This window comes from bacterium SCSIO 12741 (assembly GCA_024398055.1).
Lineage (GTDB): Bacteria > Bacteroidota > Bacteroidia > Flavobacteriales_G > Salibacteraceae > SCSIO-12741.
Genome location: CP073749.1, coordinates 2,191,516 through 2,306,858, shown reverse-complemented (window position 1 = coordinate 2,306,858; position 115,343 = coordinate 2,191,516). Strand labels below are relative to the sequence as shown.

Below are 115,343 nucleotides of genomic sequence, written 5' to 3'. Positions count from 1 at the left end.
ACAAGAATGTAGAAGACGCCCTCGGACTTTTTCCAAAAGATGCTCAGTACTACTTCTGTCAACCTTCTATTCCGAGAGCTTTGAACGAAAAAATCCTGGTAGAAAAGGCCCATCAATTAGGCCTAAATGGAAATAGCTGGGGTTCGGTCAAAAATGCCTGGAAGGCAGCCCAGGAAGCCGCCCAGTCTGAGGATCTGATTTACATCGGAGGAAGCACCTTTGTTGTAGCAGAGGTCGTCGAATAATCAAAATATAGGCACTATTCTTTGCTTGCTAACCTAATTTTTGGATATTGCACTTATCTTTCAATAGGGGAAGGTTAAACGACAGTTGTCTTCATTCTGAAGACAAACTATGATATGAACCAGGACGGAGAAAACGGTAACCAGCAATTTGACGTGGCCATTATTGGATCCGGCGTCAGTGGATTAATGTCTGCTGCTATTTTGAGCAAGGCTGGCTATTCGGTTTGTGTGCTTGAGATGGAATCGCGAATCGGGGGTTACCTGGCTGGTTTTCGGCGCAAAGACTTTCGTTTTGACACAGCCATCCACTGGTTAAATCAAACCGGTCCTGAGGGCATGGTCACCAAAATGTTCGAATTCTTAGGAAGTGACTACCCACAAACCGTTCCCCAAAAACGCATTCGTCGATTCAAGGGTGAGTCCTTTGACTACCTGCTCACGAATCATCCGGATGATCTTAAGAAAGAATGGATCCAAAAATACCCGCACGAGAAAAAGGGGATCGAGAAGTTTTTTAAAGCCGCCCGAAAGATTGCTCACTCGTTTGACAATTACTCCAACATGTTCCGTTCCGAGGAAACGATGACTGTTTTGGAAAAGGGGCGCCACAAATTGCAACTACTAAAATTTGCCACTCCCTTCCTTCGGTACATTGGATACACGGGTGAAGCAGGTTTAAAAAAAGGACTTAATCGCTTCTTCAAGGAACCAGAATTACATGCCATCTTTTGTTCTGAGCCTGATTTACTATCGGTTTTGGTCCCCATAGCTTGGGCGTACATTGGCGATTTCCAGAGCCCACCTAAGGGTGGAAGCCAGGTGATTCCAGAATGGCTACATCACATTATTGAACACTTTGACGGAACGGTGCTCACCCGAGCCAAGGTGCAGGATATCATTCTTGAAGACGACCGTTGTAAAGGTCTCCGGGTGGTTCACAAGAAAAAACCATTGGAAATCAGAAGCGATTACGTAATTGCCTGCTGTGATGTGGAAACCTTGTACGAAAAGATGCTGCCGACGCATTCTGTCCCCGAACTCAAAAAGAAAAAACTCAAAGATGCCAAGCTTTATAGCTCCTCGGTAACCATATCGTTGGCGCTGGATTGTACGGCCGAGGAATTAGGTTTCAACGAAGAACTGATCTTTCTTTCCCGCGACGACATTTCCCGGGAAGAACAAAGCAACGGTAGTCCTGAAACGAGTGGAATCAGTATTCTGGCCCCCACCTTTCGAGACAAATCTTTGGCCCCTGAAGGCATGGGCACCCTCACGCTTTATGTACCAGCCTTTATGCACCAGGACAACTTCTGGCACACGGAAAAGGATGAAGAGGGCAATATCGTTCGTGGAGAAGCCTACAAAAAATTCAAATCCGACTACGCCGATACCATTATCGATCGCGTAGAATCAACGTTGGCACCAGGATTACGAGAGCACATCACCTACATCGACGTTGCCACCCCCGTTACCCATTGGCGCTATACCGGAAATCGAGATGGAACCATGATGGGAGCTCGAACTGGCCGGGAAAACATGCAAGCCAAAATTGCCCACTACCAAACTCCCGTGGAAGGCCTCGTATTGGGCGGACATTGGGCCGAACTGGGAGGTGGCGTACCCATTGCCGTTAAATCTGCTGCCAACGCGTCTTTATTGGTGCTTCGCAAAAAAAATCCCAAAGCCTTCCGATTACTAGCCGATTATATGGATGGAAAAATATCTTTGAAGCGCATTTTGAGTTCTGAAGCGTTCAAAGACTACGACAATTCCTGGGTAGCGAAACCCACTCCTGCCGATTCTAAAAAGACCCTTCAAACGGCTCCAAAAGCTAACATATAATTAACACCCGCATACCTGTATGCCGGGCGTGTTCTGATAATTTTGCGCAAAATTTAACCGCATGGAATATGGTTTTTTAAACCTGCTCAATTTGATCGGTTCCCTAGGCCTCTTTATCTACGGAATGAAGGTCATGAGCGAGGGTATCCAAAAAGCAGCAGGTAATCGATTGAAAAGCATTTTGGGATCGATGACCAAAAACCGCTACTTAGGGGTATTCTCCGGGTTACTCATCACTACTTTGGTTCAATCTTCTTCGGCTACCACTGTAATGACGGTAAGCTTTGTGAATGCCGGGCTACTGTCCCTCATTCAATCGGCAGGTATCATCATGGGAGCAAATGTGGGAACCACCGTTACAGCGTGGCTGGTAACCTACTTCGGATTTAAGTTTGACATTGTAGACATTACCCTACCTATCATCGCCATCGGCTTGCCCATGTTGTTTATTCAAAAGGGCAATTGGCGTTTTTGGGCTGAGTTTTTTATCGGATTTGCCCTCCTGTTTTATGGACTCGATTTGCTCAAAAGTTCGGTTCCCGACGTGGAAAGCAATGCCGGTATGCTTGAGTTCTTGCAAGGGTTTACTAACTGGGGTTATGGTTCTTACTTGTTCTTTATTCTGATTGGAACCCTGATTACCATTATTGTTCAATCCTCGAGTGCCTCGATGACGATTACTTTGATTCTTTTGGCTGAAGGGTGGATCAATTTTGAGATTGCTGCGGCATTGGTACTCGGTGAGAATATTGGTACGACGATCACCGCCTGGATCGCTTCCTTGGTTGGAAATGTTCATGCTAAGCGAGCGGCTCGGATTCACTCGATGTTCAACATCATTGGTGTCGTTTGGATCCTCGTTTTGTTCCCCTTCTTCCTGGAAGCGGTGAACTATGTTACGATGACCTTGTTTGACTTGAATAGCCCTCTTACCAACTATTCTTCAGAAGAGTTAGCTGCCTTCACACCTGAACAGCTTAAAGCAAGAAAAGACTCCGTTACTTTCGGATTATCGACCTTCCACACTCTGTTTAATTTGGTGAACGTTCTCTTGCTGATTGGTTTTGCCCAAAAATTGGTTGACATCGCCGTGAGAATGGTTAAGCCTAAGGACACAGATGACGAAAAATACTCGCTTGAATACATTAGTGGGGGTATGACTTCATCGGTTGAGCTTTCTTTAATGGAAGCCCAAAAGGAGATCTCCAACTATGGCCGATTGGTTCGTAAGATGATGGGATTCTTAAGCGCCATTGTAACCGAGAAAGATCCAAAGTCCATTAAGCACAACCTACAGCGCATTGAGAAATACGAGCAGATCACTGACAACATTGAATTGGAAGTATCTGATTACCTGATTCAGGTTGCCAAAAATGAATTGACCGAACAAACCTCAGCTCGGATTCAATCCATGCTCAGCATTATCAACGATATCGAACGTCAGGGAGACATTATTTACCAAATGTCTAAAACCATGGAGCGTAAGATGGAGAGCAAGGTATGGTTCACGCCTAAGCAGCGAGACAGCATCAACGCCATGTTCGACAAGGTGGATGAGGCCCTGGAGTGCATGAACAAAAACCTGGATGGCCCCTACGAAGAAGCTGATTTGGAAGAGGCTGTTAAGATTGAGAAGGAACTGGATCAAATGAGAAACAAATACCGGAAGTCACACCTGAAGAGCATTGAGAAGGGTGACTACAACATTCGGGCGGGACTCATTTTTGTGGATCTAATTTCAACCGCTGAAAAGCTTGGTGATCATGTTATCAATGTAAGCGAGGCGACCAAAGGGCAAAACCTGGAATAACCCTTCAATAAGGGATTACATTCTAAGAAATAAAGTAAAGAACGGCTCGAAGAAATTCAGCCGTTTTTTTTATTGGGGAAACCCAAGCAAGGTCTGAGAAATAATGGTGTTGCTTTCGTTAAGGGCCCGATCCTTGATTTTTACTTCTAAGCGAAAAGTATCAAAGCCAAAATAAGAAGCTCCCATGTCCAATTCAATGACTGCTTCGTACAAATCAGAACGACTGTTGTTGTCCACCACAGGAACCCGGTAGTAATAGTTCAACTCTTCACGAATCTCTTCCACACCAATTACCCGGCCCGAATCGTCCAAAATATCTACGTAACGGATATCCTGAAAAATGTGCACGGTATCGTTCCATTTGCCATTTTGAAATCCTCGAATATCCACAAAGGCGTTGTACTTAAATTCCCCAGCAGTATCTGCCTGAGTCAACCCAATATCACCATCGCAATCACGGGTATTGATCTTGACAATGGTATTGGTAGTAGAACGCTCAATCTCTTTAAAGGAAATCGACGGGATAGGATCCTCGCAAGTTTCCTTTTGACAGGAAAGCAGACCAAGTGCCAAAACGAAAAGAGCTATGTTTCTACGATTAAACATGGTGTAGCAAATGTACGGATCATTTTAAATCCATTTCCAACCAATTGCTGAACGGAAAAATTAATTGAATATTGAATCCGATGGCCACCAAATGGCTTTTCATTTTTGAAACTTCGATTGGCCCTTCTTGTCATCTGGGCGATAAAAATTTGAGGCTGTAATATTCAATCTAATCCGTTACATTTGTTCAAAGCGTCGCGATGAAAAACTGGCTTTATATTCTGTTAGTAGTACTGATGAGTTCGTGCATCTTCGGTAGTGCCTTGCCTGAGGGAGAAGAATACAAGTTTGAAGTAGGCGAAATCGTTTATTACAAGACCAACCATCAACCCATGCTTATTGATAAGCGGATTTACAAAAAAGGGGAAAAACGGTATAAGGTTGTTTTCAAAAACGAAAGCGGTGAGTTACTGCACAATGAGGTCACCGAAGACGAAGTCATGGCCGACACCCCGATAAACCGCGCACGTATTTAATCAATTTACCATTCATGTCCCTGGATTTTCTGGACATTCGATCTCCTCAGGATTTTGAGGAGCAAGCCCTTTCCCTTTATCACAAACAGGTTCAATCCAATGCTGTATATGGTGAATTTAAGGACCGCTTGATGGGCAATCGTCCGGTTCAGCGATTAGAAGACATTCCCTATTTACCAGTTTCCTTTTTCAAATCTCATTCACTTAAAACGGGAGAGTTTGAACCGGAAGCAGTATTTACCAGTTCCTCCACCACCGGACAAACTCCTTCCCGACATGAGGTGAGAAGTTTGAAACTCTACGAAGAAACTTTCTTTAGAGCCTTTGAGCAATTCTACGGACGAGTGGAAGATTGGACCGTTTTGGCCTTACTTCCCTCCTATTTAGAGCGCCAAGGATCATCCCTGGTCTACATGGCCGAAAAACTCATTGAGCGAAGCCAGGCCCACGAGAGTGGGTTCTATCTGTACAACCACGAGGAACTTTATCAAACGCTTTCTCAATTGGAAGGAGAGGGTCGGAAAACCCTTCTACTTGGGGTCACCTTTGGCCTGCTTGATTTTGCGGAAAAATTCTCGCTCAACTTCAAGCATACCGTCATTATGGAGACAGGAGGCATGAAGGGAAAACGCAAGGAGTTGATCCGGCAAGAAGTTCATGAATTACTTCAGCAAAGTTTTGGATCCTCACCCATCCATTCGGAATATGGAATGACAGAATTGATGTCTCAAGCGTATTCAGATGGAAATGGAATTTACCGTACCCCACCCTGGATGAAAATCAGCGTTCGAAGCAGTACGGATCCACTAAGTCTCCTTCCCAAAGGTAAATCGGGTGGAATCAATATCATTGACCTCGCCAATCAAGATAGTTGTGCCTTTCTGTCCACACAGGATTTGGGTCGCATTCTTCCAGACGACAACTTCGCCATTCTCGGGCGATTTGATAACAGTGATGTAAGAGGATGTAACCTAATGGTCGTTTAGTCGACCTTGATCAGATAAAAGTTTTTCTTCCCTTTTTGTAGCAGCAGGTATTTATCCTTCACCAGGTCCTCAACTGTTACAATCCGGTCTTCCTTAACCTTGTTGCGATTCAGACTCACGGAGTTTTCTTTCAAAGCTCTACGTGCCTCTCCATTTGACTTTAGAAATCCTGTTTTACCAGCCAGCAAGTCAATCATTCCTGCACCTTCTTCAATCAAAGAACGCTCAACACTTGCATGTGGAACACCGTCAAAAATATCGAGAATATCCTCTTCGCTCATCTTGTTCAAGACCTCAGAATCGCCTTTTCCAAACAACAAGTTGCTGGCCTGAATGGCCAACTCACAATCTTCCGGAGAATGAGCTCGTGATGTAATGTCCTTGGCCAATTCCTTTTGCAACAAACGGGCATGAGGAGCCTGGTTGTGCTCTTCAATGAGAGCCACAATTTCTTCTTTGGACTTCAAGGTGAATATCTTGATGTACTTCTTCGCATCCTCATCCGAAGCATTCAACCAGTACTGGTAGAATTTGTAGGCGCTGGTTCGGTTAATATCCAACCAAACATTGCCACCTTCAGTCTTTCCAAATTTGGTTCCATCTGCCTTGGTAATTAAGGGAGTGGTAGCTGCGTAAGCCTCGCCGCCGCCCATTCGACGGATCAGTTCAGTTCCGGTAACAATGTTTCCCCATTGATCGGATCCACCCAATTGAATTTTGCAATTCTTGTTCTTATTGAGCCAGTAAAAGTCAAATCCCTGAACGAGTTGGTAGGAGAATTCCGTGAATGAAATTCCAGTTTCCATTCGGGTTTTCACCGAGTCCTTGGCCATCATGTAGTTCACCGTAATGTGTTTACCCACATCGCGAATAAACTCAAGGAAGGACATGTTTCCAAACCAGTCGTAGTTGTTTACAATCTCTGCCGCATTTTCTCCTTCAAAGTCCAAAAACTTCTCCAACTGGGCCTTTACTCCAGCTACGTTGTGATCAATTTGTTCTTTGGTCAACAGGTTACGCTCCTTGGATTTTCCAGAAGGATCGCCCACCATACCAGTAGCACCACCCACCAAAGCGACAGGTTTGTGACCAGCACGCTGAAAATGGACCAAAATCATAATCTGAACCAAGCTACCGATGTGCAAACTATCGGCCGTAGGATCAAAACCAATATACCCGGATACCGATTCTTTATTCAGTGCATCCTCCGTTCCTGGCATCATATCGTGGATCATTCCACGCCATCTCAACTCTTCAATAAAATTCATGGTCCTTTTTGTTGGGCGGCAAAGATAATAGGTTGTTTGGATGGATTGAGAAAATTACTCGCCAACTCCTGGCTAATCATTCTTGGGATGAAAGACTCAATAGCAAGATTAGATCCTGGACGGAGTGACCGTTTTCAAAACTATGGGTAACCGATTCCTGAATAAAGAAACCATGCTTTTGGTAAAATCGAATCGCTCCGTGGTTGTTTTCATTGACCACCACCCGGATTTGACTCAGGTGTTTTTCCCTTACCTCCTGAAAAGTCAAATTCATCGCCTCTTTCCCTAAGCCCAGCCTTCTGTGGTCAGGCAAAAAATAGAGCTTACTCAAATGAGCCAGTTTCGCTTCAAATTGAATACCCAAGTAGCCAATGGCCTTTTCCTTATCCATCCATAAGTAATAGACAAAATCGGATTGAATCTGCCTTTTGATAGCCTCAAAAGATTGAAAGGTTACTAAAAAATACTCAATGTGATCTTGGTGCACATAAGGGCTGTAAGTGGGATAATAAATTTCCCGAGCAAGCCTTTCAACATGCCGAATATGTTCTTCAGTATGAACCCTGACTGGATGAACCATCAGGATTGAAAATTAGGAAAAAAGGCCTTGTAATTCTTGGGGAAGCTCCATTTCCTGAAGGCTATCTACCCATTCTCGATGATCCCAATGCCAAGGTTCGGTGTTCGCTAAATTTACCCATCCTACTTCCAGGCTTTCATGAGATGCCTTGAGCTCGCCGCTCACAATCTCGCAATGAAACAACAGGTGGTAGGAAGTAACAATACTCCGCTGATCTGGCGTACGGCTGATTACCTTCAGAAGACGCTTTACCTTCACCTCCAGTCCCGTTTCTTCGCGAACCTCGCGAACGACATTATCTTCGGCCGAAGCGCCTACATCCGCCCAGCCACCGGGAAGGCCCCAAAGTTTATCATCTACCCTTCTTTCCATAAGGATAGCTCCCTGATCATTTACAATCAATGCATTTACCCCAACTTTTGGGGTTAGGTACCCTTGCTGGTCTGGTGATTCAAGATCAATGTCTTTAAGCTCGGGAATTTGCTTGTAAAATTCCTCGGTAATTTCTTTGATCTGACCGTACCGTGAACTGTTGTAACCATCCACGGAAAATCGCAATCCGTTATTCGCCAGATGCAGCAGCTGTTCCAGTTTTTGCAAAGTTTCTCTTTGCCCCATCAACTCCAGATTAATACGTGCAACTGAATTAATATCTCTCCGATTCAAATGTACAGGAAAGACGAGCAAAGGCTTTGCTCCTTCGACCAACGGCCCCTTTTGCCCGACCAATTACTTCCTGGCATGGATTTCCCGCCACCACCAGAATTGCTGCTTGCTCCGGTCCTGGGGTTCGGTTCCTACTTGAATACCTCGAGCAAAGAAAGTTCGGTTGTTTTTGAGCTTAGTAATGGTGTAGGTAAGTTGTGGATCTTCAAACACCCTTAACTCTACCACTTTTAATGGGCCATTTTTACTCCCTACCTCCATTCCAACGGTCAAAGAATCCACAGATTCTAAATCGTAGAGAAAACTTGTTTTAGCCGGAGCACAAGAAAGCCAACTGCCATCACTGGATTTAATGGGGTGATCTGGGGTACAGGTAAGGGTATCACCATTGTTGAAGATCAAGTCAACCATGTGCCGATGGCCACGGGTCATTGTATGAACCACCGTATCTATTTCAAGCTCCCCGGTGGAGTCGTTCATTGACCAAACCAAATCTCCAGCTTTGATCGTTTCAATAGGACGTTCACTTCCGTCCCCCATCCAAATAGGTGTGCCCGCTTTAAAACAATGCACATCTATCCCGTCAAAGTAGATTTCGGAAATGACAACATCTTCATACACCTCACCAGGGTATACCTCTACGATTTCAAATTTCAGGGTCCAATTCCTGCGATCAATTTTCTCGCCACCCGGTTCTTCACCAATCAAAGGCACTGTAAAATGTTGGGCAGACCTTGAGTCTTCCAAATGCAGAATGGCAAAGGGCTTGTCCTTTAGCCAAACCTTAAGCGTTTTAACCCGGCCATTTTGACGCCAGGTTTTATCTGATTTCACATAACCATTAACCACTGAGATTTGATTGATTCGGGGAGCCATGGCTTCAAATTCATACAGTAAGTATTCTCCGATTCCATTTCCAGGTACCCCTTCGACCCAAACGGTTTTGTAATCAAGATCATGAGCATTACCCGCCTGATAATTGATACTTCCCTGACTTTTCAATTCGGAAGAAGCTTTTACTTCTTTGGGACCACCGCCACAATACCAACTACAACCGCCTCCGATGATATCCCAATAGCTGGTCATGGTTTCATCTATTTCATTGAGCAGCTGACGATCTTCAGGAGCAAGGTCATCCATAGATTTCCCTTCGCCCAATTCCTTCCAAAGCTTCTCGGCCCTGGCAATTTTCTGTTCAAACTTTTGTGCATTTGCCTCGCTAAGTAATAATGGCTCAACTTCTGGATATAAATCAAGGACTTCCTGCGCTAAACCGAGACCAGGTACCAAACACCCTAAAAAAATCAGGGTACCTATCCAAAGTGCTTGCCTCCAATTCATGATTGAGTCTTTCTTTTTCTTCGATCCACCCAACGATATAGCATAAAAGAAATGAGTGCAGCCATGGTAAGGATGATAAACGCGGGAAGGGCAAAAAACAATCGATACATAGCAAACAGCATCCATGCAGCCGAAACAACGACCAGTACTAAACTCATCCCATTTTCCCACTTTAGGTAAAACCCTTTCCACAATCCGTATCCAAACAGAGCTCCTGTACCTGTGATCATCGTGAATGAAGAACCTGGATAATGTTGCAGTTTCATTATACCTCCCAAGGCAATCAATAAAACCCAAAAAATGATGGGCAGAACACTAATACTTCGATGTTCAGGCCTATCAAATAATTCGTCATCTATAGATTCCTTCATACTCATTGGTTGTTCACATAAACCGTTTCTCCTCCCAAAATAGTTTGTACTACCCGGGTTGAAAGAATATCGTCTTCTGGAATAGTCATGATATCCTGGTTCAGGATCACAAAATCGGCCAGCTTGCCCACTTCTATCGAACCTTTAATGGACTCCTCAAATGAGCCATAGGCTGCATCAAGGGTATAGGATCTTAAGGCTTCCTGACGACTCATTTTCTGGTCGGCTTCGTAGCCTCCTTCCGGCATGCCCTGCAAAGTTTTTCGTGTAACCGATGCGTAGAAGCAAGCTAAAGGGTTAATGGGTTCAACCGGCACATCGGTTCCATTAATCACCCGAGCTCCGGATTGCAACAATTTCTGCCAAACATAAGCCCCTTCCAAAATGCGTTCTTCCCCCAATCGGTCAATGGCCCAGGGGCGATCGGAAGACATGTGAATACCCTGCATGGAAGCGATAACCCCCAGTTCTGCAAATCGGGGAATATCTTCAGCAGTTAAGTGCTGAGCGTGTTCAATTCGAAACCGGGCTGCGGAGGCATCTCCATCATAGCCCTGAAAAGCGTTCTCATAACGATCAAGCACTTCCCGGTTGGCACGATCTCCAATGGCATGAACACATAATTGAAACCCATTTTCGAGAGCCTTTTTCGCTGTAGTTTCCACGTAATCCATAGACGTGGTTTCCAAACCAAAATGCCCCGGATGATCCGTATAGGATTCCAAGAGCCAGGCACCTCGGTTACCCAAAGCTCCATCGGCATGAAGTTTTATCGCTCTCACTGAAAACAGGTAGTTCGTTGTATCCACAATCGGTCCGCGTTGATACCAACTTTCGATAAATGCCGAATCCATGGCATAGAGCATAGCGTGCATTCTTAAGCCTAAATCTCCCTGATGCAACAAGTATTGATAGCCTTCATATTCGCGGGCCGTTATTCCGGCATCATGAAAACTGGTCACCCCAGCCGCCTGACTGGCCCGAATAGCTAATCGCATTACACCAGCTACTTCTGATGGCGAATCCACCTTTTCCATGTGCTGTTTCATCCATTCTTTGGCGTTATCATGAATGATTCCGGTAAACTGCCCATCTGGATAACGATCAATGTTCCCTCCTTCCATTTCAAGGAGCTTTTCCTCTATGTTTTGGGGAGTTAGTCCTGCTACTTCAAAGGCCCTCGCATTCATTAATCCAGCGTGACCACCCGCTCGGGTAAGCATTACCGGATGAAAGGGGGATACTTGCGACAATCGCTCATGGGTTGGAAATCCATTGTGTTGATCCGAAGGAAGGCTATCCCATTTACCTTCATGCCATCCTCTTCCTGTAATCCATTGGCCGGGCTCCATTTTTTCGGTGGCATTAGCTACCTTTTCCAAGACCTCTTCGTAAGATTTGCAAGGGCGTAGATCCAGCTGAACCATGCTGTAGCCAAAATTGTAAAGATGGCCATGCGATTCAATAAAACCGGGGAGTAATGTATTTCCATTTAAGTCCACTTGTTTGGTCTGTTCACCTTGAAAAGCCTGAGCCTCTTGCATGGACCCAACAAAAACTATTCGACCATCGGCTACAGCCACTGCCTCGGCGGTTGGAGTCAGCTCATTAGAGGTATAGATTGGCCCGCCCGAAATAATCATATCAGCCGGTTTTTGAGCTGGTTTATTTGGACTACAACTTTGAAGAAAAATCAGGGCCAATCCGAGGAATAGCCAGGAGTGTTTGAGGATTGAGTGAACCATAGAGCCAAGATAATCATTCGGCTCAGAAGAGATTAATTACTCACAGGTAGTTCAATCAGCAAAGGACAATCGAGAATGGCTTGCGGCGAGACCACCATTTCCTCGTAAGGAATTTCATTGCCGTAGAGTCTAAACAGGGTCTCCTGAACGACTTGAGTAGACATATCCAGCTCTTTTAATCGTTGAATTTCTCCGACCCGAATTCCCAATACTTCGTAGTATACTTTCCAAACCAATTCTGAACAATAGAGCGCATCGTTGCTCCACTCGAATCGGATGTCGTAGGGTTTTCCCAAATACTTTCGTCCCTCTTTAATGAGCTCATCTTGCTTTTCTGTTGTCCATCTTGAGTCGGCGTCTTTGAGCCTTTTGGCTACATAAAAGTTTCGATCGTTGCGTGCAATCCAGGAGTCCAATTCCGTCAACCTAACTGGACTTACAGCTTCAAGTACCCAGGTCTTATGGTCGATTACCAATACCACGCCTACATGGCTAAATTCAGAATGAGATATTTCTTTGATCGCTTCACTTAATCCAGAATCAAAGTCCTGAAAAAGGATATCTCCCGTTTGTAAGCCAAAATCTCCAATATGTTGCTGAGACCAGACCGAATTGGTCCATATCAACAATCCTATTATTACCCACCATCTCATAACTCACCTTTTGTATTTGAAATGCAAAAAGCAGACCGAACTAATCCAGTCCACGAATATTTTAAACTACCTCAAGTGAGATCGAAACGACTGAATGGACTGAACAAAAGGTAAATGCGGTTTACGCTCTCTTCGGGTCATGTGAGAAATCTCGTCCAGCATTTGATCTAATCTTTCACGTGCTTCGTCTCTTTTTCCACTGGCATCCAAAAACTTACAAAATTCCAAACGTGGACCATAATGGGAGAATCGAACATCCATGATCTCAAAAGCCTGGTACGCCTCTTCCTGGTCTCCTAAATGATGCAACGACCAAGCATAAGCTACCCTCGAGGAATCGTCTTCAAAGTCCTTATTGCCTTCCAAGGATTTTCCCAATTCTACAACAGGACGGTAGTTTTCCATTTGGAAGTGAGTGACCATCAGCTTCATGATCAAGCCTGGATCATCGTGGAGGTAACCCTCCCGGCAACTTTCGTAGAGCTCCACCGCTTCTTCAAATCGACCTACGCCACAGTAGGCATCCGCCAGGTTTATCCGATTACCCACGCTATCATTGAAGCGGTGCTGCTTCTCCATTTTATCCACATGGTAATTGGTGTTGATTACCTGTTTTACACCTTCTGATACGCGCTCCACATTTTGCCGGGAATAAAAATGCTTGTATAAGTAGATCAAGCATCCGACCAATGGAAACATGAGAATGAGGATATACCACCAACTCTCAGACTTGTTTTTATAAGCGTGGTAAAGGCAGAAAAACTGCAGAATTAGAATGGGTGTGTAAAATCGAAACATGGCTTTTCCCGAATCGCTGGTTGCTCAAAAATAGCCCATTCCGTTCATTTAGACCAGCATGTTGGCTTTGAGTACTTCGCGCAGCTCTTCTTCGGCTACCTGAATTTTCTTCTTGGGGATCACAATAGCCGAAACGGCAGAATCGTACAAAAAGAAGTACTCATCCGATTCTCCCACCCGCTTGATTCCACTCCATTTTAGCTTTCGCTCCACCTCTGGGGTTTTGTGGGTAATTCCTTCCTCTTCAAATTGAATGGAAGTGGAACCAAGAATAGCTGAATTGTCACCCGACTCAATAGTATTTCGCACTTGCTTCAATACACGTTTGTCGAATCGTTTGGGGTAAAGCCAAATCCATAGCCCCATCATTACCACCATAGCTCCAAAGGCAATTTCGCCTCCCTCCCGCTTACTCAGATTGGAAAGGAACACAAAGGCCATAATTACCGGTGGAATCAAAGTAATCATCCACTTGGTCCGTTTCATTCTTTTGGAATTGGCAATGAAGTGCTTTTGAAACTCCATCCAATCCTCCATATCAAAATCAAATTGAAGGGTCATCAAGTAAAAAAATATGCGATAAAAATAAGCTAAATGACTTCCGGGTGATTTACCTGTTCACATTTCCCACTACTTTTGCAACATGATTTTCATCACGGGAGGAACAGGTCTGGTGGGCTCTCACTTAGTCGCCGAACTATTGGAACGTGGAGAGCAATTACGCCTCCTTCGTAGAGAAACCTCGGACACCCGTGCCCTGGAGCGTCTTCTAAAACGTCGAAACCTCGAACACAAGCTTCAAGACATTGAATGGATTGAAGGTGAGCTCAACGACGTAGCTACCTTAACAGAGGCTATTCACGGCGTTGATTATGTATGTCATTGCGCAGCTTTGGTGTCATTCGATCCCGGGATAAAAGTGCCATGGAGCAGATTAACCTTCAAGGAACTGCAGCCGTAGTGAATGTGGCCCTGCAGGAAGGTGTCAAAAAGTTGATTTACGTAAGTTCTACCGCCGCTATTGGTAAGCAAAAACCAGGAATCACTATTGACGAATCTCACTTGTGGGAACCGGGAAATCAGAACTCCTTTTACAGCTATTCGAAACACGCCGCTGAACTGGAAGTATGGCGTGGTGCGGAAGAAGGACTTCAGGTGGCGATCGTCAACCCATCGGTTATCATCGGTCCGGGGAATGGGGAAAAAGTAGCACCAGTTTAATCGCAACCATTGCCAAGGGACTGAAGTTTTATACTTCCGGAGGAAATGCTTTTGTTGATGTAAGGGATGTAGCCAAGGCGATGACCAAATTGATCTTCAGCGACCTCAACAACGAACGGTATTTACTGGTATCTGAAAACCTGCAATTTAAAGAGCTTTTCGATCTGATTTGTCAGGAACTTTCGGTGCGCAAAGTACCCTATAAGGCTTCGGCCTGGATGAGTTCCATTGCCTGGCGGCTCAATTATATCTGGTCATTGATTAGTCGCTCCAGACCAGTCATTACCAAAGAAACAGCCCGGTCGGCCAATGAGGTGCAACATTATTCCAATGAAAAGGCCATCAATGAGTTGGGCATGAAATTTATTCCCATCTCCACTTCGGTAAAAGATACCTGTTCTATTTTTCTTCAGGAGCAGAACCGGTAGAAGCACTATTCGGTAGCCTCTACTTCCGACAGATGAGCGCTCAATTTTCCTAAAGCATCGTTATAGATTCCAGCCAATTCTTCAGGATCGTCTAAATAATGGTTGTAATTGGATAGAAATTGCTCTCGGGTTATCGACCGTTTTTCAAAGGTGTGGGTCATTCGCTCCAGCATATTCTTTTCTGCCAGAGTATCGTTGTGCATTCGACCGCGGTAAGCAGCTTCAATAAGGTTCATATCATAAATGATGCTCGCCATTTCATCCCGAGACAGGACCGGGTAGCCCTCTTCCGTTGTTTCCGATGTTCCACAGGAAAAAATAAGCAGAGCAACTCCTAAAATCGCTATGAAGCCACTTTTTTTCATCGAGGAGTAAAAGTTAATCGCTGTCCGTTTTGCCCTTCTCTGATCTCTCCTTGATCGTAGGCAAGATGACCGTTTACCCAAGTTTGAGCAACTTGAGATTTGAACGTATGTCCTTCAAACGGAGACCAACCACATTTGTACAAGATGTTTTCTTCTTGCACAGTCCATGATTTATCCAAATCAACAACCACTAAATCTGCTTGATAGCCTGGACGGATGTAGCCACGGTTTTGCACACCAAATAAATCGGCAGGAGCATGGCACATCTTGTGAACGATTTCCTCCAGACTAAAAGTTCCCTGGTGATAATGATCCAGCATGGCCACTAAAGCATGTTGCACCAAGGGGCCTCCGGAAGGAGCGCGCCAGTAGTCCAAGTCTTTTTCCTTCTTGGTATGAGGTGCGTGATCTGTGGCTATTACATCGATCGTGTTGTTTTTTACAGCGGCAATAATTGCCTGACGATCTTCTTCCGTTTTCACCGCCGGATTCCATTTGATTCGGGTTCCGTACTTATCGTAATCGCTGTCTGTAAACCACATGTGGTGAATACAAGCCTCAGCGGTAATGTTCTTTTCACTCAGTGGAATGTCGTTGTCAAACAATTCCATTTCCCGAGCCGTGCTCAAGTGTAAAATGTGCAGACGTGTTCCATATTCACGAGCCAGAGAAACGGCAAATGAAGAAGATAGGTAACAAGCTTCGGCACTGCGAATTTCCGGATGCATACGGATAGGAATATCCGCCCCGTATTTCTCCTTGTACTCGCTTGAGTTTCTTCGAATGGTTTGTTCATCCTCACAATGCGAAGCAATCAGCATCTTACACTTGGAGAACAAATTGCGCAAAGCCGTTTCATTGTCTACCAGCATATTTCCTGTGCTGGACCCCATAAACACCTTAACGCCACAAACCTGAGTAGGATCCGTTTTGAGAACCTCATCAAGATTGTCGTTGGACGCTCCCATGTAGAAAGAATAGTTGGCCAAAGAAACTTCTGAGGCACGAACGTATTTTTCTTCCAGTAATTCCTGGGTGAGGGTATTCGGCACGGTATTGGGCATTTCCATAAAAGAAGTAATCCCTCCGGCAACTGCGGCTCTCGATTCAGTTTGTAAATCCGCCTTATGGGTCAATCCCGGATCGCGAAAATGCACTTGATCGTCGATCACACCAGGTAGGATCAACTTACCCGTTAGGTCTATTTCCTGATCCGCCTCTGGAGCCGAATCCGGGGAATAGATTCCTTCAATTTTTTCACCATCGATCAATAGGGAGGCCTCAAGAATCTTTCCTTCGTTGACGATTCTTGCATTCTTTAAGAGAGTACGTGCCATGTTAGATTTTTTTGCCCTTCATGATTAGCACGCCAAACAAGGCCTCCTTAAAAATTCGGGAGGACATTTTGGACTCACCAATCACCCGGTCAATAAAGGTAATGGGAACTTCCTTGATGGAAAACCCGTGCAAGTGCACGGTATATTTCATTTCAATCTGAAAAGCGTATCCGATAAATCGAATAGCATGCAGATCGATTGTTTCTAAAACTTTTCTGCGGTAGCAGACAAACCCTGCGGTGGTGTCATGAATATTCAACCAAAGAATAAAGCGAACATAAACCGAGGCAAAGTAGGACATCAAAATACGACCGAGCGGCCAATTTTTAACCTTTCCTCCTTTGATGTAGCGAGAACCCACACTCATATCAGCACCATCGTTGGCACAAGCTTCATACAGTCGAATCAAATCGTTGGGATCGTGCGAAAAGTCGCAGTCCATTTCAAAAATGTACTCGTACTTATGATCGAGAGCAACTTTGAATCCATGGATATAGGCAGTACCTAATCCTTGCTTTCCTTCTCGCTCAGAAAGCAGAATTCTTCCCGGAAACTCTTGCTGAAGTGTTTTGACTATATCTGCCGTACCATCAGGAGATCCATCATCTACAATAAGAATATCGATTTCCTTGGGCAGGCCCATAACGGTGCGGATCATCTTTTCGACATTTCCGCTTTCGTTATACGTGGGTATGATTACTACGCTATCTGACAAAACATAAAAAAACGAGCACGAATATAAGGCTTGCTGCCAAACTGCGGAGATACTCCGAACCCAAAGATTTGTTAATAATCGTTTTTAGAGGATATTTAATAAAGCCTTAATTTTGAGCCCCTTTTGGCAAAGATGTATAGCAGTACTTTCGCGGTCCATTCTTGTCAGCAAAATGAAGCAGGCTCATATGAGGCGATTTTTTTTCTCTATTTGGTTGGTTTTCTGGCCTTTATTATCATTTAGCCAGACCACTATCGATCTTAGCGACACCCTAACAATTATGCATTATAACTTGTTGTACTACGGTGCTACAAGCAATCAATGCAACACTTCCAATAACAACATTAACACCAAAGACGGCCATCTGAAGAAAATCCTGGCCCATGTTAAGCCCGATATTTTCACCGTAAATGAAATGGGATGCAACACCGTTTATGGCCAACGCATCCTGGAGCGATGCCTAAATGTTGATGGCGAAACAAAGTACGCCAGAACCGAATTGCAGACAGGTGGAAGTCAGAACTTGTGCAACATGCTCTTCTACAACACCGAAAAAGTGGGCTGGTCGTGGGTAGATAAAATGACCCAGGATGGCGCTGGCAACCGTTATGTTCGATCCATTGATATGCACCAGCTTTATTTTAAAGGCGAATACCTGGATCACGGAGCCGATACCGTTCGGTTCAAATACATCGTATCTCATTTGAAAGCGGGCAATTCTTCCAATGACCGAAATGAACGCGCCTGGACTACCCAAGGCGTTATGGACTACCTGGCGAACACTTACCGAGATGGCAACATGATTTTTGCCGGTGATCTTAATGTTTACAACAGCACCGAAACGGGCTATCAAAACCTCACGAATTACGTCCAGCCTGATTACAGCTTTCAAGACCCCATTAACCGACCTGGGAAATGGAACAACAACAGCAGTTTTGCCGATATCCACACTCAGTCCACTCATTCTTCGAATAGCAATGCCTGTTTTTCCTCAGGCGGAATGGACGATCGGTTCGATCAAATTTTGCTAAGCAAATCCCTAATGCAGGGGCACGATCAGATGCAATATGTGGACAGTAGCTACGATGCCCTCGGTCAGGACGGCAAGAGATACAACCAAAGCATTAATTCTCCAGCCAATACTGTAGTTTCCACCCAAATTGCAGATGCCTTGTACGGCATGTCAGATCACCTGCCTGTTATTTTAAAGTTAAAAGCGAGTACAAGCATTCCTTCATCCGTGAATGATTTGGCCGGTAAAACGGGGCGTCAATTTTCCGTAAAACGCTGGAATGACAACCGATTAAGAATTTCTACGAATGGCCCTCAAGGAGAATCCTGGCAAATACAGATTTCTGACCTGACTGGCAGGTCTTTATATTCTTCCACTTTTAACATTTCAACCGAGGATATTGAATTACTTTTGCCCAGTTCTCTTGAGCAAGCTGGAATTTATCTGATTAGTATGTATTCAGGCCATCAATGGATCGGAACTCAAAAAGTGTTTTTACAGCCATGACAAGTCGATTGCTCTCCCTGATTTTCTTAATATCTGGCGTTAGCCTTAATGCTCAGGTTGAAGTATTTACCACAGCAAGTGATGTTGGCCTCACGATGAATAACGTCGGGGTAATCGGAAACTCCTTTAAAGGAAGTTTTCAATTGTCTGGTGCACCATCCTGCGAATACCCCAAAAATTCTGGAATTGAGCACCTTTTTGAAGGTGGAATTTGGGTAGGTGCCAACATTAAAGGAAGTTTTGCCGTGAGCACAGCTGCTTATGACAACTCCAAAGGATACTCCACGGGAGCAGGCGGCTATGAAATGACAGCTGAGCAAACAGCAGTAATTACCGAACGTTCGTCCCTATTCAACAGCAAAAAATACTCAGCAGAGGCCATCTCTCACCAGGATTTTCTGGCAGACTTTACCGATAAGAATGTGGTAGTTCCTGGGACTCAAATTAAGATTACGGATCACAATCAGCCGCTTGGCTTTGATGTACACCTGGAATCGTATAACTGGAACTACGCTTTCAGTAACTTTTTCGTGATCATGGATTACACCTTCACCAACAATGGTCAAGATGTATTGGACTCGGTTTACATTGGAATGTTTGCCAATGCCGTGATTAGAAATGTAAACGTTACTCCAGCAGGAAGTGGCGGTACGGCGTTCTACAACAAAGGCGGAAACGGCTACAACGATTCTCTTCATATCGGATACTGCTATGACGCAGCCGGTGATCCGGGATTTACTGAAAGCTACTTCGGCCACAAATTTTTGGGCGCTGAAGACAAGAATGGTTATCACCACCCAAGCGTAGACAGTGCCATTAAGGTTAACTACAACGCCTGGACCTGGAGCAACACGTCTGAGCCTCTACTTTTCTCACCTGCAACGGATGATCAGAAATACAAAAAGCTCACCCAAGGTTTGAATTGGAGAAACGACTGGAAAGAAGAGTACGACACAATTCCACCAAAGCACCAAGGCGTTTACCTGGCCGACAAAATCAATGACCCTGGAAACCGCTCGGATTTGGTATCTATTGGCCCATTCCGCGATGTTCAGCCCGGTGATCAGGTACGCATTTCTTTCGCTATTCTATGTGCTAAGAAAAATGAAGACGGTAAGCCCAATTCCGAAAACAATGCCTTTCAACAGCAGAAGTTGGTAAGCAACGCTATTTGGGCCCAAACGGCTTACTACGGAGAAGACAAAAACGGAAACGGAATTCTGGATCCGGGAGAAGACCTGAATGGTAACGGAAAACTGGATCGTTACATCCTTCCTGCTCCTCCAAATATTCCAGCTACTCGTTTTGTTCCTGGAGACAATCAAATGGAAATCTATTGGTCAGACAATGCTGAGTCATCGATTGACCCTATTTCTCGGGAAAAAGATTTTGCCGGATACCGTATTTACCTGTCCAAGTTGGGATTTGATGTAGAGAAAACCATCAACCCCATCGAATCGATGAAAGAGATTGCGGTTTACGATTTGATCGGAGACAAGCTATTTTATGAGACTGGTTTTGATGACATCAAATTGGCCGAGCCAAAAACATTTGAAGGAGACACCAATCAATATTTCTACAAATACACCATCACCGGTTTGCTCAACGGTTGGCAATACATCGCTTCCGTCTCTGCTTTTGACCGGGGAGATGAAGAAGCCAAATTGGAATCGTTGGAATCAAGCCCATTGGCCAATAGTAAGCGAGTATTCATGGGAACCCCTCCCAACAAAGACTTGGAAGAAAATGGTCCCTTCGTGTACCCGAACCCTTACTACCTGGAAGCAGGATGGGAAGGTTTTAGCCAAAGACAAACGACCAAGAAGCTCATGTTTGCCAATTTGCCTGAACGTTGTGTGATTCGCATCTTCAACATGGCAGGTGACTTGATTGACGAAATTGATCACGATCAGAATTACGACGGAAGTGATACGGAGTGGTTTACCCAGTTCTCCGATGTGGAAACCACCGAATTTTCGGGTGGAGAACACGGCTGGGATCTCATCTCCTCAGAAGGACAAAACATCGCTCGGGGTCTTTACCTGTTCTCGGTAAAGGATCTTGAAACCAATAAAGTTTACAAAGGAAAATTCACCATTATTAAATAAGTAAAATCAGTGTTATGAAAAATTGGCTACTAATTCTCTTTGTTTCTGGGTTCTGCCTGGCAGCAAATGCACAATATGACACACTCAGTATTGACTCCATTCAATTTAAAACTCAAGCCGAACTAGGAAACTGCGACGACGAATCAAGATACAGTGGCGACACGGTATACGTTCGAGGATTCTGTTTGGTTGACGGAATTGAATACGGGTCTTCAAGTCACAACATTCAAATCAGTCAATCCTTAAAGCCTTCTCCATTTGGAGGTTTGCGTTTTCGTCAAGGTGACCCAAACGCCGTTTACAATGTTAGCATTCGCTCTTTGAAAGAAGGAGATGAAATTATTGCTGTTGGTCACTTGAGCCAGTATCAAGGTGAGACTCAGTTTGAGCCGCTTTTGACCAACAGTGCGATCAAAATTTTGAGCCGTAACAACGTTGTTGAAGACACAACTCTTTCTGTTGGAACTTTCAACGACAATCAGCAAAACAACAACTTGACTACTGGTGAGCAGTGGGAAAGTTCTTTAGTTACCCTTACAGACCTTGAGGTTGTATCGGTAAACCCATTTAGCGGTAACCGTGTAAGCTTTGTAGTAAAAGACAAAAACGGCGACCTAATCAACGTAGGTGACCACTTCTTTGCTCAAAAGCTACCTACCTACACAAACCACCCTTCAGGAAACCCTGGAACGTTTGCCCCTCCATCAGTAGGTGACAAATTCAACTCCATTAGCGGTATCATCATCCACAGTAAGAACAACTGTCCTGGTGAAAACAACCGTGGATATGAGATTCACCCTTACAAGCAGTCTCACTACAACTACGGTCCTTCTGCACCACGTATTTCTAACATCAATCGTACTCCTGCTGTTCCTACCAGCTCTCAGGCTGTAGACATTACTGCTGACATCGTTGACTTGGATGGTAGCTTGGTTGAAACTGATCTATACTGGGCAACGGGTACAGATCCAATGAACATGAACTTTACCAAAGTAGCCATGACTCTTCAGTCAGGATTTACTTACAAAGGAACTATCCCAGCTCAAGCTGACGGAACTTTTATCCGCTACTACCTAAGAGCTAAAGATGATAGCTCTAACGTAACTCAATTGCCAGGTTCTGATCCTACTCAAGGAACTTACACCTACCGAGTAAGAGACAACGGATTGAGCATTTTTGATGTTCAGTTTACTCCATTCCCTGACGGAAACTCTCCTTACCTAAACCAAGAAGTAACCGTTACCGGTGTTGTTACTGCAACGGGTAAGGATGGTGACTTGGTAAAAATCCACATCCAGGACGAAAACGCACTTGGTGGATGGAGCGGTGTTGAAATCACCAATGCGGGTCAAACTTTTGAAAGAGGAGACAAAATCGAAGTTACTGGTAACGTGCAAGAAGCTTTCGGTTTGACTCAAATCTCCTTTACTACAGGTAGCAAACAAGGTACCGGAACAGTGAACCCACTTCCATTGGATCCAGATTCTTTGACCTCATACAACTTTGCACGCAACGAAAAGTATGAAGGTGTCTTGATCGCTTTGGTTAATGGAACAGGTGATAAGAAAGTACACGTTGTAGACACCAACGCTGATGCAGGCGGAGGAAACAACTTTGCAGAATACCGCGTAGGTACTGACGAATTGAATCCAGCATCTGGTGCCCGTATTTTGGCCGGACGTGAAGGCGTTAGCTCCATTTGGGTTTCTTATGTAAACGCAAGTACTCGTGTTAAAGATCCTTACCCAACTGACAAAGTATTGGTAAGCGACACTATGCACATGGACACCTTGATCGGTATTGCTTCTTACAGCTTTGGTAACATGAAGTTGCTTCCAAGAAACAATGATGATTTTGTGGGCATTAACCACTCTACAGATACGACTCAAGACACTACTAATTCAGTAGTTCAGCATATCTATGAGAACCCTAACTTCCAGATCTACCCTAACCCTGCTGGAAGCATGGTTAACATCAACAACTTGTCTTCTGAAGAAGTAATTCACATTTACATCCGCGACTTGAGCGGAAAAACGGTATTCGTTCGCTACACTGCATTGAACGAAAACCGCGTAAATCTTGACACATTTGATGCTGGTATCTACCAGATCACAATCACTACTCCACAAGGAGCTCTATTGGAAAATAGAAAATTGGTGGTTCAATAAACTCTTTTGAAATTATCCAGGTTCGACATCAAGTCGGGCCTGGATAATCTTTTTTACCCATGAAATTGACATCGTTTCTTTCCGGGCTGTTAATCCTCTTGTCTGCTGGATTGCTCATTACCTGTAAAAAGGGAGACAGACATGCCAATGAGGCACCTCAGACCGTAGTCACCCCCCATGTAATTAATCAGGTTGGAGAAAACCGGTTAAAGTCAACCGTTCGCCTCTCCTGGATGGGAACCGACTCCGATGGTTACATCGAAGGCTTTGAAATCTCACAAGATGGTCAAAACTGGTTCTACACCACTGAATTTGACAGCACCTTCGTATTTGACATTGAAGAAGGCTCAGACACCACCGATATCGATTTTTATGTTCGATCCATTGACAACGATGGCATCAAAGACCCCTCTCCTGCTTATGTGAGAGTACCTATTAAAAACAGCCCTCCCGAAGTAACTTTCAACCACAGTTTTTCCACTGCCGACACGGCCTACCTGATCGCAACCCTTTTCTGGGAAGCTTCTGATCCTGATGGATTCGAAAACCTCAAGCATGTTCGAATCCGGATCAATGAAGGCGATTGGTTTGAGGTGGACAAAAACATCGACAACCTAACCCTGGTTCCTGAAAATGTTTCTGGAACAGGCACCATGAATGCTACTGTATGGTTCACTTCCTCAGAAGCAGAGAGTACCCCAATGACCGGCCTAAAACTGAATGACACCAACAACATCTACATCCAAGCCATAGACATTGCCAATTCAGAAAGTAATACGGATACTATTTCCGGATTGTACTTCAAAAACAAAACTTCTGACTTGCTGGTGATCGGGGCAGACATTAGTGAGAACGCCTTTTACCGCCAACATATCGGAAATGTATACCCGACTTTCGACTACATTGACTACGCCATTGATAATGGAAAATGGCAACCTACTTTTTGGGATCCTACTTTCTCCCTATTGATCAAGCAGTATGAGAAGGTATGTATGTTCTCTGACCGGAAGCCTTACTTCAACGAAAACACCAAAAAAGAGAACTTGATCTTCGAATCTTCGGCTCGATCCATTCAGGACTACTACAACTCCGGCGGTAAGATCTTTACCATTGGGTATTTTCCTGCTGATTTGGATAGTAACTCGATTGTATTTGGCGTATTCCCCATGGATCGCTCTACCCGATTTAATGGATCCGTATTCCTAAAAGCCGGTGGCACTACCATTACCGGAACTCAGGGTTATCCTGATTTAGAGCCGACAAGTTTCTCCCCTGCTGTTTCGCCTTTTGTTCCTTCTTCGGATGCAGAAAGCATTATGACAGCAGATCTGGACGAACCACCAGGATGGAATGGCCCGGATCACATTGGAGCCCGACGTCAACTTTCCGGAAATACCTACCAGGTCCACATTGGACTTGGATTGTATGATGCCAATGGAATACCCGCAAATACGGATGCCCTTTTCGACAAAGTCTTAAACCAGGAATTTAAGTGATATGAAACAGTTAATGACCCTGGTACTGACCCTTCTTTTGGGTCAAACATTGCTGGCCCAAACCGGTACCCTGAAAGGAGTGATTAGGGATGCTGATAGTAAAGAAACCTTGATCGGCGCCACCGTTGTATTGGTAGGTACCTACAAAGGAGTAAGCTGCGACATCAACGGGAATTACGAGATCAAAGACATTAAACCGGGTGATTACTCCGTGAAAGTGTCCTTCATCGGTTATTCCGATAAGCAGTACAACGGAATCACCATTAAAGCTGGCGAAACAAAAACGCTCAACGTGGATCTCAACCTGAGAAGCACGGTAATGGATGAGGTTGTGATCGTTGGTGAAAAGAACATCATTAACCTGGAGGATGCTGCCTCTGAGGTGAAAATCACCGAAGAAGATATCCAGAATATGGCCGTTAGGGATGTAACGGATATTGTGACCATGCAAGCAGGGGTAAACAAGACTCCTGATGGAATTAACATTCGGGGTGGTCGAAATTACGAAACTCAGTATTTGGTTGACGGAATTAGTGCCCAGGACCCCCTTTCCGGAACGGGATTTGGAGTAAGCGTACAAAGTAGTTCAATTAGCGATGTATCGCTGATTACGGGTGGTGCCGGAGCCGAATACGGTAGTGGCGCTTCAGGAGTGGTTTCCACCCAGATCCGTGAAGGCGGCGAGCAATTTCAAATTGCTGGTAGCTGGCAACGTGACAATCTTGGGGATTGGTCGATGAGTGCCGGCGAAACTACCTTGCTACAAAGCCGAGTGAATGCCGGACCCAGTTGGAATACGGATATCATTGACCTCGCCATTGGAGGATCGATTCCCTGGACGAAAAAGAAACTTCGCTTTTTTGTGAGTGCCAATGCCTTTATGTCGGACGACTACTACCGCATTCAAGCGAATCAGTTGCATAGCTCACTCTTCCCAGACAATGACTCCGTTTGGGCACCAAGACAGAACAACAAGTTTGCGAATACGATAAAGCTTTCTTACGAGTTCAAACCAGGGACCAAACTTACTTTGACCAATCAGCACAGTATTGCGATTAATCAAAGTACCCGTTCCCTTCAAATTGTTGGATTTGACGCCGTGGTTCGTCCCGGTTTGCAATATGACTTTGCCTTGGATCCAGATGCAGGTAACACCTATACCCACCGTTCCAATTTGACCGTAATGAACTTCCAACATTACATCAACAATCATTGGAATATCAAGGTAGCCTTAGGCCGCTTATTCACCAACTTAAGGGCTGATGCCAATGGACGTCCATTCCGCTCTGCAACCGTAGATCAGATTTACGATCCGGAATCGATTGTGACCGATCCAATTGAATTGTACAACCCAGGTTCTGATCAGGTGTATGTATTGCCTGGCCCGGGATTGGTAAACAACGGTGGTATTGCCGAGCGCTGGCACGATCACTACGTTCAGGAATACACAGGAAAAATTAGAGCAAGTTACTTCCCCAACAACAAGAACCACGAGTTTATGTTTGGATGGGAACACAAGGAAAAAGAATACCAATGGGCTGATGTATTCCGTCCATGGGTAGGTGCTCCGATTCAGATTAACGATTCGCTTTCTACCCCTTCTATCAGTGTTGGATCGTCTTCCGAAATCTGGTTTGCCCGTCCTACCGAAGGTGGATTCTGGCTACAGGACAAAATCACCTACAAAGGGATTTCTGCCACCTTGGGTCTACGCTACAACTACTGGGCTTATGGTAAAGAACTGGACGCAGCTGTAGAAAACGATGAAGTATTGCTTCAGGATGAGTCCAGAACGACCTACCAGGACGAAACCTTTAAAATCTTTGGCAAACGCTGGCAGAATCGATTGTTACCTAAGTTGAATGTATCCTTCCCGGTTACTGAGAACAACGTTCTTTACTTCAACTACGGTCACTCGATGCAGATGCCTCACCCTCGTTTTATTTACGCTGGTCTTGATCCTGATTACCTCGATCGCTCTCCATTGGCAACCATTGGTAACCCCATTATCAAACCGGAGTCGACAGTGAGTTATGAGATTGGTATCAAATCCCAAATCACAAAAGACCTTGGGGTAACCGTTGCAGCCTACAACAACGACAAGTACGACTACATTGTATCAGGATACGCCATTCTGGAAGATCAAACCGGTAAACTCGTTAGTCGTAAAATTTACTACAACCAGGACTACGCCCGAATCGTAGGGGTGGAATTGGGAGTCACCCAAAGAATTGCCAAGTACTTCAAGTTGTTCTTTAACGGATCCTTCCAGTCGGCTCGTGGTAAATCAAACTCGGCTCGTGAAAGTGAATTGCAAATTCGCCAGCAGGGATTTGTGGACAACACCAAAGAGCAGCCTCTTACCTGGGACCGTCCATGGGATTTGAAATTGGGTGTAATTATGAACACAGACACCACCATGCGTCTATTTGGCTCTAAAGCCTTTGATCACATCCGAATTTACCTGGCCACTAACTATAAGTCAGGCTTCCGCTACACACCTGTGGAACTTGCAGGATACAACGATTTCGGCCGTCCTATCTACCAATACCAGAGTGATCGTCCAAACTCCGAAATCGCGAAGGCTTGGTTCTGGACCGATTTAAAAATCACCAAAGATTTTGTGCTTAAGAACACCAAGCGTCAGCAGGCATTGTCGCTGAGCTTTGAGGTTCGCAACCTGTTCAACAACAAGAACGCTTATATCGTGAATCCGGTAACCGGCGACGGATACCGGGAAGGTGATGACGTTCCTGAAGATTGGAGAGATCCTAAATATCCGGATCCGCAGGCCACCGGTCTACCACCTGACAACCCCGCTCGTTGGCAGGCACCTACTCAAATATTTTATGGTTTAGCTTTTAAATTCTGATACGTGAATACTTGGAAACATATCGCAGCGATCGGAATTCTATTCCTTACAGGTTTAGCAGCTCAGGCTCAGATTTTGCCTAACCTTGGTGGACAGCGTACCGGTTCTTCTGCATTAAGTTATTTGAAAAATGATGCCAGCCCAAGATCTCTGGGTATGGCTAGCTCGAACGTTACCTTAAGGGGTGATGGATTTACGTCTTTTACGAATCCAGCAGCCATTACTTCGGTGAGTTCAACTTCGATAGGCACGTCGAATCTTTTGATTGGAAATGGAATCAATCAGACCTTCTTGAGCGTGGTTCAACCTTGGGAGAAAAGAACCGCTGCCTTTGCCCTAACGGTAAACAACCTTTCTTCTGGTCGTCAAGAAGTGAGAACTGAATTTCAGCCTCACGGTACGGGAGAATATTTCTACGTGGTGAACACCGCCATTGGATTGGGCATCTCCAAGCAATTGAGTGATCAATTCTCCTTTGGATTAAAACTGAATTATATCCACGAGAGTATCGCACAATACCAGAACAACACCTTCACGGCTGATCTGGGATTTTTGTACCAAACTGATGTAAGAGACCTCAGCTTTGCCGTAGTGGTTTCAAACTTTGGTGGAAGTACTGCATTAAGTGGCGATTTTCAGGAATTGAAATTTAACCAGAACTCTACCCCAACTCCGGAAAGATACCCTGTGCCAACCGTATTTAAGTTGGGAATTTCCATGTACCCTATTCAAACGGATAAGCACGAATTATTGGCCGCTGTTCAGTTGAATCACCCGAATGATAACAGCGAAAACATTAGCATGGGATTGGAATACGGTTACCGCAAGTTGGTATTCGTTAGAGCGGGATATGTACTGGGACGTAAGTCTTACACCTACCCCACTTTTGGAGCTGGATTTAAAACCCGGATTGGTCACCACCCCTTGCATATTCAATATGCCTTTGTGCCTACTACCTTCTTTGGAGTACAACACCACATCGGCTTAAATCTAAGACTTTACAAACCTGAGGAACGCAAAGTAGAAAGCAATGGACAGAATTAAACTCATCTTAGGATCGATTCTTTTGCTCGCTGTGGTAGCCACAGGCTGTAAAGGAGTGTTCGGTGAAAAAACCGACCTGGAGTTCATCGACAAGCCAGTATATACTGGACGTGAAGTGGCCTACGTACCGATTCAACCGGTATTGGACAACTTTGCCCGACCTACTCAAGTATTGGCAGGGTTTGACCAATTGATGTACATTTTGGATGGTGGAAGTGAAGAGATCGTTTCCATGGACTTATCCGGAAGAGAATTGCACCGGGTTAAAATTCCAGGATTAAAAGCCATTGCCCAGGATCGTACATTGGATTTATTGGCCTCCGGAACTTATGACACACTTGTAACAGTGAATGGTCAGCCTCAAACATTGACCTTGGCCTGCATCTACCGCATCCACCAGAGCAGCGGTATTTCGCATGGATTACAGCACGCTCAAATTACCCCGGTCATTATTCATCCTTACTACAAAAACATTCCTACTGCCATCGTTGAAGATCAGGAGATCACTTTTGAAGGAATTGGAGTATTGGGGAATTCGAACTACTACATAACACGCAATGGCCCTAATCAAAACACAGGACAATTGGGCGGACCAGACGATGCCGTTCTATTGGTAGGCCCAGATCTTTTGACCGGTGAAAAAGACAAGTTTATTTCTCCTTTGATTGTACAAACCCCATCTGGATCCGTACTTGACTACTTTAGCCGTCCTGTGGGTATCAGCACCTTGGCTCAGCCGCCTCAGAATGCTGCCATTACCGATAGCCGTGATTTTCTTTTTACCTCAGTTGATCCAGACCTTTCTCTAAAGGTGCAATACATCAAGTATGAGGAAAGTGAAAATGGCGGTGTATACTTTCTGGATGAATTAGACTCCAAAGACACGAGCAAGGCCGACGGCTTCCTGTATGAGGCAAATAAGTTTTCAGCTCCTCGCGGGGTAACTTATGCTGGTGATGGAACCAATTACATTTTCGTAGTTGATTCTGAAAAGGATTCTTTGTATCAATTTACCAGTAAGGGATATGAAGGGGTAAATCCACCTCCATTCTCAGCTGAATCTAAGCAAATCCTGGCATCCTTTGGCGGAAGAGGACAAGACTTGAGACAGTTTAACAATCCTACGGGAGTAGCTTACCTCAACAAAATACTCTACGTTGCTGATGCCGGTAACGGACGGGTGTTGCGCTTCAAATTGACAACAGACTTCGACTAATCCCGAAGTAAGAATTCCGTAGTTTCTTGAATAAATTCCGCTTGTTTCTCGGCATGTAGCCAGTGTCCAGCGTCTTTAACCGTATTCAATTCTGCCTGCGGAAACGACAACTGAATATCCTTCCAATCTTCTTCGGATACGTATTTTGATTTTTCACCTCGGATGAAAAGGGTAGGTCCCTCATAGATACGGTCGAAGATTCCTTCTCCAATCAATTCGATATTCTCGGTAATCGCATCGAGGTTAAAGCGAAGGGCCAATTTGCCTTTTTCCTTCCAATACATGTTCTTGAGAAGAAACTGACGAACACCCAATTCTGGAACATAAGAGGCCAAGGCTTTTTCCGCCTCGCCACGGCTCTTAATCACCTCAAAATCCAAGGCATTCAATCCAGCTAAGATTTGTTGATGATGAACAGGATAAGCTCTCGGTGCAATGTCGGCCACAATGAGTTTGTCCACATAATCCGGATGATTTTGGGCAAATTTCATCACCGTTTTCCCACCCATGGAATGACCCATCAAATGGAAGTAATCCAAGTCATGTTCTTCCACAAAATTCAATAAATCATCGGCCATGAGTTCGTAAGTAAACTCCGGTGAATGGGGAGAGTGGCCATGGTTTCTGGCATCGATGATATATACCTGAAAGTGCTCAGCGTAGTACTTGGCAGGCCCTTGCCAGTTGTCTAACATCCCCATTAATCCATGCAGAATCAACAGGGGTTCCCCTCACCGAAAACCTTATAATTAAGCGTCATCTCTCAATTCTCTTTTGTACATGGCCACGGTGTTTTCTAATCCGTAGTACAGTGAATCACTGACCAAGGCATGGCCGATAGATACTTCCAACAAGTTTGTTACCTCTTGGTTGAAGAATTTCAAATTGTCCAAGTTCAAATCATGACCTGCATTTAAGCCCAGGCCCAATTCACCTGCCCGAATACCAGCTTCCGCGTATGGCTTTACCGCCTCTTCACGGTTTTGATGGTATTGGCTTGCATAAGCTTCGGTGTACAATTCAATTCGATCTGTTCCTGTTTTTGCAGCTGCTTCATAGAGGGACAAATCCACATCCATAAATAGCGAAGTTCGGATTCCGGCATTTTTAAATTCGGTCACCACTTCGGTCAACATATCCAAATGCGTAACGGCATCCCATCCGGCGTTGCTAGTGAGCACCCCAGGAGGGTCCGGCACCAAAGTAACCTGAGTAGGCTTTACAGCAAGCACCAGCTCCATAAACTTAGCATTGGGGTATCCCTCAATGTTAAATTCTGTAGAATAAATGGAATTGATATCATGTACATCCTGGTAGCGGATATGTCGTTCATCCGGACGGGGGTGAACTGTAATCCCTTCTGCACCAAATTGTTCAATATCCGAAACCGCTTTTACCAAGTTCGGAAGGTTGCCTCCCCGGGCATTTCGAAGGGTCGCAATTTTGTTTACGTTAACACTCAATTTTGCCATAAAACCTTAGATTTGATCGGTCAAATTTAGCTAATTAAGAGTGCTCGCAAGTGAGATTCTAGTAACGGAGATTCCAACATTATCGAAACACGATTCTGTTGCGCAGGCCATCGAATGGATGGATGAATTCAAAGTCATGCATTTAGCCGTGGTGGATGGACCTCTTTTCCTGGGATTGGTTCACGAAGATTACCTCTTAGCTATTGAAGATCCTACCGAACGCATTTCCGATCATTTGAATTACTTGATTCAAATGCATGTTTACAGCAACGAACATGTTTTTGAGGTTTTGCGCAAAGTAGAAGAATACGGGGTTACCCTGATCCCGATTTTGAACCCCAAAGAATTATTTGTAGGAGTGATTACTGTAGCCAACCTAATGGAAGTAATTGCGGAGATGCCCGTCGTCAAGAGCCCTGGAGGGGTAATTGTGATGGATATTCTCAATACGGATTACAGCCTAACCGAAATTGCCCGAATCGTGGAAAGCAACGATGCCAAAATTTTGGGCTCTTTCGTATCCAGAAATCAAGACAGTTCAACCATCGAGGTCACGTTGAAAATCAATAAGCTCAACATTCAGGATGTCATCCAGGCCCTGGAGCGATTCGACTACGACATTACGGCGAGTTATGATCAAAGTGATGCCAACGACGATTTGATTGACAACTACGACAATTTGATGAACTACCTCAACATCTAACTCTTATGAAACGCGTAGCGATTTATGGCCGACTGTTTCAGGATCAACACATCCCGTACATCCAGGAACTGTTTGATGAGCTAAATCGCCGTGGAGTTGAGTTACTAATCTACGATCCCTTTTTCGATTACCTCAAGGCCCGGATTCAGTTACCCGATCACGCCGGTACGTTCATTCACTCCAAGCAGCTGATCGAATTTGCCGACATCCTACTTTCCGTTGGAGGCGACGGTACCATTTTGGATTCAGCCACGCTGGTCAAAGATTCAGGAATTCCTGTGGCGGGAATCAATACCGGTCGATTGGGATTTCTTTCTACTATTCGTGGTGAGGGCATTAACGAGGCTCTGGCCATGATTTTTGATGGGGAGTTTTATTACGATGATCGCACGATGATCGCCTTGAACACCAACCAAGACCTTTTTGGCGATGTACACTTTGCCTTGAATGAATTGGTTGTTCACAAAAAAGACACTTCAGCAATGATCTCCATCCATACCTACCTGGATGATGAATTTCTGAATACCTACTGGGCCGATGGATTAATTATTTCCACCCCCACCGGTTCTACCGCTTACTCCCTGAGTTGCGGTGGCCCGATCATACAACCCAATTCGGCCAATTTTGTCATAACACCCGTAGCCCCTCACAACCTTAACTCACGCCCTTTTGTGATTCCCGATCACAAAAAAATCAGGCTAAAAGTGGAAGGCCGCAGCAAGTATTTCCTAGTCTCGCTGGATTCTCGCATGGAAACCATTGACTCGAACATGGAATTGGTGATTGAAAAGTATCCTGCCAAAATGCGATTGCTACGATTAAACGGTCAAACTTTCCTAAAAACCATCAGCAACAAATTGCACTGGGGATTGGATCAGCGCAATTAAACCGAAAAATTTTCCACTTATCGTATAAGAATGAATCGCATGATAGATCATTTTTTATATTTGCCACACTAAGCACTCATATGCAACAAAGGATATACAAACTGTTGATCTTGTTCTTGGTAACCCTTCCAGTGGTCACCTTCGGACAAAAGTGGAAAAGCTACCGAATGGAGCTGACCGCAGGTATTGGCCCATCCTTTATGCTGAGTGACGTGGGTGGTTTTCAAGACGAACCCGATCACTTTATTACCGACCTGAACTTCAAATCTACCCGAGCTTCCTTTACTGGAAATTTCAATTATCACCTTCGTCAAGACATGTCGGTACTGGCTTCTTTTAGCTATTGCTTTTTGCATGCCAATGACAAGTATGCGGGTAACGAAGCTCGCCGCTACCGTAATTTCGACATCAATACTCATGTGTATGAATTGGGTATTATGTATCGCTACTATTTTGTAAAAGAAAAATTTGGTCACGCCTTCCGATTGAGAGGAGCTCGTTCTTCTTTCTTGTCCAATATTTCAGCTTATGCAGGAGTAGGTATCGCTGGATTTTACTTTAACCCAACAGGACGTGGTTCTGATGGCAAGTACCATTCTCTTCAGCCGCTGGGAACAGAGGGACAGGGAATTGCAGGAAATCCTGAAAAGTACAGCCGTTTTTCGTTCGCCATTCCTGCCGCATTGGGTATGAAATATGCGCTTAACACGCAAATCAACGTTGGCCTTGAGTTGAACTACCGATTTATTTTTATCGATTACCTGGATGACGTTAGTACGAACTACTACGACAACGACGCCATCCTATCTGAGAATGGAGAAATGGCTGCTTACCTGGCCGATCCAAGCTCTGGTGAATATCCTACCTGGACACACCCAGGAGAAAAACGCGGTAGTCCCGACAACAATGACGCGTTTTTTACAACGATGATCACCTTTTCATACAAGATTCTTAAGGGAAGTTCGTTCCGTCCAAGATTCTAATTCAACTTTTATACTTTTATCCCATGAAGAAGGCGTTTGCATTACTCCTTACTTTGTGCTCTATAGCACCCATGCTGAAAGGCCAGGGTCTAACCGAGGTTGGGCCTGCAATGGGTATGTCCTATTACCTGGGGATTTAAGTTCGAGTCATTTTAAAACCAAAACCACCCACTTTACCTATGGGCTGGTTCATCGACTGCCGTTCAAAAACAACCGGTGGGCCTGGAAGAATTCCTTCTTAATTGGTCGAATAAGTGGAGATGATGCCCTGTCTGATTCCGAGATCAATCGAAACCGAAATCTCAGTTTCACGTCAAGGCTTTATGAATTCTCCAGTCAATTTGAGTTTAACTTTTTTGAGTACAACACCTTTATTCGGGATGAGTTCATGACTCCCTATCTGTTTACCGGTGTTGCTTTTTTCTGGTTTGACCCCAAAGCCGATTTGGATGGAAATGCATACAGCCTTCGGGATTACCAAACCGAAGGTCAATCCAGTCCATACAGCCGGTTTCAATTTGCCTTGCCTTTTGGTGCCGGATTAAAATTTAAATTTTCGCACCGCGTATTGTTCAATGTGGAATATGGGATGCGTCGCACCTTTACCGATTACCTGGATGATGTAAGCACTACTTATCCCGACAATCCATCTGAAATGGGTACCGTGGCACAGGCCTTATCCAATCGCAGTTTAGACAATGGAAACGGGCAAAACGAATGGGGAATGCAGCGCGGTAATTCTCAACGGCCCGATTTCTATGCGTTTACCACATTCACCATGCTCATCCGAATCGGCAAGAACCCCAACCTATGCAAATACAACGCGGTACATTAACGGTTAAAAAAGAGTATATTTGCTCGCCCATTACCAAGTCCTGATCTGAAGGACTTTTTTTTTGATTCAGATGGACGTGAAAGACAAGATAGACGCGCACAATGTACCCAACCACATTGCCATCATTATGGATGGAAATGGCCGTTGGGCCAGAAAGATTGGCAAGGCCCGAATTTTTGGCCACCGAAGCGCAATTAAAGCCGTTCGGAATGCGGTAGAAGCCAGTGCAGAAATCGGAGTAAAAAACCTGACACTGTACGCATTCTCTACCGAAAACTGGAACCGTCCAAAAAGAGAAGTAAATGCTTTGATGGAGCTGCTCGTCAATTCCATGACCAAAGAACTTCCTACCCTGGAGAAAAACAACATTCGCCTGATGACCATTGGCGACACCGATTCTCTTCCACCCAAATGCCACGCTCATTTGCTTGACACCATGGAAAAAACCAAGGACAACAAGCGGATGAATTTGATTCTGGCTTTGAGCTACAGTTCACGCTGGGAGATCATGAACGCGGTGAAAAAGGTAATTTCTGATGCCAAGCACAACAATCTGGATGAAAATGAGTTTACCGAAGATGATTTCAAACAATACCTCAGTACGGCGAACATTCCAGATCCTGAACTCATGATCAGAACAAGTGGAGAGCAGCGCATCAGCAACTTCCTACTCTGGCAGTTGGCCTATACGGAATTGATCTTTTTGGAAAAACTCTGGCCGGATTTTACCAAGGATGATTTATACCTATCTGTGTTGAAGTATCAGGGACGAGAAAGAAGATTTGGTAAAACGAGCGAACAAGTGCAACCTGGATGAAGCAAGGCCTTCTCATAATTCTGTTTTTACTTTCTCTGACCTTTAGTGGGTTCGCTCAAATTGAGATTGGAGGTAATGCCGTTGATTATACCGAACCCAAAGAATACAGGATTGGTGGTGTAACCGTATCTGGAGCCAAAAAACTGGACGCCAGTGCACTGGTTATGATCTCCGGTTTGAAAGTGGGTCGTCGAATTACCGTTCCTGGTGATGAAATTTCGAAAGCCGTAAAAAAACTATGGAAGCAAGGACTCTTTGAAGATGTCAAGGTGAGCTATACCCGAATTCAGGGAGAAAACATCTTTTTGGACATCTACATCAAGGAGCAACCCCGTCTCTCCTATTTTGAGTTTGAAGGAAGTGCCCGTAAATCAGAAGTCAACGATATTCGTGATGACATCGAACTCTACCGGGAAAAGATTGTAACCGAGAATCTAATCCAAACAACCCGGGAAAAAGTAAAAAGCTACTACATCCAGAAAGGATTTTTGAATGCTGATGTAAGAATTGAGCAGCGGGTAGATCCCAAATTGGATGACCATGTTATTCTGACCGTATACATCGAAAAAGAGAAAAAGGTAAAAATCAACTCCATCACGATTTCCGACAACAAAAACATGACCAGCTACGTGCTAAAGCGGGCCATGAAGGAAACTCGTGAGAAAAGCAACTTTGAGCCTTTCTACGATTTAGAAGGCATGATAATCGATGCCTCCTCGTCCACCGTTTCCTCCAAAGACTCGACGAATGCCGGACGTATCATGTGGGACTACGCCACCGACAATATCCACCTCAATATTTTTAAGTCTTCCAAGTTTATCGAAAGCAACTACGATGCGGACAAGAAGGCCATCATTGAGCGCTATAAATCCTACGGTTACCGCGATGCCAAAATCGTAAAGGACTCCATTTATCCGCACGACGAAAAGACCATTAACATTGAGCTGGCCATTGATGAAGGGCCACAATACTTTATCCGTAACATCAAGTGGATTGGTAATACCAAGTTTAACACGTATCGACTTCGAAGTATTTTGGGTATTTGGAAAGGAGACATCTACAACCCCAATTTGCTGGAGCAACGCTTGTTCATGGACCCAATGGGGCAAGACATTTCGTCTTTGTATATGGATGAGGGATACTTATTCTTCCAGGTAACTCCGGTAGAGGTATACGTAGAGAATGATTCTGTGGATATCGAAATCCGCATGTACGAAGGACAACAAGCCCGAATCAACAAAGTGTATGTTGCGGGAAACACCAAAACCAACGACCACGTTATTTACCGGGAGATTCGGACCTATCCGGGCAACCTGTTTAGCCGAAGCGACATTATGCGTTCGCAGCGTGAACTATCCGTACTTGGGTTCTTTGACCCGCAGGCGATGAACGTGACACCCATGCCAAATCCAGAGAACGGAACAGTAGACATCGAGTATACCGTAGCTGAAAAGCCTTCCGATCAGATTGAGCTTTCGGGTGGATTTGGAGGAGGTCGTATTGTGGGTTCTGCTGGTATCTCCTTTACCAACTTTTCGCTGAGAAACCTTTTGAATTTTAAAGAATGGCGACCTCTTCCGAGTGGTGATGGACAGAAACTATCGATCCGAGGTCAAACCAGTGGACGTTGGTTCTCCTCGATCAACATGTCGTTTACGGAGCCTTGGTTAGGGGGTAAAAAACCCATTTCCTTTACCTTCTCCGGATACTACTCCGTTCAGACGAATGGTGAAAGACGTCGAATAGAAAACGACCGTGGACAGAAAATTGACAACCCAGCCCGTAGACACATCAACATTGCCGGTGTATCCGTAGGATTAGGAAAGCAGCTTAAATGGCCGGATGATTACTTCATCCTCCGCCATGAGTTTAGCTATCAGAACTACGAGATGAAGGACTGGAATGCCTTCATTTTTGACAATGGTTTTTCCAATAACCTGTTCTACAAAGTCACACTTAACCGTAACTCTTTAGGTGGTGGAAACGGAATCGTATATCCAACTCACGGATCCGACATCAAGGTTTCCATGCAGTTGACTCCACCCTACTCGGCCTTTAACAACAAAGACTACACGGCCCTTGAAGACCAGGAGAAGTATCGCTGGATTGAGTACTACAAGTGGAAAGTAACCTGCGACTGGTACACCCCAATTATTCCGAAACAAAACCTGGTATTGAAAGCCAAGGTAGGATTTGGATTCCTGGGATACTACAACGGAGACATTGGACCAGCACCATTCGAACGCTTCTACTTAGGGGTAGTGGTTTGACCGGATTCCAGCTGGATGGACGTGAGATTATCGCCTTGCGTGGTTACGATGATGGATCTATCTCGGCCATTACCGGAGGTACATCGATTGCGAAATATACCTTAGAGCTTCGTTACCCGTTGAGCTTGAATCCAAACGCTACAATCTTTATGCTGGGCTTTGCTGAAGCCGGAAATACCTGGAACGATATATCCCAATTTACCCCTTTCCAACTTAAACGCTCTGCCGGTCTTGGAGTTCGGATCTTTCTCCCTATGTTTGGACTACTTGGTTTAGACTGGGGATACCGATTTGACGACGTTGTTGGTCGTCCTGGAATGGACCGTTCGCAAATCCATTTTACAATTGGCGCGAATCTTGGAGAACTGTAATTGATACCTTGAAGATGAAAAAGATTGCTCTTATCCTTCCTTTTCTGTTTTTGTTCGCCTTCGATGGCATTAGTCAGAAGTTTGTTTATGTCAATACCGAGCTGATTCTCGAGAGCATGCCTGAATATTCAGAAGCTCAAGAACAACTCGATAAACTGTCGAAGCAATGGCAGGAAACGATTGAATTGAAGTACAAGGATATTGAACGGTTGTACCAGGCCTATAAAGCCGAGAAAATCCTTTTGACCGAAGATTTGAAGAAGAAAAGAGAGGAAGAAATTCTGAAGAAGGAAGAAGAAGTTCGACAGTACCAAAAAGAGAAATTTGGTGTGAATGGAGAGCTTTTCAAAACCCGTCAAAAGTTGATCAAACCACTGCAGGATAAAATCTATGAAGCCCTCAAAGATTTGGCCGATAGAAACAACTACGCAGTGGTGTTTGACCTGGCCAGTACATCCAATATATTGTACTCAAACTCAAGGTACGACAAGACGGACATCGTCATCAAAAAATTAGGATATTCTAAATGATAGGCCTATTTTCGCAACCCCTAAAAATGTAAGAACATGAAATCATTTTTGAAACACAGCCTGATTCTGGTAGCTTTTTTTGGACTGGCTCTTAACAGTTCCGCACAAAAAGCTGGAAAATTCGGTCACATCAACTCTAACGACCTGTTGATGGTGATGCCAGATAGAGATACCGCCGAAACTAAGTTGGCAGCATTTGGTCAGCAATTGGAGCTTCAATTGGCTTCTATGACCCAGGAATACGAAAAGAAATACACCAATTATCAAACGGAAGCGGCTAAAGGAACCATGAACGAAGTAGTTCGTGCTTCATTGGAAGAAGAGATCATCCAATTGCAGCAGCGAATTCAAGAATTCCAAAGCAAAGCTCAACAGTCTCTTCAGCAAAAAGAAGTAGAGTTGATGGAGCCTCTTATCAAAAAGGCTAAGGATGCTATCACCGCCGTTGCGAAAGAGCACGGATACACTTACATTTTTGATACGGGTACAGGATCGGTTCTTTACTATCCTGAAGGGGATGACATTCTACCCCTGGTGAAAAAACAAATGGGCATCACCGCAGCAGCCGCGGCTCCTGCATCTGCTCCTAAATAACATTAAGAACCGCCTCTGGCGGTTTTTTTTTTGCCCATGAGTAAAACGGGAAGTATAGGCATATTTGATTCTGGTGTCGGTGGACTTACGGTTGCCCGAGCCATCAAAAGCTTACTTCCCAATGAAAAACTCATTTACTTTGGCGACACCCTTCACCTACCCTACGGTGATAAGTCTCCAGAGTCCATTACACGATACTCTTTAGCCATAAGCGACTTCCTTATCCAAAAGGAGTGCAAGGTGATTGTTATCGCCTGTAATTCTGCTTCTGCTTCTGCCTATCATCCCATTCGAGAAAAGTATGGAGATCAACTCCCGATTATCAATGTAATTGCACCTATGGTGGATTATGTGCGGGAGCACTTCTCAGGCGAACCCGTAGGAGTGATTGGAACCAAGGCTACCGTTAAGTCGAAGGTTTATCAAGACCAATTGCGTGACTTTGCTTCGTGCCAAGCCTTGATGACGCCTTTGCTGGCCCCATTAATCGAGGAAGGTTTTGCCGGAAGCGAAATTAGTGAGCAGGCCATTAAGCACTACCTTTCTCAACCTGACTTGGAAGGAATTAAAGCCTTGATTCTTGGATGCACGCATTACCCGCTATTGGTGGATGAAATAAAAACCTACTACCAAGGTAAAACCGAAGTACTGGATTCATCTCACATGGTGGCTTCTGCCCTTCAAAAAATGCTGGAAGAGCATGACCTATCCGCCGATGGTAAAAATGCTGCAAAGGACGAGTTCTACGTATCCGATCATACGCTCGCCTTTCAGGAAATAACCCGACTCTTCTTCGGGGAAGAAATTCAGCTTAAGCTCGAAAAACTCTCTTAGTAAACTTCCGATACAATGCGGTGGATCGCATTGGAACGACTCATCGTGTAGAAGTGAATGGAAGGAACTTTTGCCGCCTTCAACTCTTTGGCCTGCTTAATCGCCCACTCAATTCCTACTTCACGAATCTGCTCTTTGTTTTTGCATGCATCTAATTCGGATGCCAATTCTTCTGGGAAGTCAACCTTGAAAGTTTTAGGCAAAAAGTGCAGGTGTCGAGGAGTGGTAATCGGCTTGATTCCAGGAATAATGGGAACCGTAATTCCAGCTTCCCGACAGAGCTCAACAAACTCAAAGAACTTTTGGTTATCGAAAAACATCTGAGTAACGATGTAATGGGCGCCCGCATCAATTTTCTCTTTCAAGTGTTTGATGTCGGTTTTCATGCTCATAGACTCGTAATGCTTTTCTGGGTAGCCGGCTACACCAATGCAAAACTTGGTAGGAGCAGAATTCATCATCTCCTCGTTCAAGAAGATTCCGTTATTCATATTCACGATTTGACCAACCAACTCTGAAGCGTAGCTGTGACCAAATTCATCAGGAACAAAATTAGGCTCCGATTTGATGGGGTCTCCTCGCAGGGCCAAAACGTTGTGAATTCCTAAGAAGTTTAAGTCAATTAACGCATTTTCCGTTTCCTCTTTGCTAAAACCTCCACAAGTTAGGTGAGGAACTGCCTCCACCTTGTATTTGTTTTGAATGGCCGAGCAAATACCTACTGTGCCTGGACGCTTCCGGGTAGAAATGCGACGAAGAAGTCCGTCGTTTTCCTTGCGGTACACATATTCCTCACGGTGGTAGGTTACGTTAATAAAACTAGGATTAAACTCCATTAGCGGGTCAATGGCCGCATACAAGGCATCAATTCCCTTCCCTTTTAGGGGAGGTAAGATTTCAAAGGAAAACAGGGTTTTACCTTTGGCCTTCTCTATACTTTCAACAACGTTCATAATCGAATAAGGTCAGCAAATATATAATTGAATCTTATAGGTTTTAGATATATCCTGCAATTGCCGATTATTAACCCAAAAGTCCGTCCAATCCGCGAATTGCAGACTCCCGAAAGGAGGCTTTCAAAGCATCAAAGGAACCCTTATCGTAAACCTCTTTTATTTCACCGTTATCCAACCAAACAATGCGGTCGGCTATTTCGGTAAGGGTGGCCAACAAATGAGAAGACAGCAGAACCACGCGGTCTTTTGCGTAATGCTGAATAATGGCGTAAATCTTCTCATTGCTTTCCAGGTCAACCCCGGTAAAGGGTTCATCGAGCAGCATTATGGGCCTCTCCTGAATAAAGGTTCCAGCCACGGCCAATTTCTTTTTCATCCCGGTAGAATACTCATCGGCAAATCGATCCAAAGGCAAATCAAGGGCTTGCCCCCACTCTGCCAAACGATCTTTACCCCCGTTAATCAATTCCAGGTATTCCGATCCTTTCATAAACCGGTAAAAGGAGGGTTCGGCCTCCAAAAATGCCACCTGAGAACGATTCAAAGCTTCCCCCTGAAAGTAAGCATCACCAGACATGGGCTTCAACCAACCGCTCAGGGTGCGAAAGAGCGTAGTTTTCCCCGAACCGTTTCTTCCTAAAATTCCAATCACCTCTCCCGGAGAGGCCTCCAGGTTGATGGATCTAAGAATGGCCTCGTCGCCATAACCTACGGAAACATTTTGGAGCTTAAGCATAGAATTGAGTTAGCATTTTAACCGCCTTTTTGTACTGACCATAACACCAGAATAAATTGATAATTAACCCACCAGGGATAATCAATAGAGCCGCGAAAACGGAATGAGTAACACTGGAAGGCAAGGCCTTTTCAAATGGAATATAGGACGCGTATTTATTGAATAGGAAAAAGGACTGAAGCATTCCCAAGAGGAGAATGGCCACGGGAATAACGAACCAAAAATCAGCTCGAGTGGCAAGGAGTATCAAATAGAAAGGAAAAAGGGTGATTTGTAATCCTATACTCTGTCTCCACCACTTGCGACGCAACTCCGTTGCCGACTTTGGAAACAGAACTTGGGGCTCCACCTCTTCGTATAAGCTGAGCAAAAGAAGCAATACGATGATAACCCCAAAGATTAAAAACAGAGGATGATACCAGGTAAAAATCAGGAGCCCATAAGCCACGACCCAAGCCAATGGATAACGTCGCAAACTGCTTTTCCATTCAAACAGATCAAGGGGCAAGTAGCGCCCTAAATCCCACGGCCATTTTCCACCCCCTCTGCCTGATAAAGTATTTGCACCCAAAATCACCACGGCAAGCCCGGAGGCAAAAAAGGCGATTCCTTGACTCAGCGACCCAATCCAAACGATTAACAGGCTAAATGGAAGGAGCATCAGGGAATACTCCACAGTTAAAGCCAAACGAATGGGCAATTGAAGCTTAGACAGAAAAGGAAAATCCCTCCTTTTTAGATGCACGCTCAAGGCAAAAGCCAAACCAGCACCGGCCATATGCATTTCATCAGCTTCTTGCACAAAAGGAATGGCTCGCCCCCAAACACCAACCGTGAGTCCTGCAACGAGAATGATAAAAACCCAACCCACTTCCCGGGCCTGACGGAAGAATTGCCGAACCCGCAGCAACGCCAAAAGAAGAAGGACAGATTTTTTCATTTTAGAAAATCCAAGGTAAAAAGACCAGCCTGATAGAGTCAGGTGTGAAGAGACAAAAAAGCAAACAAATCTTAATGAGAATCGCGAATCGATCCCGATCCCTATGGGAGGGATACGAAGCTAATGCTGGTCATACTTAAGCGGAAGTGAGAGGCATGTCGCTACCGACGGCAATAATGGCCTTGCTTTGAGGCGATAAAATCGGGAATAAAGTAGTATTTTCGCGGCTTAATTTTGAGTGAATGAAAGACATTCGAAACTTCTGCATCATTGCACATATTGACCACGGTAAGAGTACCCTGGCGGATCGATTGCTTCAACAAACCGGAACTGTTTCGGACCGAGAACTACAGGAGCAGACCCTGGATGATATGGATATCGAAAGGGAGCGTGGTATCACGATTAAGAGTCACGCCATCCAGATGGACTATGAGCAAGATGGAACCACCTACACTTTGAACTTGATCGACACCCCGGGACACGTGGATTTTTCCTACGAAGTTTCCCGAAGTATTGCGGCCTGTGAAGGAGCACTACTCATCGTGGACGCCACCCAGGGAATTCAGGCTCAAACCATTTCCAACCTGTATTTGGCCCTTGAAAACGACCTGGAAATCATTCCAGTGATCAATAAAATGGACCTTCCTTCCGCCATGCCGGAAGAGGTAAAAGATCAGATTGAAGAGCTGATTGGCTGCGACCGGGAAGATATTCTGGAAGCTTCCGGAAAAACCGGATTAGGAGTAGACAAGGTTCTCGAAGCCATTGTGGAACGCGTTCCGGCACCAGAAGGAGATCCCGATGCGCCGTTACAAGCCATGATCTTTGACTCCGTGTTCAACCCTTTCCGTGGAATTATCGCTTATTTCCGGGTATTTAACGGAAAAATTCAAAAAGGCGACCGTGTTAAGTTCATGAATACCAGCAAAGAATACAATGCTGATGAGATCGGTATTCTGCGCCTCAATCAAGAAATTAGACCCGAGGTATTGACTGGAGATGTAGGTTACATCATTTCGGGAATCAAACAAGCCCGTGAAGTAAAAGTGGGAGATACGATTACCACGGTACAAGCTCCATGCGAAGAAGCCATTCAAGGATTTGAGGATGTGAAGCCGATGGTATTTGCCGGTATTTATCCGGTAGAGTCCGAAGATTTCGAAATGCTCCGTGAATCCCTGGAGAAACTTCAACTCAACGATGCTTCCCTAACCTTTGAGCCAGAATCATCTGCAGCACTTGGGTTTGGTTTCCGTTGTGGATTCCTGGGAATGCTTCACATGGAAATCGTTCAGGAACGTCTGGATCGTGAGTTCAATATGACCGTGATTACTACAGTTCCTAACGTATCCTACATTGCTAAAACGAGAAAAGGAGAAACCCATACCGTACACAACCCAAGTGAATTTCCCGATCCATCTACCCTCGATTACGTAGAGGAGCCATACATCAATGCTCAAATCATTACCAAGGCCGATTACTTTGGCCAAGTGATGAATCTGTGTATCGAAAAACGGGGAATACTTAAAAACCAGGTTTACCTGACTACTAGCCGGGTAGAGATGAACTTTGAGATGCCACTGGCCGAAATCGTATTTGATTTTTACGATCGTCTAAAGTCTGTTTCTAAAGGGTACGCCTCATTCGACTATACTCCCATCGGATACCAAAAATCGGATCTCGTTAAGTTGGACATCCTGCTTAATGGTGATCAGGTAGATGCTTTGTCAGCTCTAATTTTCCGTGGAAATGCCTACCCATTTGGTAAGAAAATCTGCGAAAAACTTAGACAGCTTATTCCAAGGCAGCAGTTTGATATTGCTATTCAGGCCGCTATTGGAGCCAAAATTGTTTCTCGGGAAACGATCAAAGCCCTTCGGAAAGACGTTACCGCCAAATGTTATGGGGGTGATATCAGTCGTAAACGGAAACTTCTCGAAAAGCAGAAAAAGGGTAAGAAAAGAATGAAGCAGGTGGGTAACGTTGAAGTTCCACAATCTGCCTTCCTTGCCGTTCTCAAGCTGAACGATTAGGCCCGATTTTTGCAGCAAACCCGGCCATGATCAAAAAAATAACAACCTATCTTCTGTTCGTCCTTTTGGGCTTTGGATTGAAGTTGCAGGCTCAAAAAGTGACCCTTTTTGATATTGACAACTTGAAGCCAGTTGCAGAGGTTTTTGTTATTGATCATGAACAGAAGCACAGCTCCCTTTCCAATCCGGAAGGAAAAGCTGATTTAACCGGTTTTCAAAAAACGGATACGCTCATCTTTCACCATCCATCGTACACCCGAAAAATTGTTTCCTACTCTGAAGTCGTAGCGGCCAACAACACCGTTTATCTCACCCCGAGCGCAGTTGACTTAGGCGAAGTGATGGTGTATGCAAATAAGCGGGAACAGCTCGCCACGGAAATTCCAAGTACAATTTCGACCATTCCGGCTCGGGAGATTAGCTTTAACAACCCTCAAACCGCAGCGGATGCATTGAGTGAATCCGGTCAGGTATTTGTTCAAAAATCCCAGCTGGGTGGCGGTAGTCCGATGATTAGAGGTTTCTCTGCCAACCGGATTTTGATTGTGGTAGATGGGGTTCGGATGAACAATGCCATATTCAGAGCGGGTAACCTTCAGAACATTATCGCGATTGACCCGAACACGGTGGACAACACCGAGGTAATTTACGGTCCAGGGTCAGTGATCTATGGAAGTGATGCCTTAGGTGGAGTAATGAGCTTTCATACGGTTAAACCCGAATTATCCTTCCGCAAGGATTCAACCATCTGGAAAATCAATACCCTACTCCGCTATTCCACAGCCAATGAGGAAAAAACGGCCCATGTTCGCCTGGCAGGTGGAGGAAATAAATGGGCCGCGGTCGCAGGATTGACTCTATCCGATTACGAAGATTTGCGTACCGGAGCCAATCGAGGTAACTACCCGGAATTTGGAACCCGAACCTGGTTTCAGGGAACCTATGAAGGGCAGGACACAGCCTTTGCCAATAGCAATGTTAATTTGCAAAAGAGCTCAGGATATAGCCAAATGAACCTCATGGGTAAACTGCGCTACCAACCTACCCGAAACATTGACCTCAACCTCAACCTTCAGTATTCCAACTCATCCCTGGTGCCCCGCTACGATCGATTGACACAAGTAAGCCAAGAAGCGACAGACAGCACTGGAGTAGTACCTAAATATGCTCGCTGGGACTACGGCCCTCAAGAATGGTTTTTTGGAACCTTGGAAGCTGACTTTGACATTCAGAATGACGCCTGGGATCGCTCAAGAATTATTGTAGGCTACCAGTATTTTAACGAATCAAGAATTGACCGACGCTTTAACCGATCTACCCGCAGAACCCGAGATGAGCGAGTAAACGCCTATACGGTCAACCTGGAATTTGACAAAAAGATTAATTCCAAGCACTCCCTGTTTTACGGAATTGAAGGCGTTTGGAACACGGTATTCTCCCAGGCCTGGACCTACGACATTGAAACCGAAGAACACGGACAAACTTCCACCCGTTACCCAGATGGAGGAAGCGACTGGGCCAATGCCGCGGCCTATGTGACTTACAATTTCAAGCTGAATAAGAAGTGGACCTTTAGCACAGGGCTTCGCTACACTTACATCTACATGAAAAGTCGTTTTACAGATACTACATATTACGACTTTGACTTTGATGAAATCAAGCTGACTACATCGGCGCTCAACGGAAGTTTTTTGGGACTCATATACCGCCCCGGAGAGAAATGGCAACTCAAACTGAATACGGCCTCTGGATTTAGATCACCGAATGTGGATGACATCGCCAAGGTATTTGACTCAGAGCCGGGAAAGGTGATTGTACCTAATGAAAATCTTAAACCTGAATTTGCCTACAATGCTGACCTGAGTGTATCTCGTACACTTCGTGATCGAGGAATCGTGGAACTCGTTGGTTTTTACACATACCTCGTGGATGCCATGGTTCGTAGAGACGCGCAACTCAACGGTCAGGACTCCATTTTGTACGATGGAGAAATGAGCCAGGTTCAAATGATTACCAATACGGGTAAAGCTCACATTTATGGGGCTTCTTTTAACCTCAAGGCGAATCTGTCTAAAAAGCTCGGGGTCATTCAAACCTTTACCTGGATGGATGGAGAGGACTTGGTGGACAACGTTCCCCTAAGACACGTTTCTCCTGCCTTTGGAAAAACATCGGCCTTCTACAAAACTGAAAAGCTTAGAGCAGAGTTCTACACGCAATACAATGCCTGGAGACACTGGGATGACTTAGCCCCGGAAGAACAAGGAAAGCCTCATTTGTATACCCAGGATGGAACGCCGGCCTGGTACACGCTTAACATCCGAGCTTCCTACAAATTCCTGGATTACTTTGAAGCCAACGTGGCTTTGGAAAATATTCTGGATCGCCACTACCGCCCCTACTCTTCCGGTATTTCTGCCGCCGGTCGCAACCTGATACTTTCCATTCGGGCAAGTATTTAAATCCACTATTTTTACGCCAACAACGTTACCTCGTATGATCCGATCCATTTTTTACACGGCAAGTGCCTTGGTCTTGTGCCTGGTCCTGATGGCCCAATCTTCTGGCTTTAAACAAGAGCAGAGACGTTATCAGCGAGTACGACAAGCCTATGCAAACCAACAGAGCTGGCTCGACCAAACCCTTGCAAGCCAAAATTTAAGTGCCAGCAATTTGCGTATTTATCTCCGCGCATTCAAAGCAGAGGACGAACTTGAGGTCTGGGCCAAAAAGAAAACGGACGACACCTATCGGCATTTAGTCACCTTTCCCATTTGTTCCAAATCCGGGCAAATAGGCCCGAAGCGACGTCAAGGCGACCTTCAGGTTCCGGAAGGCTATTACCACATTGATCGTTTTAATCCGGTGAGTAATTTTCACCTGTCTTTGGGCATCAACTACCCCAACCGATCCGACAAAATATTGAGCGACAAAAGCCGACCCGGTGGTGACATATTCATTCATGGTTCCTGTGTAACCATAGGCTGCCTCCCCATCACCGATCCTTTGATCGAACAACTTTACGTTCTATGCATTGAGGCTAAAAATAGCGGCCAGGGTAATATTCCAGTAACCCTTTTCCCCAGCCGTTTGGAGGACGAAACCCTAAAAGCCCTTCAATCTGAACATGCCGGAGAAACAGATAAGCTCAATCTATGGCTGGACTTAAAAAAGGGTTATGATTACTTCAATACCCATAAGAAGTTGCCATCTATTGGCTTTTTGCCTACTGGGCGGCATAGTGTGGGGTAATCTAAACTTTATTGGATAGTCAATCCATCAAAAGCCTTTCATTATTACTACCTACAGTTTTGGATTACCTGCTTAAATCCTGGATCTGGAGAATTATAAACTGCTTCTTCAGGGCAAAAGCTTTGGACCATATTAATTAACACCTCGTAGCCAAAATCAGTTTCTGAAAATATCATATCAGAAAAAAGGTAGATTTTATTTCCGTCGATGTAAAATAAGTTGAACGGTTTCTCAAAATAAGAATCCGAATCAACCAGCTCTTTCATTTTCCTAAAACTCTCCTCGGCTGAAGAGAGACTTTTGAATTCAATTAAATGGAACGAAATATTGCATTTCTTCCCATCCGAGAACCTTATTGTCGAATAAGAGGATGATTCTGCATCTGGCCATAATCCACTATCGTGCATTTTCTTGATTAAAGTGATTCGACCAACACTGTCTATTGGAATTACTTCCACCAATTCAACCTCTTTATGTCTCCTAAAAAAATCAGTAACATCCACGAAGCTAATTTGATTGAAAGTTCCAGTCGTATCTCTATTAGCATCAATTGAATCAATGTCATCAGACAAAGTCAGACTCTTCTGATTGTTTAGCTCCTCGCCTACACATGACACTCCAACTACGGCCATAACAATCAATTGAATCAAAATCTTCATCCCAAATTCAACTTTAGTCGCTTCATTAAATTGCATGGCATAAAGGTAACCTAACCGCAAATGCCCTGTTCGGATTTCAAGTCTCCCATTCTCATATCTCAATCCTGATATCTCGCATCTCGAACCTCAAATCTCGAATCTCTCCCGATAACCATCGGGATCGCATCTCATTTCTCAAGTCTCTTCCGTACCTTTCAGCGGCAATTGATGACTATGAAAAAAATTGGTGTATTTACATCGGGCGGTGATGCCCCGGGCATGAATGCCTGCATTCGTTCAGTGGTTCGAACGGCCTTGTTTCATGAAGTGGAGGTAATGGGAATCTATGAAGGATTTAATGGATTAGTCGAAGGCGACTTTATTCCGCTAAATTCTCGTGATGTCTCAAACATTCTTCAACGCGGCGGCACTATTCTGCGCTCGGCACGATCGGAATCGTTTAGAACTTCTGAGGGCAGGCAACAGGCTTTTGAAAAGGTTAAGGCCGCCGGCATTGAAGGTTTGATCGTTATCGGTGGAGACGGATCTTTTACGGGAGCCGAAATCTTCCATCGGGAATTCGGCATTCCCTACATCGGAGTTCCAGGTACCATTGACAATGATCTATTTGGAACCGATCTCACCATCGGTTTTGACACGGCCTGCAATACCGTGGTGGAAGCCGTTGATAAAATCAAAGACACGGCAGCTTCGCACAATCGCTTGTTTTTTGTGGAAGTGATGGGTCGAGACTCTGGATACATTGCCTTAAACACCGGAATTGCCGTGGGGGCGGAAGAAATTCTTTTACCTGAAACCGTAACCGACATTCACGACCTGGTCAACAAACTCAAGGAAAGCAGGAAGCACAAAAAGAACTCCAGCATTGTTATCGTTGCTGAGGGCGATGACGGAGGCGGTGCCCTGGAAATTGCTCAAAAGGTGAAACAACACTACAACGAATACGACACCCGGGTAACCATATTGGGCCACCTACAACGTGGAGGAAAACCCAGTACGATCGATCGGGTTTTGGGCAGCCGGCTGGGGCATCAAGCAGTACTATCCCTTTTGGACGGCAAGTCAGATATCATGGTAGGTTTGCAGAATTGGGAAGTAACCGAAACTTCTGTTCAGGATTCTATTCAACGGAAGAAGCCTCTTCGCTCTTCGCTATTTCCTTTGATAGATGCGCTTTCGATATAAACTTATTCTCGTCTCAATCCTCCTATTGGCAGGATTAGCATATTTCTCATCTATGGCCCAGAGTGAATTGAAAATTGGCGACCACATTCCAGCCTTTGAAACGATAGATCAAGATTCCAATTCGGTAACGCTGGAATCTATTTTAGGTCAAGGTCCGGTTGTGCTCTATTTCTACCCCAAAGACCACACCCCCGGCTGCACCAAAGAGGCCTGCTCATTCAGAGACGAGTACCACGATTTTCAGGATTTGGGTGCTACTATTTATGGAATCAGCAACGACTCACCCAAGTCGCATCGGGAGTTTATCGAAAAACACCGACTTCCCTATTCCTTATTATGTGATCAGGGAAATAAATTAAGAAAACTGTTTGGAGTGCCAACGGGCTGGTTAGGCCTAATTCCTTCGCGCGTAACCTATATAATAGATGAGCAAGGAGTGGTTCAATACGTCTTTAACAGCCAACTCAATCCAGAGCAACACATCAAAGAGTCTTTGCGGGTAATTCGCGGAATGACCTCTACGAACGAAGGGAATCAGGAATAGTACAAACCGGAATAGGAACCATTTTATGGGTATTGGCCCGGTTCAATCGACGGTAAATGCCCAATACCTCTTTTTGACGATCGCTTAAAGTGGATTCATCCCCGGAAAAGTCCATAGCCCATTCTAACTCGGGATATGACGCTCCAATTTGATCTTCATCGGTACGATCATCTCCCCAAAGGCCATCGGTAGGCGGGGCATTCATAATGTCTTCGATGATTCCCAGTTCAGCACCTAATGCGTAAACTTCGGTTTTGGTCAGATCGGCAATGGGGCTTAGATCAACTCCGCCATCTCCATATTTGGTATAGAATCCAATCCCAAAATCTTCGATCTTGTTTCCGGTACCCACCACTAAAGAGCCTTGAAGTCCGGCAAAATAGTACAAGGTTGTCATGCGAACCCGGGCCCTAACATTGGCCAAGGTTAATCCCGTATCCTGATCGTCAGAAACTTTGGGTACAGCATTCAAGAAGGAATCAAAAACGCCTGTTAATTCAACACGCTCAATAGAGACATTGGAATACTTCTCTTGTAAATATTCCATGTGCTTTACCGCCCGATTGACTTGGCTCTCGGCCTGATAAATGGGCATTTCCACACAAAGAACAGGTGCCCCGGTCCGGGCCGCCAACTCAGATGATACTGCCGAGTCGATTCCACCACTCACTCCAACCACAAAACCCTTGGTACCTGATTCAGCAAGGTAATCGCCTAACCAGGACGTAATGTGATCTGCCACTGCTTTATAATCCATGAATCCTTCTTAACTCTTCACACAAATTGGGCATCAAAAATACACTCCCAAGTGCAATGCGAGGGTACTTGAAGTCGCTTTTAACTTCGGCCCGTTAGCCGAACCATCAGCATTGACCGTTTCCCAATCCAATTGACCATTTTCTCCTCTTGCATAGGAATTGCCATTATATATGTTGGTCAACCCATTGTTGAGCGTAAAGCCGAACGTGAAATACGTGTCCCCAGAAATCTTTCGTTCCCATTCCAAGCCCAAGAGCAGGGACAAACGAACAGGATTGATTTGGTCGCTAATATCTTCATCGGTTACAGATTCCCGCTTTTCTCCAGATTCCGTAAAAATGACAGTCTCTCGATCTTGCAAAGAACGAACTCGAAAACCAGTACCGAAACCAAACCAACCGGAAAAAACGGAATAACCAATCTCTTCTGAACGCAGCTTAAATCCCAGCGGAACTTCCAAATAGCGGTTACGTACCTCTACTTCGTTGCTGGATTCATATTGCTCATCATTTACTTCCGACACGCCGAAGTAGTGGGCCCGACCTCCGTTGGAAACCAAGGTCATTCCGGTAGAGAAAAAATACCTGGAATGCCCTTTGAAGGCGATATCCGCAAACAAACCATAATTCAAATTAGGAGTAAACCCTCGAGACTCAAATCCATCATTGGAAGAAGAGAGCCAATTCAAGGTGGGTGCCACCATCAATCCAAATTTGAAGCGCTTAGGTGCTTCCTGAGCATAACTTGAAAAGGAGAGGCAAACCATCCCCAAGATGAGGGTAAAAACAGAAGCTCGAATCGTGTGCATTGCTTTATTTGGTATTGCTACATTTGCGTCGTTTTACAATTTTACAGGCTTTTCAATTATGCCTCTGAAAGACATACTCAAACTTTTCCCTATTCTTCTTTTGATAACCTCTTGTGTGGGAGGCTCAAAGAGACCCGATGTAAGTCAAATTGAAGTGGATCTGCGATGGAGCAGATTGGACCGTGAACTCTTTGCCAAAAAGTACTCCATGGAGGAAAAAGTGCCGGCACTGAAGGTAAAATACGGCAACTTCTTTAGTCAATATGTAGAAAGCATCCTAAATGTAGGTGCAGTAAACGACCCTTTGCTACCCAGTGTATTAAAGGATTTTGTTTATGATTCTGACATCCAAAAGATTTACAACAAAACCCAAGAGACCTTAGGGGATCTTGAACCGGAACAGGAAGAACTCAAACAAGCTTTTCGCTATTTCAAGCACTATTTGCCCGAGCGTCCTATTCCTCAGGTGGTAACCTATATATCTGGTTTTAACTACGCCATTGCTGCTTCCGATTCAACTTTGGGAATTGGGCTCGATATGTACCTGGGTTCAGATTACTATTATTACAGTCAATTGGGCTACCCGGCTTACCGGAAAAGAAAATTGAACCGCCAGTTTTTGGTTAAGGATGCCGTTAAAGGGTGGATTCAAAGCGACTTTGAGCCAGACCCTGAAAACAAAACCCTGCTCAATGAAATGGTTTACGCTGGTAAAATCTTTTACATGCTCGATCTTTTGTTGCCCGAAACACCGGACTCCATTAAGATTGGCTGGACCAGCAAACAACTGGAATGGTGCGAGACCAACGAAACCATGCTTTGGGGACACTTTGTAAACGAAAATTTACTCTTCAATATTCACCGGAATCAATACCAGAAATACTTGGCCGAAGGACCTTTTACAACAGGATTCTCCCAAGAAGCCCCTTCCCAAATTGGTTTTTGGATGGGCTGGAAGATTGTTCGTTCCTACATGGAAAACAATTCCGAAGTGACCCCTGAAGAATTACTCAACACCTCCGACCCCCAAATCATTCTGAACAAATCAGGATACAAACCCTCATTGTAGTATGGCTCTGAAAAAAACACAAATCAGCATAGATGTGGAACTGGATGAAAACCACGTTCCAGAAAGAATGAAATGGTCCTCTTCGGATAATCAGGAACAGGGAGTGTGTGATGCCACCTTAATTTCTATTTGGGATAAGAAATCCAAAAACACCCTCAAGATTGACCTTTGGACTAAGGATATGACTGTTGATGATATGCGCATCTTTTTCCACCAAACCATGCTCACCATGGCTGACTCCTACAACCGAGCCACTGGTGAAGATAACATGGCGTTTCACATGCGAGAGTTTGCCCGGTACTTTGGAGAAGAAACGGGAATCATTGACAAGCAATGATTCAATTTTAAATTTTAAGGGTAAATGATCAATTTTCAATGCTTCTCAGGTAGCACAAATTGAAAATTTAAAATTGAACCTGATCATTTAAGATTGATAAAGCCCATTCGTCTCCCGAATAAGCTCCAGCAATTCATCCTTTCCTCTTCCTTCTGTAGAAGAAGTAATGACCTGAGGGGGTAAAGTTTCCCAGGTTTCCGATAATTTTCTGCGGTAGGCGGCCAGATTTTTGGCCAGGGCATTTTTGGTAAGCTTATCTACTTTGGTATATACCAATACAAAAGGAATTCCCTCAGAGCCTAACCAATTGATAAACTCCATATCTATCTTTTGAGGTTCCAACCTGCTATCGAGCAGCACGAAGGTATACATCAAGTTTTCCCTTTTGATCAGGTATTCCTCAATAAACTTGGACCATTTTTTTCGTTCGGTTTTGGAAACCGCTGCATAACCATATCCAGGTAGGTCAACCAAGTACCAGCCCGATTTCGGTTGCTCTGGAACCTCATCAAACCAAAAGTGATTGATCAACTTGGTTTTTCCTGGGCGTCCGGACGTTTTGGCCAACCCTTTTTTATGAGCCAGGCAATTGATCAACGAGGACTTCCCCACATTGGAACGACCAATAAAGGCATACTCGGGACGATCGGGTGTTGGACAAATCTCCAACCGATCACTACTTTTTACAAAAGAAACGGGGGCGAACATCAAGAAGCCAATTCCCGATCATACCAATCGGTCAAAATCTTGTTGAATTCTTCAGGGTGCTCCATCATTGGGGCGTGGCCACACTTATCGATCCAGAATAGATCGGCTTTAGGCATCAATTCCTTGAATTCTTCTGCTACCTCGGGAGGTGTAATCAAATCGTTTTTCCCCCAGATCAGGCACGTAGGTGTTTCCATGGTAGGAAGCTCCTTGGCCATGTTGTGACGGATAGCCGACTTGGCTAAAGCGATCACACGGAGAGCACGACTTTTGTCATTTACGATCTCAAAACACTCATTAACCATTGGCTCAGTAGCGTTTTTAGGATCGAAGAATGTGTATTCTACTTTTTTACGAATGAATTCGTAATTGCCTCTTTTGGGGAATGATCCACCAAAAGCGTTTTCATATAATCCAGAACTTCCTGTTAAAGTAAGTGTTCTCACACCTTCGGGATAGCGGGAGGTGTAAATCAACCCCACGTGACCTCCGAGCGAGTTGCCCAACAGGTTCACTTCTTCATATCCTTTGAATTCAATGAATTCACGAAGGAATTTACCCAGGGCCTTTACATGGGTATTAATAACAGGCAAGGTATAGATAGGTAGTAAAGGAATAACTACTTTATACTTCTTGCTAAAATGGGGGACAACGTCCTGAAAGTTACTCATGGCGCCAAACAATCCGTGTAGGATTACTATAACCGGCCCTTCCCCTTCTTCCAGATATTCAAACTTTCCTTCTTTCTTAAGCTCGTATTCCATTCACGGTATGCGATTGCGGAAATTCAAAATTAATCATTTTGCCCTTACCGCTAGTGCATGAACCATGCTGTATTAACACTACTATGTTCATTGCCCAGCCGACACTTCCACCTTAATGCCTCACTACTCACATTTTACGCCCATTTCACGCAATCCCTCAGTGCGCCTGGGACACCGCAAAAATCAAAAGTTTTCAACAAAGTGGTAAAAAATGGTAGCTTGTGGTAGAAAGTGGTAAAATAGTCGTACTTTTATCGCTGTTTTTTGGGTGAAATCCGAGTGATGATCAATTTGTTAGGGGAATATGACTGTCGTGTAGACGCCAAGGGGCGAATGATGCTTCCTAATGGCTTGAAAAAGCAGATGGAATCCCTTGTACATGAAGGTTTTGTCATCAACCGGGACACACACGAAAAATGCTTGGTTCTGTACCCCAAACAAGAGTGGGATAAGGTGAGCAAACAACTCAATAAGCTCAACCGATTTATTCGCAAAAACGCTCTGTTTATCCGGAAATTCAACAACGGCGCCACTCCAGTCCAACTGGATGGCACGGGTCGCCTACTCATCCCCAAAGTACTTTCTACCACCGCCGAAATCGGCAAGGAAATCAAAGTACTGGGCAATGGAGAACGGATCGAAATCTGGTCTAAAGAACACTACGAAGCCATGCTAAACAGCGATGAATTTGACTTCTCTGAACTGGCTGAAGAAGTGATGGGAGGCGTAAATCCCGAGGAAGAAAATGAGTGATTACCACAATCCCGTTCTACTTCAGGAGTGCTTGGAAGGTTTGAATATCGAACCTAATGGCAGCTACGTGGATGTTACCTATGGCGGTGGCGGACATTCCTCTGCTATTCTCGAAAAACTGGACCAAGGCCAACTTATCGCATTTGATCAAGACCCCGATAGTTTACCCAATAAAGTAGATGACGCCAAACTCATCCTCGTCCATCAAAATTTCAAGTACCTAAAAAACTCTTTGCGCCTTTACCGCGCTATCCCCGTTGATGGACTACTTGCAGATTTAGGCGTTTCATCACATCAGTTTAATGAAGGATCCCGTGGATTTTCATTTCGCTTTGACGGTCCATTGGATATGCGGATGAATCCCGGCATCACCCAGTCCGCCACGGATATCCTTCAAACTTACGAGCCTGGAGAGCTGAAGCAATTATTTCGTCTTTATGGTGAAATAAAAAATCCAACTCGCCTGGTAAAAGCCATTTTAGAAGCCCGCGAAAACGGTCCAATCGACACGACCGGAAAACTTAGAGACCTGGCCGGTTCACTCGCCCCACCCCATAAACAAAATCAGTTTCTGGCTCAGGTTTTTCAAGCACTCCGAATCGAAGTCAATAAGGAACTGGACGTTTTAAAAAGCTTGCTTAACCAAACAGAAGAGGTCCTCAAACCCGGAGGACGTCTGGTGATCATTTCTTATCACTCACTCGAAGATCGCCTGGTTAAGAATTACATGCGTTCGGGAAACTTTGAAGGCGAACTCACCAAGGATCTGTACGGCAACATTCAACGCCCTTTCGAACCTCTGAATCGAAAGGTCATTGTGCCTACGGAAGAAGAAATCGAATTGAATAACCGCGCTCGAAGCGCCCGATTGAGGATTGCAATAAAGAACTAATGGCAAGCGAATCCAAAAATAAGGCCCCAAAAACGCGCAAAAAGATCAATCTGATTGCAGACTTGATTAATGGCAACATCCTCACCCGGGAAAAAGTCATTGAGCACCTGCCCTACTTCTTATTCCTTGCCCTGATTGCTCTAATCTACATCTCAAACGGCTTTCTGGCTGAAGAAAACGTTCGCCAAATCAACAAGACGAACAATGAGATCAAGGAATTGAGATCGGAGTACATCACCATCAAATCGGAATTGATGCACAAGAGTAAGCAGTCACAACTTGCCCGCATCATCGACGAAAAAGGCATGGGTCTCAAAGAATCCTTTAAGCCTCCTAAGAAAATCGTTAAACGCAAGGAGGGAAATGGCCAATAAAGGAAATACATCCCGCCGCTTTTATACGATCTACCTATTGCTGGTAGTTTTCGGCCTCGCTATTGTGTACAAGATCATTGTTGTACAATATGTACAGGGCGATGAATGGAAGGAAATGGCCCACAACCATTCTCTGAAATACAAAACCATTGAAGCCATTCGAGGAAATGTTTATGCCACCGACGGCAGTTTGCTGGCCACCTCCATTCCTAAATACGAAGTACGTTTTGATTGCGTAACTGAGGCCTTGACCGACAAAATCTGGGAAGAAGAAATTGACAGCTTATCCTATCACCTAAGCACCCTACTCAACCACAAGAGCCAGGGACAATGGCGGGAAGAACTACAAGAAGCTCGTGACAATGGCAAGCGTTACCACTTAATAGGAAGAAACCTAAACTATACTCACCTAAAAGAACTGCGCTCCTTTCCGATTTTCAAAAAAGGACAATATAAAGGTGGATTTATCTACCTCCAACAGAACAAACGCGAAAAACCTTTCCAGGTTTTAGCCTCGCGAACTATTGGCTATAGCCGAAACAACGCTAAACCTGTAGGACTCGAAGGTGCTTACGACCAAACGCTAAGCGGCGTAAGCGGAGTGCGACTGATGCAAAAAATCGGTGGCGGAAACTGGAAACCGGTAACCGACGACAACGAAATTGAACCAGAAGACGGGTCAGATATTTACACCACCCTGGACATGAACATTCAGGATGTGGCTGAAAACGCGTTGATGGAGCAGTTAGCGAAGCAGGAAGCCGATCATGGCTGCGTAGTGCTTATGGAAGTAAAAACAGGTGAAGTAAGAGCCATCGCCAACTTGACCCGAACTCCATCCGGAAATTACTGGGAAAGCTACAACTACGCCGTGGGTGAAAGCACGGAACCCGGCTCCACCTTTAAATTGGCCTCCCTTATTGTAGCCCTAGAAGATGGTTACATCGACTTGGATGACAGCGTAAAAACCGGTCGCGGAGTATTCAAGTTTTACGACCAGAAAATGTATGACTCCCACAAAGGTGGTTTTGGTACGGTAACGGTGAAACACGGATTTGAGGTTTCCTCCAATATTATGGTAGCCCGGATCATCAATGAGAATTACAGTAAAAGCCCCCAGCAATTTATCGATCGCTTATATAAGATGAATCTAAACCAACCTTTGGGTCTTGAGATTTATGGCGAAGGGACACCTCAAATCAAATCGGCAAGCGACCCTTCCTGGAGTGGAATTTCCCTTCCCTGGATTTCACACGGCTATGAAGTAGCCCTAACTCCACTACAGATTCTCACCTTTTATAATGCCGTAGCCAATGATGGCGTAATGGTTAAGCCAAGATTCGTTAATGAAATCCGTACCATGGGCAAGGTGATCAGAACCTTTGAACCGGAAGTAATCAATCCTGCGATCTGCTCCAAAGCCACCATTAATAAAGCACGCACCATGCTTGAAGGAGTGGTCGAAAACGGAACCGCTCGTAACCTTAAAAACAGTGACTACAAAATTGCCGGTAAAACAGGAACCGCTCAGATCTACAACGCCAAATACGGCTATAAATACGCCAGCAAGGTGAGCTACCAAGCCTCTTTCGTCGGCTATTTTCCTGCAGATGACCCGATGTACTCCTGCATAGTAGTGGTAAACGCCCCTTCTAAAAATGTGTATTATGGAAACCTGGTTGCTGGTCCTATTTTCAAGGAAATCGCAGACAAAGTTTACGCCACCAGTATTCAGCTACACGAAGAACTTAAAGAGCAACAAGAATTTACCGCCCAAACCCGAATCCCAGTATCCCGCAATGGCAATCGCGAAGACCTCGACCAGGTTTTCAATACGATTGATGTGGATGTAAATCGTGGAGAAGATCCAGGCAACTGGGTTGCTACGAGCACCGGCTCCGAGGATGTAACCTATTACAACAGATCAATAAAAGATGGCCTCGTTCCAAACGTGGTCGGAATGGACATAAGAGACGCCATATTCCTGGTTGAAAACCTGGGAATGCGAGTAGAATTTGAGGGACGAGGTGTCATTCGCGAACAGATTCCTAAACCCGGAAGTCGGATCGACAAAAACGGGGTTATCAAACTGAAATTGACCTAATGAAACTGCTCAAAGACATATTATATCGTACCAATATCCTGAATGTAACGGGATCCACGAACGTGGCGATTGAAAACATTTGTTTCGACTCCCGTGAGGTATGTCCATTTTCGGTTTTTGTAGCCATTCGCGGCACCCATAGCGATGGCCATGCCTACATATCCAAATCTATTGATTCAGGAGCTATCGCCGTAGTGTGCGAAGAACTTCCTGCCGAAGTAAACCCGGAAATCACCTACATCCAGGTCAAAAATTCGCATGCAGCCTTAGCCAATATGGCCTGCAACTTTTACGACAACCCTTCCGAAAAACTTCAATTGGTTGGTGTAACAGGCACTAATGGCAAAACGACTTGCGCCACACTCATGTTTGAGCTCTTCACCCAGCTCAACTACAAATGCGGACTTCTTTCAACGGTGGTCAATCGAATTCACCGTCAAGAGATTAAAGCCACCCATACCACCCCTAACCCACTTGAACTTAACCGTCTTTTAGCTCAAATGGTGGAAGAAGGATGCACCCACTGTTTTATGGAGGTGAGTTCACATGCCTTGGTTCAACATCGCACCACCGGACTGCAATTTCGGGTGGCGGTGTTTACCAACATAACTCGGGACCACCTGGATTACCACCAAACATTCGACAACTACATAGCCGCTAAAAAGCTGTTGTTTGATGGATTGACCAAAGGCAGCGATGCACTGATCAACAGTGACGATTTCCATGGCGAAATCATGGTACAAAACAGCAAAGCCAAGCTGAGCACTTTCGGATTACGCTCTATGGCTGACTTTAAGTGCAAAATCATTGAAAACGATTTTAACGGACTTCAACTCAACATTAACGGAAACGATGTTTGGACCCGACTGATCGGAAAATTCAATGCCTACAATATTCTCTGTGTGTATGGTGTAGCCCGCCTATTGGGCGAATCCGAACTACCCATACTTACCGAATTATCGAAGTTACAATCCGTTTCAGGCCGCTTTCAATACACCATTAGCCCCATGCAGGTAACCGGCATTGTGGACTATGCCCACACTCCAGATGCCCTGGAGAAAGTACTTGAAACGATCAAGGACATCCGTACGGGAAATGAGCAAGTCATCACCATAGTGGGGTGCGGAGGTGATCGCGACAAGGGCAAGAGACCCCAAATGGCTCAAATCGCCACCAAAGGAAGCGACAAAGTCATTTTCACGTCAGACAATCCCAGATCCGAAGATCCCGAACAGATTATTCGCGATATGGAGGCCGGCGTGGATGCGGCAGACTTCAAGAAAACATTAAGCATAACAAATCGAAAAGACGCTATAAAAACAGCAGTATCCATGGCCGGAGAGAAGGACATTATCCTGGTTGCTGGCAAGGGCCATGAAAACTATCAGATCATAGGAAATGAGACCTATGATTTTAACGACATGGAAATTCTCACGGACTACCTAAATCAGTTTGCTCAATAACAATGTTGTACTACCTGTTTCAATACCTGAATGAACTTGACGTTCCTGCAACCGGGGTGTTTAACTACATCACCTTCCGAGCTGCACTTGCCGCCTTTTTATCCCTAACCATTTCTATGGTTTTTGGAAAGCGAATTATTCGATGGTTGCAAAAAAGGCAATACGGAGAAATCGTTCGAGACCTTGGACTGGAGGGGCAAATGCAAAAGCAAGGCACACCTACCATGGGCGGACTGATCATTTTGGCCTCCATCCTCATCCCCACTCTATTGGTTGCTAAGCTGGACAACGTTTACATCATTCTCATGCTCATTGCCACGGTAGGCCTGGGCATGATCGGCTTTTTGGATGACTATCTAAAAATCAAGTACAAAAACAAAGAAGGTCTAGCCGGAAAGTTCAAGATTGTTGGACAGGTTGGAATCGGTTTGTTGATCGCCCTGGTATTGATTTTTAATGACCATACACCTGTACGTCACAAGGTATTTATCGAAGACAGCCAGCAAGCCGCGCAAACGCTAAGTGATGAAGATGCTACTTCCTCAAACAGAGACTATGTATGGGAAGAAACCAAAGATCTGAAGACCACTATTCCATTTGTCAAGAACAACGAGTTTGACTACGCCTGGCTGGTTAAATGGATTGATCCATCCCTGGCCAAATACACCTGGTTGCTCTTCATCCCTATTGTCATCCTGATCATTACGGCTGTATCCAACGGGGCCAACATGACCGATGGACTGGATGGATTAGCCACCGGAACCTCGGCCATTATCGGTGCGACTCTGGGCATCCTCGCCTATGTATCCGGTAACTACTTTTTTGCCGACTACCTCAACATTATGTACATACCCAACTCCGGTGAATTAGTGGTCTTTATCGCCGCCTTCGTGGGAGCTTGTGTTGGGTTCTTGTGGTTTAACTCCTTCCCTGCTCAAGTATTCATGGGCGATACGGGAAGCCTTGCCATTGGAGGAATAATAGCAGCATTCGCCATTGCTATTCGAAAAGAATTATTGATCCCCATTCTATGTGGAATCTTCCTGGTAGAGAACCTATCGGTAATGATTCAGGTGGGGTATTTCAAATACACCAAAAAGAAATTCGGTGAAGGTCGACGGGTCTTTAAAATGGCTCCACTTCACCACCACTACCAGAAGTTAGGTATTCCTGAAGCCAAGATCGTTGCTCGATTTTGGATCATCGGAGTAATGCTCGCCATTGTAACCATTGTGACCTTGAAATTGCGGTAGGCATGAGCCAGCGATTAGTCGTATTGGGCGGTGGAGAAAGCGGTGTGGGCGCCGCTATTCTGGGATTAAAAAAAGGGTACGAGGTATTCCTGTCTGACGCAGGGGCCCTAAGTGATAAATACCGCGACGTTCTTTTACATCATGAGATACTGTTTGAAGAAGGAAAACACACTTCGCACAACATTCTGAACGCAGATATCGTGGTAAAAAGTCCAGGAATTCCGGACCATGTAGCTCTCGTTGTAGCCTTAAAGGAAAAAGGCATCCCCGTGATTAGTGAAATCGAATGGGGAGCTCGATTCTACGAAGGCACCCTTGTAGCTATTACCGGATCGAATGGAAAAACGACGACCACCCTATTGACGCATCACCTGATCCAAAAATCGGGTAGAGAAGTCATATTGGGAGGCAACATTGGAGACAGCTTCGCCCTTCAGGTTGCCCAGGAGGATGTTCCGGATTTGGCCATTTTGGAAGTTAGCAGCTTCCAATTGGACGGAATTGAGACGTTTAAACCGCACATCGCCATTTTGCTCAACATCACCCCCGATCATCTTGATCGCTACGATTACAAAATGGAGAATTACGTCCATTCTAAATTCCGGATTACGGAAAATCAGAATGAATCGGATTACTTGATCTACAACCAGGACGATCCGGAAATCACTTCTTACCTCAAGCAGCATCCCACCCAAGCCCAATTATTACCCTTCTCACTGACGGAAAAACCCGAAGGAGAAGGAGCATGGATTGAAAACAAGGAAATCATTATAAACAATACTAATTCGGAAATTACCATGTCCATTCAAAAGTTAGCACTACAGGGTAAACACAACATCTACAACTCCATGGCAGCTGGAGTCGCCGGAAAAATTCTGGAGCTGCGCAAAGAAATTATTCGAGAAAGTCTTTCCGACTTTCAAAACGTGGAACACCGCCTGGAATACGTGACCAGCGTATGTGGCGTTCGCTACATCAACGATTCTAAGGCTACCAACATCAACAGTACCTGGTATGCCCTGGAAAGCATGGACGCACCTACTGTATGGATTGTAGGGGGCGTGGATAAAGGAAATGACTACAGCATGCTGGACGAATTGGTAGCCGACAAGGTAAAAGCCATTGTATGCTTAGGAGAGGATAACCGTAAAATCCACAATGCATTTGCTGGTATTGTTGACCACATCGTGGACGCATCTTCCATGCATGAGGCCGTAATGATGGCCTACAAAATCAGTGAAAAAGGAAATTCTGTACTGCTTTCACCAGCTTGTGCGAGCTTCGATCTATTTGAAAATTACGAAGAAAGAGGACGTTTATTTAAAGAAGCAGTTAGAGGACTTTAAACCAAGAACAGGAGGAACTTGAAAGAAGCACTCAAATATTTCAAAGGAGATCGCGCCATTTGGTTGATTGCGCTCATTCTGGCCGTATTCAGCCTTCTTTTGGTGTATAGCTCCATTGTTACCCTCGCCTACAAACACCATGGTGGTAATACCTTTTATTACCTCTTTAGACATGGCCTGTTTTTAGGGTTAGGATTTGTACTGATGTACGTTACGCACAAAATGAAGTACTCCTACTTTTCGCGTATCGCCCAGCTGCTGCTCTACCTCAGTATACCCTTACTGCTTCTTACTCTGATGATTGGAACAAACCTAAACAACGCAAGTAGGTGGCTAACAATTCCAATTATCAATCAATCCTTTCAAACATCTGACCTCGCCAAGCTGGCCCTAATCATGTATGTAGCCCGCATGATTTGGATCAAGAAAGAGGTACTCAACAAATTCAAAGAAGGCTTTTTACCTATCATCATTCCCGTTGGCATTGTGTGCGCGCTGATACTGCCTGCTAACTTCAGTACAGCCGCCGTATTATTTACCTGCTGCCTGGTTTTGATGTTTATGGGAGGCGTTCCGTTCAAGCATTTTCTATCCTTGATACCCGCTGGTATAGTAGTCATTGCCTTTGCGTTTCTACTCGCCAAATCCTTCCCGGAAGTATTCCCCCGATTGGAAACCTGGATTTCTCGGATTGAAAATTTCTCGGATGGTGAGAATGACCCAAATGCCGACTACCAGTCCAATCAGGCCAAGGTAGCCGTGGCACTGGGTGGCCCCATTGGTGTAGGACCTGGAAATAGCTCTCAGCGAAACTTCCTACCTCACCCATACTCCGATTTTATCTACGCCATTGTTTTGGAAGAATACGGACTGATCGGAGGAGTATTTATACTCGCCTTGTACCTCATCCTGTTTTTCCGAACCCTTAGAATGGCTGGACGAACCGACAAACCTTTTCCGCAACTGCTGGCACTTGGCTTGAGTTTTCTACTGGTCTTTCAGGCCATGATCAACATGGCCGTTGCCGTCAATCTCTTACCGGTTACCGGTCAGCCCCTGCCCCTTGTGAGTATGGGAGGAACTTCCACCTGGTTCACCTGCATCAGCATTGGTGTGATTTTAAGCGTGAGTCGGGGAATAGAATTGGAAAGCAAGAAAAAAATAGAAATAGACGATTATGCCATCGCCTAAAATCATCATTTCTGGAGGAGGAACTGGAGGTCACATCTTTCCGGCTATCGCCATTGCAGATTCCCTCAAAGAAAAGCTGGATGATCCAGACATTCTCTTCGTTGGCGCCCAGGGCAAAATGGAAATGGAAAAAGTTCCTCAAGCCGGTTACCCAATTGAAGGATTGTGGATCAGTGGGTTTCAGCGAAATCTGAGTCTACGCAATCTCATGTTTCCTTTTAAGGTTATCCAGAGTATACTCGACGCCCGCAAAATCGTCAAAAAATTCAATCCCGATGTGGTTATTGGAACCGGTGGTTATGCCTCAGGTCCGGTTTTGAGAGTTGCCTCCAAGCTCAAAATCCCTACCCTTATCCAAGAGCAAAACTCCTATGCGGGAGTCACCAATAAGATTTTGGGCAAATCCGTAAGTAAGGTATGCGTAGCCTTTGAAAATATGGACGGCTTTTTTCCTGCCGAAAAACTGGTTTTAACTGGAAATCCCGTTCGCTCAGAAGTTATTGACATAGCTGGCAAAAAAGAAGAAGCACAGGAATTTTTCCAACTCGATCCAAACAAAAAAACACTACTCATCATTGGTGGAAGTTTAGGAGCCAAGGCGGTTAATGACAGCCTGCTTCTGAGCCTCAACGAAATCAATGACAGCCCCTACCAATTGGTATGGCAAACCGGAAAAATTTCCTATCCTGGAGTAAAAGCAGCAGTAGATAAACTGAGCAGCGAATCGATTCGGGTTCATGAATTTATTCGAAGAATGGACTTGGCTTATGCAGCGGCAGATCTCGTTATATCCAGAGCCGGAGCTATTGCTGTTTCCGAATTGTGCTTAACCGGAAAACCTTGCATTCTTGTTCCGCTACCAAGCGCTGCAGAAGATCATCAAACCAAAAATGCCGTGGCCCTGGCTCAACATGACGCCACCGTCATCGTAAAAAATGCGGAAGCTCCAGATCGCCTTTGGTCAGAAGCAACCCGATTGCTTGACTCCGACACCGAATTACAGAAACTAACCGAAAACATTACCCGACTTGGACTGCCCAATTCAGCCGATTTGATCGCAGATGAAGTCATTCAATTGATGAAACATTAATATGGATTTAAGTCAAGTCCGTCGTATCTATTTTGTGGGTATTGGAGGCATCGGAATGTCTTCCCTGGCCCGGTATTTCCATCAACTGGGATACGCCGTTGGAGGTTATGACAAAACTCCCTCGCCCGTTACAAGAGGACTTGAATCGGAAGGCATTTCCGTCACCTTTGACCACACTCCACAGGTAAATGATGAACTGCCCGATTTCGTGGTACGAACCCCAGCTGTACCCGCCGACAATCCACTTCTTCATTATTTTCAGGAGAAAGGGATTCCCTTGTACAAACGGTCGGAAGTACTGGGAATGATTACCCGAAAATCACCCACAATTGCCGTGGCCGGAACCCATGGCAAAACAACCGTTTCCACCATGACGGCTCACCTACTCAAGCATGCCGGCGTTCGTTGTGCCGCGTTTTTAGGTGGAATCTCACTCAACTACAACACCAACCTACTACTTGATGAAAATGCCGAATGGACGGTAGTTGAAGCTGATGAGTACGACCGCTCGTTTTTGCAGCTCTACCCCAAAATCGGAACCATTACCTCAGTAGACGCGGATCACTTGGATATATACTCCTCTGAACAAGATCTGCACGAAACCTTCAAAACCTTTACCCATCAAATTGATCGAGATGGGAAACTGATCATCAACGACCGGGTAACCATTCCTCTGGAAGGTCCGGGTAAACCGGTAATATACAGCTCAAAAAAAGACGCTAACATCCAGGCCATCAATCTAAAAAGCGAACAAGGCCATTCTCATTTTGATTTGGAAATTAAGGGGCAAGTCTACACCGACTTTAGACTCTCTTTTCCAGGAAGACACAACGTAGAAAACGCTTGTGCTGCGGTAGCTGCAGCCCTTGAAGCAGGTGTATCACCCGAGCAGTGTCGCCAAGGCCTCGCTGCCTTCAAAGGCATTTTTAGAAGGTATGAGTACAAGATTCATCAGGAGGACTTGATCTACATTGATGACTATGCGCATCACCCCGAAGAATTGAGAGCCGTAATTGAGGCCACCCGTGAGTTGTTTCCGGGAAAATCCATTACCGGAATCTTTCAACCCCACCTATTTTCAAGGACTCGCGATTTTGCAGATGGCTTCGCCGAATCCCTCTCCCTATTGGATGAAATATTCCTGTTGGACATCTATCCGGCACGCGAAAAACCCTTACCTGGCGTGGATTCCCAGATGCTTTTGGACCGCATAGTTATCAAAAACAAAAAGTTAGTAAAAAAGGATGCGCTTTTAGCGAAAGACTTCTTTAAAAACAAAAATTTACAAATACTAATGACCTTAGGGGCAGGTGACATCGGTGAACTCGCCAATCCTCTAAGAGACAATTTATTAGAAATCACAGCAGAGTGAAGAAACTGGTAGACATATTGACATGGGTTGGCCTTCTCGGAGGGATTGCCTTGCTACTGGGCTTTGCTGAAAAGAAAAAAGATTTGCAGGAAACAAGCTCCCTGGAAATCCATATTGAACAGGCAGACGAATCGGGTTTCATTACCGAGAAGGACGTTCAAAACCTGTTTACCAATCAGGGTTACGCTACTACTGGCCACCTGATGAATGACATCGACATTCAACATTTAGAGCAGCTTTTGCGCAATAAATCATCGGTAGAAACCGCTGAAGTATTTACAAGCATCGATGGAAAGATTGTGGTAAACATCACCGAGCGCACCCCAATCATCCGCATCTACAACGATCAAAACGAAAGCTTTTACCTGGATCAGTACGGAAGTTTGATGCCACTCTCCCACCAGTTTGCCGCCCGGGTATTGATTGCCAACGGATCGATCAACATTCCCTTCTCCACGGTAAATCGCCTGGAGGATCTGGAAAATGATTTGAGCCGGATTTTCAGACAAAGCAACACGACCGCTGTTCAGAACACATCGCTTATTGCACAGCTGGAAGTACAAAAAGAAGAATTACCAGGGGCCACTCAGCTCAAAGAGTTGTTTGACCTCGCCCTCTACATTCACCAAAACCCATTCTGGAAAGCCCAGATATCTCAGGTGTATGTAAACGATAACGGAGAATTTGAACTACAACCCAGAGTTGGCAACCACAGCATCTTGCTGGGCAAGGCCAATCGGTTGGAAGAAAAATTCGACAAGCTCTTGCTGTTTTACCAGCAGGGTTTGAGTAAAACGGGTTGGAATGAATATTCAACCCTGAATTTGAAATACAAGAATCAGGTTGTTTGCACTAAACGATAAATTTATGTCACTTACTACGGATTACGTTGTTGGATTAGATATTGGTACTACCAAAATTGCTGCCTTGATCGGACGGAAAAACGAGCACGGAAAGCTGGAAGTTTTGGGCATGGGAAAAGCCCCATCTCCCGGAGTAAGTCGTGGAGTAGTAACCCACATTACCCCAACAGTAGAGGCTATCAAAGAAGCCATTCGCCAGGCTGAAGAGCGCTCAGGAGTTTCTGTACAAGAAGTGAATGTGGGAATTGCCGGACAACACATCCGAAGCATCCAGCACCGCGGCGTGAAAATTCGCGATAGCTACGAAGATGAAATTACACGCAAAGACGTGGAATCGCTACGTGGCGATATGTTTAAGCTCGTGATGCAACCTGGTGAGGAGATTATTGACGTAATTCCTCAGGAGTACATTGTAGACAACGAGCAAGGTATTGTGAACCCAATTGGTATGTCGGGTGGTCGTTTGGAAGCTAACTTCCACGTGATCATTGCTCAGGTAGCTGCTGTAAAAAACATCGTTAAGTGTGTGGAGAAGGCAGGCCTTAAGGTGCTCGACATCACCCTTGAGCCACTGGCATCTGCAGAAGCCGTACTTCACGAAGATGAAAAAGAAGCGGGTGTAGCCCTGGTAGACATCGGAGGTGGTACTACCGACCTGGCCATTTTTCAGGAGAGCATTATTCGTCACTCGGCGGTAATTCCTTTTGGAGGCAACATCATTAGCGAAGACATTAAAGAAGGGTGTTCCATCATTCGCAAGCAAGCCGAGCTACTGAAAGTAAAATTCGGTTCAGCCCTGGCCAGCGAAAATCTGGAAAAAGAAATCGTTTCCATTCCTGGTTTGAGAGGACGTCCCGCCAAAGAAATATCGGTTAAAAACCTGGCTCGAATTATCGAAGCTCGAATGACCGAAATCATTGAGCAGGTGTACTACGAAATTAGAAACTCAGGCTACGAAAATCGCTTGATTGCTGGAATCGTGGTAACCGGTGGTGGTTCACAATTGCGCCACATTACTCAGCTTTTCGAATTTACTACTGGAATGGATACCCGAATTGGATATCCAGCTGAGCACCTGGCTTCAGGAACCGAAGAAATTACAAGCCCTACATTCTCAACCGGTGTTGGACTGGTATTGAAAGGCTACGAATACATCGACTTCCAGCAGAAGTTGGCTCAGGAAAGCGCTTCCAAAATCAACAGCGATTTGCTCATGCAGCAAATGGAGCAAAAGATGCAGGAGCAGCAACAGCAACAAGAAGAAGAGTTGGTTGAAGAAGAGGCTGAAACCTCGTACACGGCCAACGATTTGGATACTCCTAACCAGGAGGGATTTTTGAAGAGGCTGATCAGCAGCACTCGTAAATTTTTAGAAGAAGACGAAGATTAATCACGCATATAAATTGTAGATCATGAAGTTTGATTTGCCCAAAGAACAATTCTCCATTATTAAGGTCATCGGTGTAGGTGGCGGCGGAAGCAACGCGGTAAACCACATGTACCGCCAAGGAATTAAGGACGTTGATTTTATGGTATGCAACACCGATCAACAGGCTCTTGACATTAGCCCTGTCCCCGTAAAGGTACAGCTGGGTTCCAGCTTAACCTCGGGATTGGGAGCTGGTTCGAAGTCGAGTGTGGGTGAAAATGCGGCCATTGAAAGCATTGATGAGATCAAAGGATTGTTGGGTGAAACCACCAAGATGATTTTCATTACCGCCGGAATGGGTGGAGGTACCGGAACAGGTGCTGCTCCAGTAATCGCTCAAGCGGCTCGTGAAATGGGCGTATTGACCGTTGGTATTGTAACCATGCCTTTCTCATTTGAAGGAAAGAAACGTCGCAGAAGAGCCGATGAAGGGATCAAAAACATGCGTGATAATGTAGATACCCTTTTGGTAATCAACAACGACAAACTTCGTGAGATGTTCGGGAACCTTACCCTGGACAATGCCTTTGAAGAAGCGGATAGCGTATTGACCACGGCCGCTAAAGGAATTGCCGAGGCCATTACCAATACCGGTAAAATAAACGTGGATTTCAACGATGTGAAAACGGTTATGACCAACAGTGGTGTAGCCGTTATGGGATCGGCAAGAGCCACTGGAGAAGACCGTGCTCAGGTAGCTGTTGAACATGCATTGAACTCACCTCTATTGAGCGAAAACGACATCAAAGGTGCCGCTCATGTACTGTTGAACATTACCTATGGTAAAGGTGAGATTCTGATGGATGAAATCACCGAAATCACCGATTTCATCGAAGACGAAGCGGGAATGGAAGCGGAAGTTATCTGGGGACACGGTTTGGACGAAAGACTGGAAGATCACGAGATCAACATTACGATTATCGCTACTGGTTTTACCCATGCTTCAGGAGAAACTCAGATTATCCAGGAAGAACCCAGAACGCGTATTAATCGCCTGGATGACGACATCAAAACTGAATTGACTCGTCCTATTCCATCGCAACCACAGCGCCCACAGGCCACTCAGGCAAGTATTTTTGATGCTTCATCATCACAACAACAGACGCCTGCTCCTGAAAAAAATGAAACTGAAAACCTGGAACCTGTACTTAAATCAGGCCCAGCGATACAAAAGACAATAGAGCCCGAAGACAGAACCATTGAAACGCCTTCGGAGCCCAAGGATATTATTCGTCATCAATTAGAGGACGAGGTCCCTGCCCCAACAACTCCTGAGTCTTTTACTTCATTCACCCAGGAAGAGCCTCAGGAAGACATCGCCGAAACGAAAAGCTACTCCCTGGAACCGGAACTCAAGTCTCCGGACCAGGAATTGGCTGGCGACAAACCAGAACGTATCGAAATTGAGATTAAAAAGGAAGAGCCCGTTGTAGCTGAACAGCCTCCGGCACCTGCTCCTGCTCCTAAAGAGGAAGAGTCTAACCTTTCTCCAGAAGAGAGACACAAGGTAGCCCAGGAAAGAATGGCTCGATTGAGAAACTTGAGCATGCAGCTGAAAACGCCATCGGGAATCGCCTCTTTGGAAAGTGAGCCTGCATTTAAGCGTCGTTCCGTAGAATTGGATGATGTTTCTCACTCTTCTGAGTCTCAGGTTTCTCGTTTTACCCTTTCCGAATCAGAAGACGAAGAAGGAAAAAAGAAAACCGAACTCCGTTCTAACAATTCATTCTTACACGATAACGTAGACTAATAATGACTCTTGCCGAACAAGTAAACGCAGACATTAAAGATGCCATGAAGGCCAAAGAGCGTGAAAAACTCGACGCTCTTCGTGCTGTAAAATCAGCTTTGTTGCTGGCCGCCACTGAAAAAGGCGCAAATAACGAGGTTTCTGAAGAAGCCGGAATCCAAGTTATTCAACGACTGATCAAGCAGCGCAATGAGGCAGCAGAAGCCTACCTGGGCCAAAACCGTCAAGACCTGGCCGATGTAGAGTTGGCTCAAGTAAAAGTCATTGAAAAATACATGCCTGAACAACTCTCGGAAGAAGAGGTTGAAGAAGGACTCAAAAGCATCATCGCCGAAACCGGAGCAAGCTCCATGAAAGACATGGGAAAAGTGATGGGAATGGCCACTAAAAAATTTTCTGGCAAAGCAGACAATAAACTTGTATCGCAGCTCGTTAGAAAGATGCTGAGTTAATCTATTATTTATCCTTTCCCAATCGGTTATGAATATTTATTTTCATAACCGATTTTTTTATGCGCTCATTTTCAGCTACATCCGCCCTAATTTTTCTGTTGCTTTGGGGATTTTCCACGAAAGCTCAGGAGAAATGGACTCTTCAAAAAAAGAGCAACGGAGTACAGGTATATACCAAAGATGCTCCTGGATGGCCCCTCAGAGCCTATCGGGCGGTAACCCGCTTCCCGGCCCAAGCAGATTCGGTCATGGCTTTTTTGATGGAATGGGATAATCGAACGGATTGGATGAAGAGCTGTAAGGAATCGAAACTTCTACATCAGTCTCAGCAAAAAGAGTTTATCATCTATAACGTTTACGAAGCTCCATGGCCAGTAGATGATCGTGACATAGTGGTAAAATTTGTCCATTCGGAAGACACCGCTGGCAACCAATTTTTGTACTACACAGCAATACCGCATTACATTCCAAAAAAGGATGACTACGTGAGAATACCGCGGTCGGAAGGTTTTTGGCGAATTACCCAAATTGATGCTGAAACGGTGGAAGTGTTTCAAGAAGGAAGAGCAACCACTGGAGGATCCATTCCCACCTGGCTGGCCGATGCATCGGTGGAAGACAATCCGCATGAGTCTTTTATTAAAATGAAGGCTTACTTTCTGAAAAAGGCCAAAGCCGGACAATAGCCAACCCAAACCCGGGTCATACGTATTTAGCATTGCATCCTCATTCAAAACTCATGAGTCGACTTTTTACCTTCACCTTTCTTGCCGCCCTACTGGTATTATTTGGCTGCAAAAAGGAAGACGACCCACTTATGGTGGAGCCTCAAACAACCGTTCCTCCAGATGCCATTGAGAGTTATCACATTACACTAAATGCCCAATTCGAGCGGGTGGCGATGGAGTACACCAAAGGCAATCAAGTAGAAAAATACTGGTACACCAAAGACGGAAATAATGTCTATACCTGGAAGATTGAATCAAATGGGGACACCACCAAAACAGTAAGAGAGCACATGGCCGATGGAGAACACCTTCAATCCAAAGACACCTTGTCTTGCGATTCCAATGGCTGTATTCTGGAAGAACAATGGGCCCATTACAAAAACAACAGATTACAAAATACGATTAATGGCAGGTACCTCTATAAACCAAATGGTGAGCGTGAAAAAGCTGGCCCTGAGACAGTTTCTACCTATACCTACTCTAACGATCAGCTTATAAAAGTGAGCCATTCCACAGATGGTACTGATCCAATATCAACCACTTACACCTACTCCACGCTAACAGCCAAATACAATACCAATTCCTTGTTTGGTGGAACCGGAGAATATTTGGTCAAGACTTCGTCCTACGACGGCGGCGGATCGCGTTATTCCACAAACCGCAGTTATAGTTATCAACTGAACAGCCAATCCTTGGTTACCCAAATGACCGATACCCGAATCCACGTTGGCACAGGAATCAGAAACATTGTTCAGTACAACATCAGCTATACGTTTGAGTAGTTTTCAATATCCAATCTTCAACATTCAATCTTCAACTTGGAGTTCAGATAGTAATCTAATCCCTGTCAGCTCTTTTGAGGTTATCTCGAATTAAGTTCGCATGGAATTGAACTAAACTTAATATTGGAAGGGGATTTTTTTGTGGGTTAGGAGCTATTATCGCGCATTCAAATATTTGATAAGCCCTTCTGATGAATATCCAATCCTCTCCCGTTGTCCTTCCTTCACCAAAAGCCATTTTTTACACCTTTCTTGTCCTGGCGACCCTCAGCATTTATTCTTGCAAAAAAGATGAACCTACCCCAGTAGAAGAACCCAAACAATCGGAAGTTACACCCGATGAAATTGAAACCTACCACATCACTTTGAATACAGACTTGGATCGGGTGGCTATGGAACACACCAAAGACGGCAAGACCGATCGCTTTCAATACTTCAAGGGAAAGGACGAGCAGTTCACCTGGAACCTTTCTAACGACTCCGATACGATAATGAGCTCCTACCTACTCAACGCTCAAGGGGAACATCAACAACTGAAGGACACCCTATCCTGTGACTCAACGGGATGCCTGATTGAAGAAGCCTGGATGAATTATGACAATGGCCGGATCCTTAGTTACTCACATGGAACCTATCTCTATACTCCGCAGGGAGAAAGAAAAAATGCTTCTCCAGAAACCATTTCCACCTATGAATACGAAGGCGATCAATTGCTCCGCATCACCAAGACAAAAGATCAGACCAACCCCATCGTCTATGGTTTTACCTACTCCGATTTGACAGCCAAGTTCAATACCAACATCTTGTTTGAAGGGCAAAGTCCAAATCTGGTAAAAAGCAACTACTTCGAAGGCGGAGGGTCGCGTCATGCCATTACTAAGGAATACAGCTATAGAATGAATACCCAAGGCTACGTTACCCACGTATATATTACCACAGAACAAAAAAGCACTGGCACCCGATCGATAACCCGATGCGATTTGTCTTATACTTTTAAGTAAATTAGAGGGATAAACCCTCTGTATGAGACCATCCCTATTTATTCTAGGAATTTTCCTAACTACCCTGTTTTTTTCATCCTGTAAAAAGGATTCGGATGAGGGGATAAACCCAGATTACTTCCAACAGTATCACTTTGTGCTCGATGGAAATCGGAAACCTCTATTTGCAATACGCACAAACGGGGGGAAAAGAGACACCTTGCATCAATCGTTTTTTGAAAACAAGATTTACGAAAACTTTGACGACACTATGTATTGTGACAGCGTTGATTGTCTCTTTTGGGAATATCGTTACTTCTATGACGGCACAAGGCTTGCTCGTTCCACGAAAACCTTGTACAGGGAAAATCACTACGGACATAGGAATATTTCCGGTCCTGGAAACCATACAGCGACCTATACCTACGACCACCAAAATGTCATTCTAATTAAAATTGTGATAGATAACGCTAATACAAATTACCACCGTCATGAATTTAGTGATTACACCGCTGCGGTCAATACCAACCCTTTGTTTAATGCCATCGGCCACAATCTAGTCTCTTATAGTGGAAAATCAGGTATGGCATACCGCGGTAGTCGTCCAACGAGGTACCGATATGAATTTGATGAAAACAGTTTTGTAACCAGAATCTATACATCCCGAGGAGACGAGAGAGATCCGTCTATAACGCAAATCGACTTTACCTATGAAACGAGGTAATCTACTAAACCTCATCCCTAAAATAAAAAAGCCGCACAGTACATATCTATGCGGCTTTTTCAACTCATTTTTTTAGATCCTATTCCTTAACCCACTGCTTTCGACTGATGTGGTTTTCGGTCAATCCTTCGATGTAATAGATTCCTGCCTCGAGAGCGCTCAAATCAAGGCCATATTCGGCATCAATCAATTCTAAGGTCTCAAATACCACCCGACCGCTAATATCGCGTACAATCAAGCCTTTTTCGAATGGCGTTGTAGTGGACACATAAACCATTCCACTGGAAGGGTTCGGGTAAATTTTCCAGGATGCCTCAAGCCGGCTTTCATCGATTCCACTGGCAAAAACGGGAATCATTTCGCAAAGGGTATCTACACCACAAGGACTGCTCACATACAAGCAAACCTCATAAGAACCATAGACCCCAAAAATTTTGGAGGCCGTTCCCTTATCTGGCCCAGTGATATCTTGTGTACCATCACTAAATGTCCAGGTGAAATTCTGGATTCCGTTCGTATCTGCTTCAAATACCACCTTTCGATCCTCTACTGTATAGATAAAGGCAGAAACCGCTTTTGGGCAATCCACATTGATGTCTTTGCAGGTGGGCGAAGAAGCATTACCACAAACATTTTCGGAGGTAAGGCAAACATTGTAGGTACCTTCTGTCGCATAGGTGTGTCTTGGATTGGTTTGAGTGGAAGAATCTCCATCTCCAAATTTCCACAGATGTCCCGCTGCGCCCTGCGTTTGATTTTGAAACTGAACAACCAAAGAAGGGGCTTGTGTATTTTCATTCCACGCGGCCGTCGGGGTTTGAGATCCGAATCCATTAAATACACCAGCTGACCAGGAATATCCTCCCATCAGGTTTCCATCATGGCCACCGCCTGACAAATCGAAGGCCTTGGTTCCAGCACCTTCATTGAAATTGTAATAGATCACCCGGCCATTGGTAGGACCAGAACCATTGCAGGCCATGTCCATTACTTCCGCAGCCGACAAGGCCCGGTCGTAGATCATAACATTGTCTAAGGCACCATCCAGAAAGGAATTGTTTTGCTGATTCCATCGACAGCCCAGGCGTAAATTACTTCCTGCATTAAGGTGCAGGTCCCTTAAAGCAGCGTTGGCGTCCGTAATGCCCTTGGTCCCCTGACCTTCAGCCTGACCATTCACATACAGCGTGATGTTGTAGGTCGTAGTAGTTCCCACCGTTCGACCCGCTTCGATAACGGCCGCCACATGAATCCACTCATTGGCCGTGGCAGCAATACTACCCGTAGATACCGGCTGGGTATTGTTTTGATTGTAATAGGTGTATAGGCGAATTTGATTTTGAAACTCACCCAATAAAAAACGCATGCCATTGGTTCCATTGGCATATCCTCCGCCCTCGGCAAAGTCGAGCAGGTAGTTGTTTCCGGAACTCCAATCTGCATTCACCCACATGGTGAAGGAGGCAGCTGAAAGTCGGGTAAAAGAGAAGTTAGTTGAATCCACCACGATACGGCCGTCGGTGCCGTCTAAGTCGGCTGATGTATTTTGACCAATTAGTGGCAGGTTGAATAAAAGGCTGGCTACAAGAAAGGGTATTAGCTTTTTCATAGCAAACAGAATTTGAGAAATATCCGATAGTTCTACCAAATATAGCAAAAAGCTAACCTCATATTACACAGCTAATTACAGCCTATTCAATTCTTCTTAACTCATCCCCACGAGCGCGCTCAAGCTGGATTTCCTACATTTGACTTAACTACCAAATACGTCGCCATGAAACACCTCTTATGGATTATTATTCCCCTTTTCCTGCTATCCTGCGAGGAACAAGGCAAACCTGAAAAGAGCAAAAAACCACGTAACGGGGTGTATGAAACCTTTAGAGAAGGGAAGCTCTACTCCAAGGTAAACTACAAGGATGGTAAGCGACATGGACTTGCTCAAAACTTTTACCCAGACGGAAAGGTGAAGGTTGAATACAACTACAAAAACAATGTAAAAGAAGGGCCGTTCCGCCATTATTATGAAAATGGCAAGGTGTATCAAGAAGTTGAGTACCTGGAAGGAGTGATGCACGGCATTGAAAGGAAGTATTACGAAACCGGAGCTCTCCTATCAGAAATGCCCTGGAAGCAAGGTCGACCCGGAAAAGGATTGAAAGAGTATACCCGGGAGGGCAAGCTGAAAAAGAAAATTCCAAAGATTGTGGTAGAAGAGGATAATACGGCCGCATTAGATGGTCAGGTTCTCGTTACTTTCAAACTGGACAAGAAGTTTAAGGACATGGATTTTTACCGTGGTTTTTTGGACGAGGATGGGTTTCTTACGGAAAACTATGAAGACCAATGGCTGGGCTCAAAGAAGGCCAAATTTGAACGGTTTGTTCCCCGGGGCGGCTTTCTGATGGAAACGATGCAGGTAGTGGTCAAAGTAAAAACCCGATCGCGAAACTATTACGTACTGGAAAAGGAGTACAACTTAGCCGTCAATAACTAAGCATTCGTAACCGCGTCTTAAGCTCATAGCTGTCGGGGTTTACCTTTAACCCCCTTTCTACAACTTGCCTGGATCGCGTTTTTTGCCCCCGCTTGAAATAGTAAGAAGCCGCTTCACCATAGGTTTCATCGATCAACTCGCCATTAATTTCCTTCAGCACACTTTCGGGATAAGCTTCAAATTTTTTCAAATACTCCTCGCCCAAAGATCCTTTTTGGTAACGATAGTGTTCCAAGGCCACAAAAAGCATTACCCCACACTCCAGGATCTGATACCGGTTACTTTCCTCAAAGTGCGAAAAATGCTCGTTAGCTCTTTCCACAATGGCCAGAGCGCTATCTGCCCGGCGAGCATCGGTAATTTGCTGTACCACTAAGTTAAAGGCCAAGTCTTGAACAAATCGATTTTCCGGCCTCATTTTGTAGGCATCGTAAACCATCTGTTCAATCTCAGGGGAATAGGATAGATCTTCTAAGGCATAGTTCGCTTTGAAGAGGTAGTAGAAAAAGGTGGTACTTTCTACCATTTCCAAGTCGGTTAATCTTCTCAGAAGATTTTGAGAAAGGGTATCGAATTCCTCCATACGGGTTTCTTCAATGGTCAGCTGATCACCCAGATGGGTATAAACGTATTCCAGATATACCTCGCTGTCTTTAGGGCCATGGTTGGCCAGGGTAACCAAATCGTTGAGGTATCGCTTGCTTCCTTTTTTGTATCGTTCGGGTTTTACCTGTTTGGCCAGGCAATCGTAAATCATCACCTGAAAACGAAAACTTGGGTACAGGTACCAGGCTTTCCGGTAGTAGTTCAATGCTTCCTTAAAATCTCCTTTGCGGTAGTTGTAGTTGGCTACATTACCATACTGTATGCCCGCCAGTTCCTGAATGGTGATTCCCTTATCGCGGAAATAGTATCGCTCAAAAAGCTCATTATAAGATTCCGTTTCAAGCGATTCTTCCGGCTCATACTTAAACTTAACAAGGTTCTCTACAAATGCGGCAACGTCTTGCTGATCGTAATAAGACAATCCAGAAAGTCGATTGGTGGATTCTACTTCGATAGCCTCCGTTTCTGGAAGTACGATTAGGTAAACATGATTAGGTTGTTCCAGAATGGAGGTTTTCATTCCTAATCGTTCAAATAGAATCGCATATAAAGCAGTACCTGAAACACAATTGAATTTTCCCTCGCCAAAGATTTCGGTAAACTCATTGTGCAATTCGTACTTCGATAACAAATTGTCGTTGACGTAATCATACACCGTAGCCACCTTCTTAGCCGGCTTCTTCTTGGAAAGCTTGTGGCGAGACTCCAAGGTGGCCAGATGATCACGTACCTCCCTTTTGATTTCAAGGTAAACCCCTTTACTACTCGATCGGGTGGCATAAACAAACACTTCCAGCCAGTCTACTTCCTCATCGTTATCGATGCGGGTAAACACGTTCTTTTCTCCGATGGAATTGAAGGTAAGTTCTTCAAACTCCACCAAAAGTTCATCACCAGCCTTGGATGACCATGGCCATATCAATCCGGTTAGTACAAGAAACAGGGCAACCGGTAGGAGTCGGTTTGTCGTTGGTTTTTTCATGGGATTATATAACTCCCAACTCCTTACCTATCTTGGTGAATGCTGCAATCGCTTTGTCCAAATGCTCCTTTTCGTGAGCTGCCGAAAGCTGAACCCGAATACGAGCTTGTTCCTTAGGCACCACGGGATAGAAAAATCCGATCACATAAATCCCTTCATCCAACAACTTATTGGCAAATTGCTGTGACAGAGCCGCATCGTAAAGCATAATGGGTACAATGGCGCTATCTCCATCTTTAATATCAAATCCTGCTGAACGAATGTTTTCCTTGAAGTAGTTGATGTTAGATTCCAACTTATCTCTTAGCTCAGTGGTTTCGCTCAGAATGTCGAATACCGCAGAAGCCGCTCCAACGATGGAAGGCGCCAAGGAGTTTGAAAACAAATAAGGGCGAGAACGCTGACGTAGCATTTCGATAATTTCTTTTTTACCAGAAGTAAATCCACCCATGGCACCACCAAGGGCCTTACCTAAAGTACTGGTAACGATGTCTACCCGATCCATCACATTTTTCAACTCGATCGTACCTCGACCTGTTTTTCCAATAAATCCGGTAGCGTGACTCTCATCCACCATGACCAAAGCATCGTATTGCTCAGCCAAATCGCAGATTTTATCCAATTGGGCTACATATCCGTCCATGGAGAAAACACCGTCTGTAACGATCACCTTGAAACGGGCTCCGGCAGCCTTTTGAAGCTGAGCTTCTAAATCGGCCATATCGTTGTTGCTATAACGGAAGCGTTGTGCCTTACACAAACGAACACCATCGATGATGGAAGCGTGATTCAAGGAATCAGAAATGATTGCATCTTCAGCTGTCAAGAGGGGCTCAAAAACACCGCCATTGGCATCGAAACAAGCCGCATAAAGAATGGTATCCTCTTGTCCCAGGAAATTGGAGATCTTCTCCTCCAACTGCTTATGAATATCCTGAGTACCGCAAATGAAACGTACAGATGACATTCCATACCCATGCGTATCCAGAGCGTTTTTGGCTGCTTCCAAAACTTGGGGATGCGAGGAAAGGCCCAGGTAATTGTTTGAACAGAAATTCAACACCTCTTCTCCGGTAGATACTTTAATAACAGCATCCTGAGGGGTAGTTATGATCCGCTCGTGTTTAAACAATCCGGCTTTTTCAATTTCCGCAAGCTCCTTACTCAAAAAGTCTTTCATCGATCCGTACATAGCAGTTGTTTTAAATGAGGAATCAAAGATAAATTTTCAGGGATATTGCAGGGCTGGTTGGTGGAGGTAAGTTTTAGAGAATAATGCACCTCTTTCGGATTTGCAATCCGAAAGGAAGAGTCGCGGATTTCAAATCCGCAGCTCCAACATCCGGATTGCAAATCCGGATGAGGTGGAGATGAGGTTAAAGGGAATAAAAAAAGCCCTACAGCATAATGCTATAGGGCTTTCCAATATATAGGTTAAAGTATATCCTATTAAACTACGCCTTGATCAAGCATAGCGTCGGCTACTTTTACGAAACCAGCAACGTTGGCTCCTTTCACGTAGTCAACAAACTCTCCGTCTCTACCGTAATGCTCACAAGCTTTGTGGATAGAAACCATAATTCCCTGAAGTTTTTGATCTACTTCTTCACGGGTCCAGCTCAAGCGCAAAGAGTTTTGAGACATTTCCAATCCTGATGTGGCAACACCACCAGCGTTAGACGCTTTTCCAGGAGCGAACAAGATGCGCGCTGTGTGGAATTTCTCAATGGCTTCTGGTGTAGAAGGCATGTTAGCTCCTTCAGAAACACAGATACATCCGTTATCCAAAAGAGATTGAGCATCATCACCGTTCAATTCGTTTTGAGTAGCACATGGCAATGCGATATCACATTTAACTCCCCAAGGCTTTTGACCTTCGAAGAATTCTACATCGCTAAATTGATTGCACAATTCTTTTACTCGACCACGCTTCACATTTTTCAACTCCATAATGGCAGCCAAGTGCTCAGAGTGGAATCCGGTTTCGCGGTAAACGTAACCTGATGAATCAGAAACGGTAACCACTTTAGCTCCTAAGTGAATAGCCTTTTCAAGGGCGTATTGAGCAACATTACCAGAACCAGAAATAACAACTGTCTTTCCTTTGAAGCTGTCTTTTTGGGTTTTCAACATTTCCTGAGCGAAGTATACGTTTCCGTATCCAGTAGCTTCTGGACGGATCAAAGAACCTCCCCAGCCCATGCCTTTACCAGTTAATACACCGGTAAATTCATTTCTAATTCTCTTGTACTGTCCGAATAGGAATCCAATCTCACGACCACCTACACCAATGTCACCCGCAGGAACGTCAGTGTTGGGTCCAATGTGACGGCTAAGCTCAGTCATGAAGCTCTGGCAAAAGCGCATAACTTCATTGTCTGACTTTCCTTTTGGATCAAAATCAGATCCACCTTTACCACCACCCATAGGAAGGGTAGTCAGGCTGTTTTTGAACACTTGCTCAAAGGCCAAGAATTTCAAGATACTTTGGTTTACACTTGGGTGAAAACGAAGACCACCTTTGTAAGGACCAATAGCTGAATTCATTTCAATACGGAATCCACGGTTAACTTGAACCTCTCCGTTGTCATCTGTCCAAGGCACGCGAAATTGAATAACACGCTCGGGCTCGACCATGCGATCCAAAATTTTTGCTTCCTTATAAACCGGATTTTCTTCAATGAATGGGATCACAGTTTCTGCTACTTCTTGAACAGCCTGCAAAAATTCCGGCTCATTTCCATTTCGGGCTTCAACCGATTGCATGAATGCATCAATAGCGGCTGAATACTTGTTGTCTGACATTGTTATGTGTTAATTATAAAAAAAGCGGCGCAAAAATAGACAATTTACCTATCGTAAACACCGCATGATTAAAAGTCGTTCGAGTTCGTTTTCAGGAGCTTACTATATAACCTTAAACTCACCTTCGGTAAAAGATTCTTTGGTAAAATAGACCACCTTAAAGTTGTATACATTTCGGATATACGAATAGGCTACCACTTTGGTTATATAGGTTCCTCTCTGCCTGATATTCATGATACCATCCTCCCAATCAAACACCACACCGGCTACTCCACCCGGGGTAGTTTTGGAAGCAATATTATTTCCGTTCAAATCCTGAATTAGCCAAAGCACCGAATCCGCTGGATTAATCTGCTTAGCTGTTTTGAGGATATAAGTGGAGTCTTTACCTAAAGTAAGGTCACCCGAAGGCACGATTCCTTGAAGTTCAGGAAAGCTTCCCGGAAGATTTTCTACCACGGCTGGATAACCATTACCACCGTCTGACCTCCATAATACCTCTCCATTATAGAAGTACCAGGATGAATCTTCTGAATGATAGGAATAACTGTTATCAGGGTTAAGTTCAAGCTCCTTAGCATTGCAAGAAACAATACCTACTTCTACCAAAAAGTTGGAAGAATCATAAAGGGCCGCTAAAGCACTACCTCTAATATTGGTATATACGGTTGGAATTGATGGTAAATATTCCAAGGTATTACGAGCGTAGTAGTAACCATGAGCATCGGAGAACTGTGGATGATCATCCAAATTTTCTTGGGTTCCTGCAACCACTTCAATGATTTCGGAATGCGTAGATGCTCCACCTGCATTTTGAGCGGTTAATATCACTTCGTATTTACCTGCTTTAACATACCGGTGAATCGGATTAGTTTCCTTCGAATTCTCGGTACCATCATCAAAATCCCACTCCAACTCATCTACAATTCCGGCAGTGGTATTGGTAAATACAACAATTCCCCCATTACGGGTTTCATACTCAAAAGTGACCAGGGGTGGCTTTTGCTTACAACCAAGCAGCGCTAATACCGTCAATAATAGTATCCCTGAAACACGAATCTTCATCTTCTGCATCGACGTCAGTTACGGCTGTAAAAATAGTAATTTTATGCCCACGTGATTCGCCGCTCTACTAAGACCATGATTTCCATAAACTTGCCGCCAAAAAGTCGAATTTTGAGACACCCTGGAATCATAATCCAATTATTTGGCTTTTAATAGATTATTTAATTAAATTTGCACCCCATTTTTTGGAGGGTATGCCGTCGCATGTAAAAATATTTTCAGGTACTGCTTCACGCAGTTTAGGCGAGAAGATTGCTTCTGCCTACGGAGTTGAATTGGGTAAAGTAACTGTTCAGCACTTTTCGGATGGGGAATTTTCTCCCTTTTACGAAGAGACTGTTCGGGGCGATACTGTATTTATTATTCAGTCTACTTTCCCACCTACTGACAACCTAATGGAGCTTCTCCTGATGGTGGATGCTGCCAAGCGCGCATCGGCAAAGGAAATTGTTGCCGTAGTTCCTTATTTGGGATTTGCACGTCAGGACAGAAAGGACAAACCAAGAGTAGCCATTGGTTCCAAGTTAGTAACCAATATGCTTTCTGCAGCGGGGATCACCCGAATTATGACCATGGACTTACACGCTGATCAAATTCAAGGCTTCTTTGAAGTACCTGTTGATCACTTGTATGCTTCATCTATTTTCCTTCCTTATTTGAGATCGCTTAATCTACCTAACTTGATTATGGCGGCACCAGATACAGGAGGAACCAAACGGGCTAACTCTTACGCCAAGTTCTTGGACTGTGGCTTGGCCATTTGCTACAAGCAGCGTAAGAAAGCCAACGAAGTTGCCGACATGACTGTGATTGGTGATGTGAAAGGAAAAGATGTTGTATTGGTGGATGACATCATCGATACGGCAGGAACCTTGACCAAGGCAGCTGACATGATGCTCGATCACGGAGCTAATTCCGTTAGAGCCGTAATTACTCACCCGGTGCTTTCCGGCCCTGCTTACGAGCGGTTGAGTAATTCAAGTTTAGAAGAATTGATCGTTACCGATACGATTCCACTGAAACAAGATCACCCGAAAATCAAAGTACTTTCGGTAGCCGATCTATTCAGGGATGTGATCGATAACGTGATCCATAAAAAGTCTATTAGTTCTCATTTTTTGATTTAAACAAAAGCAAAATGAAATCTATTTCAATGAGCGGGAGTGCCCGCAATGCGACGGGATCCAAGAGCGCGAAGGAGCTGAGAAAAGAGGGAATGGTACCCTGTGTGGTATATGGAGCTAACGAGCCCATTCACTTCGCCATTGATGCCCGTCAATTCAAAAACCTCGTTTATACTCCTAATGTATACGTGGTAAACATGACAATTGACGACCAAAAGCTTGACGTCTTTTTGAAAGATATTCAGTTTCACCCAGTAACGGATGAAGTAATCCACGCTGATTTCTTCTGTCCTAAAGAAGGTCAAGAAGTGACTTTGTCGCTTCCTGTTCAACTAGAAGGAACTGCTCCTGGTGTATTGAATGGTGGTAAGCTTCGTTTGAACCGTCGTAAAGTGTCAGTTCAAGGTAAAGTTGAAAACATGCCTGACTACATCACTATCGACATTTCTAAAATGCGTATCAACCAAGGAAAGCGCGTTTCTGAGTTGGCTGTTGATGGATTGACTTTCAAAGATCCTGCAGACAGTTATGTAGTATTCATCAAAACCGCTCGTGGTGCTGTGGATACTGGAGATGACGAAGAAGAAGGTGCTGAAGCTGCCGCTCCTGCTGAAGGTGCTGAAGCATAAAAATAGCTTACTATGAAGTATTTGATTGCAGGATTGGGCAACCCCGGTTCTGACTATGTAAATACTCGTCATAATATAGGTTTTAAGGTATTGGATGCTCTTGCTGGGGCGTCCAATACTTTTTTTAGCCCTGACCGATATGCAGATCGCGCTGAAGTAAAACACCGCGGACGCACCTTGGTCTTAATCAAACCAACTACCTTCATGAATCTGAGTGGCAAAGCCGTTCGCTACTGGATGGAGAAGGAAAAAATCCCCGCTGACAGAATCTTAGTAGTCACTGATGACCTCGCCATCGATTTTGGCCGCATCCGAATGCGTGGCAAAGGCTCTGATGGTGGACACAACGGACTTAAAAGCATCCAAAGTCTGATTCAAACGACCCAATATCCCAGACTCCGATTCGGTGTAGGCAACCAATTCGCCAAAGGACGCCAAGTGGATTATGTATTGGGTGAATGGACAGAGGAGGAGAATAAAACCCTGAAGGAAAGAATTGAATTGGCTTCCCAGGCCATTACTTCCTTCGCTTCTATTGGAATTGACCGAACCATGTCTGAGTTCAACGGCAAGTGAACAGGATCAATCTCCAATCTTGAATCTTGAATTCTCAATTCGGAATATTGAGAAACACCATTTCAGAATTCAACATTCGAAATTCTTCCGATAACCATCGGAATCAGAATTCAAAAGCCAAAGTGGTATTAAAAAGTGCGGTGCTCTGATCAGGGCTTCGGGTATCCATTGGGCGAGTGTGGCCGAAGCGAATTGAGGGTCAAAATTGAATAGGGGTCTGGCCAAAGCGGTAAGGAGTCCCCAGATAACCATATACCACAAAGCGTATTTCCGAGTCTTTTTAAAAGCAACCAGAAATATCAGCGACAAGTCCAATACTCCAATAACCATTAAAAAAAGTTCGGCCGAACTTTCGCTGCAATGAAATGCCCGAATGACCATATCAATGAAAATACCTGGCCTGGGATACCAATTCAAAGCAAAAAGTCCATGACCAGCGAAGGTTAATGTGGCCAAAATCAACCCCACCTTGAGTCCCAGTTTCGTGCGATTGCTCCAAGCTAACCAAACAATAGGCAAACAAGAAATCATCAGTAAACCTTCCATCCATACCCCTAAATTGTAACTCAGACTCTGCGCTTTTACCAGGTAGAAGAGAAATACGCCTACCCAACCGACCCAAAGAAATGCCCGGTCCAATTTTTTGCCTTTGGGAATAAGGGTGAGCAAATTCAATAGGATCACAACCACGGTCACCCATTTATCAAATTCATAGAGTTCAGCACCCGAAGGAAGGAGTGTTCCCAAAATTGCTTCTGCCCAGGATTCAGGCAATTCGTATAGCAAATTGGAAAACTCCGGCTGCTCCACAAAAAGTAGTAAACTAAATCCCAAGGTGAAAAGCCCCACCCAAAACCGAGGCAACAAATGATCAGATTCTTTAATTTGGACTTTCAACAACTTGAAGTTATGAGCACATTGAGACCGAAATATACTTTTTTACTGGTTCTCACCTTTTGCCTGAGCATAAACCTAAATGGAAAGACAGATCGCTACCGCCTGGTGATCCGAGATAATCCGGCCACCTCGATGGTCGTAGGATGGCAACAAGTTTCTGGCTTGGATGCTAAACTCTACTACGGCACAGAAGATTTTGGCCAAAATTGGAAGGACTATCCCCATTCCCAGGCTGCCGACAAAACCATCGAATACAAAGGAATGAACAATCATTTCGTTCGTCTCAAAGGATTGAAACCACAAACTCATTACTACTTCGTCATTCGAGATAGTGAAGGCGTAAGTCAACGATTTCGTTTTGAAACCTTACCGAACAAACCCTCTCAAAAACTTTCCATCGTGGCTGGAGGTGATGCCCGAGGATCAGGAATCGGAAATCAGGCCATTGACCCGAGAATTAAGACCAACTCTATGGTAGCCAAAATCCAACCTCATCTGGTGTTATTCGGTGGTGACTTTACGCTTCGAGACAGTGACGGACAGTGGCAAGCCTGGTTTGATGACTGGCAACATTCCTTTACCAAGGATGGTAAAATCACTCCTTTGGTTCCCGCCAGGGGAAATCACGAAGATTCGGATGAAGTGTTGGTCAACCTATTCGATATTTCATCGGCCAAGGGATATTACAACCTGACTTTAGGCGGCAAACTGGCTCAGATTTACACCCTAAACACTTTGATTTCCATAGAAGGCGACCAAACTGACTGGTTGAACAAGGAACTCAAGAAAAACGAAGGCAAACAGACGTGGCGCATTGTACAATACCACCAACCCATGTTTCCACACCACGAACGCAAAAAACTACGTCCCGACATTTACAACAACTGGGCAGGTCTCTTTTATCAATACCATGTAAACCTGGTAGTGGAATGTGATGCTCATGTGGTTAAAAGCACCTGGCCCATGAAGCCCTCAAAAGACCCCTCTGCTGATCATGGCATGGTACGAGCCGATGAGGATGGAACTATCTATGTTGGAGAAGGAACCTGGGCCCTTACCCGGAGCAAAATCAAAGCTTACTCCTGGACACGGGGTATTGATAGTTTTTTGCAGTTCAGGTGGATGATCGTTGGTCCGGAATCTTTGGAAGTAAGAACCGTAAAGATTGAAGAATCCCAAGGTTGCGAACCTGTATCTCCAGAAAATCGATTTAGCTTGCCCAAAGGCGTGGTTCTCTGGGAACCTGGAAATTTCACCCTTACCCTTAATTCCGATTAAACACGGTCTTGATTCCGGAGAGCACCAGAAGTTCTACGATAATGAGCGGGATACAAAACCAGTTGATGTGCGGCCAAAAGTCAAAGTGAACGCCGCGTAATTCCTGAATAAAGGAGAGCGCTATAATTAACAAGGCACCTCCAATGAAGGTATATCGCCATTCATTTCCAGCCCATCCAAGGCCTTTCACCTTTAAAGAAATAACCGAAAGTGGAAGAACCATCAATAGAGCGAATACCACACCACAAGCTACCAAAAAGGGAGTGGATTGAACCAGTGATATCATAGCTAAGTCGAATCCGTCCAAGTGCAGCATTTTAGTCATGCTGGCCAAGGCGTAATCGTTTAAAGGCACATAAATGTTCATGTGTAGCTGCCAGTAAAACACGGCGGGCAGAGAGCCAAAAAAAATGGCCATGGCCGGTGTAGGCACTCCAATGAAAGAATCCGTCTGACGGTCGTCAATATTAAACTTGGCCAACCTCAATCCCGCAAACAGGGGCAATAAGAACGCAGATAATGACAGAATGTGCTGATCCAGCGAACGTTCGTCAAAGGGCGTAAAGTAACAACCCATGGAGGCCAAAATCAGGTTATACAAGATCATTCCGGGAAGTACTCCAAAAGTGACCATATCAGCAATGGAGTCCAATTGTTTTCCCAATTCAGACTGAGCATTTAAGGCCCTAGCCACGAATCCATCCAGAAAATCAAACACCGATGCGATAAAAATCATCACACCTGCCCAAGCCAGCTGCTGTTCAAAACAGAGGACAATACCAAGCGCACCCAAAAAAAGATTGGTCAGCGTAAACAAATTGGGAATAAAGCGAATAACCACCATAGGATCCTACTTAAGACGACAAATATATTCCGGGCAGTACGAATCGGGAGATAAAATCCGTTAATCTTTGTGCCAAGACTCCGTTCAAAGGTCGAAAAGCCAACCTTTGAAACGATTAAATTAGGCCGATCAGGAATTAATTACAATTTTCGCGGCACATTTGAGTTAAAGGGCCATTTACGGTATCTTAGCAGCGTAGTCATGAATCGGATAAAATCCTTTTGCTATAAAACCATTTTTGCAGTACTGATTGGGCTATTAGCCGGCCATTCTTCTCAGGCGCAATCAAGAAAGTACTCGAATGCCTTCCTATCGATTGGTGTTGGCGCCCGTTCTATGGCCATGGCCAAGGCCACTGTTGCCTCGGTAAATGACGTAACGGCCGGTTACTGGAACCCAGGAGGACTCACTCAAATGGAGAAAGATTACTCCATTGGCTTGATGCACTCGGAATATTTTGCCGGAATTGCGAAATACGACTACGCCTCCTTCGGTTTAAAATTGGACGACAAATCAGCCTTGGCTCTTTCGTATATCCGCTTTGGAGTAGATGATATTCCTAACACCACGGAGCTAATCGACAACGACGGAAATGTAAATTACGACCGGATCACTTCCTTTTCGGCCATAGACAATGCCTTCTTAATTTCTTATGCCAGAAACACCAATATTGAAGGATTATCGATTGGTGGAAGCGCCAAGGTGATTTACCGGAAAATTGGAGACTTTGCCCAATCCTGGGGTTTTGGCCTGGATATCGGTGGGCGCTACGAAAAGAAGAACTGGAAATTTGGAGCCTTGCTGCGCGATGCTACTTCTACCTTTAACTCCTGGAGCTACAGCCTGTCTGACCGAATGAAGGAAGTGTTTCAGCAAACCAACAATGAATTACCTGAAAACGGACTCGAAATCACCTTGCCCCGTTTGATTTTAGGTGTAGCCAGAGAGTTTACCATCAAAGAAAAATTTCACGTATTACCTGAACTGAATTTTGACCTGACTTTCGATGGTCAGCGGAATACCTTAATTCAAGGAGATCCTTTAAGTATTGACCCCTATTTTGGTTTAGAAGTATCCTATGACCGCCTGGTTTATCTACGTGGTGGCGTTGGAAATTTCCAACAGACCAAAGCAGAAGTTGGAGACCACAAAGTGACTACTTTTATGCCCAGTGCGGGAATCGGACTGAGCTTGAAAGGGGTGACGATTGATTACGCTCTGACAGACATTGGTGATCAATCCGCTGCATTGTACTCCAATGTATTCTCCCTAAAAATCGACTTGAATAAACCGGAAAAATGATCCGTTGGGTAACAGTTTCCTTCTGTTTTTTTCTAACCCTGTTTTCTTTTCATGGCCTGGCCCAGAACCGCGTAAACGACTGGATTGACTTCCAGCAGCAATACCTAAAAATACCGGTTAGCAGCCAGGGAATTCACCGCATTGACTACCAAACTCTCAACGACGGGATGGCAGACATGGGCGTTTCTCTGTCCAGCATCGATCCTAGAAACCTTCAGCTCTTTGTTCGTGGAGAAGAGCAGTTCATCTACATCGACGGGGAATCTGACGGCCGATTCGATCCGGGAGACGAACTCTTGTTCTATGGAGAGGGAAATGATGGTTGGTTCGATACCAGCTTGTACATTAACCCGCAGGCACAGCCCAATCCTTACTACAGCTTAATTAACGATACCCAGTGGTATTACCTAACCTGGAATTCGCAATTGACCAACATGCGGTTTCAAACCGAAACAAATACTCACTTTACCGGAAAGACCGCTGCTACCTATGTTTGGAAAGAGGCCACCCGTTTAAGCACCACCAGTTACAACCAAGGGCATAAGGATGCATCAGGTGTATCGAGTCCGCTTTACGGTCCTGGTGAAGGATGGATTTACCCTCCCAGAACGACCACGTATTCGATCTACATTACCACTCGAAATGCCTTAACTACGGCTATTTCTCCAGATGCTACAGCACGCATAGTTACCTTGGGAACAAATAATCCTGCGGTAATCCCGAATCACCACCTCAGGCTGCATTATGGAAGAACGCTTTCTACTCTGAACCTGGTGAAGGACACGATGTATACGGGTTATGTCATGCTCCGACATAACTTCAAAGTGCCGGCAACCAACATGGCCAACGATGTTTGGATTCAGCTGGAGAGTCCACGAATAGATCCAAGCCTGCCCAATTCTCAGGCCCTGGGTTACATTTATTTCAAATTTGCCCACTCCCCTTCGCTGGGTGGAGAAAGTACCTTTCCTTTCCGACTTCCTCAAAATGTGGATACAACCTATGTAAGGTTCACCAATTACAACCACAGTTCGTCCTACGTGTATGATCTGGAGAAAGGAGTTAGAAGTTTGATCGTAAAAACAGGAAATCAAATTGAGATGCTCCTACCTCCGGGAAATGAACGAAACTGTTTTCTGGCTCCCGACAATACCATTCAGGATGTAGTTGAGCTACAGCCCTTGTCCAATTACCGGAGAGGAAAAGGATATTTCACTGACTACCAAAGTCTATCACCCGATTCGGCTTTTTTGATTGTTACTCACTCCGGATTGTATTCAAGTGCCAATCAGTACGCAAGCTACAGGCAGTCGCAAGGCATGCAAACTTCCTTGGAACTAGTAGAGGAATTATACGATCAGTTTAGCTATGGAATTCAAAAACACCCAGCGGCGGTGCGTAATTTTGTGGCCTTCACAAACCAAGTATGGAGCAAGCCTCCTTCCTACCTCTTCTTGATCGGAAAATCGGTGAAGGAAGTTCAAACGCGAAAATCAAATGTGAATCGCGCCAAAAACAAAGTTCCAACCATTGGATTTCCAGCTTCTGACAACCTGTTTACCTCTTCCATGAAGGGCAACGATTATACGCCTTCCATCCCGGTAGGCCGACTGGCAGCGGTGGACAACAATCAAGTACTGGATTACCTAAACAAGATCAAGGAATTTGAGCAAGCGGCTCAATGGAAGGATCCTGGAATTGCAGAAGAGAACTGGAAGAAAAGAGGAATCCATGTAGCTGGTGGAGAAAATGAATCTCAGCAAAGCACCTTTAAAGCCTACTTGAAGAACTACCAAAACGATTGGGAAAGGGTAAGTCAATCGGGTAAAATCTTCAATTTTCAACGCTTCATTTCAGGGTCGGTTCAGGATCAGGAGTTTGATTCGTTACGGATATTGATCAATGATGGGGTAACTCTGCTTTCCTTCTTTGGACATGGCTCCGGAGGGCAACTGGGCGTGAACCTGGGAAATCCCGAGGACTATGAAAACCGGGGTAAGTATCCTTTGTTCATTGCCAATTCGTGTAATGTGGGAGACTACCACCTCCCCAATGAAAACTCGCTTACCATCAATGAAAGATGGGTATTGGCACCACGGGCTGGAGCCATTGCCTTTATTGCCTCCACTTCCCTCGGATTTCCCTACAACCTGGATCGGTGGAGTCAGTCCTTTTACCAGGAATTAACCCGAGACAACTACGGTGGATCTATCGGAGAGCACATGCAAAAAACCATCCGCCAGATTCAGAATACTTCCTCAGACATCAATGACCGAAGTAACCGTACCTGCATGGAAATCACCCTTCATGGGATCCCTCTCTGGAGCTCTATCCACATGAAGTACCTGACTTTGCCATTGAACGCCAGGATGTAATACTGCCCGCATTGATTAGTACCGATCAGCGCTTCTTAACCCTCCAATTTGCCACCCACAACACACAAAGAGGACTGGATACCAGTTACACCATTCAGGTAAAAAGAACCCTTCCAAATGGAGAGGACACGATCTATTCGTTGACCGGTTCAGCCGCTCTATACAAGGAAAATCATTCTATTACCTTCCCCATTTTTGCGGATGAACACATTGGGGAAAACAAATTTGCCATTGAGTTGAATCCAGAACGAGGGATTCAAGAACAACATTATACCAACAACCAGATTCTACAACTTCAGGTACAAGTTACTTCCGATGATCTCATTCCGGTATTCCCAGCAGCCTTTGAGATCTTACCCGATAAAAACATCATTATTCGAGCCTCCACGGCCGACCCCAATGCTCCGGAAAGAGAATACCGTTTTGAGCTTGATATTAAAAGCGACTTCTCATCACCTATGAAAAAGGAATACAACATCGTTGCCCCTGGTGGTGTGGTGGAATGGAACCCTCGTATCGATTTTGCGCCAGACTCTGTAGTTTACTACTGGAGGTGTACCCCTCAAGCAACGAATGCGGCAGATTTGCGCTGGCGAGAAAGCAGCTTTCAAATTGTATCCAACAAAAAGGGATGGGGACAGTACGATTTTGATCAGTACCGAAACAACGATTTCGAGTCGATCGAATACAACCAGGCCAACCAAGTTTTCGAATTTAACAGCCGCTCACAAAGCATATATGCTCAGAACAAGGGAATCCCTACTACCGGAGCTGAATGGAATACGATTTATTGGTCCAAAAATGGTGGACAGCAAGGTTTTGCCAGTATTTGCCGAGGATGGCCCAGTATGATGATCGCGGTTATTGATCCCGGATCCCTGGAGAGTTGGGAGGTCTATTGGGTCGACAGTTCGGTGACTCCAGCCGTACACCACAATCCTGAGAACAACTTCGGTAACTTCAACGGATATGATTTAAGCCAACCCAACAGCAGGCAGAATTGTACCATGCCGGATAAGAAGTTCATGTTCCGCGTAGGAACTCCTGCTGAAATGGATTCGATGGTGAGCATGCTAAGCAAGCATATTCCAGATAGCTTTTACATTCTGGCTTACAGTGGTCGCACACCTTTGTTTAAAACCAATTGGCAGAATCACCATTTTCAGGCATTCGAAGATCTTGGGGCTGACTCCATTCGTTTTCTGGAGGATAGTGTGCCGTATATTTTCTTCGCCCAAAAAGGAAAACCCTCCAGTGCCCAGGAAGTGTGGGGAAAAGATCCTTTTGACTTTATCACCTTTACCACCCAGATTCAAGGGGTAAGTGGGCGTGGTGTAATGACCTCCCCAGAAATTGGCCCGGTGGACCGCTGGCGGGAAATCAACTGGCATTTTCAAGCTTCAGATGTGCAGGACAGTATTTTCCTCAAACTTTATGGCAGGGACGATGCCGGAGAAAAACACCTAGGCGATTTAGGCGGTCACCAAGGATATTTGGCCGATTTGAGTCAGGCCATTCCAGACATCAATGATTATCCCTACTTAAGGATGGAGGCTCACTTTATTGACTCTACTTTCAATAAAGCTCCTCAGCTCAAAAAATGGCACTTGTATTTTGATCCTGCACCTGAGGTGGCTGTGGCTCCGGGGGAACGGTTTTCTTTGCATGCGGATACTGTGATGCAGGGGGAGGCGGTGGTTCTTGAGCTCGCTATTCAGAATATTGGTTCGGTGAGTAATCCTCCCATGCCGATCGATTACCTGATACTGGATAAGAATAACAAACGAATTCCTATGGATCGTGGTCTATTGCCCACCTTGGATCCCGGTGCTATAAAAATAGATACTCTAACCCTTCCAACGGAAGAACTTAGCGGGCCTTATAGCCTGGTAATCGACGTCAATCCGCAAGACTCGGGTTGGGTTTATGAGCAGGAGCACTTTAACAACGTAATGGCTGCTCAAACCTTTGTTGTTGCAGATCAAACCAATCCTTTGCTCGATGTTACTTTTGACGGGGTTCATATTCTGGATGGTGATTTGGTTTCGGCCCGTCCAGAGATTGGCATTAGCCTGGACGATGACAACCCCTTCATGTTACTTGAAGACACCTCTTCGTTTGAAGTTTATCTGACCTATCCTGACAAACGGGAACGCCGCGTTTATTTCCGAGAAAACCCTTCTGGCACACACCTTAATTTCACGCCAGCATCCAACGCAAAAAATAAAGCTCGGGTTAATTTTGATCCAGTTCTCACAGAAGACGGGGTCTACAAACTTCGAGTTCGAGCTACCGATGCTAGTGGCAATGAAAGCGGGAAACTGGATTATCAGGTACACTTTGAAGTGATCAACAAAAGCACGATCACTCAAATCATGAACTACCCTAACCCCTTTACGACCTCTACCCGATTTGTGTTCACACTAACCGGATGGAAGGTTCCCGATTACTTCCGCATCCAGATTTTAACCGTTACAGGAAAAGTGGTTAAAGAAATAGATCGCGGTGAATTGGGTGAAATTCGAATTGGAAAAAACATCACGTCTTATGCCTGGGATGGTACGGATCAATACGGAGATCGGTTGGCCAATGGCGTTTATTTCTACCGTGTGATTACCCGAATAGAAGGTGAAGAAATCGAGCATCGCTCCTCGGGTGCCGACAATTGGTTCAAAAAAGATTTCGGGAAAATGTACCTGATGCGGTAATTCGCCAAGAAAATGCAAGAGTATATCTACTTTTGTGCCCTTCAATTGTTCTCTTGGGTATGAGCAAAACTACAGTACTACTTATCAATCTGGGAACCCCGGATAATCCGTCGGTTGGCGCGGTTAGAAAATACCTCTTTCAATTCTTGAATGACCCTAGGGTTATCGATATCCCGGCTTTGCTTCGGTTCATGCTGGTCAACTTGATCATTGTTCCGTTTCGGGCTCCCAAATCGGCTAAGGTTTACCAGGAGCTTTGGACGGATAAAGGATCACCTTTGATGTTTCATGGAGAAAGTATCAAACACAAACTCCAAGCTCAATTGGGCGACGAGTACCAAGTGGAGCTGGCCATGAGGTATCAAAATCCCGGAATGCCTGAGGTTTTGGAAAAAATCCGGAAATCCAAGACATCCAAATTGATTGTTATTCCGCTGTACCCACAGTACGCCTCTTCCACCACCGGAAGTACTGTGGAAGAAGCAATGCGGATTATCAGCCAGTGGTATGTGATGCCCGAAATTCGATTTGTCGGGCAGTTTTACGATCATCCAGGCTACTTGCAAACCATAGTAGAGCAAGCAAAGAAATACGACCTGAATTCCTACGATCATATTCTGTTCTCTTACCATGGCCTTCCTACCCGGCAGGTAGACAAGGTATACGATGATGGTCTTTGCTCGGATCGCGATTGTGAACATGAAATCACGGACGAAAATCAATTTTGCTACAAGGCAACGTGCTATGCCACTACCCGATTGATTGCAGAAAGGTTGAACCTGAATGAGAGTCAATATTCGGTAGGATTCCAATCTCGCCTGGATAAAAACTGGCTGGAACCTTTTTCGGACAAAACGGTAATTCAAAAAGCCAAAGACGGTTGTAAAAGAATGCTGGTCTTTAGTCCCGCCTTCGTTGCCGATTGCCTGGAAACTACCGTAGAAATTGGAAGTGAGTACAAAGAACTTTTTGAAGAGCATGGCGGCGAAACATTGGATTTAGTGGAAAGTCTAAACGATCATCCCAAGTGGATCGACACCTTAGAGGATCTGGTCAAGAATGGCTAATCGAAAGGCATATCGAATTCCTTTTTCAGGGCCATCTTTAAATCTTCATGCCCTCACGGGAATTGATCCTGTCGTTTATCTCAATAGCAACGATTCTGAAAAAACGTCTTACCTCGCCTTTGGTTCGATAAAGGAAACTCTTCCAGGAGATGGTTTCGATGCCCTAAAAGCGTTTCACGCTTCGGTGGAGGATTGGTTGTTCGGTTACCTTAGTTATGACCTTAAAAACCGCTTAGAAAGCCTCCATTCTTGTAACCCGGATCGGCAAGGCTTTCAAGATTTGCGATTTTTTCAGCCCGAAGTGGTCATTCAACTTGGTGATGGCTTTTTAGAAGCCCACTACTTTCCAGAACACACGGAAATCTCCAAACTGCAAGCCATCCTTCAAAATTTACTCGACCCCACCACCGATATCGATGGCCCACTCCCAAAGGTTCAATTCAACCCGACCATAAGTCGAGAAGAATATATTGAGGCCATACAAGAGCTCAAGCGAGAAATTCAATACGGCAATATTTATGAAGCCAACTTCTGCCAGGAATTTCATACTACGACAGAACTCAAAGATCCGATTAGTTTATACCACCGATTGTCGGATATTTCGCCTACGCCCTACTCGGCCTACATGCACTTTCATGAACACCACCTAATATGTGCAAGTCCGGAGCGGTTTATTCAAAAGAAAGGGAATCGAATTCTATCTCAACCCATCAAAGGAACTATTGGTAGATCCTCTTCAGAAGAAAAGGACAGGCAACTCAAAAAGGAACTTCTATCCAGTGCTAAAGACCGCAATGAAAATGTGATGATTGTGGACCTGGTAAGAAACGACCTGGCTCGCACCTGTATATCCGGCACCGTTAAGGTAGAAGAACTTTTCGGAATTTATAGTTTCCCGCAGGTGCATCAAATGATCTCGACTATTTCGGGTGAACTAAAGCCAAATACTCATGGTCTGGATGCCCTTATACAGTCTTATCCAATGGGTTCCATGACCGGAGCGCCCAAGGTGAAGGCTATGGAGATCATTGAAGAATTGGAGCACTTTAAACGGGGATTGTATTCCGGGTCGGTAGGGTATCTGAAACCCAATGGCGATTATGATTTTAATGTAGTCATCCGCAGCCTCTTTTATCAATCAGAAACGCATGCCTTGAGCTTTGCTGTGGGTGGAGCCATCACCATGAAGTCTGACCCTCAAAATGAATACGAAGAGACCCTGCTTAAAGCAAAGGCCATCTTCGAATTATTTCAAACCGATATTCTCGATCTTCAAGAATAATCGGAGATTTGATCTTACTCTTGTCGTTTGTGGAATTTAAGTCCTAAAAGAATCTCATGGGACCCCGAACTTACATTGTTGATGTCGGAGGTAATGATGTCGTAGGAATACCCAGGGTAAAGTTCTCAGCGATATTCATCCCAGCAAAAACTGTAGCGGCATCTTCAGAGCGCCAAGCTGCTCCTAACCATACCATTTCCTTGTAATGCACCCGAGCTCCTAAATCCAATTGAGGATTGATTGGTGGAATATATTTCACCTGAAGCATAGGCTCAATCATCCAATCATCACCCACATGGAAACGATATCCTGCATTGAAGTAGTAGTGATTGTTGAGCTTGTTCATGGAGTTGCGGTGATTGTCTACAAACTTCATCTCAGTTCCAATAAGTTGAGGAATGGAAAGGCTCACGTAGAAATCATCGTGGTAGAGGTAGGCTCCGAAAGCAGCATCAGGGGTATAAGCAGTGGTTAAGCTATTGCCCAAAGCCACATCATTCTGGTCTGCTAATTCGATCTCTGTTCCATCCACAGAAAACTGCATCAATCCCCCAGACAAACCAAAGGACAACTTAATATCTGAAGTCACTTTGAAGTTGTAGGCGTATGAGATTTTAAAACCCGTTCTTCTGGTTGGACCGGTTACATCCGCATAGACGTATCCGCCAATTCCCATATTTCCTTTTTTATTTACCGGGCCATTCATGCTCAGCAAAAAGGTTCGAGGAGCATCCGAAACTCCTACCCATTGATAGCGGTAGGATGATCGAACATCGAAATAGGGTTTCGTTCCACCCACTGCCGGGTTGATTACGTAGTCGTTCATAAAGAACTGGGAGAATTGTCCCAATTGTTGAGCTCCGGCTCCAAAGCCGAAGATCATCAACACTATTCCTATCCAAATCTTCTTCATAATCTATTCCTTATCTGATGATCGTTACAGGACCTGAAATAACTGGAGTTTCCAGCGCACTATCCTTCAGATCAATGATATAATAGTAAGTACCCAGCGGCATAGGCTCGCCTTCAGAAGTTCCATCCCAAGGGATGTAGGGCTCAGCTTCGTACAACAGCTGACCCCAGCGGTTGAAGATCTGAACTTTAGCATTCGGGTAATCTTCCAATATGGTGATTTCCCAGGTATCGTTTACGCCGTCACCATTAGGTGTAAATCCGTCGTTCACTTTAATTCGGGTAGAGATGTTTACGGTAACCGTATCGTACTTGATACAAGTCGCTTCATCACCTGCTACCAAGATGTAAGTCGTAGTGCTATCTGGCGATGCCACCGGATTAGCCGAATTCGCATCATCCAATCCTGTAGACGGTCTCCACTCTACCAGTTTTCCAGCTGGAACTGTAGGATCACCTCCAAGTGTGGTCACCTGTCCTTTCACGATGCTTCGGTCTTCACCAGCATCAATCACATAGTCGCTTCCCAGGTTGATGATTACAGTATCAAGAAGGACACACACATCTTCGCGGACTTCAGCATAGTAGGTGTTTTCTCCCGAGTTTGGAGAAACGGTTACTGTATCCTGCTTAGCAATGATGTTTCCTGCATGATCGTACCAGCGAGTGGTGTAAGGTCCGGTGCTGGTAGAGCGTACTTCCAATTTCACGGCCTCTACAGACTCACAGTAAGTGGTATCTGGTGTAGTAATCAACTCATAGTAAATATCCACGCCAACATCAACTGAATCTGTGGACTTACAACCTTTATCATCGGTCACTTCAAGGAAGTATCTTCCGGTTAACAGATTAGACACATCACGTGAAATCGCAATAAAGTTTTCCGGACCAGACCATTCGTAGGAATAGGTTCCCGGTTGTGGAATAAAGGTGGTCACAGCTCCATCATTGGTATTCAAACAGGTCGCATTGTCGATCTGGCTAAATACGATATCGATGGAATCCGGAGCCTGAATGGTGAAGGTATTTACCGTTTTACAGTTGCTTGTATCCGTCACTTCAATGGTGTAATCTCCGGCACACAAGTTATCGATACTTATGGTGGTATCTCCCGTTGGAATCCATAGATAGGATGCCGTTCCCCCGTCAAAGGCTTTCACAGAAACAGCACCGTCACAACTTTCAGGACAAGTTATGTGCTTAATGTTGTCAAGAGCGATAGGAACTCCGCCTACATTGTTCAAGGTTACATCAATCGTATCAACACAACCCAAAGAGTCGGATATCTCAAGGTGATACAAACCAGCCACGATCTGAGTCAAGGCAGAATTCGTTTGATTTGGAACGATTGGAGTCTTATCCTTATCTAACCAGAGGTAATCGTAACCGGTGGATTTTGGAGTGGCTCCAGAAACAAAGGCTTCAATCCGTCCATTGGCAAATTGACAAGCTGCCAAAGATTTGTCAAACTGAACATCGAATCCTAATGGCTCTTTAATCTCCGCTGAATCAACAGCTACACAACCTACCTTGTCGGTTACTTGTACAAGGTGAACCCCAGCACACAGACCTACAGCGGTATCATTTAGTTGACCTGTTCCAGGCCAGTTGTACGTGTAAGGTCCAACGGTTCCCGATCCGGTGGCGATTGCCATTCCATTACAAGATTCAAAACAGGTAGCATCTGTGGTAGAAATAACCACGCCCGGCATTGAGGTATTGGACAATCCGACCATAAACACGGCAGAGTAGTTTCTGGAATCAGTTACCGTAACGGTCAATGTTCCAGCGCAACGGTTAATGGTGCTATCTGCTATATCACCGTTATCCCATAGGTAAGAATAAGGTGGCGTTCCACCGGCAACCGTGATTTTCACTTTACCATTACATACATTACATGCTGGGTTTGTACTGCTCTGGTTTGAGATGATCAATTTCTGAGGCTGTAGGATCACTACTGAATCAACATATTGACAACCCTTAGGAGTGGTTACTGTCACATAGTTAATTCCTGCACACAAATTGGAAGCTGTAGCTCCAACTGCTCCTGAACTCCACTGATACAACATTCCTGTTCCACCCGAGCTAACCGAAGCCGTTGCAGACCCATCACAAACGCCATAAGCACTTGCATGACTGTTTACAGATGCAGACAACCCTGGTCCATCTGGTACTTTAATCGTATCCTGAAGAACGGTAATACATTGATTAGCGTCAGTAACTTCTACTCGATAAACACCAGCACAGCTATTGGATAAGTCTTCGCTGTTGATGTTTCCTGGAACCCAGTTATAGGTATAAGGAGATGGTGTTCCTGAAGCGGTAATGAAGATGGCTCCATCACAAGAGCTCGGGCAGGTCACATTATTGATGGTGTCAATCACCACTGTAGGCCCTGATGGGTTATTGATGTCAAAGGTTTGTACCGTGAAACATCCAGAATTATCTTCTACCGTTACGTCATAAGCACCCGCAGAAAGGTTGCTCAATGTTCCAATTGAAGTAGATGGACCTGAAGACCATTTATAGGTATAACCACCCGTTCCACCAGAGGCAGTCACAGTAACTGATCCATCCGATTGACCACAATTGGCATTCACCGTAGTATGGGTCGTTTTAATTTCCGTAGGCTCATTAATATCAGCTGAATCTACTGTGATACATCCTTTAGCGTCTCGTACCTCAACCAGGTAAACCCCTTCACACAATCCGCTGAGAGAAGGTGTGGTTTTTCCTAAAGTTGGCCAATTAAAGGTATAGCCTGGTGTTCCACCGGTGGCAGTCACACTTGCCGTTCCATCACAAGACCCGAAGCAAGAAGCATCAGTTGTAGCTACCGTAACAGCAGGTCCGGCACTGTTGGAAATACCAACGGTGAAGATTCCTTGAAGTCCATTGTTATCAGTTACGGTCACCTGAGTCACTCCAGCACAACGATTAATGGTGCTGTCTTTGGAATCACCATTATCCCAGGAGTAGGTGTATGGCATAACACCTCCAGAAACAAATACTCGGGCTTTTCCATCACATACTCCACATCCAGGTGAGGTTACTTGAACAGAATCCAAACGAAGAACAACTGGATCTGAAATCAAGATGGAGTCAATGGTGGAACATCCTTTGGCGTCAGTTACGGTTACGTAATTCATTCCTGCACACAAGTTGTTGGCGCTGCTTGAATTCGAACCACCGGTCCAGGAGTAAGTGTAGTTTCCATTTCCACCCGTCACCGATACGCTGGCCTGACCATCGCATTGACCTGCTCCGCTTGTATTGGAGATTAGAGTCACCGTCGTTTTCACGGTATCTGGCCCGGTTACAGTGTTTGAGTAGAATGACCGACATCCAGCGGCATCTGTTACCGTAACATCGTAATTACCGGGACAAACCGGAGTCAGATCCTGAGCTGAAGATGAGTTGCTCCAGGAATAACCCAATGGATTTGTTCCACCGGTAGCACTGATGAAAATTCCACCGTCACATTGTCCTGCACAGGTTTCAGCAACCAGGCTATCCAAGGTGATCGTCGGAGCATTGTCGTCGTTAAGAATATTTTGAACGGTATCTCTACAACCGTTGTCGTCTCGTACGCTTAAGTAATAGATACCCGCTGCCAATCCTGTGGCTGTAGTACCTGTTTGTGGTGGCACCAGGGAGGATTTAGTTCCATCCAACCAATTCTGAGTATAAGGTGAGGTTCCACCTGTAATGGTAGCCACAATCTGTCCATTAGATTGAGTACAATTTGGACGGGTTTGAGCAAAGGACACTTGAATAGGTGTTGGCTCATCAATCACCACGGTATCCACAGCGATACATCCTAAATTGTCGGTTGCGCGCACTTCGTAAGTTCCAGCGGACAGGTTGCGTACCGTATCCGTATTGGCTCCTAATGCTGGCCAAAACCAGGTGACTGGTCCACCGGAAACAAGAACTCCGGCCCCAACTCCATCACTCAATCCATTACAGCTCACATCTTGAGCAAAAGTGGTAATCGATGGACCAGGAGTATTGGACAATGGGAAGGTGAATACAGATGAGATACTACCATCGGAAACCGTTACAGAAACCAATCCGGCACAACGATTAACGGTAGTATCACCGGTTCCTCCATCATCCCACTGGTAAGTATAGGTTCCAGATCCTCCACTGATTTTCACGAATACACGTCCATCACAAGGAGTAACATTACAGCTTGGATTTGTTACATGTGAAGAATCCAGTACTAAAGTATTCGGCTCGGTGATCTCAACGGAGTCCAGGTAAGTACAACCATTATTGTCTACTACAGTTACGTAGTATTTTCCGGCACAAAGACCCTTCGCGGTATCGGTTACAGCTGTGCTACTCCAAGTAAAGTTATAAGGTGTAGCTCCACCTGTTGGAGTGGCGGCTGCAACTCCATCGCATGCTCCAAAGGAAGTGGCGTGAGAAACAACATGAGCATTCACAACCACGGTGGTGGCTGAATCAATGGTATCGGTGTAGAACGAAATACACCCTTGTTGATCAGTTACCTGCAGACGATAGATTCCGCTACATACGCTATCCAGATCTTGATCGGTAGATCCACCTGGTGTCCAAGAGTAGGTATAATTTGGAGTACCGCCGGTTACTGAAACATAGATACCTCCATCGCAAAGACCTGGACAAGACTCATCATTCAAGCTATCCAGTGTAATGGTAGGTGCATTCTTATTATTAATGGTAAACGGTAGGGATTTAACACAACCTTTTTTGTCCGTCACAACCACATTGTAACTTCCCACGGCGTAGAAACTATCTGTTGGGTTCGTCTGAACTCCACCTACTGGCCAGTTAAACGAATAACCTCCATTTCCACCGGAAGGGGTAATGGTAACCACACCATTGGCTTGACCGCAGTCTGCATCAACCGTTACGAAGGTTCCAGAAATATCCAAAGGCTCGTGAACATCCACAGTATCAATTCCAGCACATCCGCCAGCCTCGGTTACAGTTACATAATATTGACCGGCCGAAAGCCCTGAAACGCTTGAATTCGTATCCAGCAGTCCACTACTCCATTGGTAACGGTATGGGGCGGTGCCACCGCGAATGCTATCCACTCGTGCTACACCGTTGCTTCCTCCAAAACAAGAAACACTGTCGGCTGATGCAAATGGAGTGACCACTGCAGGATTAGCCAAAGTGGAGCTATCCACTACCTGACAACCATCGTTATCGGTTACAGTTACCAGGTACTTTCCTGCACACAGGTTAACCAAGCTATCCAAGGTATCATTTACCGAAGTGGACCATACATAGCGATAAGGCATTCCACCACCGGCAGGTGTTACTTTCAACTTACCATCGCAAATGGCCCCACCACAACTTAAAGGTGTAGCTGCGATGGTGGTTGTAATTACTTTATCCAATCCAACCGAATCGCTGAAGAAGCTAACGCAACCCGCCGTATCTGTGGCTTGAAGCGTATATCTACCTGAACAAACAGGTGTGAGATTTTGGTTGTTGGTACCATTTGACCAAACGTAAGAGATGGTTCCATTACCACCAGTCACTGAAACAAATATTCCACCGTCACAAATACCGGCACAAGTAGCGTTTACCACACTATCTAAAGTAATGGTGGCGGCTCCTGTATCGCTTACGGTAATGTTTTTTGAAGTCGTACATCCGTTGGCATCCACTACAGTTGCTGTGTAAACACCAGAATAAAGATTATTCAAAGTAGGCAATGTTCCAGCCAATGGGTTTCCGTTGGAATCCCAAGAGATGGTATACGGTGGTGGTGTTGGGTTCTGCGTACCGCCCGTTATAAATAAGGTAATACTACCATTCTTGGCTCCGCATCGAGAGTTGGTTACCGTTTCTGTAATATTAATAGCTGTAGGCTCCGACAAGGTTTGAGTAACCGTGGTTGTACAACCATTGTTGTCAGTTACAGTTACGGTATAGCTCGTTGAACCTGAAAGCCCGGTTCCAATACTATCCGTGGTTCCGGTCACTACTCCAATTGGCCAAGCATAAGAATAACCCGGGGTTCCTCCGGTAGGAGTAACGGTTAAACTTCCATTCGCATCACCATTACAAGCAATGGTTGTGGAATCAGAATAAATCGCTGTAAGAGCACTTGGCTGAGATAAACTCATCGAATCCGCTTCCGTACATCCATTGGCATCGGTTACGGTAACAGCATAAACTGTGTTCCCCATCAAGTTGATGGCAATGCTATCCGATGCTCCGGTAGTCACACCTGCTGTCCAGGTATATGTATATATAGGTGTACCTCCAGATGGAGTTACCGTAATACTACCCGTTGCTGCTCCATTACATAATGGAACTACTGAGTCAGTAAAATTCAGGGCCAATGCCAGCGGTTCGGTCAAAGTCGTACTACTTACCGAGGTACATCCACCCGCATCGGTAACCGTTACTGAGATGGAAGTGTTTCCTGGTAACTGAAGACGGATACTATCTCTTGCTCCAGCTGTACCATGACTCCAAGCATAAGTATAAGGTGCGGTTCCGCCGGTAGGCGTTACAGTCAAACTTCCATCACTCACCCCATTACAGGATGGGTTGGAGGTTTGGGTAAAGCTTGAATTAAGGGTAGAAGGAGAAGTCAGGGTAGTATCTCCGATAAAAGTACATCCATTGTTGTCCGTGATGGTCACAAAAAGTTGACCTCCACCTAAGGCTACACGAATGCTATCTCTGGCTCCAGGACTTCCTGAGCTCCAGGCATAGCTATATCCAGGCGTTCCTCCTGAAGGAGTAATTATGGCTTGTCCATTTGGGGTACCGCTACAAGAAGGATCGGTAAGTCCTGTAAACACTCCGAAAAGAGAGGTAGCAGGTTCGGTTATGGTGATTGAATCTACTGCGGTACATCCTTGGTTATCCGTTACGGTTACCCGTGCCCTGCCGGCTGGCAAGTTAATGCGGATACTATCCCGGATTCCAGCATCACCAGCATCCCAGTTATAGGTATAACCCGGTGTTCCTCCCGTTGGAGTTACGATGGCCTGGCCGGTACTATCTCCTTTACACAATACATTGGTTTGACCGGTAAAACTCAGTGTCATTCCTGTTGCAGGTTGGTTCACTGTAGCGCTTCCAGTAGCTGTACATCCATTGTTATCGGTGATGGTTACCGTTACGGTTCCCGCTGTTAAGTCAATGCGAAGATCATCTGTGGCTCCGGGGTTTCCTTTACTCCAACTGTAGGAGAATGGTCCGGTTCCGCCGCTTGGAACGGCCTGGGCAGTTCCATCATTGCCGTTGCGGCAAGTAACATGACCGGTCACATTCACGGTAGCGCCCAATGTGGTGGGGTCTACCAAGGTGAAAGATGCCGTAGCCGTACATCCGTTGTCATCTGTTACCGTAACCGTATAGGTTCCAGAAGCTAGATTCGTTCTCATGCTATCCCGAGCTCCAGGCAATCCTGCCGGCCAGGTAAAAGAATAAGGTGCGGTTCCTCCGGTTGGAGTTGCAATGGCAGTTCCATCGGAATTACCGTTACATAATGGATGAGTTGTATCTGAAATCACCAAGCTTAATGCTGGTGGATCAACCAAGTTTATTGTCAAATTGGTATCACAACCATTGTTGTCGGTTACGGTAACTGTTAAGGCTCCGGCTCCGGCATTACGGATACTATCTCTGGCTCCTGCTGTTCCTCCACTCCAGGCGTAGGTGTATCCTGGTGTACCGCCACTTGGAGTAACAATGACTACACCATTGGCTTGGCCATTACATAATGGATTGGTTGTATTGGTGAAGGTTGCGGATAAGCCTGTAGCAGGCTCGGTAATAGTTACCGAATCAATAGCAGTACAACCCAAGTTATCTGTTACGGTTACCCGAGCTTTGCCAGCAGGCAAGTTAATGCGGATACTATCCCGGATTCCAGCATCACCAGCATCCCAGTTATAGGTATAACCCGGTGTTCCCCCGTTGGAGTAATAATGGCTTGACCCGTGCTATCTCCTTTACACAATACATTGGTTTGACCGGTAAAGTTCACGGTCATACCTGTTGCAGGTTGATTTACGGTGGCGCTTCCAGTAGCCGTACATCCATTGTTATCGGTGATGGTTACGCTAACCAATCCTGCGGTTAGGTCAATGCGAAGATCATCTGTGGCTCCGGGGTTTCCTTTACTCCAGCTGTAGGAGAATGGTCCGGTTCCGCCACTTGGAACGGCCTGGGCAGTTCCATCATTGCCATTGCGACAAGTAACATGACCGGTTACATTCACGGTGGCGCCCAATGCGGTAGGATCTACCAAGGTGAAAGATGCCGTAGCCGTACATCCGTTGTCATCCGTTACTGTAACCGTATAGGTTCCGGAAGCCAGATTCGTTCTCATGCTATCCCGAGCTCCAGGCAATCCTGCCGGCCAGGTAAAAGAATAAGGTGCGGTTCCTCCGGTTGGAGTTGCAATGGCAGTTCCATCGGAATTACCGTTACATAATGGATGAGTTGTATCTGAAATCACCAAGCTTAATGCTGGTGGATCAACCAAGTTTATTGTCAAATTGGTATCACAACCATTGTTGTCGGTTACGGTAACTGTTAAGGCTCCAGCTCCGGCATTACGGATACTATCTCTGGCTCCTGCCGTTCCTCCACTCCAGGCGTAGGTGTATCCTGGTGTACCGCCACTTGGGTTACGATGGCTTCACCATTGGTCTGACCATTACATAATGGATTGGTAGTGCTGGTAAAGCTTGCAGACAGACGTGTTGCAGGTTCAGTAATCGTGGTTGAATCTATACCTGTACAACCTTGATTATCGGTTACAGTTACGCGCACTTTACCTGCACCCAAATCAACCCGGATACTATCTCTTGTACCTGGATTACCGGCATCCCAGTTATAAGTATAACCCGGGGTTCCTCCCGTTGGAGTAATGATTGCTTCTCCGGTATTGTCTCCTTTACACAGAACATTGGTTTGACTGGTAAAGCTGATAGCAATTCCAGTTGCCGGTTGATTTACGGTGTTACTTCCGGTGGTTGTACATCCGTTATTGTCGGTTACAGTTACCGTTACAGTTCCCGCGTTTAAGCCAATTCTAAGGTCATCGGTGGCTCCGGCGTTTCCTTTGCTCCAGGCATAGCTATAGGGGCCCGTACCTCCACTTGGCACTGCTTGAGCTGTTCCATCGCTTCCATTCAAACAAGTAACGTGTTGGGTAATGTTAACTGTTACCGATAGCGGATTTGCTGGTTCGGTTACAGCAAATGTTGTGTCTTCCGTACAACCGGCATTGTCGGTTACGGTTACGGTATAATTTGCAGCGGTCAAGGTATTCACCGTATTGAATCCGGCACCATTTGGACCATGCGACCAGGCATAGTTGGTAATAGGCGCTGTACCTCCACTAACCACAACGGTTATCGAACCATCGTTTCCACCATTACACTGAACATGAGAAATGGTTGAAGCTCCAAAGGTCATTGGATCTGGATCGCTTAGGGTAATAACTTCGGTATCGGTACATCCGTTGTCATCGGTAACGGTTACGGTGTAGGTAACACCACCTTGAAGGTTGGTGGCTACACTATCATGAACCGGGGTAAGTACACCGGCTGGCCAAGCAAAAGAATAAGGAGCTGTTCCTCCAGTTGCCTGAACCGAAACTGATCCATTGGCAACTCCGGCACAAACCACATCCTGAATAAGGGTTTGACTTGCATTCACTCCTGTGGCAGGCTGAGAAAGTGTTACGGTAGCTGAATCTTTACATCCGGACTCACTCGTCACTACCACTTTGTATGTTCCAGCCATCAATCCAGTGGCTACACTGTCGGTGCCACCTGAAGGACTCCAAACGAATGAAGGTTCGGGTAAACACCAACCCAATCGGATATTAGGTCGGCTAAAAGCAGAACCAATCACGGTATCCTTTACACAGGCATCTTCGGTTCCACTGGTATACCAATGCGCCGATCGATAAGCCGTGGTTGTAGTTTGAACACTTGGGCTTAAGTGAATGGCATTGGCGTTGTCATTTTTGAAACAGATTTCAACCACCAGGTTTGAATCTCCATCCCAAACAAAGGAATTGGAGAAGGTATGGTTCTTCCAGTTGTTGCTATTGGTAAACGAATAACTCTCGGAAGTCGAAGAATACACTTCAAACAATCCGTCTTCAAACTCGGTTGAGGAAAGGGTATCACTTGAGGTACATCCCATAGCAATGGAAAACTGCTTTGTTTGAGTTTGGAAGTTCCAGTTGGTGATGAAAAATCCGAGCGACGAAATCTTAGTTCCACCGGTAATTCCAGCAGCGTTCAACTCTGATTTTCTGAATAAGTATTGTTGCTTTACATTGTTGGTAGTGGCATAGGGGCTAGGAAGTGAAATTCCATCATGGCCTGTTGTACCTGTCCCTACCGTATCCAAGGTAGTTGAATTACAAGGATCGGTTGTCGTACCACATTCGGTAACGATCATTTTAACGGCAGCCGCACCATCAGACCCACCTTGACAAGACACATCGGTGCTATCGTTCATCTGCGCATTAAAGGCATAGGGTTGGTTAATCACAAATCTTCCGATTGTATCACAACCGTTGTCATCCGTAACGGTTACTAAGTGAACCCCGCCACACAAATTGGTAGGGTTTGCCGTAGTATTGGTCGTTCCAGACCAGGTATACTGGTAACCATTTGCTCCAGGAACGGTGGTATTTCCACCCACCACACCGGTAATATTGATCTCCCCAGTACAACCACCATCACAGTCGATATCGGTTACCGAGCTGTTTACAATTTCCACTGGAAGCGTAGCAGCCAGGTTAAATCCCGGGGTCTGAACGGAGTCGTTGTTAAACAGGTCAATTACCGTTACGGAGTAAGATACCCCAGCAGAAATTCCGGTAATGGTTTTCGTGTTGTCGGTAATCTTCAGACCCTGCTTGTACCAAACATAACCAAAGGGACCTATCCCTCCACTATGCTCCGCGGTCAGGGTTCCATCTTGAGAATTGTTACAACTCTCTTTGACCCCCACAATGGAGGCCGAAGTCAACGAATCGATGAGTACAATGTCCACCGCCACGGAGGTAGCCGCAGATACTGGACAGTTATCATCTTCTGAGAAATAGGTTACGGTGTATTTGTTGTTGGTCGCGGTTACCCCTGGATTCCAGGTAATGGTGGTGGTGTCGGGGTTAACACCCTTGTTGTTTGAAGTGGAACCTGAAAGGGCAATTGCTGAGTTGGTGGTGGTGGTTAATGTATCTCCGGAGTTGGCATCACTAAAGGAGAGGTCATAAACCAAAGTTGCCGACCGTAAGGTATTAATTGTCAAGGAGTCAACCTTACTTCCTCCCGTAATATTGTAGACCCCTCCGGTGACCATGACGGGATTTGAGTTACTCTGACACGGGTCAATAAAGAACTGGACGTCCCGCCGGACCTCCCCGACCTTTTTCTTGGTCGCTCGATCGTATTCCGTGATCTGCATGGCGACAATAAATCGCCCTGAGGTAGTCGGTGTGAAGGACAATTGCCCTGTGTTGGCATTAAAATTTGTGGCATCCAAGGGGTTGGTGGCTGAGTAGGGGAAGATGTAACTCAAAGCCGTACCATAGGCGCTCTCCGTCGGGACGAGCTGAAAGACCATACTGTCTCCATCGTTTTCCACCACTGCATAATTGTAGGTAGCTGGGTTCCCCAAACAGAAGTAAGGCGTGGGGTCAGCGGTAAAAATGGGGGAAGAGTTGGAGTCTCGGTTATCGGTAAAAATAGTAGCCTGGGTATAAAAGTTTCGGTTAGCAGCATTGGCATTTTGGGCCGAGTTACGCGCAAAAAAGGAGTGGCCGATATACCATGCATTACACTTGAAGGGCAGAACAACAGTGTCCTCGTAGATAAACTTTTCCATCCCTTGATACTTCCGTTTACTCGGAGTAGAGGAACAGAAACTACTGTCAATCGCATACTTACAAAGCTGAGAAACTTCCGTCCCACCAGGATTGGTCAGTGGAAGGCTAACGGTAGCGTAAGGACTATTCCAACTGGTACCTGCCCCGTTGTTGGAACACAATTCAAAAATTCGAATGCTACGTGGACTGTTCGTCACACCAACCCCTCTACAATCTCGGTAGATAGTCAGCGTGATGATATAGTCAGTATCATTCAAAGCCTTGTATGTGATATCTCCCCCAGCAATGTGGGTGGCATGGGCTTCCTGAGCGGAAAATACCAGGGAGAGAAATAAAATAACAACCGCCGCGAAGCGGGAGAAGAATTTATAGCAATTGCGCATAGCTACTTTTTTTAACCAACCAAACAAGAAAATTTCCCTAATCGTTTGGTTCGAAACAATTTACCTTAGTTAGACTAAACTCGTAAAAATACAATCTTTTACCATTCGTTAACACCCCGCTAATTATCAAGGATTTAAACAAAAAAACGTTTATTAATTCCTGTCTTCTACGGCAGTTTCTATTGATTTGATTCACTAATTCGCTGTATGGCTTTGTCAAATAAGCCTCCGTAATGATAAAATCATGATTAGAAAGTCTTACAAATTTGGTGGCGCATCGGTCAAAAACGCAGATGGGGTGCGGAATGCAGCCGAAATTATTCGACAAGAAGAAAGTGTAATCGTTGTGGTGTCGGCGATGGGAAAGACGACCAATGCACTGGAAAAAGTAGTGGATGCCTACTTCAAAGGCGAGTCGACGGACGAATGGTTGGAGGAATCGAAGGGTTATCACCTGGAAATTCTAAACGCCCTTTTTCCTGAAGAAAACTCACCAGCCATGGAAAGCCTGAACAAGGTTTTCGCCTATTGCCAAAAATACCTGGAGCATGCCCAAGGCAAATCCTACGACGAAGTTTACGACCAAATTGTTCCGGCCGGAGAACTCCTTTCCACCCGTATTCTTTCGGCCTACCTCCAGGCTCAGGAAGTAGATCACCACTGGCTCGATGCTCGAAAATTGATCGTGACGGACGACCGTTTTCGCAAGGCCAACATACTTTGGGCGGAAACCTCGGAGGCCATCCACCATGCGGTTAAGGAAAAAGGCATTTACCTCACCCAGGGATTTATCGGAGGAACTTCCGAAAACAGAATGACTACGCTAGGCCGGGAAGGGTCGGATTACAGCGCATCCATTTTCACGAATATTTTAGAAACTGAAAGCCTAACGGTTTGGAAGGATGTAGAAGGAATTCTTAACGCCGATCCGCGGTATTTCAGAAACACGGAAAAACTGGATCATCTATCCTTTCGGGAGGCAATCGAGCTAGCTTACTACGGCGCTACTATCATTCACCCCAAAACGATTAAGCCTCTACAAAACAAGAATATTCCACTGTTCATTCGATCGTTTGAAGATCCGGAATTGGAGGGCACACGGGTAGATTCTGACACTTCAGACGACACCCAATTGCCAATCTACATTTACAAACCCAGCTTGGTTTTGCTATCGATATCGCCTAAGGATTTTAGCTTCATTGGAGAGAAACAGCTTAGCGATATTTTTTCCATTCTCTACAAGCACAAACTGGAGGTAAGTATGATGCAAAACTCCGCCATCAACTTCTCCTTGGTATTGGATGCTGAAAAAAGTAAACTTCACGCCGCGTTGGACGAAATTCGTGAAGATTTCCGGGTGCTTTACAACGAGAACCTACAGCTCATGACGGTAAGACACTACAACCAAAAAGTGCTTCAGGATATCGTATCCGGAAAAGAAGTATTGATGGAACAAAAAACCAGGGGAACGCTAAAAATACTGTTCCGTTAGAGTCCCAATTTCTTTTTGATTTTTGCTGGAATTGCATCCTTGTGAATGAGGATTGCAACTGTTTTTGCCTTGAAGTAAGCTTCTGATGCATAGAGGTATCCACCGCAATCGTTGCGATCGTCACCCCAGGAGTTCTTCACAATGAAGTAACCGGTCCCGTTTTGATCTTTACAACTTCCTGTAATGTGCATTAAGTGATCATCTGTAGTCAGGTAGTTATCGTACATCTTCTGGCGATTTTCCTGAGTTACTTCCAATTCCGGACCAGGCGCATTGAACAAAGTATCTCTACGCTCACGACTCATTTGCCCATACTCCACATCGGGCATAAAGGCCACTCCATTTTTAAAGGAAAATGTGCGCTCACTAACATCCGCGTCCCAAGCAACCGTATACCCTTGATCAACCGCATTTTTCATCACTTCCATCAAATCATCCAAGGGAAGATTGTAATACGATTCGAGCATCCAATTGTCAGGTATTTTCAATACAAATGACTCATAAAAGGGCTGGTGAGAAAAGGACGTAATCTCTACATAATCCCCCCAATTAACACCTAAAGATTCAGCATAACTCTGAGGAGTGTAGGACTGACCTTTAAATTCAAACTCTTCTGGAAATTCACCCAAGTAAGAATCCAGCATTCCTTCATAAGCACTTCGCCAGTGGTCTGATAATCTTTTATTGGGATTTTTTACCACAACCTCTACCATGGCCTTGGCCATAGCATCCATTTCTTCATGAACGGGCTTTCCATAATAAATGGGTTGTCCACCATAAGCCGACTCAGGAACGAGGCCATTTTTCTCGATGATTCTAATCAAATCATGAAACTGTCCTCCAGGCCCAAACTGGAAATAACCATGCATGCGCACATACTCCTCAGCCTTCATGCTGTAGGCATGGCGAACGATGAACATTTCACTCAGATTCACCGGATCTTTCCCCATGCGAATCAATTCAGATTCAAGAAAAGAGGACCCTCCAAAACTCCAACAAGTGCCAGAGCGGTATTGGTTTTTTACTTCGGTAGCTTCTTGTTCTTTAATATCCGAGAAGATAAATCCTCCCTCCTCTTTGTTTCTTCTTTCATCTTGCGAATGACCACAATAGGAAAGCAGAACCAAGCCACTTAGCAACAGGTATTGAAATTTTTTCATCGTAGGTTATTTGTGTAGTAAGTATTTCCGGGTTCCCCAAAATGCAGGTAACCAGGCTGCAATAAATCCAATGACTATAACGATCAACGAAACCGCCAGAAAATCAGCCCACTCCATGGAGACAGGATAATACTCGACGATGGCGCCGGTCTGCAATTTTACCAATCCTATCGTAGACTGCAAAATGCACAAGATGGCCCCAATGACCAATCCGCCACCTCCACCTAAGGCACTCACCATCATCCCCTCCAACAAAAACAGCCTGCGAATCTGGGCTGGTCGTAGTCCCATAGCCTGAAGGGTATAAATATCTTCTCGCTTATCGATGATGACCATGCTAATGGATCCAATCAAGTTGAAAGCTGCAATACCTAAAACGAAAGAAAGAATCATAAATGTGATCCACTTCTCTGTTTGGTTCGTCTGATACAGCACTTCGTTTAGCTGATAGCGTGATTTCACCTGGAAGTCATCACCCAGAATCTCCTTTAACTCACGAGCCACCTGATCCATATCGGCACCAGGAACCAGCCCCACCTCTACCGAACTAACCCGGCCTGGGTGCTGAAGTAACTCTGCCGAAAACTCATAGGGCGCCAAAACATACTGGTAATCAAACTCAGGATTAATCGCAAAAATGCCAGCTGGGTAAATGACGTCAGTTAAGAAAGCATCTTGAGGATTGACCGTTACCTTGGCCGTACGTTTAGCCGCATATACCTTAACGGGCTCAAACATGTGGGACAGAAAAATACTGAGCTGATCGGCCACACCGTATCCAACAATACAGTAGTTCTTGCCGTTTTCCCGTAGTTTCATATCACCGCTATACATCATGCTGTCCAGACCCGTCATTTCCAGGTAGGTGGAATCGACACCTTTTAGAGTGACAAAAAATTGAGCCTCCCGGTAGCGAAGCAATACGGTTTCTTGAATGGAACGCGAAATCAACCTAACGGCCTGGTGTTCGCGGAGTTTCTCCTCGGGAAACTCATCCCAAGCGAAGGTTTTTCCCTGAGCGGGCTCAATGCGAATCTCAGGATCGAAGGAACTATACAAATCTTCCACCAAAATTCGCATCCCATTGAAGGTCGAGAGAACCACAATGAGCGCCATAGCCCCAACTCCAATTCCCAAAAGGGAAATGCCGGAAATCAGGTTAATTACATTTCTACTCTTTCGAGCAAAGAGATAACGTTTCGCTATGAAAAATGGAAGATTCAATCCTGCTGATTATTTAAGCAGCTGATCGATTCTGTCGGCGTAGTCCAGACTATCATCAAGGTAAAAGGCGATCTCAGGAACCATACGCACTTGTCGACCAATCTTCTTACCAAGCAATCCTCTAAAATAGGATTGTTGTTCTTTGAGCGTCACCAGCACTGCTTGTGCATTATCGCTTGGAAAAATACTCACATATACTTTGGCAAACGACATGTCAGGACTCACCCTAACTACCGTGACGGTCACCATTTCTTTAATACCAAGTCCGCGGGTTTCCACTTGAAAAATATCACTCAAGTCTCGCTTCAGAAGGCTCTCCAATTTACTTTGTCGAATGCTTGCCATGCTGCAAAAATATTCATTTTGGCGGCTAAGCCGCTCGGTTACCAACGCAGAGCAGTTGGTAATAAATCCTAATTGATCGGTCTCCGGGTCAATTGAGCTTATCTTTGCCGCCGTGAAGAGCCTACGAAAAATCCTGGCCCTGGCTAAAAATTACCGGGGCTATTTGGCACTCAATGTGTTATTCAATCTTTTTGCGGTGATTTTCTCCCTGTTTTCCATGGCGATGATCATGCCGTTTCTGGATTTGATTTTTTTGAAAAAAGATTCGGAGTTCGAGTCCGCCCGTGATGCGGTTGCTCCCCAGTTTAATCTAAGTGTTGACAGTTTCGTCGACACCTTTAACTATCATTTTTCCCAGGTTATCACCTCGGGCGAAACCCTTTATGATGGCCGAATCAATGCCTTGGTGTTTCTATGTATCGTCATCGTAGTGGCCTTTTTCCTGAAAAACCTGTTTACCTACCTGGCTCTCTTTGTTATGGCCCGGGTACGAAATGGGGTTTTGTATGACCTTCGTCGCAAGACCTACGACAAAATTCTTCACCTCCCCCTTTCCTACTATTCTGAGGAACGAAAAGGAAACATTCTAAGCAAGTTTAGTAATGACATGGTGGAAATCGAATGGTCGGTTCTTTTAGGCATTGAGCTGATTTTTCGGGAACCCGTTACCATCATCGCGATACTTTCCTTCATGATCTACATGAGTCCGCAGCTGACTTTGTTTGTATTTCTGATGCTTCCCGTGACTGTTCTTGTAATAGGCCGGGTTGGAAACAGCCTGCGCAAATCCTCCAATGAGGGTCAAGATATGGCCGGAATGATCATTGCCAATCTGGAAGAAACTTTGGGTGGACTTCGAATCATCAAAGCTTTTAACGCGGAGAAAAAATCGTACAACCGTTTTCAGGAATTAACCCACAAGTACTTCACCTTGATGGTTAAGATTTACCGCAAACGGGATCTGGCTTCACCTCTAAGTGAGTTTCTTGGAGTCTCCATTTTGGCCATCATTCTTTGGTTTGGAGGAAGAATCGTGCTGCAGGAGGAAATGGAAGCTTCGGTATTTGTAGCCTTCATTATGTTCTTTTCGCAGATCATTAATCCAGCCAAGTCATTATCAAAGGCCTACTTCAATGTTCAAAAGGGAGCGGCCAGCGCCGAGCGATTAGAAGAAATTATTCAAGCGGAAGTGACTATCCGGGATAAGGAAGGAGCTAAAGACCTACCTGGATTCCAAGGCAAAATTGAATTTAAGGACCTCGACTTCGCTTATACCGGCGAAACCGTGCTTAGCAACATTAATCTTACCATCAACAAAGGAGAAATGGTTGCCCTGGTAGGAGCCAGTGGAGGTGGAAAATCCACCCTGGCCGACTTACTGCCTCGTTTCCATGATCCGGTTAAAGGAGGAATTTTTATTGACGGCACACCCATCAAG

99 protein-coding genes (2 of these 99 only partly in view) are annotated in these 115,343 nt (G+C 45.0%); 62 read left to right on the top strand and 37 right to left on the bottom strand.

Going from position 1 to position 115,343, the window contains the following annotated elements; all coding sequences use genetic code 11:
- From KFE98_09725 to KFE98_09715, 3 genes are all read left to right on the top strand, one after another.
- Positions 1-245, top strand: partial view of a bifunctional folylpolyglutamate synthase/dihydrofolate synthase gene (locus KFE98_09725; GenBank protein UTW64397.1) — the final stretch only. Its footprint begins 976 nt before the window's first position; the window shows 245 of its 1,221 coding nt (coding positions 977-1,221); its start codon lies beyond the left edge, outside the window; the stop codon is at positions 243-245.
- A 114-nt stretch (positions 246-359) separates the two neighbouring features.
- Entirely contained in the window at positions 360-2,087 is a 1,728-nt protein-coding gene (locus KFE98_09720; protein ID UTW64396.1) for an NAD(P)/FAD-dependent oxidoreductase, read from the top strand.
- A gap of 61 nt (positions 2,088-2,148) precedes the next feature.
- Positions 2,149-3,897, top strand: coding sequence for a Na/Pi cotransporter family protein (locus KFE98_09715; GenBank protein UTW64395.1), 1,749 nt, complete (start codon positions 2,149-2,151; stop codon positions 3,895-3,897).
- Positions 3,898-3,966: 69 nt separating this feature from the next.
- Here KFE98_09715 and KFE98_09710 read toward each other — a convergent pair whose 3' ends face one another.
- Positions 3,967-4,503: a hypothetical protein gene (locus KFE98_09710; protein ID UTW64394.1), complete on the bottom strand. Its 537-nt coding sequence runs from the start codon at positions 4,501-4,503 to the stop codon at positions 3,967-3,969.
- Positions 4,504-4,703: 200 nt separating this feature from the next.
- On the opposite strand from KFE98_09710, the gene KFE98_09705 reads away from it, so the two are divergent.
- Both KFE98_09705 and KFE98_09700 read left to right on the top strand, forming a co-directional pair.
- The gene (locus tag KFE98_09705; GenBank protein UTW64393.1) at positions 4,704-4,979 is read left to right on the top strand and encodes a hypothetical protein; all 276 of its coding nucleotides are present in this window, start codon (positions 4,704-4,706) and stop codon (positions 4,977-4,979) included.
- A 14-nt stretch (positions 4,980-4,993) separates the two neighbouring features.
- Positions 4,994-5,965, top strand: coding sequence for an acyl transferase (locus KFE98_09700; GenBank protein ID UTW64392.1), 972 nt, complete (start codon positions 4,994-4,996; stop codon positions 5,963-5,965).
- Here the strand turns inward: KFE98_09700 and KFE98_09695 are convergent.
- The 9 genes from KFE98_09695 to KFE98_09655 all read right to left on the bottom strand — a co-directional run bounded on the left by KFE98_09695 (position 5,962) and on the right by KFE98_09655 (position 13,948).
- A complete protein-coding gene (locus tag KFE98_09695) occupies positions 5,962-7,233 on the bottom strand; it encodes a tyrosine--tRNA ligase (protein UTW64391.1) in 1,272 nt (423 codons plus the stop codon). The two genes, KFE98_09700 and KFE98_09695, sit on opposite strands and share 4 nt — an antisense overlap.
- A 76-nt stretch (positions 7,234-7,309) precedes the next feature.
- Positions 7,310-7,813: a GNAT family N-acetyltransferase gene (locus KFE98_09690; protein ID UTW64390.1), complete on the bottom strand. Its 504-nt coding sequence runs from the start codon at positions 7,811-7,813 to the stop codon at positions 7,310-7,312.
- 12 nt (positions 7,814-7,825) lie between these two features.
- Positions 7,826-8,431, bottom strand: coding sequence for an NUDIX hydrolase N-terminal domain-containing protein (locus KFE98_09685; GenBank protein ID UTW64389.1), 606 nt, complete (start codon positions 8,429-8,431; stop codon positions 7,826-7,828).
- 111 nt (positions 8,432-8,542) lie between these two features.
- A complete protein-coding gene (locus KFE98_09680; GenBank protein UTW64388.1) occupies positions 8,543-9,820 on the bottom strand; it encodes a hypothetical protein in 1,278 nt (425 codons plus the stop codon).
- Complete coding sequence (locus tag KFE98_09675) at positions 9,817-10,191, bottom strand: hypothetical protein (protein ID UTW64387.1); 375 nt, start codon at positions 10,189-10,191, stop codon at positions 9,817-9,819. The genes KFE98_09680 and KFE98_09675 overlap by 4 nt, the downstream gene beginning before the upstream one ends.
- A gap of 2 nt (positions 10,192-10,193) precedes the next feature.
- Positions 10,194-11,834 carry an amidohydrolase gene (locus KFE98_09670; protein UTW64386.1) on the bottom strand — a complete coding sequence of 547 codons (1,641 nt, stop codon included), beginning with the start codon at positions 11,832-11,834 and terminating at the stop codon, positions 10,194-10,196.
- A gap of 134 nt (positions 11,835-11,968) precedes the next feature.
- On the bottom strand, positions 11,969-12,589 hold the full coding sequence (locus KFE98_09665) for a YiiX family permuted papain-like enzyme (GenBank protein ID UTW64385.1): 621 nt from the start codon (positions 12,587-12,589) through the stop codon (positions 11,969-11,971).
- Positions 12,590-12,655: 66 nt separating this feature from the next.
- Positions 12,656-13,387 carry a tetratricopeptide repeat protein gene (locus KFE98_09660; protein UTW64384.1) on the bottom strand — a complete coding sequence of 244 codons (732 nt, stop codon included), beginning with the start codon at positions 13,385-13,387 and terminating at the stop codon, positions 12,656-12,658.
- Positions 13,388-13,435: 48 nt separating this feature from the next.
- The gene (locus KFE98_09655) at positions 13,436-13,948 is read right to left on the bottom strand and encodes a YcxB family protein (GenBank protein ID UTW64383.1); all 513 of its coding nucleotides are present in this window, start codon (positions 13,946-13,948) and stop codon (positions 13,436-13,438) included.
- An 82-nt stretch (positions 13,949-14,030) separates the two neighbouring features.
- Between KFE98_09655 and KFE98_09650 the strand changes: the two genes are divergently transcribed.
- From KFE98_09650 to KFE98_09640, 3 genes are read left to right on the top strand one after another with little or no spacing between them, the layout of a single operon-like run.
- Positions 14,031-14,348 carry an NAD-dependent epimerase/dehydratase family protein gene (locus tag KFE98_09650; protein UTW64382.1) on the top strand — a complete coding sequence of 106 codons (318 nt, stop codon included), beginning with the start codon at positions 14,031-14,033 and terminating at the stop codon, positions 14,346-14,348.
- Positions 14,312-14,608 (top strand): NAD-dependent epimerase/dehydratase family protein, encoded by a 297-nt coding sequence (locus KFE98_09645; GenBank protein ID UTW64381.1) that lies wholly within the window; start codon positions 14,312-14,314, stop codon positions 14,606-14,608. Before KFE98_09650 ends, KFE98_09645 begins: the two co-directional genes overlap by 37 nt.
- Complete coding sequence (locus KFE98_09640) at positions 14,515-15,036, top strand: hypothetical protein (GenBank protein ID UTW64380.1); 522 nt, start codon at positions 14,515-14,517, stop codon at positions 15,034-15,036. Before KFE98_09645 ends, KFE98_09640 begins: the two co-directional genes overlap by 94 nt.
- A gap of 5 nt (positions 15,037-15,041) precedes the next feature.
- Here the strand turns inward: KFE98_09640 and KFE98_09635 are convergent, their stop codons facing one another.
- From KFE98_09635 to KFE98_09625, 3 genes are read right to left on the bottom strand one after another with little or no spacing between them, the layout of a single operon-like run.
- Positions 15,042-15,401, bottom strand: a complete 360-nt coding sequence (locus KFE98_09635; protein ID UTW64379.1) for a DUF4296 domain-containing protein — start codon at positions 15,399-15,401, stop codon at positions 15,042-15,044.
- A complete protein-coding gene (locus KFE98_09630) occupies positions 15,398-16,738 on the bottom strand; it encodes a dihydroorotase (protein UTW64378.1) in 1,341 nt (446 codons plus the stop codon). Before KFE98_09630 ends, KFE98_09635 begins: the two co-directional genes overlap by 4 nt.
- A gap of 1 nt (position 16,739) precedes the next feature.
- On the bottom strand, positions 16,740-17,453 hold the full coding sequence (locus tag KFE98_09625; GenBank protein UTW64377.1) for a polyprenol monophosphomannose synthase: 714 nt from the start codon (positions 17,451-17,453) through the stop codon (positions 16,740-16,742).
- A gap of 280 nt (positions 17,454-17,733) precedes the next feature.
- Between KFE98_09625 and KFE98_09620 the strand changes: the two genes are divergently transcribed.
- From KFE98_09620 to KFE98_09590, 7 genes are read left to right on the top strand one after another with little or no spacing between them, the layout of a single operon-like run.
- Positions 17,734-18,972, top strand: a complete 1,239-nt coding sequence (locus tag KFE98_09620; GenBank protein UTW64376.1) for a hypothetical protein — start codon at positions 17,734-17,736, stop codon at positions 18,970-18,972.
- A complete protein-coding gene (locus tag KFE98_09615; protein ID UTW64375.1) occupies positions 18,969-21,080 on the top strand; it encodes a hypothetical protein in 2,112 nt (703 codons plus the stop codon). The genes KFE98_09620 and KFE98_09615 overlap by 4 nt, the downstream gene beginning before the upstream one ends.
- Before the next feature lie 14 nt (positions 21,081-21,094).
- Positions 21,095-23,248, top strand: coding sequence for a T9SS type A sorting domain-containing protein (locus KFE98_09610; protein UTW64374.1), 2,154 nt, complete (start codon positions 21,095-21,097; stop codon positions 23,246-23,248).
- 59 nt (positions 23,249-23,307) lie between these two features.
- On the top strand, positions 23,308-24,744 hold the full coding sequence (locus tag KFE98_09605) for a hypothetical protein (GenBank protein UTW64373.1): 1,437 nt from the start codon (positions 23,308-23,310) through the stop codon (positions 24,742-24,744).
- Between the two features lies 1 nt (position 24,745).
- Complete coding sequence (locus KFE98_09600) at positions 24,746-27,616, top strand: TonB-dependent receptor (protein UTW64372.1); 2,871 nt, start codon at positions 24,746-24,748, stop codon at positions 27,614-27,616.
- Positions 27,617-27,619: 3 nt separating this feature from the next.
- Complete coding sequence (locus tag KFE98_09595) at positions 27,620-28,660, top strand: PorV/PorQ family protein (GenBank protein UTW64371.1); 1,041 nt, start codon at positions 27,620-27,622, stop codon at positions 28,658-28,660.
- The gene (locus tag KFE98_09590; protein ID UTW64370.1) at positions 28,647-29,876 is read left to right on the top strand and encodes a hypothetical protein; all 1,230 of its coding nucleotides are present in this window, start codon (positions 28,647-28,649) and stop codon (positions 29,874-29,876) included. The genes KFE98_09595 and KFE98_09590 overlap by 14 nt, the downstream gene beginning before the upstream one ends.
- On the opposite strand, the gene KFE98_09585 is transcribed toward KFE98_09590, so the two are convergent.
- Together KFE98_09585 and KFE98_09580 are read right to left on the bottom strand one after the other, a co-directional pair.
- A complete protein-coding gene (locus KFE98_09585; GenBank protein UTW64369.1) occupies positions 29,873-30,577 on the bottom strand; it encodes an alpha/beta fold hydrolase in 705 nt (234 codons plus the stop codon). The genes KFE98_09590 and KFE98_09585 overlap by 4 nt on opposite strands.
- 48 nt (positions 30,578-30,625) lie before the next feature.
- Positions 30,626-31,348, bottom strand: a complete 723-nt coding sequence (locus KFE98_09580; protein ID UTW64368.1) for a pyridoxine 5'-phosphate synthase — start codon at positions 31,346-31,348, stop codon at positions 30,626-30,628.
- A gap of 40 nt (positions 31,349-31,388) precedes the next feature.
- On the opposite strand from KFE98_09580, the gene KFE98_09575 reads away from it, so the two are divergent.
- The 10 genes from KFE98_09575 to murI all read left to right on the top strand — a co-directional run bounded on the left by KFE98_09575 (position 31,389) and on the right by murI (position 40,172).
- Positions 31,389-32,051, top strand: a complete 663-nt coding sequence (locus KFE98_09575) for a hypothetical protein (GenBank protein UTW64367.1) — start codon at positions 31,389-31,391, stop codon at positions 32,049-32,051.
- Between the two features lie 5 nt (positions 32,052-32,056).
- A complete protein-coding gene (locus tag KFE98_09570) occupies positions 32,057-32,938 on the top strand; it encodes an NAD kinase (protein UTW64366.1) in 882 nt (293 codons plus the stop codon).
- An 80-nt stretch (positions 32,939-33,018) separates the two neighbouring features.
- Complete coding sequence (locus KFE98_09565) at positions 33,019-33,921, top strand: outer membrane beta-barrel protein (GenBank protein UTW64365.1); 903 nt, start codon at positions 33,019-33,021, stop codon at positions 33,919-33,921.
- Between the two features lie 55 nt (positions 33,922-33,976).
- The gene (locus KFE98_09560) at positions 33,977-34,756 is read left to right on the top strand and encodes a hypothetical protein (protein UTW64364.1); all 780 of its coding nucleotides are present in this window, start codon (positions 33,977-33,979) and stop codon (positions 34,754-34,756) included.
- A 70-nt stretch (positions 34,757-34,826) separates the two neighbouring features.
- Positions 34,827-35,573: an isoprenyl transferase gene (locus KFE98_09555; GenBank protein ID UTW64363.1), complete on the top strand. Its 747-nt coding sequence runs from the start codon at positions 34,827-34,829 to the stop codon at positions 35,571-35,573.
- The gene (locus KFE98_09550; GenBank protein ID UTW64362.1) at positions 35,570-37,843 is read left to right on the top strand and encodes a BamA/TamA family outer membrane protein; all 2,274 of its coding nucleotides are present in this window, start codon (positions 35,570-35,572) and stop codon (positions 37,841-37,843) included. Before KFE98_09555 ends, KFE98_09550 begins: the two co-directional genes overlap by 4 nt.
- Positions 37,840-38,214 carry a BamA/TamA family outer membrane protein gene (locus tag KFE98_09545; protein ID UTW64361.1) on the top strand — a complete coding sequence of 125 codons (375 nt, stop codon included), beginning with the start codon at positions 37,840-37,842 and terminating at the stop codon, positions 38,212-38,214. The genes KFE98_09550 and KFE98_09545 overlap by 4 nt, the downstream gene beginning before the upstream one ends.
- A 14-nt stretch (positions 38,215-38,228) precedes the next feature.
- Positions 38,229-38,744: an OmpH family outer membrane protein gene (locus tag KFE98_09540; protein ID UTW64360.1), complete on the top strand. Its 516-nt coding sequence runs from the start codon at positions 38,229-38,231 to the stop codon at positions 38,742-38,744.
- 36 nt (positions 38,745-38,780) lie between these two features.
- Positions 38,781-39,338 carry an OmpH family outer membrane protein gene (locus tag KFE98_09535; GenBank protein ID UTW64359.1) on the top strand — a complete coding sequence of 186 codons (558 nt, stop codon included), beginning with the start codon at positions 38,781-38,783 and terminating at the stop codon, positions 39,336-39,338.
- Between the two features lie 36 nt (positions 39,339-39,374).
- Positions 39,375-40,172, top strand: a complete 798-nt coding sequence (gene murI / locus KFE98_09530; protein UTW64358.1) for a glutamate racemase — start codon at positions 39,375-39,377, stop codon at positions 40,170-40,172.
- On the opposite strand, the gene metF is transcribed toward murI, so the two are convergent.
- The 3 genes from metF to KFE98_09515 all read right to left on the bottom strand — a co-directional run bounded on the left by metF (position 40,169) and on the right by KFE98_09515 (position 42,804).
- Positions 40,169-41,125, bottom strand: a complete 957-nt coding sequence (gene metF, locus KFE98_09525; protein UTW64357.1) for a methylenetetrahydrofolate reductase [NAD(P)H] — start codon at positions 41,123-41,125, stop codon at positions 40,169-40,171. The two genes, murI and metF, sit on opposite strands and share 4 nt — an antisense overlap.
- Before the next feature lie 70 nt (positions 41,126-41,195).
- The gene (locus KFE98_09520; GenBank protein ID UTW64356.1) at positions 41,196-41,864 is read right to left on the bottom strand and encodes an ATP-binding cassette domain-containing protein; all 669 of its coding nucleotides are present in this window, start codon (positions 41,862-41,864) and stop codon (positions 41,196-41,198) included.
- Positions 41,857-42,804, bottom strand: a complete 948-nt coding sequence (locus KFE98_09515; GenBank protein UTW64355.1) for a hypothetical protein — start codon at positions 42,802-42,804, stop codon at positions 41,857-41,859. Before KFE98_09515 ends, KFE98_09520 begins: the two co-directional genes overlap by 8 nt.
- A gap of 242 nt (positions 42,805-43,046) precedes the next feature.
- Here KFE98_09515 and lepA point away from each other — a divergent pair, with 242 nt between their 5' ends.
- From lepA to KFE98_09500, 3 genes are all read left to right on the top strand, one after another.
- Positions 43,047-44,837 (top strand): translation elongation factor 4, encoded by a 1,791-nt coding sequence (lepA, locus tag KFE98_09510; GenBank protein ID UTW64354.1) that lies wholly within the window; start codon positions 43,047-43,049, stop codon positions 44,835-44,837.
- 26 nt (positions 44,838-44,863) lie between these two features.
- Positions 44,864-47,299, top strand: coding sequence for a TonB-dependent receptor (locus KFE98_09505; GenBank protein UTW64353.1), 2,436 nt, complete (start codon positions 44,864-44,866; stop codon positions 47,297-47,299).
- 88 nt (positions 47,300-47,387) lie between these two features.
- On the top strand, positions 47,388-48,089 hold the full coding sequence (locus tag KFE98_09500; protein UTW64678.1) for a hypothetical protein: 702 nt from the start codon (positions 47,388-47,390) through the stop codon (positions 48,087-48,089).
- A 47-nt stretch (positions 48,090-48,136) separates the two neighbouring features.
- Here the strand turns inward: KFE98_09500 and KFE98_09495 are convergent, their stop codons facing one another.
- Positions 48,137-48,721 carry a hypothetical protein gene (locus KFE98_09495; GenBank protein UTW64352.1) on the bottom strand — a complete coding sequence of 195 codons (585 nt, stop codon included), beginning with the start codon at positions 48,719-48,721 and terminating at the stop codon, positions 48,137-48,139.
- 240 nt (positions 48,722-48,961) lie between these two features.
- On the opposite strand from KFE98_09495, the gene pfkA reads away from it, so the two are divergent.
- Together pfkA and KFE98_09485 are read left to right on the top strand one after the other, a co-directional pair.
- Positions 48,962-49,933 (top strand): 6-phosphofructokinase, encoded by a 972-nt coding sequence (pfkA, locus tag KFE98_09490; GenBank protein UTW64351.1) that lies wholly within the window; start codon positions 48,962-48,964, stop codon positions 49,931-49,933.
- Positions 49,934-49,985: 52 nt separating this feature from the next.
- Complete coding sequence (locus KFE98_09485; GenBank protein ID UTW64677.1) at positions 49,986-50,477, top strand: peroxiredoxin; 492 nt, start codon at positions 49,986-49,988, stop codon at positions 50,475-50,477.
- On the opposite strand, the gene nadE is transcribed toward KFE98_09485, so the two are convergent.
- Together nadE and KFE98_09475 are read right to left on the bottom strand one after the other, a co-directional pair.
- Entirely contained in the window at positions 50,452-51,234 is a 783-nt protein-coding gene (gene nadE / locus KFE98_09480; protein ID UTW64350.1) for an NAD(+) synthase, read from the bottom strand. The genes KFE98_09485 and nadE overlap by 26 nt on opposite strands.
- A gap of 33 nt (positions 51,235-51,267) precedes the next feature.
- On the bottom strand, positions 51,268-52,044 hold the full coding sequence (locus KFE98_09475) for a PorT family protein (GenBank protein UTW64349.1): 777 nt from the start codon (positions 52,042-52,044) through the stop codon (positions 51,268-51,270).
- A 58-nt stretch (positions 52,045-52,102) separates the two neighbouring features.
- Here KFE98_09475 and KFE98_09470 point away from each other — a divergent pair, with 58 nt between their 5' ends.
- Together KFE98_09470 and gldC are read left to right on the top strand one after the other, a co-directional pair.
- Complete coding sequence (locus KFE98_09470; protein ID UTW64348.1) at positions 52,103-53,113, top strand: hypothetical protein; 1,011 nt, start codon at positions 52,103-52,105, stop codon at positions 53,111-53,113.
- 1 nt (position 53,114) lies between these two features.
- Entirely contained in the window at positions 53,115-53,450 is a 336-nt protein-coding gene (gene gldC, locus KFE98_09465) for a gliding motility protein GldC (protein UTW64347.1), read from the top strand.
- Positions 53,451-53,537: 87 nt separating this feature from the next.
- Here gldC and KFE98_09460 read toward each other — a convergent pair whose 3' ends face one another.
- On the bottom strand, positions 53,538-54,158 hold the full coding sequence (locus KFE98_09460; GenBank protein ID UTW64346.1) for a YihA family ribosome biogenesis GTP-binding protein: 621 nt from the start codon (positions 54,156-54,158) through the stop codon (positions 53,538-53,540).
- On the bottom strand, positions 54,158-54,922 hold the full coding sequence (locus KFE98_09455; protein ID UTW64345.1) for an alpha/beta hydrolase: 765 nt from the start codon (positions 54,920-54,922) through the stop codon (positions 54,158-54,160). Before KFE98_09455 ends, KFE98_09460 begins: the two co-directional genes overlap by 1 nt.
- A gap of 282 nt (positions 54,923-55,204) precedes the next feature.
- Here KFE98_09455 and mraZ point away from each other — a divergent pair, with 282 nt between their 5' ends.
- From mraZ to KFE98_09365, 18 genes are all read left to right on the top strand, one after another.
- Positions 55,205-55,675, top strand: a complete 471-nt coding sequence (gene mraZ, locus KFE98_09450) for a division/cell wall cluster transcriptional repressor MraZ (protein UTW64344.1) — start codon at positions 55,205-55,207, stop codon at positions 55,673-55,675.
- The gene (rsmH, locus tag KFE98_09445; GenBank protein UTW64343.1) at positions 55,668-56,567 is read left to right on the top strand and encodes a 16S rRNA (cytosine(1402)-N(4))-methyltransferase RsmH; all 900 of its coding nucleotides are present in this window, start codon (positions 55,668-55,670) and stop codon (positions 56,565-56,567) included. The genes mraZ and rsmH overlap by 8 nt, the downstream gene beginning before the upstream one ends.
- Complete coding sequence (locus tag KFE98_09440) at positions 56,567-56,941, top strand: hypothetical protein (protein UTW64342.1); 375 nt, start codon at positions 56,567-56,569, stop codon at positions 56,939-56,941. The genes rsmH and KFE98_09440 overlap by 1 nt, the downstream gene beginning before the upstream one ends.
- Entirely contained in the window at positions 56,931-59,045 is a 2,115-nt protein-coding gene (locus KFE98_09435) for a transpeptidase family protein (GenBank protein UTW64341.1), read from the top strand. Before KFE98_09440 ends, KFE98_09435 begins: the two co-directional genes overlap by 11 nt.
- A complete protein-coding gene (locus tag KFE98_09430; protein ID UTW64340.1) occupies positions 59,045-60,508 on the top strand; it encodes a UDP-N-acetylmuramoyl-L-alanyl-D-glutamate--2,6-diaminopimelate ligase in 1,464 nt (487 codons plus the stop codon). Before KFE98_09435 ends, KFE98_09430 begins: the two co-directional genes overlap by 1 nt.
- 2 nt (positions 60,509-60,510) lie before the next feature.
- Positions 60,511-61,761: a phospho-N-acetylmuramoyl-pentapeptide-transferase gene (gene mraY, locus KFE98_09425; GenBank protein ID UTW64339.1), complete on the top strand. Its 1,251-nt coding sequence runs from the start codon at positions 60,511-60,513 to the stop codon at positions 61,759-61,761.
- A 2-nt stretch (positions 61,762-61,763) separates the two neighbouring features.
- Positions 61,764-63,107 (top strand): UDP-N-acetylmuramoyl-L-alanine--D-glutamate ligase, encoded by a 1,344-nt coding sequence (murD, locus tag KFE98_09420; protein ID UTW64338.1) that lies wholly within the window; start codon positions 61,764-61,766, stop codon positions 63,105-63,107.
- An 18-nt stretch (positions 63,108-63,125) separates the two neighbouring features.
- The gene (locus tag KFE98_09415; protein UTW64337.1) at positions 63,126-64,298 is read left to right on the top strand and encodes an FtsW/RodA/SpoVE family cell cycle protein; all 1,173 of its coding nucleotides are present in this window, start codon (positions 63,126-63,128) and stop codon (positions 64,296-64,298) included.
- Positions 64,285-65,388: an undecaprenyldiphospho-muramoylpentapeptide beta-N-acetylglucosaminyltransferase gene (gene murG, locus KFE98_09410; GenBank protein ID UTW64336.1), complete on the top strand. Its 1,104-nt coding sequence runs from the start codon at positions 64,285-64,287 to the stop codon at positions 65,386-65,388. The genes KFE98_09415 and murG overlap by 14 nt, the downstream gene beginning before the upstream one ends.
- Position 65,389: 1 nt before the next feature.
- Entirely contained in the window at positions 65,390-66,760 is a 1,371-nt protein-coding gene (locus KFE98_09405; GenBank protein UTW64335.1) for a UDP-N-acetylmuramate--L-alanine ligase, read from the top strand.
- Positions 66,757-67,623, top strand: coding sequence for a hypothetical protein (locus tag KFE98_09400; GenBank protein UTW64334.1), 867 nt, complete (start codon positions 66,757-66,759; stop codon positions 67,621-67,623). The genes KFE98_09405 and KFE98_09400 overlap by 4 nt, the downstream gene beginning before the upstream one ends.
- Positions 67,624-67,627: 4 nt before the next feature.
- Positions 67,628-69,013, top strand: a complete 1,386-nt coding sequence (ftsA, locus tag KFE98_09395; protein UTW64333.1) for a cell division protein FtsA — start codon at positions 67,628-67,630, stop codon at positions 69,011-69,013.
- A gap of 22 nt (positions 69,014-69,035) precedes the next feature.
- Positions 69,036-70,802, top strand: a complete 1,767-nt coding sequence (gene ftsZ / locus KFE98_09390; GenBank protein UTW64332.1) for a cell division protein FtsZ — start codon at positions 69,036-69,038, stop codon at positions 70,800-70,802.
- A gap of 2 nt (positions 70,803-70,804) precedes the next feature.
- Positions 70,805-71,254 (top strand): GatB/YqeY domain-containing protein, encoded by a 450-nt coding sequence (locus tag KFE98_09385; GenBank protein UTW64331.1) that lies wholly within the window; start codon positions 70,805-70,807, stop codon positions 71,252-71,254.
- A 59-nt stretch (positions 71,255-71,313) separates the two neighbouring features.
- Entirely contained in the window at positions 71,314-71,940 is a 627-nt protein-coding gene (locus KFE98_09380) for a hypothetical protein (GenBank protein UTW64330.1), read from the top strand.
- 53 nt (positions 71,941-71,993) lie between these two features.
- A complete protein-coding gene (locus KFE98_09375; GenBank protein UTW64329.1) occupies positions 71,994-72,764 on the top strand; it encodes a hypothetical protein in 771 nt (256 codons plus the stop codon).
- Positions 72,765-72,955: 191 nt separating this feature from the next.
- Positions 72,956-73,765 (top strand): hypothetical protein, encoded by an 810-nt coding sequence (locus KFE98_09370; GenBank protein UTW64328.1) that lies wholly within the window; start codon positions 72,956-72,958, stop codon positions 73,763-73,765.
- Positions 73,766-73,787: 22 nt separating this feature from the next.
- Positions 73,788-74,468, top strand: coding sequence for a hypothetical protein (locus KFE98_09365; protein ID UTW64327.1), 681 nt, complete (start codon positions 73,788-73,790; stop codon positions 74,466-74,468).
- Between the two features lie 79 nt (positions 74,469-74,547).
- On the opposite strand, the gene KFE98_09360 is transcribed toward KFE98_09365, so the two are convergent.
- Complete coding sequence (locus KFE98_09360; protein ID UTW64326.1) at positions 74,548-76,077, bottom strand: PKD domain-containing protein; 1,530 nt, start codon at positions 76,075-76,077, stop codon at positions 74,548-74,550.
- Positions 76,078-76,242: 165 nt separating this feature from the next.
- Between KFE98_09360 and KFE98_09355 the strand changes: the two genes are divergently transcribed.
- Entirely contained in the window at positions 76,243-76,965 is a 723-nt protein-coding gene (locus tag KFE98_09355) for a toxin-antitoxin system YwqK family antitoxin (GenBank protein UTW64325.1), read from the top strand.
- Here KFE98_09355 and KFE98_09350 read toward each other — a convergent pair.
- The 4 genes from KFE98_09350 to KFE98_09335 all read right to left on the bottom strand — a co-directional run bounded on the left by KFE98_09350 (position 76,955) and on the right by KFE98_09335 (position 82,432).
- Positions 76,955-78,553, bottom strand: coding sequence for a hypothetical protein (locus KFE98_09350; GenBank protein UTW64324.1), 1,599 nt, complete (start codon positions 78,551-78,553; stop codon positions 76,955-76,957). The genes KFE98_09355 and KFE98_09350 overlap by 11 nt on opposite strands.
- Positions 78,554-78,557: 4 nt before the next feature.
- Entirely contained in the window at positions 78,558-79,745 is a 1,188-nt protein-coding gene (kbl, locus tag KFE98_09345) for a glycine C-acetyltransferase (protein ID UTW64323.1), read from the bottom strand.
- Positions 79,746-80,002: 257 nt separating this feature from the next.
- Positions 80,003-81,358 carry an NADP-specific glutamate dehydrogenase gene (gdhA, locus tag KFE98_09340; GenBank protein ID UTW64322.1) on the bottom strand — a complete coding sequence of 452 codons (1,356 nt, stop codon included), beginning with the start codon at positions 81,356-81,358 and terminating at the stop codon, positions 80,003-80,005.
- Between the two features lie 102 nt (positions 81,359-81,460).
- Positions 81,461-82,432 carry a PKD domain-containing protein gene (locus tag KFE98_09335; protein ID UTW64321.1) on the bottom strand — a complete coding sequence of 324 codons (972 nt, stop codon included), beginning with the start codon at positions 82,430-82,432 and terminating at the stop codon, positions 81,461-81,463.
- Positions 82,433-82,617: 185 nt separating this feature from the next.
- Between KFE98_09335 and KFE98_09330 the strand changes: the two genes are divergently transcribed.
- From KFE98_09330 to pth, 3 genes are read left to right on the top strand one after another with little or no spacing between them, the layout of a single operon-like run.
- The gene (locus KFE98_09330; GenBank protein ID UTW64320.1) at positions 82,618-83,550 is read left to right on the top strand and encodes a ribose-phosphate pyrophosphokinase; all 933 of its coding nucleotides are present in this window, start codon (positions 82,618-82,620) and stop codon (positions 83,548-83,550) included.
- Between the two features lie 11 nt (positions 83,551-83,561).
- Positions 83,562-84,176, top strand: a complete 615-nt coding sequence (locus KFE98_09325) for a 50S ribosomal protein L25 (protein UTW64319.1) — start codon at positions 83,562-83,564, stop codon at positions 84,174-84,176.
- A 12-nt stretch (positions 84,177-84,188) separates the two neighbouring features.
- Positions 84,189-84,752: an aminoacyl-tRNA hydrolase gene (pth, locus tag KFE98_09320; GenBank protein ID UTW64318.1), complete on the top strand. Its 564-nt coding sequence runs from the start codon at positions 84,189-84,191 to the stop codon at positions 84,750-84,752.
- A gap of 69 nt (positions 84,753-84,821) precedes the next feature.
- Here the strand turns inward: pth and KFE98_09315 are convergent, their stop codons facing one another.
- A complete protein-coding gene (locus KFE98_09315; protein UTW64317.1) occupies positions 84,822-85,649 on the bottom strand; it encodes a hypothetical protein in 828 nt (275 codons plus the stop codon).
- Positions 85,650-85,661: 12 nt separating this feature from the next.
- Here KFE98_09315 and KFE98_09310 point away from each other — a divergent pair, with 12 nt between their 5' ends.
- Positions 85,662-86,927: a metallophosphoesterase family protein gene (locus tag KFE98_09310; GenBank protein ID UTW64316.1), complete on the top strand. Its 1,266-nt coding sequence runs from the start codon at positions 85,662-85,664 to the stop codon at positions 86,925-86,927.
- Here the strand turns inward: KFE98_09310 and KFE98_09305 are convergent.
- Complete coding sequence (locus KFE98_09305) at positions 86,914-87,771, bottom strand: CDP-alcohol phosphatidyltransferase family protein (protein UTW64315.1); 858 nt, start codon at positions 87,769-87,771, stop codon at positions 86,914-86,916. The two genes, KFE98_09310 and KFE98_09305, sit on opposite strands and share 14 nt — an antisense overlap.
- A gap of 201 nt (positions 87,772-87,972) precedes the next feature.
- On the opposite strand from KFE98_09305, the gene KFE98_09300 reads away from it, so the two are divergent.
- Genes KFE98_09300 through KFE98_09280 form a run of 5 tightly spaced genes read left to right on the top strand, consistent with a single transcriptional unit; the run spans position 87,973 to position 96,505 of the window.
- Positions 87,973-89,073 (top strand): PorV/PorQ family protein, encoded by a 1,101-nt coding sequence (locus tag KFE98_09300; GenBank protein UTW64314.1) that lies wholly within the window; start codon positions 87,973-87,975, stop codon positions 89,071-89,073.
- A complete protein-coding gene (locus KFE98_09295) occupies positions 89,070-91,448 on the top strand; it encodes a hypothetical protein (protein ID UTW64313.1) in 2,379 nt (792 codons plus the stop codon). Before KFE98_09300 ends, KFE98_09295 begins: the two co-directional genes overlap by 4 nt.
- 11 nt (positions 91,449-91,459) lie before the next feature.
- Entirely contained in the window at positions 91,460-94,156 is a 2,697-nt protein-coding gene (locus KFE98_09290) for a hypothetical protein (protein ID UTW64312.1), read from the top strand.
- A gap of 59 nt (positions 94,157-94,215) precedes the next feature.
- Positions 94,216-95,223, top strand: coding sequence for a ferrochelatase (gene hemH / locus KFE98_09285; GenBank protein ID UTW64311.1), 1,008 nt, complete (start codon positions 94,216-94,218; stop codon positions 95,221-95,223).
- Positions 95,216-96,505, top strand: coding sequence for an anthranilate synthase component I family protein (locus tag KFE98_09280; GenBank protein UTW64310.1), 1,290 nt, complete (start codon positions 95,216-95,218; stop codon positions 96,503-96,505). Before hemH ends, KFE98_09280 begins: the two co-directional genes overlap by 8 nt.
- 70 nt (positions 96,506-96,575) lie before the next feature.
- Here the strand turns inward: KFE98_09280 and KFE98_09275 are convergent, their stop codons facing one another.
- From KFE98_09275 to KFE98_09260, 4 genes are read right to left on the bottom strand one after another with little or no spacing between them, the layout of a single operon-like run.
- A complete protein-coding gene (locus KFE98_09275) occupies positions 96,576-97,418 on the bottom strand; it encodes a type IX secretion system membrane protein PorP/SprF (protein UTW64309.1) in 843 nt (280 codons plus the stop codon).
- Between the two features lie 10 nt (positions 97,419-97,428).
- Positions 97,429-105,285, bottom strand: coding sequence for a gliding motility-associated C-terminal domain-containing protein (locus KFE98_09270; GenBank protein ID UTW64308.1), 7,857 nt, complete (start codon positions 105,283-105,285; stop codon positions 97,429-97,431).
- A complete protein-coding gene (locus tag KFE98_09265) occupies positions 105,261-105,929 on the bottom strand; it encodes a SprB repeat-containing protein (GenBank protein ID UTW64307.1) in 669 nt (222 codons plus the stop codon). Before KFE98_09265 ends, KFE98_09270 begins: the two co-directional genes overlap by 25 nt.
- A 50-nt stretch (positions 105,930-105,979) precedes the next feature.
- On the bottom strand, positions 105,980-109,684 hold the full coding sequence (locus KFE98_09260; protein UTW64306.1) for a SprB repeat-containing protein: 3,705 nt from the start codon (positions 109,682-109,684) through the stop codon (positions 105,980-105,982).
- A 244-nt stretch (positions 109,685-109,928) separates the two neighbouring features.
- On the opposite strand from KFE98_09260, the gene KFE98_09255 reads away from it, so the two are divergent.
- Entirely contained in the window at positions 109,929-111,176 is a 1,248-nt protein-coding gene (locus KFE98_09255; GenBank protein ID UTW64305.1) for an aspartate kinase, read from the top strand.
- Here the strand turns inward: KFE98_09255 and KFE98_09250 are convergent.
- The 3 genes from KFE98_09250 to rbfA are packed head-to-tail and all read right to left on the bottom strand — an operon-like array spanning position 111,173 to position 113,905.
- Positions 111,173-112,336: an aminopeptidase gene (locus KFE98_09250; protein UTW64304.1), complete on the bottom strand. Its 1,164-nt coding sequence runs from the start codon at positions 112,334-112,336 to the stop codon at positions 111,173-111,175. The genes KFE98_09255 and KFE98_09250 overlap by 4 nt on opposite strands.
- Before the next feature lie 6 nt (positions 112,337-112,342).
- Positions 112,343-113,560 (bottom strand): ABC transporter permease, encoded by a 1,218-nt coding sequence (locus KFE98_09245; protein UTW64303.1) that lies wholly within the window; start codon positions 113,558-113,560, stop codon positions 112,343-112,345.
- 9 nt (positions 113,561-113,569) lie between these two features.
- Positions 113,570-113,905 carry a 30S ribosome-binding factor RbfA gene (rbfA, locus tag KFE98_09240; protein ID UTW64302.1) on the bottom strand — a complete coding sequence of 112 codons (336 nt, stop codon included), beginning with the start codon at positions 113,903-113,905 and terminating at the stop codon, positions 113,570-113,572.
- A 112-nt stretch (positions 113,906-114,017) separates the two neighbouring features.
- Here rbfA and KFE98_09235 point away from each other — a divergent pair, with 112 nt between their 5' ends.
- On the top strand, positions 114,018-115,343 hold the 5' portion of the coding sequence (locus KFE98_09235; protein ID UTW64301.1) for an ABC transporter ATP-binding protein. The gene runs 522 nt beyond the window's last position; 1,326 of the gene's 1,848 nt are visible here — the first part of the coding sequence; the start codon lies at positions 114,018-114,020; its stop codon lies beyond the right edge, outside the window.

Bases quoted from the DNA above. Each gene is read 5' to 3' on its own strand.
- KFE98_09720 (UTW64396.1), top strand. From the start codon at position 360: ATGAACCAGGACGGAGAAAACGGTAACCAGCAATTTGACGTGGCCATT.
- KFE98_09715 (UTW64395.1), top strand. From the start codon at position 2,149: ATGGAATATGGTTTTTTAAACCTGCTCAATTTGATCGGTTCCCTAGGC.
- KFE98_09710 (UTW64394.1), bottom strand. From the start codon at position 4,503: ATGTTTAATCGTAGAAACATAGCTCTTTTCGTTTTGGCACTTGGTCTG.
- KFE98_09705 (UTW64393.1), top strand. From the start codon at position 4,704: ATGAAAAACTGGCTTTATATTCTGTTAGTAGTACTGATGAGTTCGTGC.
- KFE98_09700 (UTW64392.1), top strand. From the start codon at position 4,994: ATGTCCCTGGATTTTCTGGACATTCGATCTCCTCAGGATTTTGAGGAG.
- KFE98_09695 (UTW64391.1), bottom strand. From the start codon at position 7,233: ATGAATTTTATTGAAGAGTTGAGATGGCGTGGAATGATCCACGATATG.
- KFE98_09690 (UTW64390.1), bottom strand. From the start codon at position 7,813: ATGGTTCATCCAGTCAGGGTTCATACTGAAGAACATATTCGGCATGTT.
- KFE98_09685 (UTW64389.1), bottom strand. From the start codon at position 8,431: ATGGGGCAAAGAGAAACTTTGCAAAAACTGGAACAGCTGCTGCATCTG.
- KFE98_09680 (UTW64388.1), bottom strand. From the start codon at position 9,820: ATGAATTGGAGGCAAGCACTTTGGATAGGTACCCTGATTTTTTTAGGG.
- KFE98_09675 (UTW64387.1), bottom strand. From the start codon at position 10,191: ATGAAGGAATCTATAGATGACGAATTATTTGATAGGCCTGAACATCGA.
- KFE98_09670 (UTW64386.1), bottom strand. From the start codon at position 11,834: ATGATTATTTCGGGCGGGCCAATCTATACCTCTAATGAGCTGACTCCA.
- KFE98_09665 (UTW64385.1), bottom strand. From the start codon at position 12,589: ATGAGATGGTGGGTAATAATAGGATTGTTGATATGGACCAATTCGGTC.
- KFE98_09660 (UTW64384.1), bottom strand. From the start codon at position 13,387: ATGTTTCGATTTTACACACCCATTCTAATTCTGCAGTTTTTCTGCCTT.
- KFE98_09655 (UTW64383.1), bottom strand. From the start codon at position 13,948: ATGACCCTTCAATTTGATTTTGATATGGAGGATTGGATGGAGTTTCAA.
- KFE98_09650 (UTW64382.1), top strand. From the start codon at position 14,031: ATGATTTTCATCACGGGAGGAACAGGTCTGGTGGGCTCTCACTTAGTC.
- KFE98_09645 (UTW64381.1), top strand. From the start codon at position 14,312: ATGGAGCAGATTAACCTTCAAGGAACTGCAGCCGTAGTGAATGTGGCC.
- KFE98_09640 (UTW64380.1), top strand. From the start codon at position 14,515: ATGGCGTGGTGCGGAAGAAGGACTTCAGGTGGCGATCGTCAACCCATC.
- KFE98_09635 (UTW64379.1), bottom strand. From the start codon at position 15,401: ATGAAAAAAAGTGGCTTCATAGCGATTTTAGGAGTTGCTCTGCTTATT.
- KFE98_09630 (UTW64378.1), bottom strand. From the start codon at position 16,738: ATGGCACGTACTCTCTTAAAGAATGCAAGAATCGTCAACGAAGGAAAG.
- KFE98_09620 (UTW64376.1), top strand. From the start codon at position 17,734: ATGCATTATAACTTGTTGTACTACGGTGCTACAAGCAATCAATGCAAC.
- KFE98_09615 (UTW64375.1), top strand. From the start codon at position 18,969: ATGACAAGTCGATTGCTCTCCCTGATTTTCTTAATATCTGGCGTTAGC.
- KFE98_09610 (UTW64374.1), top strand. From the start codon at position 21,095: ATGAAAAATTGGCTACTAATTCTCTTTGTTTCTGGGTTCTGCCTGGCA.
- KFE98_09605 (UTW64373.1), top strand. From the start codon at position 23,308: ATGAAATTGACATCGTTTCTTTCCGGGCTGTTAATCCTCTTGTCTGCT.
- KFE98_09600 (UTW64372.1), top strand. From the start codon at position 24,746: ATGAAACAGTTAATGACCCTGGTACTGACCCTTCTTTTGGGTCAAACA.
- KFE98_09590 (UTW64370.1), top strand. From the start codon at position 28,647: ATGGACAGAATTAAACTCATCTTAGGATCGATTCTTTTGCTCGCTGTG.
- KFE98_09585 (UTW64369.1), bottom strand. From the start codon at position 30,577: ATGGGGATGTTAGACAACTGGCAAGGGCCTGCCAAGTACTACGCTGAG.
- KFE98_09580 (UTW64368.1), bottom strand. From the start codon at position 31,348: ATGGCAAAATTGAGTGTTAACGTAAACAAAATTGCGACCCTTCGAAAT.
- KFE98_09570 (UTW64366.1), top strand. From the start codon at position 32,057: ATGAAACGCGTAGCGATTTATGGCCGACTGTTTCAGGATCAACACATC.
- KFE98_09565 (UTW64365.1), top strand. From the start codon at position 33,019: ATGCAACAAAGGATATACAAACTGTTGATCTTGTTCTTGGTAACCCTT.
- KFE98_09555 (UTW64363.1), top strand. From the start codon at position 34,827: ATGGACGTGAAAGACAAGATAGACGCGCACAATGTACCCAACCACATT.
- KFE98_09550 (UTW64362.1), top strand. From the start codon at position 35,570: ATGAAGCAAGGCCTTCTCATAATTCTGTTTTTACTTTCTCTGACCTTT.
- KFE98_09540 (UTW64360.1), top strand. From the start codon at position 38,229: ATGAAAAAGATTGCTCTTATCCTTCCTTTTCTGTTTTTGTTCGCCTTC.
- KFE98_09535 (UTW64359.1), top strand. From the start codon at position 38,781: ATGAAATCATTTTTGAAACACAGCCTGATTCTGGTAGCTTTTTTTGGA.
- murI (UTW64358.1), top strand. From the start codon at position 39,375: ATGAGTAAAACGGGAAGTATAGGCATATTTGATTCTGGTGTCGGTGGA.
- metF (UTW64357.1), bottom strand. From the start codon at position 41,125: ATGAACGTTGTTGAAAGTATAGAGAAGGCCAAAGGTAAAACCCTGTTT.
- KFE98_09520 (UTW64356.1), bottom strand. From the start codon at position 41,864: ATGCTTAAGCTCCAAAATGTTTCCGTAGGTTATGGCGACGAGGCCATT.
- KFE98_09515 (UTW64355.1), bottom strand. From the start codon at position 42,804: ATGAAAAAATCTGTCCTTCTTCTTTTGGCGTTGCTGCGGGTTCGGCAA.
- lepA (UTW64354.1), top strand. From the start codon at position 43,047: ATGAAAGACATTCGAAACTTCTGCATCATTGCACATATTGACCACGGT.
- KFE98_09505 (UTW64353.1), top strand. From the start codon at position 44,864: ATGATCAAAAAAATAACAACCTATCTTCTGTTCGTCCTTTTGGGCTTT.
- KFE98_09500 (UTW64678.1), top strand. From the start codon at position 47,388: ATGGCCCAATCTTCTGGCTTTAAACAAGAGCAGAGACGTTATCAGCGA.
- KFE98_09495 (UTW64352.1), bottom strand. From the start codon at position 48,721: ATGGCCGTAGTTGGAGTGTCATGTGTAGGCGAGGAGCTAAACAATCAG.
- pfkA (UTW64351.1), top strand. From the start codon at position 48,962: ATGAAAAAAATTGGTGTATTTACATCGGGCGGTGATGCCCCGGGCATG.
- KFE98_09485 (UTW64677.1), top strand. From the start codon at position 49,986: ATGGCCCAGAGTGAATTGAAAATTGGCGACCACATTCCAGCCTTTGAA.
- nadE (UTW64350.1), bottom strand. From the start codon at position 51,234: ATGGATTATAAAGCAGTGGCAGATCACATTACGTCCTGGTTAGGCGAT.
- KFE98_09475 (UTW64349.1), bottom strand. From the start codon at position 52,044: ATGCACACGATTCGAGCTTCTGTTTTTACCCTCATCTTGGGGATGGTT.
- KFE98_09470 (UTW64348.1), top strand. From the start codon at position 52,103: ATGCCTCTGAAAGACATACTCAAACTTTTCCCTATTCTTCTTTTGATA.
- gldC (UTW64347.1), top strand. From the start codon at position 53,115: ATGGCTCTGAAAAAAACACAAATCAGCATAGATGTGGAACTGGATGAA.
- KFE98_09460 (UTW64346.1), bottom strand. From the start codon at position 54,158: ATGTTCGCCCCCGTTTCTTTTGTAAAAAGTAGTGATCGGTTGGAGATT.
- KFE98_09455 (UTW64345.1), bottom strand. From the start codon at position 54,922: ATGGAATACGAGCTTAAGAAAGAAGGAAAGTTTGAATATCTGGAAGAA.
- mraZ (UTW64344.1), top strand. From the start codon at position 55,205: ATGATCAATTTGTTAGGGGAATATGACTGTCGTGTAGACGCCAAGGGG.
- rsmH (UTW64343.1), top strand. From the start codon at position 55,668: ATGAGTGATTACCACAATCCCGTTCTACTTCAGGAGTGCTTGGAAGGT.
- KFE98_09440 (UTW64342.1), top strand. From the start codon at position 56,567: ATGGCAAGCGAATCCAAAAATAAGGCCCCAAAAACGCGCAAAAAGATC.
- KFE98_09435 (UTW64341.1), top strand. From the start codon at position 56,931: ATGGCCAATAAAGGAAATACATCCCGCCGCTTTTATACGATCTACCTA.
- KFE98_09430 (UTW64340.1), top strand. From the start codon at position 59,045: ATGAAACTGCTCAAAGACATATTATATCGTACCAATATCCTGAATGTA.
- mraY (UTW64339.1), top strand. From the start codon at position 60,511: ATGTTGTACTACCTGTTTCAATACCTGAATGAACTTGACGTTCCTGCA.
- murD (UTW64338.1), top strand. From the start codon at position 61,764: ATGAGCCAGCGATTAGTCGTATTGGGCGGTGGAGAAAGCGGTGTGGGC.
- murG (UTW64336.1), top strand. From the start codon at position 64,285: ATGCCATCGCCTAAAATCATCATTTCTGGAGGAGGAACTGGAGGTCAC.
- KFE98_09405 (UTW64335.1), top strand. From the start codon at position 65,390: ATGGATTTAAGTCAAGTCCGTCGTATCTATTTTGTGGGTATTGGAGGC.
- ftsA (UTW64333.1), top strand. From the start codon at position 67,628: ATGTCACTTACTACGGATTACGTTGTTGGATTAGATATTGGTACTACC.
- ftsZ (UTW64332.1), top strand. From the start codon at position 69,036: ATGAAGTTTGATTTGCCCAAAGAACAATTCTCCATTATTAAGGTCATC.
- KFE98_09385 (UTW64331.1), top strand. From the start codon at position 70,805: ATGACTCTTGCCGAACAAGTAAACGCAGACATTAAAGATGCCATGAAG.
- KFE98_09380 (UTW64330.1), top strand. From the start codon at position 71,314: ATGCGCTCATTTTCAGCTACATCCGCCCTAATTTTTCTGTTGCTTTGG.
- KFE98_09375 (UTW64329.1), top strand. From the start codon at position 71,994: ATGAGTCGACTTTTTACCTTCACCTTTCTTGCCGCCCTACTGGTATTA.
- KFE98_09370 (UTW64328.1), top strand. From the start codon at position 72,956: ATGAATATCCAATCCTCTCCCGTTGTCCTTCCTTCACCAAAAGCCATT.
- KFE98_09365 (UTW64327.1), top strand. From the start codon at position 73,788: ATGAGACCATCCCTATTTATTCTAGGAATTTTCCTAACTACCCTGTTT.
- KFE98_09360 (UTW64326.1), bottom strand. From the start codon at position 76,077: ATGAAAAAGCTAATACCCTTTCTTGTAGCCAGCCTTTTATTCAACCTG.
- KFE98_09355 (UTW64325.1), top strand. From the start codon at position 76,243: ATGAAACACCTCTTATGGATTATTATTCCCCTTTTCCTGCTATCCTGC.
- KFE98_09350 (UTW64324.1), bottom strand. From the start codon at position 78,553: ATGAAAAAACCAACGACAAACCGACTCCTACCGGTTGCCCTGTTTCTT.
- kbl (UTW64323.1), bottom strand. From the start codon at position 79,745: ATGTACGGATCGATGAAAGACTTTTTGAGTAAGGAGCTTGCGGAAATT.
- gdhA (UTW64322.1), bottom strand. From the start codon at position 81,358: ATGTCAGACAACAAGTATTCAGCCGCTATTGATGCATTCATGCAATCG.
- KFE98_09335 (UTW64321.1), bottom strand. From the start codon at position 82,432: ATGCAGAAGATGAAGATTCGTGTTTCAGGGATACTATTATTGACGGTA.
- KFE98_09330 (UTW64320.1), top strand. From the start codon at position 82,618: ATGCCGTCGCATGTAAAAATATTTTCAGGTACTGCTTCACGCAGTTTA.
- KFE98_09325 (UTW64319.1), top strand. From the start codon at position 83,562: ATGAAATCTATTTCAATGAGCGGGAGTGCCCGCAATGCGACGGGATCC.
- pth (UTW64318.1), top strand. From the start codon at position 84,189: ATGAAGTATTTGATTGCAGGATTGGGCAACCCCGGTTCTGACTATGTA.
- KFE98_09310 (UTW64316.1), top strand. From the start codon at position 85,662: ATGAGCACATTGAGACCGAAATATACTTTTTTACTGGTTCTCACCTTT.
- KFE98_09305 (UTW64315.1), bottom strand. From the start codon at position 87,771: ATGGTGGTTATTCGCTTTATTCCCAATTTGTTTACGCTGACCAATCTT.
- KFE98_09300 (UTW64314.1), top strand. From the start codon at position 87,973: ATGAATCGGATAAAATCCTTTTGCTATAAAACCATTTTTGCAGTACTG.
- KFE98_09295 (UTW64313.1), top strand. From the start codon at position 89,070: ATGATCCGTTGGGTAACAGTTTCCTTCTGTTTTTTTCTAACCCTGTTT.
- hemH (UTW64311.1), top strand. From the start codon at position 94,216: ATGAGCAAAACTACAGTACTACTTATCAATCTGGGAACCCCGGATAAT.
- KFE98_09280 (UTW64310.1), top strand. From the start codon at position 95,216: ATGGCTAATCGAAAGGCATATCGAATTCCTTTTTCAGGGCCATCTTTA.
- KFE98_09275 (UTW64309.1), bottom strand. From the start codon at position 97,418: ATGAAGAAGATTTGGATAGGAATAGTGTTGATGATCTTCGGCTTTGGA.
- KFE98_09260 (UTW64306.1), bottom strand. From the start codon at position 109,684: ATGCGCAATTGCTATAAATTCTTCTCCCGCTTCGCGGCGGTTGTTATT.
- KFE98_09255 (UTW64305.1), top strand. From the start codon at position 109,929: ATGATTAGAAAGTCTTACAAATTTGGTGGCGCATCGGTCAAAAACGCA.
- KFE98_09250 (UTW64304.1), bottom strand. From the start codon at position 112,336: ATGAAAAAATTTCAATACCTGTTGCTAAGTGGCTTGGTTCTGCTTTCC.
- rbfA (UTW64302.1), bottom strand. From the start codon at position 113,905: ATGGCAAGCATTCGACAAAGTAAATTGGAGAGCCTTCTGAAGCGAGAC.